Origin of the sequence: Streptomyces sp. NBC_01445, from assembly GCF_035918235.1 — a bacterium.
Lineage (GTDB): Bacteria > Actinomycetota > Actinomycetes > Streptomycetales > Streptomycetaceae > Streptomyces.
Genome location: NZ_CP109485.1, coordinates 7,477,200 through 7,590,536 on the forward strand (window position 1 = coordinate 7,477,200; position 113,337 = coordinate 7,590,536).

Annotated in this window: 106 protein-coding genes (1 of these 106 cut by a window edge); 57 read left to right on the forward strand and 49 right to left on the reverse strand. The window is 71.0% G+C overall.

What is annotated here, in order from left to right; translation table 11 throughout:
* Window positions 1-5: 5 nt before the first annotated feature.
* The gene (locus OG574_RS34000) at window positions 6-953 is read right to left on the reverse strand and encodes a hypothetical protein (RefSeq protein ID WP_326776321.1); all 948 of its coding nucleotides are present in this window, start codon (window positions 951-953) and stop codon (window positions 6-8) included.
* 198 nt (window positions 954-1,151) lie between these two features.
* Here OG574_RS34000 and uvrC point away from each other — a divergent pair, with 198 nt between their 5' ends.
* The 12 genes from uvrC to OG574_RS52795 all read left to right on the forward strand — a co-directional run bounded on the left by uvrC (window position 1,152) and on the right by OG574_RS52795 (window position 16,051).
* Window positions 1,152-3,191 carry an excinuclease ABC subunit UvrC gene (uvrC, locus tag OG574_RS34005; protein ID WP_100592383.1) on the forward strand — a complete coding sequence of 680 codons (2,040 nt, stop codon included), beginning with the start codon at window positions 1,152-1,154 and terminating at the stop codon, window positions 3,189-3,191.
* Window positions 3,188-4,171 (forward strand): RNase adapter RapZ, encoded by a 984-nt coding sequence (gene rapZ / locus OG574_RS34010; protein WP_100592384.1) that lies wholly within the window; start codon window positions 3,188-3,190, stop codon window positions 4,169-4,171. Before uvrC ends, rapZ begins: the two co-directional genes overlap by 4 nt.
* Window positions 4,168-5,205, forward strand: coding sequence for a gluconeogenesis factor YvcK family protein (locus OG574_RS34015; protein ID WP_326776322.1), 1,038 nt, complete (start codon window positions 4,168-4,170; stop codon window positions 5,203-5,205). Before rapZ ends, OG574_RS34015 begins: the two co-directional genes overlap by 4 nt.
* Window positions 5,196-6,185 carry a DNA-binding protein WhiA gene (whiA, locus tag OG574_RS34020; protein WP_100592386.1) on the forward strand — a complete coding sequence of 330 codons (990 nt, stop codon included), beginning with the start codon at window positions 5,196-5,198 and terminating at the stop codon, window positions 6,183-6,185. Before OG574_RS34015 ends, whiA begins: the two co-directional genes overlap by 10 nt.
* Window positions 6,186-6,410: 225 nt before the next feature.
* Complete coding sequence (locus OG574_RS34025) at window positions 6,411-9,371, forward strand: M14 family metallopeptidase (protein WP_326776323.1); 2,961 nt, start codon at window positions 6,411-6,413, stop codon at window positions 9,369-9,371.
* A 236-nt stretch (window positions 9,372-9,607) separates the two neighbouring features.
* The gene (gap, locus tag OG574_RS34030; RefSeq protein ID WP_116502732.1) at window positions 9,608-10,618 is read left to right on the forward strand and encodes a type I glyceraldehyde-3-phosphate dehydrogenase; all 1,011 of its coding nucleotides are present in this window, start codon (window positions 9,608-9,610) and stop codon (window positions 10,616-10,618) included.
* 107 nt (window positions 10,619-10,725) lie between these two features.
* Window positions 10,726-11,937 (forward strand): phosphoglycerate kinase, encoded by a 1,212-nt coding sequence (locus OG574_RS34035; protein WP_100592389.1) that lies wholly within the window; start codon window positions 10,726-10,728, stop codon window positions 11,935-11,937.
* A gap of 6 nt (window positions 11,938-11,943) precedes the next feature.
* On the forward strand, window positions 11,944-12,720 hold the full coding sequence (gene tpiA / locus OG574_RS34040) for a triose-phosphate isomerase (RefSeq protein ID WP_326776324.1): 777 nt from the start codon (window positions 11,944-11,946) through the stop codon (window positions 12,718-12,720).
* A 186-nt stretch (window positions 12,721-12,906) separates the two neighbouring features.
* Window positions 12,907-13,137 carry a preprotein translocase subunit SecG gene (gene secG / locus OG574_RS34045; RefSeq protein WP_100592391.1) on the forward strand — a complete coding sequence of 77 codons (231 nt, stop codon included), beginning with the start codon at window positions 12,907-12,909 and terminating at the stop codon, window positions 13,135-13,137.
* A 252-nt stretch (window positions 13,138-13,389) separates the two neighbouring features.
* Window positions 13,390-13,677 carry an RNA polymerase-binding protein RbpA gene (locus tag OG574_RS34050; RefSeq protein WP_007448238.1) on the forward strand — a complete coding sequence of 96 codons (288 nt, stop codon included), beginning with the start codon at window positions 13,390-13,392 and terminating at the stop codon, window positions 13,675-13,677.
* 154 nt (window positions 13,678-13,831) lie between these two features.
* Complete coding sequence (gene pgi / locus OG574_RS34055) at window positions 13,832-15,484, forward strand: glucose-6-phosphate isomerase (protein ID WP_326776325.1); 1,653 nt, start codon at window positions 13,832-13,834, stop codon at window positions 15,482-15,484.
* An 87-nt stretch (window positions 15,485-15,571) separates the two neighbouring features.
* Entirely contained in the window at window positions 15,572-16,051 is a 480-nt protein-coding gene (locus OG574_RS52795) for a DUF2087 domain-containing protein (protein WP_384252209.1), read from the forward strand.
* A 64-nt stretch (window positions 16,052-16,115) separates the two neighbouring features.
* On the opposite strand, the gene pgl is transcribed toward OG574_RS52795, so the two are convergent.
* From pgl to tkt, 5 genes are read right to left on the reverse strand one after another with little or no spacing between them, the layout of a single operon-like run.
* Window positions 16,116-16,895, reverse strand: a complete 780-nt coding sequence (pgl, locus tag OG574_RS34065; RefSeq protein WP_326776326.1) for a 6-phosphogluconolactonase — start codon at window positions 16,893-16,895, stop codon at window positions 16,116-16,118.
* Window positions 16,895-17,965: a glucose-6-phosphate dehydrogenase assembly protein OpcA gene (opcA, locus tag OG574_RS34070; RefSeq protein WP_326776327.1), complete on the reverse strand. Its 1,071-nt coding sequence runs from the start codon at window positions 17,963-17,965 to the stop codon at window positions 16,895-16,897. The genes pgl and opcA overlap by 1 nt, the downstream gene beginning before the upstream one ends.
* The gene (gene zwf, locus OG574_RS34075) at window positions 17,962-19,494 is read right to left on the reverse strand and encodes a glucose-6-phosphate dehydrogenase (RefSeq protein ID WP_326776328.1); all 1,533 of its coding nucleotides are present in this window, start codon (window positions 19,492-19,494) and stop codon (window positions 17,962-17,964) included. Before zwf ends, opcA begins: the two co-directional genes overlap by 4 nt.
* 4 nt (window positions 19,495-19,498) lie before the next feature.
* A complete protein-coding gene (gene tal / locus OG574_RS34080; protein ID WP_100592396.1) occupies window positions 19,499-20,617 on the reverse strand; it encodes a transaldolase in 1,119 nt (372 codons plus the stop codon).
* A 34-nt stretch (window positions 20,618-20,651) separates the two neighbouring features.
* On the reverse strand, window positions 20,652-22,739 hold the full coding sequence (gene tkt, locus OG574_RS34085) for a transketolase (protein WP_326776329.1): 2,088 nt from the start codon (window positions 22,737-22,739) through the stop codon (window positions 20,652-20,654).
* 312 nt (window positions 22,740-23,051) lie between these two features.
* Here tkt and OG574_RS34090 point away from each other — a divergent pair, with 312 nt between their 5' ends.
* From OG574_RS34090 to OG574_RS34100, 3 genes are all read left to right on the forward strand, one after another.
* Complete coding sequence (locus OG574_RS34090; protein ID WP_326776330.1) at window positions 23,052-24,005, forward strand: heme o synthase; 954 nt, start codon at window positions 23,052-23,054, stop codon at window positions 24,003-24,005.
* 94 nt (window positions 24,006-24,099) lie between these two features.
* Window positions 24,100-24,447: a hypothetical protein gene (locus tag OG574_RS34095; protein ID WP_326776331.1), complete on the forward strand. Its 348-nt coding sequence runs from the start codon at window positions 24,100-24,102 to the stop codon at window positions 24,445-24,447.
* Between the two features lie 94 nt (window positions 24,448-24,541).
* Window positions 24,542-25,672 carry an amidohydrolase family protein gene (locus tag OG574_RS34100; protein ID WP_326776332.1) on the forward strand — a complete coding sequence of 377 codons (1,131 nt, stop codon included), beginning with the start codon at window positions 24,542-24,544 and terminating at the stop codon, window positions 25,670-25,672.
* A gap of 22 nt (window positions 25,673-25,694) precedes the next feature.
* Here OG574_RS34100 and OG574_RS34105 read toward each other — a convergent pair whose 3' ends face one another.
* From OG574_RS34105 to OG574_RS34120, 4 genes are all read right to left on the reverse strand, one after another.
* Window positions 25,695-26,699 carry a COX15/CtaA family protein gene (locus OG574_RS34105; protein ID WP_326776333.1) on the reverse strand — a complete coding sequence of 335 codons (1,005 nt, stop codon included), beginning with the start codon at window positions 26,697-26,699 and terminating at the stop codon, window positions 25,695-25,697.
* A 78-nt stretch (window positions 26,700-26,777) separates the two neighbouring features.
* A complete protein-coding gene (locus tag OG574_RS34110) occupies window positions 26,778-27,548 on the reverse strand; it encodes an ABC transporter permease (RefSeq protein WP_326776334.1) in 771 nt (256 codons plus the stop codon).
* A 181-nt stretch (window positions 27,549-27,729) separates the two neighbouring features.
* Entirely contained in the window at window positions 27,730-28,653 is a 924-nt protein-coding gene (locus OG574_RS34115) for an ABC transporter ATP-binding protein (RefSeq protein WP_326776335.1), read from the reverse strand.
* 55 nt (window positions 28,654-28,708) lie between these two features.
* Window positions 28,709-29,503, reverse strand: coding sequence for an aminoglycoside N(3)-acetyltransferase (locus OG574_RS34120; RefSeq protein WP_326776336.1), 795 nt, complete (start codon window positions 29,501-29,503; stop codon window positions 28,709-28,711).
* A 161-nt stretch (window positions 29,504-29,664) separates the two neighbouring features.
* Here OG574_RS34120 and OG574_RS34125 point away from each other — a divergent pair, with 161 nt between their 5' ends.
* The 9 genes from OG574_RS34125 (at window position 29,665) to OG574_RS34165 (ending at window position 37,803) form a co-directional block, all read left to right on the forward strand.
* A complete protein-coding gene (locus OG574_RS34125; RefSeq protein ID WP_326776337.1) occupies window positions 29,665-30,426 on the forward strand; it encodes a helix-turn-helix transcriptional regulator in 762 nt (253 codons plus the stop codon).
* Window positions 30,423-31,847 (forward strand): Fe-S cluster assembly protein SufB, encoded by a 1,425-nt coding sequence (sufB, locus tag OG574_RS34130; protein ID WP_326776338.1) that lies wholly within the window; start codon window positions 30,423-30,425, stop codon window positions 31,845-31,847. Before OG574_RS34125 ends, sufB begins: the two co-directional genes overlap by 4 nt.
* Before the next feature lie 61 nt (window positions 31,848-31,908).
* The gene (sufD, locus tag OG574_RS34135) at window positions 31,909-33,087 is read left to right on the forward strand and encodes a Fe-S cluster assembly protein SufD (RefSeq protein WP_100592407.1); all 1,179 of its coding nucleotides are present in this window, start codon (window positions 31,909-31,911) and stop codon (window positions 33,085-33,087) included.
* Window positions 33,087-33,419 carry a non-heme iron oxygenase ferredoxin subunit gene (locus OG574_RS34140; RefSeq protein WP_326776339.1) on the forward strand — a complete coding sequence of 111 codons (333 nt, stop codon included), beginning with the start codon at window positions 33,087-33,089 and terminating at the stop codon, window positions 33,417-33,419. The genes sufD and OG574_RS34140 overlap by 1 nt, the downstream gene beginning before the upstream one ends.
* 7 nt (window positions 33,420-33,426) lie before the next feature.
* Window positions 33,427-34,191 (forward strand): Fe-S cluster assembly ATPase SufC, encoded by a 765-nt coding sequence (gene sufC / locus OG574_RS34145; RefSeq protein WP_100592409.1) that lies wholly within the window; start codon window positions 33,427-33,429, stop codon window positions 34,189-34,191.
* The gene (locus tag OG574_RS34150; RefSeq protein WP_100592410.1) at window positions 34,188-35,444 is read left to right on the forward strand and encodes a cysteine desulfurase; all 1,257 of its coding nucleotides are present in this window, start codon (window positions 34,188-34,190) and stop codon (window positions 35,442-35,444) included. Before sufC ends, OG574_RS34150 begins: the two co-directional genes overlap by 4 nt.
* A gap of 16 nt (window positions 35,445-35,460) precedes the next feature.
* On the forward strand, window positions 35,461-35,922 hold the full coding sequence (gene sufU, locus OG574_RS34155; RefSeq protein WP_100592411.1) for a Fe-S cluster assembly sulfur transfer protein SufU: 462 nt from the start codon (window positions 35,461-35,463) through the stop codon (window positions 35,920-35,922).
* Complete coding sequence (locus OG574_RS34160) at window positions 35,919-36,251, forward strand: metal-sulfur cluster assembly factor (RefSeq protein ID WP_100592412.1); 333 nt, start codon at window positions 35,919-35,921, stop codon at window positions 36,249-36,251. Before sufU ends, OG574_RS34160 begins: the two co-directional genes overlap by 4 nt.
* Window positions 36,252-36,408: 157 nt before the next feature.
* Window positions 36,409-37,803 carry a hypothetical protein gene (locus OG574_RS34165; protein WP_326776340.1) on the forward strand — a complete coding sequence of 465 codons (1,395 nt, stop codon included), beginning with the start codon at window positions 36,409-36,411 and terminating at the stop codon, window positions 37,801-37,803.
* 67 nt (window positions 37,804-37,870) lie between these two features.
* Here the strand turns inward: OG574_RS34165 and OG574_RS34170 are convergent, their stop codons facing one another.
* Entirely contained in the window at window positions 37,871-39,022 is a 1,152-nt protein-coding gene (locus OG574_RS34170; protein WP_326776341.1) for a DUF7847 domain-containing protein, read from the reverse strand.
* A gap of 55 nt (window positions 39,023-39,077) precedes the next feature.
* Here OG574_RS34170 and OG574_RS34175 point away from each other — a divergent pair, with 55 nt between their 5' ends.
* The 6 genes from OG574_RS34175 (at window position 39,078) to OG574_RS34200 (ending at window position 44,038) form a co-directional block, all read left to right on the forward strand.
* Window positions 39,078-39,398, forward strand: coding sequence for a DMT family transporter (locus tag OG574_RS34175; RefSeq protein ID WP_266669279.1), 321 nt, complete (start codon window positions 39,078-39,080; stop codon window positions 39,396-39,398).
* Window positions 39,398-40,003, forward strand: coding sequence for a TetR/AcrR family transcriptional regulator (locus tag OG574_RS34180; RefSeq protein ID WP_326776342.1), 606 nt, complete (start codon window positions 39,398-39,400; stop codon window positions 40,001-40,003). The genes OG574_RS34175 and OG574_RS34180 overlap by 1 nt, the downstream gene beginning before the upstream one ends.
* Window positions 40,004-40,057: 54 nt before the next feature.
* Window positions 40,058-41,059 (forward strand): 2,3,4,5-tetrahydropyridine-2,6-dicarboxylate N-succinyltransferase, encoded by a 1,002-nt coding sequence (gene dapD / locus OG574_RS34185; RefSeq protein WP_326776343.1) that lies wholly within the window; start codon window positions 40,058-40,060, stop codon window positions 41,057-41,059.
* Window positions 41,060-41,652: 593 nt separating this feature from the next.
* Window positions 41,653-41,973, forward strand: a complete 321-nt coding sequence (locus tag OG574_RS34190; RefSeq protein WP_326776344.1) for a hypothetical protein — start codon at window positions 41,653-41,655, stop codon at window positions 41,971-41,973.
* A 233-nt stretch (window positions 41,974-42,206) separates the two neighbouring features.
* Complete coding sequence (locus OG574_RS34195) at window positions 42,207-42,818, forward strand: SigE family RNA polymerase sigma factor (RefSeq protein ID WP_326778721.1); 612 nt, start codon at window positions 42,207-42,209, stop codon at window positions 42,816-42,818.
* A complete protein-coding gene (locus OG574_RS34200) occupies window positions 42,815-44,038 on the forward strand; it encodes a WD40 repeat domain-containing protein (protein ID WP_326776345.1) in 1,224 nt (407 codons plus the stop codon). The genes OG574_RS34195 and OG574_RS34200 overlap by 4 nt, the downstream gene beginning before the upstream one ends.
* Here OG574_RS34200 and dapA read toward each other — a convergent pair.
* Window positions 44,028-44,999, reverse strand: coding sequence for a 4-hydroxy-tetrahydrodipicolinate synthase (gene dapA / locus OG574_RS34205; protein ID WP_326776346.1), 972 nt, complete (start codon window positions 44,997-44,999; stop codon window positions 44,028-44,030). The genes OG574_RS34200 and dapA overlap by 11 nt on opposite strands.
* Window positions 45,000-45,207: 208 nt before the next feature.
* Between dapA and OG574_RS34210 the strand changes: the two genes are divergently transcribed.
* Window positions 45,208-45,444, forward strand: a complete 237-nt coding sequence (locus OG574_RS34210; RefSeq protein WP_326776347.1) for a hypothetical protein — start codon at window positions 45,208-45,210, stop codon at window positions 45,442-45,444.
* Window positions 45,445-45,509: 65 nt separating this feature from the next.
* Here the strand turns inward: OG574_RS34210 and OG574_RS34215 are convergent, their stop codons facing one another.
* The 4 genes from OG574_RS34215 to OG574_RS34230 form a co-directional block, all read right to left on the reverse strand.
* Window positions 45,510-46,304, reverse strand: coding sequence for an ABC transporter permease (locus tag OG574_RS34215; RefSeq protein WP_100592421.1), 795 nt, complete (start codon window positions 46,302-46,304; stop codon window positions 45,510-45,512).
* Window positions 46,301-47,356 (reverse strand): ATP-binding cassette domain-containing protein, encoded by a 1,056-nt coding sequence (locus OG574_RS34220; RefSeq protein WP_326776348.1) that lies wholly within the window; start codon window positions 47,354-47,356, stop codon window positions 46,301-46,303. Before OG574_RS34220 ends, OG574_RS34215 begins: the two co-directional genes overlap by 4 nt.
* 81 nt (window positions 47,357-47,437) lie before the next feature.
* Window positions 47,438-48,295: a DUF4097 family beta strand repeat-containing protein gene (locus OG574_RS34225; RefSeq protein ID WP_326776349.1), complete on the reverse strand. Its 858-nt coding sequence runs from the start codon at window positions 48,293-48,295 to the stop codon at window positions 47,438-47,440.
* 65 nt (window positions 48,296-48,360) lie between these two features.
* Window positions 48,361-48,912 carry a hypothetical protein gene (locus OG574_RS34230; RefSeq protein WP_326776350.1) on the reverse strand — a complete coding sequence of 184 codons (552 nt, stop codon included), beginning with the start codon at window positions 48,910-48,912 and terminating at the stop codon, window positions 48,361-48,363.
* A 168-nt stretch (window positions 48,913-49,080) separates the two neighbouring features.
* Here OG574_RS34230 and OG574_RS34235 point away from each other — a divergent pair, with 168 nt between their 5' ends.
* The 3 genes from OG574_RS34235 to OG574_RS34245 all read left to right on the forward strand — a co-directional run bounded on the left by OG574_RS34235 (window position 49,081) and on the right by OG574_RS34245 (window position 50,699).
* Complete coding sequence (locus OG574_RS34235; protein WP_326776351.1) at window positions 49,081-49,233, forward strand: hypothetical protein; 153 nt, start codon at window positions 49,081-49,083, stop codon at window positions 49,231-49,233.
* 80 nt (window positions 49,234-49,313) lie between these two features.
* Window positions 49,314-49,934 carry an ArsR/SmtB family transcription factor gene (locus OG574_RS34240; RefSeq protein ID WP_100592426.1) on the forward strand — a complete coding sequence of 207 codons (621 nt, stop codon included), beginning with the start codon at window positions 49,314-49,316 and terminating at the stop codon, window positions 49,932-49,934.
* A 21-nt stretch (window positions 49,935-49,955) separates the two neighbouring features.
* Window positions 49,956-50,699, forward strand: coding sequence for an SRPBCC family protein (locus tag OG574_RS34245; RefSeq protein WP_326776352.1), 744 nt, complete (start codon window positions 49,956-49,958; stop codon window positions 50,697-50,699).
* A gap of 95 nt (window positions 50,700-50,794) precedes the next feature.
* Here the strand turns inward: OG574_RS34245 and OG574_RS34250 are convergent, their stop codons facing one another.
* On the reverse strand, window positions 50,795-52,618 hold the full coding sequence (locus OG574_RS34250; protein WP_326776353.1) for an endonuclease/exonuclease/phosphatase family protein: 1,824 nt from the start codon (window positions 52,616-52,618) through the stop codon (window positions 50,795-50,797).
* Window positions 52,619-52,834: 216 nt separating this feature from the next.
* On the opposite strand from OG574_RS34250, the gene OG574_RS34255 reads away from it, so the two are divergent.
* Together OG574_RS34255 and OG574_RS34260 are read left to right on the forward strand one after the other, a co-directional pair.
* Window positions 52,835-54,277, forward strand: a complete 1,443-nt coding sequence (locus OG574_RS34255) for a hypothetical protein (protein ID WP_326776354.1) — start codon at window positions 52,835-52,837, stop codon at window positions 54,275-54,277.
* A gap of 232 nt (window positions 54,278-54,509) precedes the next feature.
* Window positions 54,510-55,967, forward strand: coding sequence for an alkaline phosphatase PhoX (locus OG574_RS34260; protein ID WP_326776355.1), 1,458 nt, complete (start codon window positions 54,510-54,512; stop codon window positions 55,965-55,967).
* Window positions 55,968-56,085: 118 nt separating this feature from the next.
* Here OG574_RS34260 and OG574_RS34265 read toward each other — a convergent pair whose 3' ends face one another.
* Window positions 56,086-56,982 carry a serine/threonine-protein kinase gene (locus OG574_RS34265; RefSeq protein ID WP_326776356.1) on the reverse strand — a complete coding sequence of 299 codons (897 nt, stop codon included), beginning with the start codon at window positions 56,980-56,982 and terminating at the stop codon, window positions 56,086-56,088.
* Window positions 56,983-57,150: 168 nt separating this feature from the next.
* Between OG574_RS34265 and OG574_RS34270 the strand changes: the two genes are divergently transcribed.
* From OG574_RS34270 to OG574_RS34280, 3 genes are all read left to right on the forward strand, one after another.
* Window positions 57,151-57,801 carry a GntR family transcriptional regulator gene (locus OG574_RS34270; protein WP_326776357.1) on the forward strand — a complete coding sequence of 217 codons (651 nt, stop codon included), beginning with the start codon at window positions 57,151-57,153 and terminating at the stop codon, window positions 57,799-57,801.
* 79 nt (window positions 57,802-57,880) lie between these two features.
* Window positions 57,881-58,900: a 1-aminocyclopropane-1-carboxylate deaminase gene (locus tag OG574_RS34275; RefSeq protein ID WP_326776358.1), complete on the forward strand. Its 1,020-nt coding sequence runs from the start codon at window positions 57,881-57,883 to the stop codon at window positions 58,898-58,900.
* Between the two features lie 141 nt (window positions 58,901-59,041).
* Window positions 59,042-59,269 carry a CarD family transcriptional regulator gene (locus OG574_RS34280; protein WP_100592434.1) on the forward strand — a complete coding sequence of 76 codons (228 nt, stop codon included), beginning with the start codon at window positions 59,042-59,044 and terminating at the stop codon, window positions 59,267-59,269.
* A 222-nt stretch (window positions 59,270-59,491) separates the two neighbouring features.
* On the opposite strand, the gene OG574_RS34285 is transcribed toward OG574_RS34280, so the two are convergent.
* From OG574_RS34285 to OG574_RS34310, 6 genes are all read right to left on the reverse strand, one after another.
* Window positions 59,492-60,715: a TerD family protein gene (locus OG574_RS34285; RefSeq protein ID WP_326778722.1), complete on the reverse strand. Its 1,224-nt coding sequence runs from the start codon at window positions 60,713-60,715 to the stop codon at window positions 59,492-59,494.
* 73 nt (window positions 60,716-60,788) lie between these two features.
* Window positions 60,789-61,778, reverse strand: coding sequence for a zinc-dependent alcohol dehydrogenase family protein (locus tag OG574_RS34290; RefSeq protein ID WP_326776359.1), 990 nt, complete (start codon window positions 61,776-61,778; stop codon window positions 60,789-60,791).
* The gene (locus OG574_RS34295; protein ID WP_100592437.1) at window positions 61,775-62,605 is read right to left on the reverse strand and encodes a carbohydrate ABC transporter permease; all 831 of its coding nucleotides are present in this window, start codon (window positions 62,603-62,605) and stop codon (window positions 61,775-61,777) included. Before OG574_RS34295 ends, OG574_RS34290 begins: the two co-directional genes overlap by 4 nt.
* Window positions 62,602-63,537, reverse strand: coding sequence for a carbohydrate ABC transporter permease (locus OG574_RS34300; RefSeq protein WP_326776360.1), 936 nt, complete (start codon window positions 63,535-63,537; stop codon window positions 62,602-62,604). Before OG574_RS34300 ends, OG574_RS34295 begins: the two co-directional genes overlap by 4 nt.
* Window positions 63,534-64,904, reverse strand: a complete 1,371-nt coding sequence (locus tag OG574_RS34305) for an ABC transporter substrate-binding protein (RefSeq protein WP_326776361.1) — start codon at window positions 64,902-64,904, stop codon at window positions 63,534-63,536. The genes OG574_RS34300 and OG574_RS34305 overlap by 4 nt, the downstream gene beginning before the upstream one ends.
* 86 nt (window positions 64,905-64,990) lie before the next feature.
* A complete protein-coding gene (locus OG574_RS34310) occupies window positions 64,991-65,752 on the reverse strand; it encodes a DeoR/GlpR family DNA-binding transcription regulator (RefSeq protein ID WP_199841682.1) in 762 nt (253 codons plus the stop codon).
* A 471-nt stretch (window positions 65,753-66,223) separates the two neighbouring features.
* On the opposite strand from OG574_RS34310, the gene OG574_RS34315 reads away from it, so the two are divergent.
* Together OG574_RS34315 and lysA are read left to right on the forward strand one after the other, a co-directional pair.
* Window positions 66,224-66,526 carry an SAV_915 family protein gene (locus OG574_RS34315; RefSeq protein WP_326776362.1) on the forward strand — a complete coding sequence of 101 codons (303 nt, stop codon included), beginning with the start codon at window positions 66,224-66,226 and terminating at the stop codon, window positions 66,524-66,526.
* Between the two features lie 13 nt (window positions 66,527-66,539).
* On the forward strand, window positions 66,540-67,865 hold the full coding sequence (gene lysA, locus OG574_RS34320; protein ID WP_326776363.1) for a diaminopimelate decarboxylase: 1,326 nt from the start codon (window positions 66,540-66,542) through the stop codon (window positions 67,863-67,865).
* 9 nt (window positions 67,866-67,874) lie between these two features.
* On the opposite strand, the gene OG574_RS34325 is transcribed toward lysA, so the two are convergent.
* Complete coding sequence (locus tag OG574_RS34325) at window positions 67,875-68,684, reverse strand: NAD-dependent epimerase/dehydratase family protein (protein ID WP_326776364.1); 810 nt, start codon at window positions 68,682-68,684, stop codon at window positions 67,875-67,877.
* A gap of 230 nt (window positions 68,685-68,914) precedes the next feature.
* On the opposite strand from OG574_RS34325, the gene OG574_RS34330 reads away from it, so the two are divergent.
* The 3 genes from OG574_RS34330 (at window position 68,915) to OG574_RS34340 (ending at window position 72,486) form a co-directional block, all read left to right on the forward strand.
* The gene (locus OG574_RS34330) at window positions 68,915-69,865 is read left to right on the forward strand and encodes a 5-dehydro-4-deoxyglucarate dehydratase (protein WP_326776365.1); all 951 of its coding nucleotides are present in this window, start codon (window positions 68,915-68,917) and stop codon (window positions 69,863-69,865) included.
* A complete protein-coding gene (locus tag OG574_RS34335) occupies window positions 69,862-71,025 on the forward strand; it encodes a hypothetical protein (protein ID WP_326776366.1) in 1,164 nt (387 codons plus the stop codon). The genes OG574_RS34330 and OG574_RS34335 overlap by 4 nt, the downstream gene beginning before the upstream one ends.
* Before the next feature lie 165 nt (window positions 71,026-71,190).
* Window positions 71,191-72,486 carry a S28 family serine protease gene (locus tag OG574_RS34340; protein ID WP_326776367.1) on the forward strand — a complete coding sequence of 432 codons (1,296 nt, stop codon included), beginning with the start codon at window positions 71,191-71,193 and terminating at the stop codon, window positions 72,484-72,486.
* Here the strand turns inward: OG574_RS34340 and OG574_RS34345 are convergent.
* The gene (locus tag OG574_RS34345; RefSeq protein ID WP_326776368.1) at window positions 72,461-73,639 is read right to left on the reverse strand and encodes an MFS transporter; all 1,179 of its coding nucleotides are present in this window, start codon (window positions 73,637-73,639) and stop codon (window positions 72,461-72,463) included. The two genes, OG574_RS34340 and OG574_RS34345, sit on opposite strands and share 26 nt — an antisense overlap.
* A 154-nt stretch (window positions 73,640-73,793) precedes the next feature.
* Here OG574_RS34345 and OG574_RS34350 point away from each other — a divergent pair, with 154 nt between their 5' ends.
* The 3 genes from OG574_RS34350 (at window position 73,794) to OG574_RS34360 (ending at window position 76,417) form a co-directional block, all read left to right on the forward strand.
* Window positions 73,794-74,402, forward strand: coding sequence for a TIGR03086 family metal-binding protein (locus OG574_RS34350; protein WP_326776369.1), 609 nt, complete (start codon window positions 73,794-73,796; stop codon window positions 74,400-74,402).
* Between the two features lie 40 nt (window positions 74,403-74,442).
* Entirely contained in the window at window positions 74,443-75,213 is a 771-nt protein-coding gene (locus OG574_RS34355; protein ID WP_326776370.1) for an MBL fold metallo-hydrolase, read from the forward strand.
* Window positions 75,214-75,622: 409 nt separating this feature from the next.
* The gene (locus OG574_RS34360) at window positions 75,623-76,417 is read left to right on the forward strand and encodes an HAD family acid phosphatase (RefSeq protein ID WP_100592450.1); all 795 of its coding nucleotides are present in this window, start codon (window positions 75,623-75,625) and stop codon (window positions 76,415-76,417) included.
* 108 nt (window positions 76,418-76,525) lie between these two features.
* On the opposite strand, the gene OG574_RS34365 is transcribed toward OG574_RS34360, so the two are convergent.
* Window positions 76,526-77,143, reverse strand: coding sequence for an XRE family transcriptional regulator (locus OG574_RS34365; protein WP_326776371.1), 618 nt, complete (start codon window positions 77,141-77,143; stop codon window positions 76,526-76,528).
* 465 nt (window positions 77,144-77,608) lie between these two features.
* On the opposite strand from OG574_RS34365, the gene OG574_RS34370 reads away from it, so the two are divergent.
* Together OG574_RS34370 and OG574_RS34375 are read left to right on the forward strand one after the other, a co-directional pair.
* A complete protein-coding gene (locus OG574_RS34370) occupies window positions 77,609-79,063 on the forward strand; it encodes an NCS2 family permease (RefSeq protein ID WP_100592452.1) in 1,455 nt (484 codons plus the stop codon).
* 30 nt (window positions 79,064-79,093) lie between these two features.
* Window positions 79,094-79,795 carry a hypothetical protein gene (locus OG574_RS34375; protein ID WP_326776372.1) on the forward strand — a complete coding sequence of 234 codons (702 nt, stop codon included), beginning with the start codon at window positions 79,094-79,096 and terminating at the stop codon, window positions 79,793-79,795.
* 53 nt (window positions 79,796-79,848) lie between these two features.
* Here OG574_RS34375 and OG574_RS34380 read toward each other — a convergent pair whose 3' ends face one another.
* The 6 genes from OG574_RS34380 to OG574_RS34405 all read right to left on the reverse strand — a co-directional run bounded on the left by OG574_RS34380 (window position 79,849) and on the right by OG574_RS34405 (window position 85,735).
* Window positions 79,849-81,312 (reverse strand): peptidoglycan D,D-transpeptidase FtsI family protein, encoded by a 1,464-nt coding sequence (locus tag OG574_RS34380; protein ID WP_326776373.1) that lies wholly within the window; start codon window positions 81,310-81,312, stop codon window positions 79,849-79,851.
* Window positions 81,313-81,429: 117 nt separating this feature from the next.
* On the reverse strand, window positions 81,430-82,098 hold the full coding sequence (locus tag OG574_RS34385) for a response regulator transcription factor (RefSeq protein ID WP_326776374.1): 669 nt from the start codon (window positions 82,096-82,098) through the stop codon (window positions 81,430-81,432).
* A gap of 19 nt (window positions 82,099-82,117) precedes the next feature.
* Window positions 82,118-83,371, reverse strand: coding sequence for a sensor histidine kinase (locus tag OG574_RS34390; protein ID WP_326776375.1), 1,254 nt, complete (start codon window positions 83,369-83,371; stop codon window positions 82,118-82,120).
* Entirely contained in the window at window positions 83,368-84,375 is a 1,008-nt protein-coding gene (locus OG574_RS34395; protein ID WP_326776376.1) for a hypothetical protein, read from the reverse strand. The genes OG574_RS34390 and OG574_RS34395 overlap by 4 nt, the downstream gene beginning before the upstream one ends.
* Before the next feature lie 116 nt (window positions 84,376-84,491).
* The gene (locus OG574_RS34400) at window positions 84,492-84,962 is read right to left on the reverse strand and encodes a GNAT family N-acetyltransferase (protein ID WP_326776377.1); all 471 of its coding nucleotides are present in this window, start codon (window positions 84,960-84,962) and stop codon (window positions 84,492-84,494) included.
* Entirely contained in the window at window positions 84,962-85,735 is a 774-nt protein-coding gene (locus tag OG574_RS34405; protein ID WP_116502788.1) for an IclR family transcriptional regulator, read from the reverse strand. The genes OG574_RS34400 and OG574_RS34405 overlap by 1 nt, the downstream gene beginning before the upstream one ends.
* Window positions 85,736-85,869: 134 nt before the next feature.
* Here OG574_RS34405 and OG574_RS34410 point away from each other — a divergent pair, with 134 nt between their 5' ends.
* From OG574_RS34410 to OG574_RS34425, 4 genes are all read left to right on the forward strand, one after another.
* Complete coding sequence (locus OG574_RS34410) at window positions 85,870-87,402, forward strand: aldehyde dehydrogenase (NADP(+)) (RefSeq protein ID WP_326776378.1); 1,533 nt, start codon at window positions 85,870-85,872, stop codon at window positions 87,400-87,402.
* 52 nt (window positions 87,403-87,454) lie between these two features.
* Entirely contained in the window at window positions 87,455-88,063 is a 609-nt protein-coding gene (locus OG574_RS34415; RefSeq protein WP_326776379.1) for a DUF1349 domain-containing protein, read from the forward strand.
* Window positions 88,064-88,178: 115 nt separating this feature from the next.
* Complete coding sequence (locus tag OG574_RS34420) at window positions 88,179-88,895, forward strand: DsbA family oxidoreductase (protein WP_326776380.1); 717 nt, start codon at window positions 88,179-88,181, stop codon at window positions 88,893-88,895.
* Between the two features lie 115 nt (window positions 88,896-89,010).
* Complete coding sequence (locus OG574_RS34425) at window positions 89,011-90,063, forward strand: aminotransferase class V-fold PLP-dependent enzyme (protein ID WP_326776381.1); 1,053 nt, start codon at window positions 89,011-89,013, stop codon at window positions 90,061-90,063.
* A gap of 78 nt (window positions 90,064-90,141) precedes the next feature.
* Here OG574_RS34425 and OG574_RS34430 read toward each other — a convergent pair whose 3' ends face one another.
* The gene (locus OG574_RS34430) at window positions 90,142-90,642 is read right to left on the reverse strand and encodes a MarR family winged helix-turn-helix transcriptional regulator (protein ID WP_100592464.1); all 501 of its coding nucleotides are present in this window, start codon (window positions 90,640-90,642) and stop codon (window positions 90,142-90,144) included.
* A 182-nt stretch (window positions 90,643-90,824) separates the two neighbouring features.
* Here OG574_RS34430 and OG574_RS34435 point away from each other — a divergent pair, with 182 nt between their 5' ends.
* Complete coding sequence (locus OG574_RS34435) at window positions 90,825-91,892, forward strand: alkene reductase (protein WP_326776382.1); 1,068 nt, start codon at window positions 90,825-90,827, stop codon at window positions 91,890-91,892.
* A gap of 163 nt (window positions 91,893-92,055) precedes the next feature.
* Here OG574_RS34435 and thpD read toward each other — a convergent pair whose 3' ends face one another.
* The 5 genes from thpD to OG574_RS34460 all read right to left on the reverse strand — a co-directional run bounded on the left by thpD (window position 92,056) and on the right by OG574_RS34460 (window position 96,782).
* Window positions 92,056-92,949, reverse strand: a complete 894-nt coding sequence (thpD, locus tag OG574_RS34440) for an ectoine hydroxylase (RefSeq protein WP_326776383.1) — start codon at window positions 92,947-92,949, stop codon at window positions 92,056-92,058.
* A gap of 5 nt (window positions 92,950-92,954) precedes the next feature.
* Window positions 92,955-93,353, reverse strand: a complete 399-nt coding sequence (locus OG574_RS34445; protein ID WP_100592467.1) for an ectoine synthase — start codon at window positions 93,351-93,353, stop codon at window positions 92,955-92,957.
* A gap of 60 nt (window positions 93,354-93,413) precedes the next feature.
* The gene (gene ectB, locus OG574_RS34450) at window positions 93,414-94,685 is read right to left on the reverse strand and encodes a diaminobutyrate--2-oxoglutarate transaminase (RefSeq protein ID WP_326776384.1); all 1,272 of its coding nucleotides are present in this window, start codon (window positions 94,683-94,685) and stop codon (window positions 93,414-93,416) included.
* A 98-nt stretch (window positions 94,686-94,783) separates the two neighbouring features.
* Entirely contained in the window at window positions 94,784-95,278 is a 495-nt protein-coding gene (ectA, locus tag OG574_RS34455) for a diaminobutyrate acetyltransferase (RefSeq protein WP_326778723.1), read from the reverse strand.
* Window positions 95,279-95,663: 385 nt separating this feature from the next.
* Window positions 95,664-96,782, reverse strand: coding sequence for a pyridoxal-phosphate-dependent aminotransferase family protein (locus OG574_RS34460; protein WP_326778724.1), 1,119 nt, complete (start codon window positions 96,780-96,782; stop codon window positions 95,664-95,666).
* Window positions 96,783-96,892: 110 nt separating this feature from the next.
* On the opposite strand from OG574_RS34460, the gene OG574_RS34465 reads away from it, so the two are divergent.
* Both OG574_RS34465 and OG574_RS34470 read left to right on the forward strand, forming a co-directional pair.
* Entirely contained in the window at window positions 96,893-97,987 is a 1,095-nt protein-coding gene (locus OG574_RS34465; RefSeq protein WP_326776385.1) for an amidohydrolase family protein, read from the forward strand.
* Window positions 97,988-98,320: 333 nt separating this feature from the next.
* A complete protein-coding gene (locus OG574_RS34470) occupies window positions 98,321-99,253 on the forward strand; it encodes an SCO1860 family LAETG-anchored protein (protein WP_326776386.1) in 933 nt (310 codons plus the stop codon).
* A gap of 95 nt (window positions 99,254-99,348) precedes the next feature.
* Here OG574_RS34470 and cobC read toward each other — a convergent pair whose 3' ends face one another.
* Genes cobC through cobM form a run of 5 tightly spaced genes read right to left on the reverse strand, consistent with a single transcriptional unit; the run spans window position 99,349 to window position 105,176 of the window.
* Window positions 99,349-100,407 carry an Rv2231c family pyridoxal phosphate-dependent protein CobC gene (cobC, locus tag OG574_RS34475; protein WP_326776387.1) on the reverse strand — a complete coding sequence of 353 codons (1,059 nt, stop codon included), beginning with the start codon at window positions 100,405-100,407 and terminating at the stop codon, window positions 99,349-99,351.
* Window positions 100,397-101,323, reverse strand: a complete 927-nt coding sequence (locus tag OG574_RS34480) for a sirohydrochlorin chelatase (RefSeq protein WP_326776388.1) — start codon at window positions 101,321-101,323, stop codon at window positions 100,397-100,399. The genes cobC and OG574_RS34480 overlap by 11 nt, the downstream gene beginning before the upstream one ends.
* A complete protein-coding gene (gene cobJ / locus OG574_RS34485; protein WP_326776389.1) occupies window positions 101,320-103,068 on the reverse strand; it encodes a precorrin-3B C(17)-methyltransferase in 1,749 nt (582 codons plus the stop codon). The genes OG574_RS34480 and cobJ overlap by 4 nt, the downstream gene beginning before the upstream one ends.
* The gene (cbiE, locus tag OG574_RS34490) at window positions 103,069-104,352 is read right to left on the reverse strand and encodes a precorrin-6y C5,15-methyltransferase (decarboxylating) subunit CbiE (protein WP_326776390.1); all 1,284 of its coding nucleotides are present in this window, start codon (window positions 104,350-104,352) and stop codon (window positions 103,069-103,071) included.
* On the reverse strand, window positions 104,349-105,176 hold the full coding sequence (cobM, locus tag OG574_RS34495) for a precorrin-4 C(11)-methyltransferase (RefSeq protein ID WP_326776391.1): 828 nt from the start codon (window positions 105,174-105,176) through the stop codon (window positions 104,349-104,351). Before cobM ends, cbiE begins: the two co-directional genes overlap by 4 nt.
* Window positions 105,177-105,338: 162 nt before the next feature.
* Between cobM and OG574_RS34500 the strand changes: the two genes are divergently transcribed.
* Window positions 105,339-106,070, forward strand: coding sequence for a ZIP family metal transporter (locus OG574_RS34500; protein WP_326776392.1), 732 nt, complete (start codon window positions 105,339-105,341; stop codon window positions 106,068-106,070).
* Window positions 106,071-106,093: 23 nt separating this feature from the next.
* Here OG574_RS34500 and cobI read toward each other — a convergent pair whose 3' ends face one another.
* The 5 genes in view from cobI to cobN are tightly spaced (each overlapping or abutting the next) and all read right to left on the reverse strand, a layout consistent with a single transcriptional unit that may run on beyond the window.
* Window positions 106,094-106,858 (reverse strand): precorrin-2 C(20)-methyltransferase, encoded by a 765-nt coding sequence (cobI, locus tag OG574_RS34505; RefSeq protein ID WP_326776393.1) that lies wholly within the window; start codon window positions 106,856-106,858, stop codon window positions 106,094-106,096.
* Window positions 106,855-108,348 carry a cobyrinate a,c-diamide synthase gene (locus OG574_RS34510; RefSeq protein ID WP_326776394.1) on the reverse strand — a complete coding sequence of 498 codons (1,494 nt, stop codon included), beginning with the start codon at window positions 108,346-108,348 and terminating at the stop codon, window positions 106,855-106,857. The genes cobI and OG574_RS34510 overlap by 4 nt, the downstream gene beginning before the upstream one ends.
* Window positions 108,345-108,944 carry a cob(I)yrinic acid a,c-diamide adenosyltransferase gene (gene cobO / locus OG574_RS34515; RefSeq protein WP_326776395.1) on the reverse strand — a complete coding sequence of 200 codons (600 nt, stop codon included), beginning with the start codon at window positions 108,942-108,944 and terminating at the stop codon, window positions 108,345-108,347. Before cobO ends, OG574_RS34510 begins: the two co-directional genes overlap by 4 nt.
* Window positions 108,944-110,998 (reverse strand): putative cobaltochelatase, encoded by a 2,055-nt coding sequence (locus OG574_RS34520; protein WP_326776396.1) that lies wholly within the window; start codon window positions 110,996-110,998, stop codon window positions 108,944-108,946. Before OG574_RS34520 ends, cobO begins: the two co-directional genes overlap by 1 nt.
* A protein-coding gene (cobN, locus tag OG574_RS34525) for a cobaltochelatase subunit CobN (RefSeq protein WP_326776397.1) crosses the window boundary here: on the reverse strand, window positions 110,995-113,337 show its 3' portion. 1,338 nt of this gene lie beyond the right edge of the window; only the last 2,343 of its 3,681 coding nucleotides appear in the window; the start codon falls outside the window, past its right edge — the gene reads right to left on this strand; it ends in the stop codon at window positions 110,995-110,997. The genes OG574_RS34520 and cobN overlap by 4 nt, the downstream gene beginning before the upstream one ends.

Consider the following 113,337-nt stretch of genomic DNA (forward strand, 5'->3'; position numbering starts at 1 on the left):
ACCTCTCACTCCCAGTCCCACCCGATCCCCAGGATCCCTGCCCGGACCTGCGGCTCCACCACATGGACGGCGCGGTGGCTCGCGCTGAGCGTCAGGTCCTGACGGCCCCCGCGCGGGGCCGCCGCCGAGTGCTGGGTGAAGCGGTGGCAGCGCACGGGCAGGACGCCCTCGGTGAATCTGACCTGGAGCGCGTACTGCCCGCCCGCGAAGCCGAAGCCGCGCAGATACTCCGACGAGGGGCCCGCCGTGCCGTCCTCGAAGCCGTAGCGGAAGAGGAACGTGTCACCGGCCCGCAGCCGCGCGTCGAAGAGCAGCTCCGCCACGACGACGCCCGTCCCGCGGTGCCGGCGCACCCGCCCCGTACGGCAGTTCTCCAGGGCGCGCACCGAGACGTGATCGGTGCTGCATCCCGGGTCTCCGTGGTGGACGGCCACGTAGCGGTCCACGCCGTCCTGGTGGGCGCGCACGATGTGCTGGGAGTCGAGGCCGAGGAGCTCGCGGCGCGTCCCGATCCGCACCCGCTCGTGGTGGCCGACCGTGTGCAGGCCGCCGTCCGGGGGCGAGCCGAGCTCGGCGAGGAAGTGTTCGAGGACGCCCGAGGCCTCGACGAGCGAGCGGTAGGAGCGGGTCGAGGGGCGCTGGCGGGCCGTGTGTTCCTCGTCCTTGGCGAGCAGCCGGATCAGGGACTCGTCGGGCAGGTCCAGGATCTCCTCCAGGGCGCGCACGGCCCGCAGCGACTCGGTGCGCTGCGGGCGCCTCGCCCCCTGCTGCCAGTAGCTCAGACTGGTGACGCCGACCGTGACGCCGCGCCGGGTCAGATGGTGCTGCACACGGTGCAGCGGCAGCCCGCGCGCGGTGATCGCGGCCCGCAGGGCGACGTGGAAGGGCCCCGCCCGCAGGGCCGTCTCCAGCGCGGGCGCGCCGGCGTCCGCGTGCTGTGTGCCGTACGACATCCAGGGCCCTCCCCCGTGCATCCTCACAACGGCCGTCCGGCCGGGGCGCGCGCGGCCCCAATTCACCCGGCATTGAAGCGTGTTGATCTCGACCGGACAAGACTCGCTGCGCAAACCGTCTCGCCGGGCGGGCGCCGGACCGCTCCGGGAAACGCGCGGGCAACCTCACTGTCGGTGGCCGCAAGTAGGGTGTCTGACATGGCCGACCCTTCCAGCTACCGCCCCCAGCCGGGACAGATCCCGGACTCCCCAGGGGTGTACAGGTTCCGTGACGAGCACCGCCGGGTGATCTACGTCGGGAAGGCGAAAAGCCTGCGCCAGCGCCTGGCCAACTACTTCCAGGACCTGGCGAACCTGCATCCCCGCACCCGCACCATGGTCACCACGGCCGCGTCCGTGGAGTGGACCGTGGTGTCCACGGAGGTCGAGGCGCTCCAGCTGGAGTACTCCTGGATCAAGGAGTACGACCCCCGGTTCAACGTCAAGTACCGCGACGACAAGAGCTATCCCTACCTCGCGGTGACGATGAACGAGGAGTTCCCGCGTGTGCAGGTCATGCGCGGCCAGAAGAAGAAGGGCGTGCGCTACTTCGGTCCCTACGGGCATGCCTGGGCCATCCGCGACACCGTCGACCTGCTGCTTCGTGTCTTCCCGGTCCGCACCTGCTCCGCCGGCGTCTTCAAGAACGCCGCCCGCACCGGCCGCCCCTGCCTCCTCGGCTACATCGGCAAGTGCTCGGCCCCCTGCGTGGGCCGCGTCTCGCCCGAGGAGCACCGCGAACTGGCGGAGGACTTCTGCGACTTCATGACCGGCCGCACCGGCACGTACATCCGCCGTCTCGAGAAGGACATGACGGACGCCGCCGAGGAGATGGAGTACGAGCGCGCCGCACGCCTGCGTGACGACATAGAGGCGCTGCGCAAGGCGATGGAGAAGAGTGCCGTCGTCCTCGCCGATGCCACGGACGCCGACCTGGTCGCCCTCGCCGAGGACGAGCTGGAGGCCGCCGTGCAGATCTTCCATGTGCGGGGCGGGCGCGTGCGCGGCCAGCGCGGCTGGGTCACGGACAAGGTCGAGGCGGTCACCAGCGGTGACCTCGTCGAGCACGCGCTCCAGCAGTTGTACGGCGAGGAGCGCGGGGACGCTGTTCCCAAGGAGGTCCTCGTGCCCGCGCTGCCCGAGCCCCTGGAACCCGTACAGGAGTGGCTCACCACGCGCCGCGGGTCGAACGTGTCGCTGAGGATCCCGCAGCGCGGTGACAAGAAGGCCCTGATGGAGACGGTCCACAGGAACGCGCAGCAGGCGCTCGCGCTCCACAAGACCAAGCGCGCCTCCGACCTCACCACGCGCTCGCGCGCCCTGGAGGAGATCGCCGGGGCTCTCGAGCTGGACAGCGCCCCGCTGCGCATCGAGTGCTACGACATCTCCCACCTCCAGGGCGACGACGTCGTGGCGTCGATGGTCGTCTTCGAGGACGGACTGGCCAGGAAGAGCGAGTACCGGCGCTTCCAGATCAAGGGCTTCGAGGGGCAGGACGACGTCCGCTCCATGCACGAGGTGATCACACGCCGCTTCAAGCGCTATCTGGCGGCGCAGGAGAAGTCGGGGGAGTGGTCCGACGCCGAGCTGACGGACGAGGACGGCCCGATCGAGTCCCGTCTCACCGAGGACGACGGTCGCCCCAAGCGGTTCGCGTACCCGCCCCAGCTGGTCGTCGTCGACGGCGGGCAGCCGCAGGTCGCGGCGGCCAAGCGGGCGCTGGACGAACTGGGCATCGACGACATCGCGGTGTGCGGCCTGGCCAAGCGCCTCGAAGAGGTCTGGGTGCCCGACGAGGACGACCCGGTCATCCTTCCGCGCACCAGCGAGGGCCTCTATCTTCTCCAGCGCGTGCGTGACGAGGCGCACCGATTCGCGATCACGTACCAGCGCACCAAGCGGGCCAAGCGCTTCCGGGCCGGGCCGCTCGACGAGGTGCCCGGTCTCGGGGACGCGCGCAAGCAGGCCCTGATCAAGCACTTCGGTTCGGTGAAGCGCCTGCGATCGGCCACAATCGATCAGATCTGCGAGGTTCCCGGCATAGGCCGCAAGACGGCAGAGACGATCGTGGCGGCCTTCGCAAGCGCGGAGCCCGCCGCACCGGCCGTGAACACGGCCACAGGAGAGATCATTGAAGACGAGGACCCCACGGCCACGGCCGTGGCCACCTCGGAAGGACGACGGGGGCAGGAGCCATGAACGAGAACGAGCAGGGCGAACAGGCACCACAGCCGGCCCCCGATGACCCGGCGGGCCAGGCGGCGGAGACAGACGGAGCACAGGTGAGTACGGGTACGACGAGCGAGACCCCCGAAGCGGCGATCCCCGAGCTGGTGATCATCTCCGGGATGTCCGGCGCCGGGCGTTCCACGGCCGCCAAGTGTCTGGAGGACCTCGGCTGGTTCGTCGTCGACAACCTGCCGCCCGCGCTGATCCCCACGATGGTCGAGCTCGGCGCCCGCTCCCAGGGCAATGTCGCCCGGATCGCCGTCGTCGTCGACGTGCGCGGCCGCCGCTTCTTCGACGACCTCCACCAGTCCCTCGCCGACCTGGAGTCCCGCCAGGTCACCCGGCGCATCGTGTTCCTGGAGTCCTCCGACGAGGCCCTGGTGCGCCGCTTCGAGTCGGTGCGCCGCCCGCACCCCCTCCAGGGCGACGGCCGCATCGTCGACGGGATCGCGGCCGAGCGCACGCTCCTGCGCGAGCTGCGCGGCGACGCCGACCTGGTCATCGACACCTCCAGCCTGAACGTGCACGAGCTGCGCGCCAAGATGGACGCCCAGTTCGCCGGCGACGAGGAGCCCGAGCTGCGGGCCACGGTCATGTCGTTCGGCTTCAAGTACGGCCTGCCCGTCGACGCCGATCTGGTCGTCGACATGCGCTTCCTGCCGAACCCGCACTGGGTCCCCGAGCTGCGCCCCTTCACCGGCCTGAACGAAGAGGTGGCGAACTACGTCTTCGGCCAGCCCGGCGCCAAGGAGTTCCTGGACCGGTACACCGAGCTGCTCCAGCTCATCGCCGCCGGATACCGCCGCGAGGGCAAGCGGTACGTGACGATCGCGGTCGGCTGCACCGGAGGCAAGCACCGCTCCGTCGCGATGTCGGAGAAGCTCGCCGCGCGTATCGCGGCGGAAGGCGTGGAGACCGTGGTCGTCCACCGGGACATGGGCCGCGAATGACCGGTCGCACACTCCGGCTCGGCAGCAGGCTCCGCCGGGTCACCCCTCCCACGGGCCGCCGGCGCGGCGCCCAGCCCAAGGTCGTCGCCCTCGGCGGTGGCATGGGCCTGTCCGCGTCACTGGCGGCCCTGCGGCGCATCACCGGCGACCTCACCGCCGTGGTGACCGTCGCCGACGACGGCGGCTCCAGTGGCCGGCTCCGCGACGAGCTGGGCGTCCTGCCGCCCGGCGACCTGCGCAAGGCCCTCGCGGCCCTGTGCGGCGACGACGACTGGGGCCAGACCTGGGCCCGCGTCATCCAGCACCGTTTCCAGTCCCAGGGCGACCTGCACGAGCACGCCGTCGGCAATCTGCTCATCGTCGCTCTGTGGGAGCAGCTCGGCGACCATGTGCAGGCCCTCGACCTGGTCGGCAAGCTGCTGGGTGCGCAGGGGCGCGTACTGCCCATGTCCGCGGTGCCGCTGGAGCTCCAGGCCCTGGTCAAGGGGCACGACCCGGCCCGCCCCGAGGACATCGACACGGTGCGCGGCCAGGCCACGGTGGCGCTCACCCCCGGCGAGGTGCAGTCCGTGCACCTCGTGCCGCACGACCCGCCGGCCGTCCCCGAGGCGGTCGCCGCGGTGCTCGACGCGGACTGGGTGGTGCTCGGCCCCGGCTCCTGGTTCTCCTCCGTCATCCCGCATCTGCTGGTCCCCGATCTGCTCGACGCGCTGATGGCGACGAAGGCCCGCAGGGTCCTCTCGCTGAACCTCGCGCCGCAGCCCGGAGAAACCGAGGGGTTCTCACCGCAGCGTCATTTGGAGGTTTTGGGACGACACGCCCCTAAACTCGCCCTGGACGTGGTGCTGGCCGACGAGGCCGCCGTGCCCGACCGCGAGTCCCTGACCGACGCCGCCAAGGAGGGCTTCGGCGCTGCGGTCGAGCTGGCGCCTGTGGCCAGGCCCGACGGGACTCCGAGGCACGATCCGGAGCTGTTGGCCGCCGCGTACGACCGTATTTTTCGGATGCATGGAAGGATCGGCCCATGGCGATGACGGCAGCGGTGAAGGACGAGATCTCCCGGCTTCCCGTCACCCGGACCTGCTGCAGAAAGGCAGAGGTCTCGGCCATCCTGCGCTTCGCGGGCGGGCTCCACCTGGTGAGCGGCCGCATCGTGATCGAGGCGGAGCTGGACACCGCGATGGCGGCAAGACGGCTGAAGCGGGACATCCTCGAGATCTTCGGGCACAGCTCGGAACTGATCGTGATGGCGCCCGGCGGGCTGCGCCGGGGCTCGCGCTTCGTCGTACGGGTCGTGGCCGGCGGTGACCAGCTGGCGCGCCAGACCGGTCTCGTCGACGGCCGCGGCCGCCCGATCCGGGGTCTCCCGCCGCAGGTGGTCTCGGGGGCCACCTGCGACGCCGAGGCCGCCTGGCGCGGGGCCTTCCTGGCGCACGGCTCGCTCACCGAGCCCGGCCGCTCCTCCTCCCTCGAGGTGACGTGCCCCGGCCCGGAGGCCGCGCTGGCCCTGGTCGGGGCCGCACGCCGCCTCCAGATCGCGGGCAAGGCCCGTGAGGTACGGGGTGTGGACCGTGTCGTCGTACGGGACGGGGACGCCATCGGCGCCCTGCTCACCCGCATGGGGGCGCACGAGTCGGTGCTCGCCTGGGAGGAGCGGCGGATGCGGCGCGAGGTCCGCGCCACCGCCAACCGCCTGGCCAACTTCGACGACGCGAACCTGCGCCGCTCGGCGCGCGCCGCCGTCGCCGCCGGGGCCCGCGTGCAGCGCGCCCTGGAGATCCTCGCCGACGAGGTGCCTGAGCACCTCGCGGCCGCCGGCCGGCTGCGCATGGAGCACAAGCAGGCATCCCTGGAGGAGCTGGGCGCGCTCGCCGACCCGCCGCTGACGAAGGACGCCGTCGCGGGCCGCATCCGCCGCCTGCTCGCGATGGCCGACAAGCGAGCCCAGGACATGGGCATCCCGGGCACGGAGTCGAACATCAGCGAGGAGATGGCCGACAACCTCGCCGGCTGACCCCGGAGCGGAATGCCTCACGCCGGTGCCGGCGCCCTGCCGGGGGCCCGGGCACCGGCGTTTTCGCTGCCCATGGGGACCGTGCAAGGCGTGACGTGTCCCCTTTGACGCGCCCTTGACTTGACCATGAACTGTCATGAGTCTGGCGTCTGTTCGCTTCTGCGGTAAACAGCCGCTTCTGCGGTTCACCACAGCTTCTGCGGTACACAACTGCAAGGGGGGCTCATGAGACGAAGAGCGAGATCGATCCTCGCGGCCACGGCACTCGTACTGGGCGGACTGGGAGGCGCGGGACTGACGCCCGTCGCCCAGGCGGAGAGCGGCGGTGCACCCCGGTCGGACTCCGATCCGGTCAAGGTGTTCCGCGCGGAGGTCACGAAGGAGCAGGTACCCCTGCTCCTCGCGGCCGGACAGGACGGACACGAACTCGGCGAACAGGCCCCCGAGAAGGGGAAGGCCGAGGTCGAGGTCTACCTCACCGACAAGCAGGCCAAACAGCTGGAGAGGAAGGGCGTCGAGCTCACCGAGCACACGCTCTCCGCCAAGGCGCGAGCGCGCGTGGCGGCCGCGGGCGACGGCGTGTTCCGCCCCTACAGCGGCAAGGGCAATCTCCAGGAGGAGATCGTCAGGACGGGCCAGGAGCACCCCGGCCTCACCAAGGTCGTCTCCATCGGCAAGACGCTCCAAGGCCAGGACATCCTCGCGCTCAAGCTCTCCAAGGGCGCCCGTACGACGAGGGACGGCGCCAAGCCGTCCGTGCTCTACATGTCCAACCAGCACGCCCGCGAGTGGATCACCCCCGAGATGACCCGCCGCCTGATGCACTACTACTTGGACAACTACTCCAAGGACAAGCGCATCAAGAAGATCGTCGACTCCACCGAGATGTGGTTCGTCCTGTCCGCCAACCCCGACGGATACGACTGGACGTTCAACCCCGACGGCGACCGCCAGTGGCGCAAGAACATGCGGGACGTGAACGGCGACGGCGCGATCACCACGGGCGACGGCGTCGACCTCAACCGCAACTTCGCCTACAAGTGGGGCTACGACGACGAGGGTTCGTCCCCGAGCCCCGCAAGCGAGACCTACCGCGGCGCGAGCCCCGGCTCCGAGCCCGAGACGAAGGCCCTCGACGCCTTCGAGAAGCGCATCGACTTCCGGTACGCCGTCAACTACCACTCCGCGGCCCAGCTGCTGCTCTACGGAGTGGGCTGGCAGGTGGCCACCCCGACACCGGACGACGTGCTCTACAAGGCGCTCGCCGGGACCCCCGAGAACTCCGCGATCCCCGGCTACCACCCGCAGGTCTCCTCCGAGCTGTACACCACCAACGGCGAAGCCGACGGGCACGCGGGCAACGTCAACGGCATCGGGATGTTCACGCCGGAGATGAGCGAGTGTCAGACCGCGTCGGCCGTCGACCCGGACGACCAGTGGCGCCCCGAGGACTGCGAGTCGGTCTTCACCTTCCCGGACGACGAGAAACTGATCCAGCAGGAGTTCGCCAAGAACATCCCCTTCGCACTCTCCGTGGCCGAGACCGCGGCGCACCCCGATCAGCCGTCCTCCTCCGTCGGCCTCGACGCCCCCGACTTCACCCCGGCCGCCTTCAGCACCTCGTACGCGCGCGGTGCCGACCAGGAAGTCTCCGTGACCGCCCGCAGGTCGGTGCGCGACAAGGAGCTCAACTACCGTGTCGACCGCGGCCGTACGCACGACGAGGACCTGCGCGCCTGGAAGGGCGGCGAGACCTACGGCGGAGAGGACAACCTCCACTTCGACGCGTACCGCGCGAGGATCGAGGACGCGGACCCGGGCGACAAGGTCGAGGTCTGGTTCACCGGACGCACGAAGTCCGGGAAGCGCACCTCCAGCGACCACTTCACGTACACCGTGGCCGAGCGCCCCAGGGCCGACACCCTCGTCGTCGCCGAGAACGACGCCACAGGCCAGCAGAGCAAGGCGTACGTGGACGCGCTGAAGGCGAACGGCCGCACCCCGCTCGTGTGGAACGTAGCCACGCAGGGCGCCCCGGACGCACTCGCGGTGCTCGACCACTTCAGGACCGTCGTCCACTACACGGGCGCCGACCGCCCGGGCCTCACCACGCAGCTCGCCCTGCGCGACTACCTCAACGAGGGCGGCAAGCTGATCGAGGCCGGTGAGCAGGCGGGCGGCTCCGTCAACATCGGCGACACCACCACCAACGACTTCAGCCAGTACTACCTGGGCGCGTACTCGCGTACGTCGACACCCGGCGCCTCGAAGTTCGCCGGATCCGGCGTGCTGACCGGCGCCGCCGCGGGCCTCGGCGACGCTCCCGGCAACCCGCTGAACATCGCCGCGACTTATCAGGCCACCTCCGACGTGCTGTCCAAGGCCGACTACCCGCAGTTCACGAGCGCGGGCGCCGGTGCGTACGCGGGCACCCCCAACCCGTACAGCCCCTACGAGGGCAGCTCCATGGCCGCCGCCGTGCACACGGACGACGGGTGGAAGCGCCTGACCCGCACCATCGACCTCACCGGGGTCTCCGCCGCCGACAAGCCGGCCCTGAAGTTCCAGCTCCTGTGGGACACCGAGCCCGGCTACGACCACGCGGTGCTGGAGGCGCACACGGCGGGTGCCGAGGACTGGACGACGCTGCCCGAGGCCGGCGGCGCCACGACGAACGCCGTCCCCGCCGAGTGCGAGGCCGGATTCCTGATCAAGGAGCATCCGGCTCTCAAGCGCTATCTGACGCCCGGCAGCGCGGGCTGCACGGCCACCGGCACCTCCGGCTCCTGGAACAGCCTCACGGGCGCCTCGGACGGTTGGAAGCCGGTGACCTTCGACCTGAGCGCCTACGCCGGAAAGACGGTCGAGGTCTCGCTCAGCTACATCACCGACCCCGGCAGCGGCGGCCACGGCGTCCTCGCCGACAACGCGTCCGTCGTGACCGGCGGCGCCGCGAAGGAGACCGAGGGCTTCGAGTCGTCGTTCGGCGCCTGGAAGGTCGCGGGCCCGCCCCCGGGCAGCCCCGTCGTCACCAAGGACTGGGCCCGGGCGGGTGAACTGTTCAAGACATATGGAGCCGTCAGCACCAAGGACACCGTGCTCCTCGGATTCGGTCTCGAACACGTCGCCACGGCGGCCGAGCGCAGCGTCCTCGTGGGGAAGGCGCTGGCCTCCCTGAGGAGCTGAGAAAGGCCGGGTCGAAAAGCGGACAAAATACCCCGCTCACTTTTCGCGAAAAGCGCCAGATGAGCGGGAATCCCGGCGGTCCGAACCCCTACTGGGCGGTACGGGTCGCCGGGCCGCACAAGGGCCCACTCAATGTCACCCGGAGGGCTTCGGAGAGGTAGGGTCGGAGGCGGTCGGGGACATCCCATACAACTCGCCGGCGTCTAAAACCGGCGTACCAACGAGGAGATCGGTTCGTGACGATCCGCGTAGGCATCAACGGCTTTGGCCGCATCGGGCGTAACTACTTCCGCGCGCTGCTTGAGCAGGGTGCAGACATCGAGATCGTGGCTGTCAACGACCTCGGTGACACCGCGACCACCGCACACCTTCTGAAGTACGACACCATCCTCGGCCGCCTGAAGGCCGAGGTCACGCACACCGTCGACACGATCACCGTCGACGGCCACAGCATCAAGGTCCTTTCCGAGCGCAACCCCGCGGACATCCCGTGGGGCGAGCTGGGCGTCGACATCGTCATCGAGTCGACCGGCATCTTCACGAAGAAGGCCGACGCCGAGAAGCACATCGCCGGCGGCGCCAAGAAGGTCCTCATCTCGGCTCCGGCCAAGGACGAGGACATCACCATCGTGATGGGCGTCAACCAGGACCAGTACAACCCGGCGACGGACCACGTCATCTCGAACGCGTCCTGCACCACCAACTGTGTGGCGCCGATGGCCAAGGTTCTCGACGAGAACTTCGGCATCGTCAAGGGCCTGATGACCACGGTCCACGCGTACACGAACGACCAGCGCATCCTGGACTTCCCGCACTCGGACCTGCGCCGCGCCCGTGCCGCCGCCGAGAACATCATTCCGACCACCACCGGTGCCGCCAAGGCGACCGCCCTGGTCCTCCCGCAGCTCAAGGGCAAGCTCGACGGCATCGCGATGCGCGTCCCGGTCCCGACGGGCTCGGCCACCGACCTGGTCGTCACCCTGGCGCGCGAGACCACCAAGGACGAGGTCAACGCCGCGTTCAAGAAGGCCTCCGAGGACGGCGACCTCAAGGGCTACCTGTCCTACACCGAGGACCCGATCGTCTCCTCCGACATCGTCGGCGACCCGGCGTCCTGCACCTTCGACTCCTCCCTGACCATGGTTCAGGAAGGCAACTCGGTGAAGATCCTCGGCTGGTACGACAACGAGTGGGGCTACTCCAACCGTCTCGTCGACCTCACGGTCTTCGTCGGCGGCCAGCTCTAAATCCAGAGCAGGCATCTCGATGTGAGCACAGGGTCCGGACCGCGCAACGACGCGCCGTCCGGGCCCTGTTGTGCGTCAGCCCACCCAAGAAGTCCAGGAGTCCAGCCATGAAGACGATCGACGAACTTCTCGCCGAAGGGGTCGAGGGCAAGCGGGTCTTCGTCCGCGCCGACCTCAACGTGCCTCTCGCCGACGGCCAGATCACCGACGACGGCCGCATCCGCGCCGTCCTGCCCACCGTCAAGGCCCTGGCCGACGCGGGCGCCAAGGTGATCGTCGCCTCCCACCTGGGCCGCCCCAAGGGAGCCCCGGACCCGGCGTTCTCGCTGCTGCCGGCCGCCGAGCGCCTCGCCGAGCTCCTCGGCAAGCCGGTCGCCTTCGCCCAGGACACCGTCGGCCCCGCCGCCCACGACGCGGTGGACGGTCTGGAGCCCGGCCAGGTCGCCGTCATCGAGAACCTCCGCTTCAACGCCGGCGAGACCTCGAAGGACGACACCGAGCGCGGCGAGTTCGCCGACCGGCTCGCAGCCCTCGCCGACGTCTACGTGGGCGACGGCTTCGGCGCCGTGCACCGCAAGCACGCCTCCGTGTACGACCTGCCGGCCCGCCTGCCGCACTACGCCGGCTACCTCATCGCCACCGAGGTCGGCGTCCTGAAGAAGCTCACCGACGAGGTCAAGCGGCCGTACGTCGTCGCGCTCGGCGGGGCCAAGGTCTCCGACAAGCTCGCCGTCATCGACCAGCTGCTCGGCAAGGCCGACCGCCTGCTCATCGGCGGCGGCATGGCCTACACGTTCCTCAAGGCCCAGGGCCACGAGGTCGGCATCTCCCTCCTCCAGGAGGACCAGATCCCGGCCGTCAAGGAGTACATCAAGCGCGCCGAGGACAACGGCGTCGAGCTGGTGCTCCCCGTGGACGTCCTGGTCTCGCCGGACTTCCCCGACCTCAAGACCAAGGCCCCGGCCAACCCCACCACCGTCGCCGCGGACGCCATCCCGGCCGACCAGGAGGGTCTCGACATCGGTCCGGAGACCCGCAAGCTGTACGCATCGAAGCTCGCCGACGCCGGGACGGTGTTCTGGAACGGCCCGATGGGCGTCTTCGAGCACCCCGACTACGCCGAGGGCACCAAGGCCGTCGCCCAGGCGCTCCTCGACTCCCCGGCCTTCACGGTCGTCGGCGGTGGCGACTCGGCCGCGGCCGTCCGGCTCCTCGGCTTCGACGAGAATGCATTCGGCCACATCTCGACCGGCGGCGGCGCCTCCCTCGAATACCTTGAGGGCAAGACGCTCCCCGGCCTTGCCGCACTGGAGGACTGAACCTCAATGACCACCCGCACGCCGCTGATGGCGGGCAACTGGAAGATGAACCTCAACCACCTCGAGGCCATCGCCCACGTCCAGAAGCTCGCCTTCGCGCTGTCCGACAAGGACTACGACGCCGTCGAGGTCGCGGTCCTGCCGCCCTTCACCGACCTGCGCTCCGTACAGACCCTGGTCGACGGCGACAAGCTCAAGATCAAGTACGGCGCCCAGGACATCTCGGCCCACGACTCCGGCGCCTACACCGGCGAGATCTCGGGCCCGATGCTCGCCAAGCTCAAATGCACGTTCGTGGCGGTCGGCCACTCCGAGCGCCGCCAGTACCACAACGAGACCGATGAAGTCTGCAACGCCAAGGCGAAGGCCGCCTTCAAGCACGGCCTGACCCCGATCCTCTGCGTCGGCGAGGAGCTCCACGTCCGCGAGGCGGGCGACCACGTCGCCCACACGCTGTCGCAGGTCGAGGGCGGCCTCAAGGACATCCCGGCCGAGCAGGCCGAGACCATCGTGATCGCGTACGAGCCGGTCTGGGCGATCGGCACCGGCAAGGTCTGCGGCGCCGAGGAAGCCCAGGAGGTCTGCGGGGCGATCCGCGGCAAGCTCGCCGAGCTGTACTCCCAGGAGCTGGCCGACAAGGTCCGCATCCAGTACGGCGGCTCGGTGAAGTCCGGGAACGTCGCGGAGATCATGTCGAAGCCCGACGTCGACGGCGCCCTCGTCGGCGGCGCGGCGCTCGACGCCGAGGAGTTCGTCAAGATCATCCGCTTCCGCGACCAGTGAGCCGCGCCTCTGAGGCGAACCAACAGGTCGAGAGTATGCGGTAGCGGCGTTACGTCGTACCCTTGCGGGGGCCGGGTGGCTTTCCACCGGGCCCCCGCAGCACGTATAAGTCGCAGTACGGATACATCGCAGTACGTATCAGTTCAGTCCGAGAGAATTGCCAGGAAGTAGGGACCAGCCGTGGTTATGGGGTTCTCGATCGCCCTGATCGTCTTCAGCCTGCTGCTGATGCTCCTTGTGCTCATGCACAAGGGAAAGGGTGGCGGTCTCTCCGACATGTTCGGTGGCGGCATGCAGTCGTCCGTCGGCGGCTCGTCGGTCGCCGAGCGCAACCTGGACCGCATCACCATCGTGCTCGGTCTGCTGTGGTTCGCGTGCATTGTCGTGCTCGGCCTGCTCATGAAGGTCAACAACTGACGCCGTCACACCTGCACATCGCGCACATAAGGCCCCATGTTCGGTACGCGCCCTCGGGCGCGGCCTATCATGGGGCTTGCGTCTAGGGGCGGGGATGTAACTCCAATCACTGGACGCGCGTTGGGCCTTACGTAGACTGAGGCGCCCGCGGCGGAGCGAGACGCCGACAAGCTCCGCGGCACCATCACGCAGGGAGTTACGACCGTGGCAAGTGGCAACGCGATCCGAGGAAGTCGGGTCGGGGCGGGGCCGATGGGCGAGGCCGAGCGCGGCGAGTCCGCGCCGCGTCTGCGCATCTCCTTCTGGTGCTCCAACGGGCACGAGACGCAGCCGAGCTTCGCCTCCGACGCGCAGGTGCCGGAGACTTGGGACTGTCCGCGCTGCGGCTTCCCTGCCGGGCAGGACCGGGACAACCCGCCGGACCCGCCGCGCACCGAGCCCTACAAGACGCACCTCGCGTACGTCCGCGAGCGGCGCAGTGACGCGGACGGCGAGGCGATCCTCGCGGAGGCGCTCGCCAAACTGCGGGGCGAGATCTAGGACTTCAGCACCGGCCGGACACCCAAGTGTCCGGCCGGACTCGTTCGGCCGTAGCGGTCCGGACAGATGCCGTATACCGGGCCCTGATCAATTAAGTTGGTCAAGCAGCGGGGCAAGGTACGTACGCGGGTACGAGAGAAGGCTGAAGTCCGAGATGAACGCAGAAAGCCGTACCAGGCTCAATCAGATGCCCGAGTGGACGGCGCTCGCCAAGCACCGGGAAGAACTCGGGGACGTGCAGCTGCGTGAGCTGTTCGCCGCCGATCCGGCGCGCGGCTCCGACTACACGCTCCAGGTCGGCGATCTGCACGTCGACTACTCCAAGCACCTGGTCACGGACGAGACGCTGCGCCTGCTGCGCGAGCTCGCCGCCGCGACCGATGTGTTCGGGCTGCGGGACGCCATGTTCCGCGGCGAGAAGATCAACACGACGGAGGACCGGGCAGTGCTGCACACGGCGCTGCGGGCCCCGCGTGACGCGGTGATCGAGGTCGACGGCGTCGATGTCGTCCCGCAGGTGCACGCCGTGCTGGACAAGATGGCCGCCTTCGCGGACAGGGTCCGTTCGGGCCAGTGGACGGGCCACACCGGCAAGCGCATCAAGAACGTCGTGAACATCGGCATCGGCGGTTCCGACCTGGGCCCGGCGATGGCGTACGAGGTGCTCCGCTCCTTCACGGACCGGGACCTGACGGTCCGATTCGTGTCGAACGTGGACGGTGCGGACCTGCACGAGGCCGTGCGGGATCTCGACCCGGCCGAGACGCTGTTCGTCATCGCGTCGAAGACGTTCACGACGATCGAGACGATCACCAACGCGACCTCCGCGCGCAACTGGCTCCTCACCGGTCTGAGGGCCGGCCAGGAGGCCGTGGCCAAACACTTCGTGGCCCTGTCGACGAACGCCGAGAAGGTGGCCGACTTCGGCATCGACACGGCCAACATGTTCGAGTTCTGGGACTGGGTCGGCGGCCGCTACTCGTACGACTCCGCCATCGGTCTCTCGCTGATGATCGCGATCGGTCCGGACGCCTTCCGCGAGATGCTCGACGGGTTCCACCTCGTCGACGAGCACTTCCGCACCGCCCCCGCCGAGTCCAACGTTCCCCTTCTGATGGGCCTGTTGGGCATCTGGTACGGCAACTTCCACGACGCGCAGTCGCACGCGGTGCTCCCGTACTCGCACTACCTCTCCAGGTTCACGGCGTACCTCCAGCAGCTCGACATGGAGTCGAACGGCAAGTCGGTGACGCGGGACGGCACGGAGGTCGACTGGCAGACGGGCCCCGTCGTCTGGGGCACCCCCGGCACCAACGGGCAGCACGCCTACTACCAACTGATCCACCAGGGAACGAAGCTGATCCCGGCGGACTTCATCGGGTTCGCCGAGCCCGTGGCGGACCTGCTGCCGGGACTCGTCGCGCAGCACGACCTGCTCATGGCCAATTTCTTCGCGCAGACGCAGGCTCTCGCCTTCGGCAAGACCCCGGCCGAGGTCCGTGCCGAGGGGGTGCCCGAGGAGCTCGTGCCGCACAAGACGTTCCGGGGCAACCACCCGACGACGACGCTCCTGGCGAAGCGGCTCACCCCGTTCGTCCTCGGCCAGCTCATCGCGCTCTACGAGCACAAGGTGTTCGTCCAGGGCGCCGTGTGGAACATCGACTCCTTCGACCAGTGGGGCGTCGAGCTCGGCAAGGTCCTCGCCAAGCGCATCGAGCCCGCCCTCACGGAGGGCGCCGACGTGCCGGGACTCGACCCGTCCACCAAGGCGCTGGTGGCCAAGTACCGCGAACTGCGCGGCCGTTAGATCGCTGGGCGGCGCATCTAATTCGGATGCGCCGCCGTCTGTGGCGGGTGACACTGCTCCGGTCGCGTCACCTGCCGGGAGGACCCCATGGACCAGCTCATGTCCGCGCTCGCCGACCCCGAACGACTGAAGCTCTACGCGCGGATCGTGCTGGACGAGCTGGCTCCCCGCGACGAGGACTCCCCGGCCGTCCGCAAGCACCTGGGGCGCCTCGTCTCCACCGGGCTCGTCGAGCGACAGCCGGACGGAACGCTGCGCGCGGACCCCTCCGTGTTCCGCCGCGAGCGCCCGGCGGAGATCCATCCCGCCGTGCCGCGCCGCCTCACGGGGTTCTTCGCGCGCGGACGCCTCACCTCGATCCCGGTCCGCGCCACCGTGCGCCACGAACTCCTCGTCCACCTCACGGGCACGCTCTTCGAGACCGAGCGCACCTACACCGAGGGCGAGGTCAACGAGGCGTTCCGCACCGTCCACGAGGACACCTCGGCGCTGCGCAGATACTGCGTGAACGACGGGCTGCTCGTACGGGAGCGCGACGGCAGCAGCTATCGCAGGGCGCACGCGTAGAGGCCCCGCACCTGCCAACTTCGGTGCGGGGCCCCTGCGTTCGTGTCTTCGCGCGTGGCGAGCCTCAGGCGACGTGCGGCGGATACAGCTCGGGCGGCAGCTGTGAGGCCGCCGCCGAGTCGAGCAGCCACAGCGTGCGCGAGCGGCCGTACGCGCCCGCGGCCGGCGCCTGGATCTCGCCCGCGCCGGACAGCGCGATGGCCGCGGCCTCCGCCTTGTCCTCACCCGCCGCGAGCAGCCACACCTCGCGCGCGGCCCGGATCGCCGGGAGCGTGAGCGAGATGCGGTTGGGCGGCGGCTTGGGCGCACCGTGCACACCGACGACGGTGCGCTCGGTCTCCCGGACCGCCGGCAGCTCGGGGAAGAGCGACGCGACATGCGTGTCCGGGCCGACTCCCAGCATCAGGACGTCGAACGTCGGCACCGGACCGTGGTCCTCCGGCCCCGCTGCGGCGGCCAGTTCGGCGGCGTAGACCTGCGCGGCGGCGTCCACCTCGTACGGGCCGTCGGAAGCCGGCATCGGGTGGACCCGGTCCGGGTTCAGCGGCACCGAGTCGAGGAGCGCCTCGCGGGCCTGCGTGTAGTTCCGCTCGGGGTCGCCGTCCGGCAGGAACCGCTCGTCGCCCCACCACAGGTCGAGGCGCGTCCAGTCGACCGCGTCCCGGGCGGGAGCGGTCGCGAGGGCGGCCAGGAGTCCGTTGCCGTTGCGCCCGCCCGTCAGGACGACGGACGCGTAGCCGCGGGCGGCCTGGGCGTCCACGATCTTCGTGATGAGCCGGGCCGCGGCGGCCTGCGCCATCAGCTCCTTGTCGCGGTGCACCACCAACTGGGGCGCCGTGGTCATCACTTGGCGGCCGCCTTCGAAGCGGACTTCTTGGCGGCGGACTTGGCAGGCGCCTTCTTGGCCGCCGTCTTCTTCGCGGGAGCGGAAGCGGCCGCAGGAGCGTCCGCGTCGGCCGCGGGCCCCTGTCCGTCCGGCGCCGCCGCCGGTTCACCCAGCCGGTGCACGCCGTACTTCAGCGCGGCGGCGTACGTGTCGTCCGGGTCGAGGCGGCGCAGCTCCTCCGCGATCAGCTCGGACGTCTCGCGGCGTTTGAGCGCCACCGCGCGGTCCGGCTGACCCTGGATCGACAGTGTGGCCAGCGAACCGTCCGGACGGTCGAGCACGATGGCGCCGCAGTCCGTCTCCATGCGTACGGCCGTCAGGCCGGGGCCCGACGACACCGACCGCTCGACCGGCACGTCGAGCCGGTCCGCGAGCCACATGGCGAGCAGCTCGCAGCTCGGGTTGAACTCCTCGCCCTCCACCTCCACCGAGTTGACCTTGCAGGCCACCTGGTCGAGAGCGGCGGCGAGCATGGAGCGCCACGGCGTGATCCGGGTCCACGACAGGTCCGTGTCACCGGGCGTGTAGGCGCCGGCGCGGGCCTCCAGCTCGTCGTTGGGCTGCTCCGCCGCGTACGTGTCCGTCACGCGGCGCTGGGCGAGCGCCCCCAGCGGGTCCTTGGCCGGGTCGAGCGGCGCGTTCACCGGCCACCAGGCCACGACCGGGGCGTCCGGCAGGAGCAGCGGCAGGACGACCGACTGGGCGTGGTTGATGACCTCGCCGTACAGCCGCAGGACGACCGTCTCGCCGGTCCCCGCCTCCGCGCCGACGCGCACCTCGGCGTCGAGCCTCGACGTCGTACGGTCGCGCGGCGAACGGGAGACGCGCTTGATGACCACGAGGGTCCGCGAGGGGTGCTCGCGGGACGCCTCGTTCGCGGCCCTCAGCGCGTCGTAGGCGTTCTCCTCGTCGGTCACGATGACGAGGGTGAGCACCATGCCGACCGCGGGGGTGCCGATGGAGCGACGGCCCTCCATGAGCGCTTTGTTGATCTTGCTGGACGTGGTGTCCGTGAGGTCGATCTTCATGGCCGGCGCCAGCTCCGTCCGTCTCGTGCGAGCATCTCGTCCGCCTCGGCGGGCCCCCACGTGCCGGCCGGGTACTGGGCCGGCTTGCCGTGCTTGTCCCAGTACTTCTCGATCGGGTCGAGGATGTTCCAGGACAGCTCGACCTCCTCCGTGCGAGGGAAGAGGTTCGAGTCGCCGAGCAGGACGTCCAGGATCAGTCGCTCGTACGCCTCCGGGCTCGACTCCGTGAACGACTCGCCGTACGCGAAGTCCATCGACACGTCCCGGATCTCCATGGAGGTGCCGGGCACCTTGGAGCCGAAGCGGACCGTGATGCCCTCGTCCGGCTGGACGCGGATGACGATCGCGTTCTGGCCGAGTTCCTCCGTCGCCGTGTGGTCGAAGGGGGAGTGGGGCGCGCGCTGGAAGACGACGGCGATCTCGGTGACGCGGCGGCCGAGGCGCTTGCCGGTGCGCAGGTAGAAGGGGACGCCCGCCCAGCGGCGGTTGTCGACCGACAGCTTGATGGCCGCGTAGGTGTCGGTCTTCGACTTGGGGTCGATGCCGTCTTCCTGGAGGTAGCCGACGGCCTTCTCGCCGCCCTGCCACCCGGCCGCGTACTGGCCGCGGACCGTGTGGTCGCCGAGCTCCTTGGGCAGCCGGACCGCGCCGAGCACCTTGGCCTTCTCGGCGACGAGCGCGTCCGCGTCGAAGGAGGCGGGCTCCTCCATGGCGGTGAGGGCCATGAGCTGAAGGAGGTGGTTCTGGATGACGTCGCGGGCGGCGCCGATGCCGTCGTAGTAGCCGGCGCGGCCGCCGATGCCGATGTCCTCGGCCATCGTGATCTGCACGTGGTCGACGTACGACCGGTTCCAGATCGGCTCGAAGAGGGTGTTGGCGAAGCGCAGGGCCAGGATGTTCTGGACGGTCTCCTTGCCGAGGTAGTGGTCGATCCGGAACACCTGGTCCGGGGCGAACACCTCGTGCACGATCGCGTTCAGTTCCTTGGCCGACTCGAGGTCGTGGCCGAACGGCTTCTCGATGACCGCGCGGCGCCACGAACCCTCGGGCGCGTCCGCGAGGCCGTGCTTCTTCAGCTGCTGCACGACCTGCGGGAAGAACTTGGGGGGCACGGAGAGGTAGAAGGCGAAGTTGCCGCCCGTCCCCTGCGCCTTGTCGAGCTCGTGCATCGTCGTCTTCAGGCGCTCGAAGGCGTCGTCGTCGTCGAAGTTGCCCTGGACGAAGCGCATGCCCTGGACGAGCTGCTGCCAGACCTCCTCGCGGAACGGCGTACGCGCGTGTTCCTTGACCGCGTCGTGCACCTCCTGCGCGAAGTCCTCGTCCTCCCATTCGCGTCGGGCGAAGCCGATCAGCGAGAAGCCCGGCGGAAGCAGGCCCCGGTTGGCGAGGTCATAAACGGCGGGCATCAGCTTTTTACGGGACAAATCGCCCGTGACACCGAAGATGACCAGGCCCGACGGCCCCGCGATACGCGGGAGCCGTCGGTCTGCGGTGTCACGGAGCGGGTTCGCTCCATGAACTGGGGTCAAGATCTCAGCCCTCCGAAGGGGCGAGGCGCTGGAGCTCCGCCTCGGTCGACTTGAGCAGGTCGTTCCAGGACGCCTCGAACTTGTCGACGCCCTCGTCCTCGAGCACCTGCACGACGTCGTCGTACGAGATGCCGAGCTTCTCGACAGCCGCGATCTCCGTGCGGGACTGGTCGTACGTCCCGGCGATCGTGTTGCCGGTGACCTCACCGTGGTCGGCGGTCGCGTCGAGCGTGGCCTCCGGCATGGTGTTGACGGTGCCGGGCGCGACCAGGTCCACGACGTACAGGGTGTCCTTGTACGCCGGGTCCTTCACGCCGGTCGACGCCCACAGGGGGCGCTGCTTGTTGGCCTGCGCCTTGTCGAGCGCGGCCCAGCGGTCCGAAGAGAAGACCTCCTCGAACGCCTCGTACGCGAGGCGGGCGTTGGCCAGCGCGGCCTTGCCCTTGAGCGCCTTGGCCTCGTCGGTGCCGAGGGCGTCCAGGCGCTTGTCGATCTCCGAGTCCACGCGGGACACGAAGAAGGACGCCACCGAGTGGATCTTGGAGAGGTCCAGGCCCGCGGCCTTCGCCTTCTCCAGACCCGCGAGGTACGCGTCCATGACCTCGCGGTAGCGCTCCAGCGAGAAGATCAGCGTCACGTTCACGCTGATGCCCTTGCCGATGACCTCGGTGATCGCGGGCAGGCCCGCCTTCGTCGCCGGGATCTTGATGAGCGTGTTGGGGCGGTCCACCAGCCAGGCCAGCTGCTTGGCCTCGGCGACGGTGGCCGTCGTGTTGTGGGCGAGGCGCGGGTCGACCTCGATCGACACGCGGCCGTCCTGGCCCGCCGTCGCCTCGAAGACCGGACGCAGGATGTCGGCGGCGTCACGGACGTCCGCCGTCGTGATCATGCGGATGGCCTCTTCGACGGTGACCTTGCGGGCGGCGAGGTCGGCGAGCTGCTGCTCGTAGCCGTCACCGTGCGAGATCGCCTTCTGGAAGATCGACGGGTTGGTCGTGACGCCCACGACGTGCTGCTGGTCGATCAGCTCGGCAAGGTTGCCGGACGTGATCCGCTTGCGCGACAGGTCGTCCAGCCAGATCGCGACGCCCTCTTCCGAGAGGCGCTTCAGTGCGTCTGTCATGGAAAATGCATCTCCTACGTGTCGTATATGAGCGTCAGTGCTGGGCTGCGGCGAGGGATTCCCGGGCGGCGGCGGCCACGGCGTCGCCAGTGAAGCCGAACTCCCGGAAGAGGACCTTGCCGTCGGCGGAAGCACCGAAGTGCTCCAGCGAAACAATCCGTCCGGCGTCACCGACGAAGCGGTGCCACGTCAGACCGATACCGGCCTCGACCGCGACACGGGCCTTGACCGACGGCGGCAGGACCGAGTCCTTGTACTCCTGGTCCTGCTCGTCGAACCACTCGACCGACGGCATGGACACGACGCGCGTCGGGATCCCCGCGGCCTGGAGCTGCTCGCGCGCCTCGACGGCGAGCTGCACCTCGGAACCGGTACCGATGAGGATCACCTGCGCGTCGCCGCCTTCGGCGTCGAGCAGGACGTAGCCACCCTTGGCCGCATCCTCGTTCGCCTCGTACGTCGGTACGCCCTGACGGGTCAGCACGAGGCCGTGCGGAGCACCCTTGCCGAACACCTTCGTGTACCGCTTGAGGATCTCGCGCCAGGCGATCACGGTCTCGTTGGCGTCCGCGGGGCGGACGACGTTCAGACCGGGGATCGCGCGCAGCGCCGCCAGGTGCTCGACCGGCTGGTGCGTCGGACCGTCCTCGCCCAGACCGATCGAGTCGTGCGTCCACACGTACGTGACCGGCAGGTGCATCAGGGCCGACAGGCGGACCGAGTTGCGCATGTAGTCGGAGAACACCAGGAAGGTGCCGCCGTAGATGCGGGTGTTGCCGTGCAGCGCGATGCCGTTCATCTCGGCGGCCATCGAGTGCTCGCGGATGCCGAAGTGGATCGTGCGGCCGTACGGGTCGGCCTCCGGCAGCGGGTTGTCCGCCGGCAGGAACGACGACGTCTTGTCGATCGTCGTGTTGTTCGAGCCCGCGAGGTCGGCCGAGCCGCCCCACAGCTCCGGGATGACCGGGCCGAGCGCCTGGAGAACCTTGCCGGACGCCGCGCGGGTGGCGACACCCTTGCCGGTCTCGAAGGTCGGCAGGTGCGACTCCCAGCCCTCGGGCAGGTCTGTCGCCTCGATGCGGTCGTACTCGGCGGCGCGCTCCGGGTTGGCCGTGCGCCAGGCGGCGAACGACTTCTCCCACTCGGCCTTCGCCTCGCGACCGCGGTCCAGCGCCTCACGCGTGTGCGCGATGACCTCGTCGGCGACCTCGAACGACTTCTCCGGGTCGAAGCCGAGCACGCGCTTGGTGGCCGCGACCTCGTCGTCGCCGAGCGCCGAGCCGTGCGCGGCCTCGGTGTTCTGCGCGTTCGGCGCGGGCCAGGCGATGATCGAGCGCATCGCGATGAAGGAGGGACGCTCGGTCTCGGCCTTCGCGGCCTCGATCGCGGCGAACAGGGCCTCGGGGTCGAGGTCGCCGTTCTCCTTCGGCTCCACGCGCTGCACGTGCCAGCCGTAGGCCTCGTACCGCTTCATGGTGTCCTCGGAGACCGCGGTCTCCGTGTCACCCTCGATCGAGATGTGGTTGTCGTCCCACAGCAGGACGAGGTTGCCGAGCTTCTGGTGCCCGGCCATCGAGGACGCCTCGGAGGAGATGCCCTCCTGGAGGCAGCCGTCGCCGGCGATCGCGAAGATGTGGTGGTCGAACGGGGAGGTGCCGGGGGCCGCCTCCGGGTCGAACAGACCACGCTCGAAACGGGCGGCCATCGCCATGCCCACGGCGTTGGCGACACCCTGGCCGAGCGGCCCGGTCGTCGTCTCCACGCCCGTGGTGTGCCCGTACTCCGGGTGCCCCGGGGTCTTGCTGCCCCAGGTACGGAACGCCTTCAGGTCATCGAGCTGGAGGCCGAAACCGGCCAGGTACAGCTGGATGTAGAGGGTCAGGGACGAGTGGCCCGCGGACAGCACGAACCGGTCGCGCCCGACCCAGTCGGCGTCCGCCGGGTCGTGCCGCATCACCTTCTGAAAGAGGGTGTACGCGGCCGGTGCCAGGCTCATCGCCGTACCCGGATGGCCGTTACCGACCTTCTGTACGGCGTCCGCGGCCAGGACACGAGCGGTGTCAACGGCCCGCTGGTCCAACTCGGTCCACTGGAGGTCTGTGGTGGTCGGCTTGGTGCTCACCCTGGGTCAGGGCTCCTCTCCACATGTCGAATGCCGGTGATGATGGGCTCACCGACTGTTGTCGAGCCTACCCCTGCGAGTACGCGCATTTTTTCGACTCAATCCAGACTGCCGGGCCGTGCCGGAATCCGCCTCCTGACGGGCATCCGCGCCGCTCGACAAGTGAATGTTCGACTGCTCATCTGGGGTGCTCCGAAACACGAACCGACCCCCACGAAGAGCCAGGTATAGGCAACGTCTACAGTGGCGTGGTACGCGCGAGCCTTTACCGGGACTTCACATCCGGGGGCTTGCTGGGAGTCTCTGTCAGGGGTGTGCGTGACGGCCGTCGAATCCCGTCCAGCGGGGCAACTCGGGACGAGCATCAGCCCGAGCCAACGGCCGCTCGGGGCCCGGTTCAAGGCATTCGTGGCGCTGACCAAGCCACGGATCATCGAACTGCTGCTGATCACCACGGTTCCGGTCATGTTCCTCGCGCAGCAGGGTGTGCCCGACCTGAAGCTGGTGTTCCTCACCTGCCTCGGCGGCTACCTCTCCGCGGGCGGTGCCAACGCGCTGAACATGTACATCGACCGTGACATCGACGCGCTCATGGAGCGCACGTCGCAGCGGCCACTGGTCACCGGAATGGTCAGCCCCCGGGAGTGCCTCGCCTTCGGCATCTCCCTCGCGGTCATCTCCACGCTGCTGTTCGGGCTGGCCGTCAACTGGCTCTCCGCCTGGCTCTCGCTCGGCGCTCTCCTCTTCTATGTGGTCGTCTACACGATGATCCTGAAGCGCCGCACCTCGCAGAACATCGTCTGGGGCGGCATCGCCGGCTGCCTGCCGGTCCTCATCGGCTGGTCCGCGGTCACGAACTCGATGTCGTGGGCCCCGGTCATCCTCTTCCTCGTCATGTTCTTCTGGACGCCGCCGCACTACTGGCCGCTGTCCATGAAGGTCAAGGACGACTACGCGCGCGTGGGCGTGCCGATGCTGCCCGTCGTCGCCTCGAACAAGGTGGTCGCGAAGCAGATCGTCATCTACAGCTGGGTGATGGTCGCCGTCTCCCTGCTCCTGACGCCGCTCGGCTACACCGGCTGGTTCTACACGGCGGTCGCCCTTCTGGCCGGCGGGTTCTGGCTGTGGGAGGCGCACGGGCTGCAGAACCGCGCCAACGCCGAGGTGTCGGGCGCGAAGCTCAAGGAGATGCGCCTCTTCCACTGGTCGATCACCTACGTCTCGATCCTCTTCGTGGCGGTCGCGGTGGACCCCTTCCTGCGCTGACCCACCCAGGAATTTCCCGACGGGAGGGGGGAGTGGCCAAGGCCACGCCCCCCTCCCGTCGCCAGTTGATCTACCTGTCAGTAGCATCCTGTCCATGGCAGACACTCAAGCGGTTGACGACCCGAAGCAGACGGCGAAGGACGAGCGCAGGGCCGCCCGGCTCGCCCGGGAGATCGGGACGTTCGCCAAGCAGCACGGCGGCGCCGAGGGACAGCTCGCGTACCTCGGGGAGCGCGGCACGCGCATCGCGCTCGTCGGCGAGGACGGCGGCTGGGGCAACCTCGTGGCGTCTTCCGACGCCATCGCGCGCAAGGCCGTCGAGAAGGCCGGGATCACGATCCGCGAGGACTTCGACGGTGAGATGGCCGCCAAGGTGAAGACCGGACCGTACGAATGGACCCGCATGGCGGGCATCCAGGTCGGCGGCCCGAGCAACAAGTAGCCGCCCGTCCAATGCGTCAGGTGTACGAGACCAACACCTGACGCAGGTTTCACCCGTTAGGACCGTAGAAGCACGTCCATCTACGGGAGCCCGGATGATCGATACGCCATCCCTCGTGGACCAGTACTGCCACGGGGTACTGCGGACGGAACTCGGCCTCGGCACCTTCGAGGCCCATCTCGGCCGGGGCGACCGCCCGCCCGCCCCCGGCACGACCTTCTTCGACACCCAGACCGGCTTCGCCGTACGCCGCTGGTGTCCGCCGCTCCTCGGCCTCGAACCGCACTGCCCGCCCGCCCGCTACCTCGCGCGGCGCCGCGAACTGGGCGTCCTGGAGTCGGGCCGCAGACTGCTGCGGGGCAGCGGCATCACGACGTACCTGGTCGACACGGGACTGCCCGGCGACCTGACCGGGCCGCGCGAGATGGCCTCCGTCGGCGACGCGGACGCGCACGAGATCGTCCGCCTCGAACTCCTCGCCGAGCAGGTCGCCGACACCTCGGGCACCGTCGAGTCCCTGCTCGCCAACCTCGCCGAGTCCGTGCACGCCGCCGCCGCGCACGCCGTCGCGTTCACCTCGGTGGCGGGCGTACGGCACGGCCTCGCGTTCGCGCCCCAGCCGCCGGGACCCGGTGAAGTGCGCGGAGCCGCGGGACGCTGGCTCGCCGCGCGCCGCGTCGGCGGATCCCTCACCGACCCCGTGCTCCTGCGCCATCTCCTGTGGATCGCGGTGGCCTCGGGCCGGCCGCTGCAACTCCACGCGGGACTCGGCGAACCCGGCCTGCGTCTCGACCGCACCGACCCGGTCCTGCTCACCGACTTCGCCCGCGCCACGGCCGGACTCGGCACCGACCTGATCCTGTTGCACGGCTACCCGTACCACCGGCACGCGGCGCACCTCGCCGGCATCTTCCCGCATGTGTACGCGGACCTCGGCCCGGCGCTCGCCAGAACCGGGGCGCGCGCGGCGGCCGTACTCGCGGAGATCCTGGAACTCGCCCCGTTCGGCAAGCTGCTGTTCTCCAGCGGCGCGCACGGCCTGCCTGAGCTGCATGTGGTGGGGGCGCGGCTGTTCCGCGAGGCGCTCGGACGGGTGCTCGGCGGCTGGGTCTCGGAGGGCGCGTGGTCCCTGGCGGACGCGCAGCGGGTCGCCGGGATGATCGGCTCGGTGACGGCCCAGCGGGTCTACGGCCTCAGCGGCACGGGCGCCGCGCAGGGCGGCTGACCCGGGCCGCGGGCTGTTCGGTTCAGACGCTGGAGAGGGCCGGGTCCGCCTGGGCCGGGACCTCAGCCGTGCCCAGCGGGCGCTCCCGCAGTGACAGCAGGACCCGCAGGACCGCGATCCACACCAGGGCCGAGCCCAGCATGTGCAGGCCGACGAGGACCTCGGGCAGGTCGGTGAAGTACTGGACGTAGCCGATGACGCCCTGCGCGAGCAGCACGAGGAACAGGTCGCGGGTGCGGTGCAGGGGGCCCTTGGGGGCGTCGACCGCCTTGAGGACGAACCACAGGGCGAACGTCAGCGTCACCACGATCCACGCCAGGACGGCGTGCGCCTTGCTGATGGTCTCCCAGTCGAGCGGCATGCGCTCCACGTCGCTGGAGTCGCCGGCGTGCGGGCCCGAGCCCGTCACCACCGTGCCGACCATGATCAGCGCCACGGTGGCCGCCGTCAGGATCCAGACGAGCTGCCGCACGGCCTTGCCGACGAGGGGGCGCGGTGCGGCGTCACCCTCACGAGTGCGCTGCCACATCACCGTGGCGACCGCGATCAGCGCGGTGGACAGCAGGAAGTGGGCCGCGACCGTGTACGGGTTGAGGCCGACGAGGACGACGATGCCGCCGAGGACGGCGTTGCCCATGACGAGCCAGAACTGGGCCCAGCCGAGCCGGGTCAGGCCGCGCCGCCACGGCTTCTGCGAGCGGGCGGCGATGATCGCCCAGCCGACCGCGGCGCACAGGACGTACGTCAGCATGCGGTTGCCGAACTCGATGGCTCCGTGGAAGCCCATCGCGCTCGTCGCGGTGAGGGACTCGTCGGTGCACTTGGGCCACGTCGGGCAGCCGAGGCCCGAGCCCGTCAGGCGCACCGCGCCGCCGGTGACCACGATGACCACCGTCATGACGACGGCGGAGAGCGCGGCGCGCCGGACGGTCCGCTGAGCGGGAGTCCAGCGTTCGGCGATGAAGGCGAGCGGGTTGCGCACGGCTCGGGCGGCGTCGGCGGGGGTCACGTTTGGCACGGGCCCCATCGTAGGGCGCCGCTTGTGCATGTCTTCACGAGGGGGCCGATCCGGGACGATTGTGACGCCCCGCACGTGCCGTACGGCCTACTCCCAGCGGAAGAAGCGCGCCGCGGCGCCCAGGCCGAGGACCGCCCAGACCGCGAGGATCCCGAGGTCGCCCCACGGCATCGCCGCGCCGTGCTCAAGGACGTCCCGCAACCCGTCGGAGAGCGCCGAGATCGGCAGCAGCCCGAGGACGGACTGTGCCGCGTCCGGGAACTTGTCGAGCGGCACGATGACGCCGCCGCCGACGAGCAGGAGCAGGAAGACCAGGTTCGCGGCGGCCAGCGTCGCCTCCGCCTTGAGCGTGCCCGCCATGAGCAGGCCGAGCCCGGAGAACGCCGCCGTCCCGAGGACGAGCAGGAGCAGCACGGCGAGCGGGTTGCCCTGCGGGGACCAGCCGAGCGCGAGGGCGATCACCGTCACGAGGATCACCTGGAGGACCTCGGTGACCAGCACGGACAGCGTCTTCGCGGTCATCAGGGCCCAGCGCGGCAGTGGCGAGGACGCGAGCAGCTTGAGTACGCCGTAGCGGCGCTCGAAGCCCGTCGCGATGGCCTGGCCCGTGAACGCGGTCGACATGACGGCGAGCGCGAGGATGCCCGGGGCCAGGAAGTCCACGGCCTTCCCGTCGCCCGTGTCGACGATGTCGACCGCGCTGAACAGGACGAGCAGCAGGGTGGGGATGATGACGGTGAGCAGCAGCTGCTCGCCGTTGCGCAGGAGCATCTTCGTCTCGAGGACGGCCTGCGCGCCGATCATGCGGGACAGCGGCGCGGCCCCCGGCTTCGGCGTGTACGTACCGGCGACACTCATCCGCGCAGCTCCCTGCCGGTCATTTCCAGGCTGTGTCTTCCCGGGGGACAACCCCCGGGCCCCCGGCCGGGGGTCGGCTGGGCCTTGTTCATCCGCGCAGCTCCCTGTCGGTCATTTCCAGGCTGTGTCTTCCCGGGGGACAACCCCCGGACCCCCGGCCCGGGAGTCGGCTGGGCCATGTTCATCCGCGCAGCTCCCTGCCGGTCATTTCCAGAAAGACGTCTTCGAGGGTGTGGCGTTCGACCGAGATCTTCTCCGGCATCACGCCGTGCTGCGCGCACCACGATGTCACCGTCGCGAGCAGCTGCGGGTCGACCTCGCCGCTGACCCGGTACGAGCCGGGGGTGAGCTCGGCGGCCGCGGAGTCCATCGGGAGGGCCTTGAGGAGCGAGGCGACATCGAGCCCGGGGCGTCCGGAGAAGCGCAGGGTGTTCTCGGCGCCGCCGCGGCACAGCTGCTCGGGGGAGCCCTGCGCGATGACGCGGCCCGCGTCGATGATCGCGACGTCGTCGGAGAGTTCCTCCGCCTCGTCCATGTGGTGCGTGGTGAGGATGACGGAGACGCCGTCGGCCCGCAGATCCCGTACGAGGTCCCAGGTCGCGCGGCGTGCCTGCGGGTCGAGGCCGGCGGTCGGCTCGTCCAGGAAGACGAGGTCGGGGCGGCCGACGACCGCCATGGCGAGCGCGAGGCGCTGCTGCTGGCCGCCGGAGAGCCTGCGGTACGTGGTGCGGCCGCAGCTGCCGAGGCCGAGGCGCTCGATCAGCGCGTCCACGTCCAGGGGGTGCGCGTGGAGCTTCGCCGTATGGCGGAGCATCTCGTCCGCGCGGGCGCCGGAGTAGACGCCTCCGGACTGCAGCATCACGCCGATCCGGGGTCGCAGTTCGCCGGCCTGGGCTACGGGGTCGAGGCCGAGGACCCGGACCGTTCCCGCGTCCGGACGGCGGTAGCCCTCGCAGGTTTCGATCGTGGTGGTCTTTCCGGCGCCGTTGGGGCCGAGGACGGCGGTGATGCCGGCCGAGGCCTCCAGATCGAGGCCGTCGACCGCGGTCTTGGTTCCGTACCGCTTGACCAGACTCTGGATCCGGACGACGGGCTCGCTTCGCATGAGCGCCAAGTCTAAGGACGCGCCGCGAGTCCCCGGAGGGCGGGGCCCTCGGCGCTCAGGCCCGGTGTCTCGCCAGCCATCCCTGGGCGTACGCGACGGCGTCGGCCACCGGGAAGAGCAGGGCGTCCGCCCCGCCCACCCGGCCGCGTACGACGGCGCCGTCGCGCTCGAAGTCCGCGCCGAGTTCGTCGAACCCGTCGGCGCTGACGTCGACCTCGGTCACCGTCTCCCAGCGCCGGCCGACGGGGGTGAGGACCGCACGTCCCATTTCGGTCCTCGGGGAGGCCATCCGGTACTCGGCGAGATGGAAGGCCGTACAGGTGGAGAAGTCCGTGCCGAGGAGGAGCACGCGCGCGTTCTGTTCCTCCAGGCGGGCCAGCGGACTGTGCTCGCCGAGGGAGCAGTCGGTGGCGTGGCCGTCCGTGATCGTGGCGGCCCGCGGCCCGAGCGCCGCGAAAGACGTCTGGGGGTGCGCGCTGCGCAGCGCGCCGGGCCAGCGGCGGACGGTCTCGGCGATCGTGCCCATGCCGTCGCCGGGCGTGATCGCCGGGTCGTACGCGGGCATCGACGCGCGGATCCCGGCCCACCACTCCTGAGGCACTGGGGGCCTGCGCCACTGGGCCGGGTCGGAGTTGCCGCCGGTGTGCGTGGGGACGGTGAGTGTCCCGTTCGGTCCAAGCGCGTCGAGCAGACCTTGGACCACGGAAACGGCCCCTCCGCAGACCCAGCCGAGCGCGCTCAGGGAGGAGTGGAGGAGGAGGGTCTCGCCGGGGAGGACGCCGAGGGCACGGAGGTCGGTGGTGAGGGTGGTCCGGGTGACAAGTGGGCCGGTGGGAGGGGGTACAGGCATGGGGTGCAGTGTTCTCCGCAGAGGTGGGGCGGCACCACCGAATTGATCGATCAAAGATCGTTTTCGCAGGTCATCTTAGGTATGCCTAAGTGATGCAGTGCACCGGAGATCGTTCCGGACCCCGCTTGTCAGGCCCTGAGGAATTACGCAACAATGGCGTTGTGAAATACGTCGGCGAGGCTCAGGAGGCCCCCCAGGGGGCCCCGCAGGAGGAGATCGCGACCGGTGAGCGCTCGACGCGCAACCGGGTCGCCCGCTCCATCCTGGACCACGGCCCGTCCACCGTCGCAGATCTGGCCGGCCGCCTCGGCCTCACCCAGGCCGCGGTGCGCCGCCATCTCGACGCGCTGGCTGCCGACGAGGTCGTCGAAGCACGTGAACAGAAGATCTACGGAGCCCGTACGCGCGGCCGTCCCGCCAAGGTGTTCGCCCTGACGGACTGCGGCCGGGACGCCTTCGACCAGTCGTACGACAAGCTCGCCGCCGACGCCCTGCGCTGGATCGCGCAGCGCGAGGGAGGCGAGGAGGCCGTCGTCGCCTTCGCCCGCGCCAGGATCGCCGAGCAGGCCGGTGCCTACCGGGCGGCCGTCGAGTCCGCCGCCCCCGAGGAGCGCACGGAAGCCCTCGCCAAGGCCCTGAGCGCCGACGGGTACGCTGCTACGGCGCGAAGCGCACCGGTCGGCGAGCAGCTGTGTCAGCACCACTGCCCGGTCGCACACGTCGCCGAGCAGTTCCCGCAGCTGTGCGAGGCGGAGACCGAGATCTTCTCCCAGCTGCTCGGTACACATGTGCAGCGGCTGGCCACGATCGCCCATGGCGACGGGGTGTGCACGACGTTCATTCCGAAGATCGCACCCAAGACCACCGCCACACAAAACGACACAAACGCATCCGCAAGCACCGCCGGGAGGAACCCCGCATGACGCTCCCTATCGAGGAGACTGCCCACCCCGAGCTCGAGGGTCTGGGCAAGTACGAATACGGCTGGGCCGACTCCGACGCCGCCGGTGCCTCTGCCAAGCGGGGCATCAACGAGGACGTCGTCCGTGACATCTCGGCCAAGAAGTCCGAGCCGGAGTGGATGACCAAGCTCCGCCTCAAGGGCCTGCGCCTCTTCGACAAGAAGCCCATGCCCAACTGGGGCTCGGACCTGTCGGGCATCGACTTCGACAACATCAAGTACTTCGTGAGGTCCACCGAGAAGCAGGCCCAGTCCTGGGAGGACCTGCCCGAGGACATCAAGAACACGTACGACAAGCTCGGCATCCCCGAGGCGGAGAAGCAGCGCCTCGTCGCCGGTGTCGCGGCCCAGTACGAGTCCGAGGTCGTCTACCACCAGATCCGCGAGGACCTGGAGGAGCAGGGCGTCATCTTCCTGGACACCGACACGGCCCTGAAGGAGCACCCGGAGCTCTTCAAGGAGTACTTCGGCACGGTCATCCCGGTCGGCGACAACAAGTTCGCGTCGCTGAACTCGGCCGTGTGGTCCGGCGGATCCTTCATCTACGTCCCCAAGGGCGTGCAGGTCGAGATCCCGCTCCAGGCCTACTTCCGTATCAACACGGAGAACATGGGCCAGTTCGAGCGGACGCTGATCATCGTCGACGAGGACGCCTACGTCCACTACGTCGAGGGATGCACGGCGCCGATCTACCAGTCGGACTCCCTGCACTCCGCGGTGGTCGAGATCATCGTGAAGAAGGGCGCCCGCTGCCGTTACACGACCATCCAGAACTGGTCGAACAACGTCTACAACCTGGTCACCAAGCGCGCCGTGGCGTACGAGGGCGCGACCATGGAGTGGATCGACGGCAACATCGGCTCCAAGGTCACCATGAAGTACCCGGCCGTCTACCTGATGGGCGAGCACGCCAAGGGCGAGACCCTGTCCATCGCCTTCGCGGGCGAGGGGCAGCACCAGGACGCCGGCTCCAAGATGGTCCACATGGCGCCCAACACCTCCTCCAACATCGTGTCGAAGTCGGTGGCCCGTGGCGGCGGCCGTACCTCGTACCGCGGGCTGGTCGAGATCGGTGAGGGTGCCCACGGCTCCAAGTCGAACGTGCTGTGCGACGCGCTGCTCGTCGACACGATCTCCCGCTCCGACACGTACCCGTACGTCGACGTCCGCGAGGACGACGTGTCCATGGGCCACGAGGCGACGGTCTCCAAGGTCTCCGACGACCAGCTCTTCTACCTGATGAGCCGCGGTATGACGGAGTTCGAGGCGATGGCGATGATCGTGCGCGGCTTCGTCGAGCCGATCGCGAAGGAGCTGCCGATGGAGTACGCCCTCGAGCTCAACCGGCTGATCGAGCTGCAGATGGAAGGTGCGGTCGGCTGACCCGCCGCCCGAAAAGCAGCCGCCAGATTTCTTGACGTAGGAAGAGAGCACAACGACAGCCATGGCTGAGGCTCAGAACATCCCGGTGGGTTCCACCACCTCCGGCTCGATCGCGGTGGCCGCGGAGTCGACCGTCGCCACGCGCATGAGCGCGCCCCCGTCCTACGACGTCGCGGACTTCCCGGTCCCGCACGGCCGTGAGGAGGAGTGGCGGTTCACGCCGCTCGAGCGGCTGCGCGGCCTGCACGACGGGACGGCGGTCGCCCAGGGCGGCCTCCGCGTCGAGGTAACCGCCCCCGCGGGCGTCACCCAGGAGACCGTCGGGCGCGACGACGCCCGCGTCGGCAAGGCCGGCAAGCCGGTGGACCGCGTCGCCGCCCAGGCGTTCTCGTCCTTCGAGAAGGCCTCGGTCGTGTCCGTCCCCAAGGAGACGGTGCTCACGGAGCCCATTCGCATCGCTGTGCACGGCGAGGGCGGTACGGCCTTCGCGCACCAGGTCATCGAGCTCGGCGCGTTCGCCGAGGCCGTGGTGGTCATCGACCACACCGGTGACGCGGTGCTCGCCGCCAACGTCGACTACATCCTGGGCGACGGCGCCAAGCTGACCGTCGTCTCCGTGCAGGACTGGGACGAGAAGGCCGTCCACGTCGCGCAGCACAACGCGCTGATCGGCCGTGACGCCTCCTTCAAGTCCGTCGTCGTCACCTTCGGCGGTGACCTCGTCCGCCTGCACCCGCGCGTCAACTACGCGGGCAGCGGCGGCGAGGCCGAGCTGCTCGGCCTGTACGTCACCGACGCCGGCCAGCACCAGGAGCACCGCCTCCTGGTCGACCACGCGGCCCCGCACTGCAAGTCGAACGTCGCCTACAAGGGCGCGCTCCAGGGCCAGGACGCGCACGCCGTCTGGATCGGCGACGTCCTCATCGAGGCCACCGCCGAGGGCACCGACACGTACGAGCTGAATCGCAACCTCGTGCTGACCGACGGCGCCCGGGTGGACTCGGTCCCGAACCTGGAGATCGAGACCGGCGAGATCGTCGGCGCGGGCCACGCCTCGGCGACCGGCCGCTTCGACGACGAGCAGCTCTTCTACCTGCGCTCGCGCGGTATCCCGGCCGACGAGGCCCGTCGCCTGGTGGTCCGCGGCTTCTTCGCCGAGCTCGTCCAGCAGATCGGTCTGCCGGACGTCCAGGAGCGCCTGCTCGCCAAGATCGAGGCCGAGCTGGAGGCTTCCGTCTGATGGCCTTCGACCGTGCCCGGTTCACCCGGGCCTGCGGATTGAGCGAGCTGGAGGAGGACACCCCGAAACGGGTGGAACTCGACGGCACGCCGATCTCGGTCGTCTACACCGAGGGCGAGGTGTTCGCGATCAACGACATCTGCTCGCACGCGAACGTGTCGCTCTCCGAGGGCGAGGTGGAGGACTGCCAGATCGAGTGCTGGCTGCACGGCTCCGCGTTCGACCTCCGTACCGGTAAGCCGTCCGGCCTTCCCGCGACGCGCCCCGTCCCCGTTTACCCCGTAAAGATCGAAGGGGACGACGTACTCGTCTCCCTCTCCCAGGAGTCCTGAGGCACCCATGGCAACGCTTGAAATCAAGGACCTGCACGTCACCGTCGAGGCCGACAACTCCACCAAGGAGATCCTCAAGGGCGTCGACCTGACCGTGAAGCAGGGCGAGACGCACGCCATCATGGGCCCGAACGGCTCCGGCAAGTCGACCCTCGCCTACTCCATCGCGGGTCACCCCAAGTACACGATCACCCAGGGCACCGTCACCCTCGACGGCGAGGACGTCCTCGAGATGTCCGTCGACGAGCGCGCCCGCGCCGGCATGTTCCTCGCCATGCAGTACCCGGTCGAGGTCCCCGGCGTCTCGGTCTCCAACTTCCTGCGCACCTCGGCCACCGCGATCCGCGGCGAGGCCCCCAAGCTGCGCACGTGGGTCAAGGAGGTCAAGACCGCGATGGAGCAGCTCCAGATGGACCCTGCCTTCGCCGAGCGCAACGTGAACGAGGGCTTCTCCGGCGGTGAGAAGAAGCGCCACGAGATCCTCCAGATGGAGCTCCTCAAGCCGAAGATCGCGATCCTCGACGAGACCGACTCCGGCCTCGACGTCGACGCGCTGCGCCAGGTCTCCGAGGGCGTCAACCGCGTCCGCGAGACCGGCGAGGTCGGCACCCTGCTGATCACGCACTACACGCGCATCCTGCGCTACATCAAGCCGGACTTCGTCCACGTCTTCTCGCAGGGCAGGATCGTCGAGTCCGGCGGCCCCGAGCTCGCCGACAAGCTCGAGGCCGAGGGCTACGAGGCATACACGAAGGGCGGCGCATCCGCGTGACACAGCTGCCGGGCCTCCTCGACACCGAGGCGATCCGCAAGGACTTCCCGATCCTCGACCGGGTACTTCACGACGGCAAGAAGCTCGTGTACCTGGACAACGCGGCGACCTCGCAGACGCCGCGGCAGGTCATCGACACGCTCAGTGAGTACTACGAGCAGCACAACGCCAACGTGCACCGGGGCGTGCACGTGCTCGCCGAGGAGGCCACGGCGCTGTACGAAGGTGCTCGTGACAAGGTCGCGGCCTTCATCAACGCACCGAGCCGCGACGAGGTCATCTTCACCAAGAACGCCTCCGAGTCGCTCAACCTCGTGGCGAACATGCTGGGCTGGGCCGACGAGCCCTACCGCGTGGACCACGAGACCGAGATCGTCATCACGGAGATGGAGCACCACTCCAACATCGTGCCGTGGCAGCTGCTCTCGCAGCGCACGGGCGCGAAGCTGCGGTGGTTCGGGCTGACCGACGACGGCCGCCTCGACCTCTCCAACATCGACGAGATCATCACCGAGAAGACGAAGATCGTCTCGTTCGTCCTCGTCTCCAACATCCTGGGCACGCTCAACCCGGTCGAGGCCATCGTGCGCCGCGCCCAGGAGGTCGGCGCGCTCGTCCTCATCGACGCGTCCCAGGCCGCCCCGCACATGGTGCTCGACGTGCAGGCGCTGCAGGCCGACTTCGTGGCCTTCACCGGCCACAAGATGTGCGGCCCGACGGGCATCGGCGTCCTGTGGGGACGCCAGGAGCTTCTCGAGGACCTGCCGCCCTTCCTGGGCGGCGGCGAGATGATCGAGACCGTCTCCATGCACTCGTCGACGTACGCTCCGGCGCCGCACAAGTTCGAGGCGGGTACGCCCCCGATCGCCCAGGCCGTCGGCCTCGGCGCGGCCGTGGACTACCTGACCTCGATCGGCATGGACAAGATCGCCCAGCATGAGCACGCGATCACCGAGTACGCGGTGAAGCGTCTCCTTGAGGTCCCGGACCTGCGGATCATCGGCCCCACCACGGCCGAGGACCGCGGCGCCGCGATCTCGTTCACGCTCGGTGACATCCACCCGCACGACGTGGGCCAGGTCCTGGACGAGGAAGGCATCGCGGTCCGCGTGGGTCACCACTGCGCCCGCCCCGTCTGCCTGCGCTACGGAATTCCTGCGACCACGCGAGCGTCGTTCTACCTGTACTCCACGCCCGGCGAGATCGACGCGCTGATCGACGGCCTGGAGCACGTACGGAACTTCTTCGGCTGAGGGGCTGGCTGGGAACGTGAAGCTGGATTCGATGTACCAGGACGTCATCCTGGACCACTACAAGCACCCGCACGGGCGCGGTCTGCGCGATGGCGACGCCGAGGTGCACCACGTCAATCCGACGTGCGGCGACGAGATCACGCTGCGCGTGAAGTACGACGGCTCGACGATCAGTGACGTCTCGTACGAGGGCCAGGGCTGCTCGATCAGCCAGGCTTCGGCCTCTGTGCTGAACGAGCTGCTCGTCGGCAAGGACCTGGCCGAGGCGCAGAAGATCCAGGAGACCTTTCTGGAGCTGATGCAGTCGCGGGGCAGGATCGAGCCCGACGACGCGATGGAGGAGGTGCTGGAGGACGCGGTCGCGTTCGCCGGTGTCTCCAAGTACCCGGCCCGTGTGAAGTGCGCCCTCCTGAGCTGGATGGCGTGGAAGGACGCGACGGCCCAGGCGCTGGACGGCGCGGAAAGGAAGACGGCATGAGCGAGACTGTGACCACGAAGCCGGCGTCCGAGGAAGAGGTCCGCGAGGCCCTCTACGACGTCGTCGACCCCGAGCTGGGCATCGACGTCGTCAACCTCGGCCTGATCTACGGCATCCACATCGACGACGCCAACATCGCCACGATCGACATGACGCTCACGTCCGCGGCCTGCCCGCTGACCGACGTCATCGAGGACCAGGCGAAGTCGGCCACTGACGGCATCGTGAACGAGCTCCGGATCAACTGGGTCTGGATGCCGCCGTGGGGCCCGGACAAGATCACCGACGAGGGTCGCGAGCAGCTGCGCGCGCTCGGCTTCAACGTCTGATCGCTCCCTCCGGTTCGTCACACCCGTACGGCCCCCTGTGCTCCCGGCACGGGGGGCCGTGCTGTCTGGTGTTCGCTCCCGGGTCGCGGTGCGTACGCCTGTAGTTGGCCCACGTGGCCGAAGGTTCTCGTCGACACCCGCCCGATGAGAGGCCCTCATGCAGCACTTCCTTCCCACATCCCGCCGCAGAGCCGTCGCCGTCACGGGCGGAGTGCTCACGCTGGCCCTCGCGGGGCTCAACAGCCCGGCGGGCGCGGCGAGTTACGGGACGCCGACGATCGCACTCTCCGCCTCGTACGTCTCCGGGGCGGTCGGCGCCACGGGTGACCCCGTCGTGACCGTCACCGTCGGCCAGAGCGGCGCCGACGCGTCGGCGCTGACCGTGGCCGCCTCCGCGAGCAGCAAGTCGTCCGTCGCCGGCACCGGGAACGTCACCGTCACCGGGTCGGGCGCCACCCGGCAGGTGTCCGTCGCCGCGCAGGGCCGTGGCTACACCGACCTCACCCTCAAGGTGACCGGCGTGGACGGCAGGACCGTCACCAAGACGCTGCACTACGCCGCTTCGGCCGCCGTGCAACAGGGCCCCGACACCCGCTACTTCACGGGTTCCAGCGACGCGTCCGCCGCTGTCGACGCGGGCGGCGGCTACGTCCTCGTCGCCGACGACGAGTCCAACGTCCTGCGCCTCTACAGCGGTTCGGTCTCCGGCGCGCCCGTGAAGACCTGGGACTTCAGCTCGCAGCTCGGGGTGACCAAGGAGGTCGACATCGAGGGCGCCACGCGCGTCGGCGACACGATCTACTGGACCGGGTCCCTCGGCAACAACAAGGACGGCGAGTACAAGACCCCCCGGAACACGGTCTTCACGACCACGGTGAGCGGCAGCGGGGCCGCGACGCAGCTGTCGTACGGCAAGGCGTACAAGAAGCTGCGGGACGACCTGGTCGCGTGGGACGAGGTGAACGGGGACCGCTACGGGTTCGCCGCCGGCACCGAGGACGGGCAGGTGCCCAAGCAGGTCGACGGGTTCAACGTCGAGGGCCTCGAATTCGCGCCCGGGTCGACCAGCACCGCGTACATCGGGTTCCGCGCGCCGCTCGTGCCGCCGAAGGACGGGGGCAAGGCGCTCGTCGTGCCCGTCACCAACTTCGACAAGGTCGTGTCGAGCGGGACGAAGCCCGTGTTCGGGACGCCCGTCGAGCTGGACCTCGGCGGGCTCTCGGTGCGCGACATCCGCAAGAACGCCGCGAACCAGTACCTGATCGTGGCCGGCAGCTGGGCCGCCGACGACAACTCCGACCCGTACGCCCTGTACCAGTGGGACGGCGTCGCGGGACACGCGCCGGTCAAGCGGATGGACCTGCCGACGAGCGACCCCGGCGGCTGGGAGGCCGTGGTGAGCGTGCCCGACCTGACGCAGTCCGGCGCCCGCGCGCAGCTCCTGACCGACAACGGCTCCGCCGACCTCTATGGCGACGGCACCGAGGCCAAGGACCTCACGCACCCGGAGTGGAAGAAGTCCAGGGCCGCCTGGTTCGGCGTCACCGACTAGTCCGCGGGCGTTGAGCGGGCCTGCCCGTGCAGGCCCGCTTTTCTGGTGTCAGGTCCTCGACCGGAAGCTAGGCGTCGGACCGGGACGCGAGCTCCAGGGTGTGGGCGAGGCCCTCCCTGCGGATGCGCTGGTCGGTGTAGAGCAGCGCGGTGACCAGCGGCAGGAACACCGAACTCACCAGCTGCACCAGCAGGTTGGCGATCATGGACAGGGCCATGATGAAGCCCAGCTGCGGCAGCATCGCCTCGAACACGTCGGACGCGCTCTGACCCGGCTCGTACGCCTGCGGAGTCGTGTCGGGCATCGCGATCTGGAGCGGCACCCGCACCGCGAGCGACACCACCATCATGATCGCGCCGGCCAGCAGGGAGATGCCGAACGTGCGCCACCAGGCGCCCCGCACGAGCCGCGCCGAGCGGCGCAGAGCCTGGATCGGCCCGGCCTCCTCGAGCGTGGCGGCCGCCGGGCCGAACATGAAGAGGACGTAGACCCAGACCACGAGCGGCACCGTCACCGCCATGAGCAGGAACAGCACGCCGACCGGCGCGAACGACTGCGTGAGCAGCATGACGAAGATCGACACGAAGAACGCCACGGCCAGGCCCGCGGGGATCAGCGCGATCAGGCCCATCAGCAGGCCCACGCCGAGCACGGAAGGCGTGCGGGACCAGGCGCGCCGCCACACCGCCCCGAAGCGTGCGGGACGGCCGAGCACCGCCTCGCGCAGCACCACGGTGCACGCGGACTGGATGAACGCCGTGCCGACCGTGAGCGCCAGCATGCCGACGGCCCACACCACGCCGAACGCGGTCAAAGCCGGCCGCGCGTGGCTCCACTCGAACTCGGTGTGCCGGTCCAGGAGCGCCCGTACGTCGTCCGAGACGGCCGCGTAGGCGAGCGCCAGCGCGCCCGCCATGAGCGCGGCGAGCGCCACGTACACGATGAGGACGGTGCCGAACAGCGGCTTCGCGTGGCGGCGCATCGTCGTGAAGGCGCCGCCGAGTATCCGGTCGACGCCGAGCGGGGCGAGCGGGATGACGCCGGGCTGCGGCGGGGGTGGCGGCCACGCACCCCAGCCGTAACCGCCAGGTCCGTATCCAGGTCCGTATCCAGGCCCGTGTCCGGGCCCCTGGCCAGGGCCCTGTCCCCACATGTCCGTCATCTCGCCGCACTCCCAGGAGTAGTTCGTCCCTGTGGCCCCCCACAGTGATCGCGACACGATAGCCCGAGCGTGCTATGTACGCCTGTACACAACGTTGCGTACACTCGTACACATGGGATATGTACTGCTCTCCGGCGCCATCGCGGCGGAAGTGGCCGCCACCACCGCCATGAAGTACAGCGAGGGATTCAGCAGGCTCTGGCCCTCCCTGATCACCGTCTCCGGCTATCTGATCGCGTTCGCGCTGCTCGCACAGACGCTGAAGACCGTGCAGGTCGGGACCGCGTACGCGATCTGGGCCGGCGTCGGCACGGCCGTCATCGCCGGGATAGGGATGCTCTTCCTCGGCGAGGCGATGACCGCGGCCCGGCTCGCGGGGATCGCCCTGGTCATCGGCGGCGTGGTGCTGCTCAACATGGGCGGCGCCCACTGATGGCGCGGCGCTACGACCCCGAGCGGCGGCAGCGCATCATCGACGCCGCGATCCGGGTGGTGGGCGAGAAAGGCATCGGAGGACTCAGCCACCGCAGCGTCGCTGCCGAGGCCGATGTGCCGCTCGGCTCGACGACGTACCACTTCAAGACCCTCGACGAACTGCTGGTCGCCGCGCTTCGCCAGACCAATGAAGGGTTCGCGAAGGTCGTGGCGGGCAGCGACGTCTTCGAGGCGCCGCGTTCCGGGCTCGCCGCCGGGCTCGCCGCGGTCCTCGGCGAGTGGTTCGCCGGTGAGCGCACCGCCGTCGAGCTCGAGTACGAGCTGTATCTCGCCGCCCTGCGCAGGCCCGCGCTGCGGCCCGTCGCCGCCGAGTGGTGCGCAGGTGTCGCCGACGAGCTCGCGCGCCGCACCGACCCGGTCACGGCCCGCGCGCTCGTCGCCCTGATGGACGGAATCTGCCTCCAGGTGCTGCTCACGGACGCCGTCTACGAGGAGGAGTACGCGCGCGACATGTTCGCGCGGGTCATCGACGGGGCGCCCGGCCAGGACGCGGACGGTGCCGCGGCCGACCGGCCGGGGGAGCGCGGCGCGCCCGGTACCTGAGACACCGGCCGTACCGGTTCGCCCCCGCGGCGCACCTCCGGTTAGGTTTCACCCATGTCTGACTCTCCCGCCAGCACCACCGCTCAGCGCACCACCGGCGCCGTCGCCGCAGGCCTCGCCACGCTCACCGCCGACGGCACGGTCCTCGACACCTGGTTCCCCGCCCCGTCCCTCCAGGACGAGCCGGGCCCGGCCGGCACCGAGCGGCTCTCCGCCGAGCGCGCCGCCGAACTGCTCGGCGAGGGCGCCGCGAAGGCCATCGGCACCGACGCCCGCCGCGGTGTGGAGACCGTCGCCGTGCGCACGGTCATCGCCTCGCTCGACGACAAGCCGCTCGACGCGCACGACGCGTACCTGCGCCTCCACCTGCTCTCCCACCGGCTGGTCAAGCCGCACGGGCAGAACCTGGACGGCGTCTTCGGCCTCCTCGCCAACGTCGCCTGGACCTCGCTCGGCCCGGTCGCCGTCGACGACGTCGAGAAGGTCCGCCTCAACGCCCGCGCCGAGGGCCTGCACCTCTCCGTGACGTCCATCGACAAGTTCCCCCGCATGACGGACTACGTGGCGCCGAAGGGCGTCCGCATCGCCGACGCCGACCGCGTCCGGCTCGGCGCGCACCTCGCCGAGGGCACGACCGTCATGCACGAGGGCTTCGTCAACTTCAATGCCGGCACGCTCGGCACGTCGATGGTCGAGGGCCGCATCTCCGCCGGCGTCGTCGTCGGCAACGGCTCCGACATCGGCGGCGGCGCCTCCACCATGGGCACGCTCTCCGGCGGCGGCAACGTCCGCATCACGATCGGCGAGCGCTGCCTCGTCGGCGCGGAGGCGGGCGTCGGTATCGCCCTCGGCGACGAGTGCGTCGTCGAGGCCGGCCTGTACGTCACCGCCGGCACGCGCGTCACGATGCCCGACGGCGAGATCGTCAAGGCCCGCGACCTGTCCGGAGCCTCGAACATCCTCTTCCGCCGCAACTCGGTCTCCGGGGCCGTCGAGGCCCGCCCGAACAACGCGGTGTGGGGCGGCCTGAACGAGGTTCTGCACAGCCACAACTGATCACAGGCGGCCGTGACGTGCGGCCGCCTGATCGATCTCCTCTGACCTGCCGCTGAGCTGTCGGCAGTTGTCGACGTCGGTCATCGTTGAGCGCCCTCCACGGCCCCATGAGAGCCCGGGAGGGCGCTCGCGCGTTGAGGGAGAAAGCTGCTTTGTAAGTTCTGCCCGGCGGGGCCTGCGGCGGCGCGGCGCGGCGGCCTGGACGTCCCCGCCGGTCACCTCGGGATGCCACTGTCCTCCACTTCTCTGCCGATACTCCATGCGGGTGGTGTGGGCCTTCGGGGCGTCGCCGTCGAAGAGGGACGGCGTCAGGGGGACGTCATGGCTCGGGCCTGGCCGCCGACCGCTGACCTGCGGAACTGCGCAGACTTCTGCTCAAGATGCTGGAGAGGGTATGTGCTACTAGCGTGATACGTGTGAGAGTCGCAACCCGGGCACGCCCTGGGCGGCAAGTTCCGGAAGGACCGGAACCAATGAGCGGCGAGACGTGCTCCCGCGTCGAGCTGTGACCTCTGCGAACCGCACCGTATGTCTTGCATGCGCTGTGGCCACCCGCCTTCGATCTTCGGTGGCGGAAGGAAAGGTAGAGACTCATGCGAGCACCTCATATCAAGCGTTCCCTCGCTGTAGCCGCAGCCGGCGTGATGCTGGCTGGTGGCGCCGCAGTTGGCGCCGCAGGGACGGCTGCGGCCGCCCCTGCCCACGCGACCTCCGCGGCCAGCCACTCCAACAACCGGTGCGGCTGGTGGGATGACTGCTACGGCTACGACAACGGGTACGGCTACGGCAACGGGTACGGCTACGGCAACGGGTACGGATACGGCTACGACAACGGGTACGACAACGGGTACGGCTACGGCAACGGGTACGGCGGCGTAGCCATTGTCGTGGTGGGCGGCTACGTCGGCTACTGAGCCGATTCACGCTGCTCATTGCCTGACCTGCTACAACATCAGAACAGCCACAACTGACGCACCCCGCAACCGAAGTGGCCCGCACCGGCATCCGGTGCGGGCCACTCGCGTCATCCCGCGCACAATGTCCCGCGCATTTCTTGCGCACGCAGGCATAGCGAGGGCGCACCGCGCGCGTCACAAGGAACAGCAGGGGGGCAGCAGGGCCGCCCGACGGGGAAGAGAAGGTGAAGATGGATGCGGGCAGGGAAGCACCAGCGGGGTATGCCGGGCAGACAGCGGGCGAGGCGGGCGCGGATCGCTGGGACAGCTTCCGCGAGTTCGTGGCGAGCAGGTCATCCGCGCTCCTGAGGACCGCGGTGCTCCTCAGCGGGGGCGACCGGCACGCCGCCGAGGACCTGCTCCAGAACGCGCTGATCAAGGCGGCCGGACGCTGGCACCGGATCGACGAACCGGAGGCCTACGTACGGAAGATCCTCTACCGCCAGCAGATCAGCAGATGGCGCCTGAAGTGGCGCGGACGGGAACTGACTGTCGCCGAGCCGCCGGAGAGTCGTACAGGGGTCGACTCTTCCCACGCCGCCGACCTGCGCATCGTGATGCGCACCGCGCTCGCCAGGCTCACCGCCCGGCAGCGCACCGTACTCGTCCTGCGCTACTTCGAGGACCTGCCCGAGGCGGACGTCGCCCGCCTGCTCGGCTGTTCGGTGGGGACCGTGCGCTCGACCACGCACCGCTCGCTCGCCAAGCTGCGCAGCCTCGCGCCCGAACTCGCCGCGCTCGGTCCGGCCGACGCCGAAGACCTGCCGTCCCGTGACTTCTCGCCCATGGAGGTGCGTCCGTGAACGTCGATGAACTGCTCCGTGACGCACTGCGCGAACAGGCCGCCGACAGCGCGTCCGTGCCGTCCGACTTCGCCGACCGGGTGCTCGCCGTGCGGCACCGCCGCCGGGTCCGCACCATCGCGGGCGCCGCGGTCGCCACGGCGGCGGTCGTCGCCACCGCGGTTGCCGTGCCCGTCCTGAACTCGGGCGGCCAGGACGTACGCCCCGCGAGCCAGATGAACCAGAGCGACATCATCGCCCACCCGGACCAGTCACCGCCGCGGGACCTCATCGCGGCGGGGGACACGGCGCTGGCCGCGTTCTCCACATACAAGACGGTCAAGCAGCCCAACCGGGACGCCGTCATGGAGCGCACCTACGGGCTGCTCAACCAGAAGACTGGCAAGTACGACAGGACCACGCGGTGGTCGTGGGTCGAGGTGGCGCCGGGGATGCGGACGGCCGCCGTCCTGGAGAAGCGGCTGCCCGTCGACCGCATCGGCCTGCTCGACCTGATGACCGGCAAGGTGGAGCGGTGGATCGAGCTCGACAAGGGCGTGGCCGGGGTGGAGTTCTCGCCGGACGGCAGGAAGCTCCTCGCCACGACGTACGCCAAGAACCCCGACCACCTCTACTGGTCGCACAAGATGAACGTGAACGGCAAGGACGAGCCGGGGCCGGTCGCCAGCCGGACCGGGTTCACCGTCGTCGACGTCGCCTCCGGCAAGGCGGACTGGCACGAACGGCCTTTCTGGGAGGACAAGATGGGCTGGTCGCCGAACGCGCGCGCCGACCTCCGGTTCAGCCACGACGGCAAGCTCGTCTACGAGCAGATCCCGATGGCGCCGGACCGGATCTACTACGACCTGAACGGCCGCAAGGTGGCCACACCCGCCGTGGAGAAGCACGTGTCGTGGGCGGAGGCGGGGCTCTCGCCGGACGGCAAGCTCATCGGCGGTGAGTTCGCCGGCGAGGGCAACGAGATCGCCTCGGCGATCGTCGACCCCCTCAGCGGCAGGATGGTCACCAAGGTGCCGGGGCAGCAACTGCTCGCCTGGGCCGACAACAAGCGGCTCATCGCCTGGGGCTGCGATCCCAAGAAGTGCAGCGGCAAGGGCGAGTTCCACAACCAGCTGCTCCTGCTCACCATCGGCAGCGACAAGGTCGTCCAGCTCAGCGACTTCCGTAAGGCGTCCGACGACTACCCGGGCCGCTGGACACCGCAGTTCACTACGCGCTGACGGAGGATGCGTCTGTCCGGCCGGGGGCCCGGGGGTTGTCCCCCGGGACGGCACCGCACCACGCGTTGGCGAAGCTCTCGTACGCGGTCAGCAGCCCGTCGGTCACCTCGTGGCCGGCGGGCCGCAGTGGTGCGCGGACAGGGCCGGCGGGCAGGCCGAGCGCGCCGAGCAGCGCCTTCGCGGTGACCGTGCCCGGCAGGCCGGACGCCATCATCAACTCCACGAGCGGCGCCGCCAGTTGCTGCCGCCGGGCCGCCTCCCGGGTGTCGCCCGCGTCGAAGGTGTCCAGGACGGCCCGCAGCGCGCGCGGCGCCACGTTCGCGACCGTCGACACGAAGCCCGCCCCGCCCACCGCGTACAGCGGAAGCGCGAACTCCTCGCAGCCCGCGTAGTACGCGAGACCGGTCGCGCCGAGCACCTTCTGCGTGCCGAGCATGTCGTACGCGCAGTCCTTGACGGCCACGATCCGGGGGTGGGACGCCAGCCGGATCAGGGTGTCCGGCTCGATGCGCGTGCCGGTGCGGCCCGGGATGTCGTACAGCATCACCGGCAGCCCCGACGCGTCCGCGATCTCGCGGAAGTGCGCCTCCAGGGCGTCCTGCGGAGGGCGGCTGTAGTACGGACTGACGACCAACAGGCCGTCCGCGCCCGCCTTTTCGGCACCGGCCGCCAGCTCCACGGAGTGCCGCGTGTCCGCCGTGCCGATGCCCGCGACGACCGGGACCCGCTCCCCGACCGCGTGCTTCACGGCCCGCACGAGCGCCGCCTTCTCCTCGTCCGACGTCGTCGGGGACTCGCCGGTGGTGCCGGACAGGACCAGGCCCTCACAGCCCTCGGCCACCAGATGGGCCGCCAGGCGCTGCGCGCCGTCCAGGTCCAGGGCGCCGTCGTCGGCGAACGGCGTGACCATGGCGCACAGGGCGCGGCCGAAGGGCGGGTGCGGGGAGTTCGCGAGGCTCATAGGTGCAGTCTCGGCGCCCTAACCGTGCAGCTCCACTTAATTCTTCTACGAGGTAGTGGCAAGTCTTGCTTAGCAGTCGAGGGTGCATGGCCGAGTTCCGACGGGATATTGGCCGAGGGCCGACCTTCAGGAAATGCACCCGGATTCCGAATTATCAGAGAGAAGTTGCACGTATGCGTAGACATATAAAACGTATAAGGATCCCGTGGTGCGTGACGTCGTCCTGGCCCTCGCCGTTCCCCTGCTGATCTGTGCGAGTGGCGTCTACGCCGCGTGTGACGGCTGGTGGCGCCGCAGGCACCCCGCGCCGGCCCCGCACTCACATGCCGGACGCCGCCTCGCCGCCGAACGGGCGGTGGCCGACGCGGAGGCGATCGTGGCCGACCGGTACGCGATCCTCGCCGAGGCGGAGCACAGCGCCGCGCGGCTCGGGGGGCAGCAGTAGGGCGGGGCGCCCACTCCCTGTCGGTGAGTGGGCGCCCCGCCCTTGTGCGTTCCTGTGCTCAGTGCTCAGCGCTTACCGATGCTGTTGAAGAGCGAGCGCGACCAGACGTAGCCGAGTACGGCCAGCGCCACGCACCAGGCCACGGCCAGCCACCCGTTGTTGCCGATCTCGGTGCCGAGCAGCAGTCCGCGCACCGTCTCGATGGCCGGGGTGAACGGCTGGTACTCGGCGATCGGCTGGAACCAGCCCGGCATCGCGTCGACCGGCACGAAGGCGCTGGACAGGAGCGGCAGGACCATCAGAGGCATGGCGTTGTTGCTGGCCGCCTCGGCGTTCGGGCTGGAGAGGCCCATCCCGACCGCGATCCACGTGAGCGCCAGGGAGACGAGCGCCAGCAGTCCGACCGCGAGGATCCACTCCAGGACGGTGGCGTCAGTGGCGCGGAACCCGATCGCCACGGCGACGGCCCCGACGAGCACCACGCTCATCACGCATTGCAGCACGCTCCCGACGACGTGCCCGATGAGCACCGACCCGCGGTGGATCGACATCGTACGGAAGCGGGCGATGATGCCCTCGGTCATGTCCATGGAGACGGATACCGCGCTGCCGATCGTGGTGCCGCCGATGGTCAGCATCAGGATGCCCGGGACGAGATAGGCGATGTACGCGGAGCGGTCCGCACCGCCGCCGCTGATGCCCGCGCTCATCACGTCCCCGAAGATGTAGACGAAGAGCAGCAGCAGCACGACCGGCGTGAGCAGCAGATTCAGCGTCATGGAGGGGTAGCGCCGCGCGTGCAGGAGGTTGCGGCGCAGCATCGTGGACGAGTCGCGCACGGCGAGGGACAGGGAGCTCATCGGGCGTCCTCCTTGGGCTGGTTCGGCTGGTTCGGCTGGTTCGGCTGGTTCGGCTGGTTCGGCTGGTTCGGCTGGGCGGGCACGCCGGCGCCGCCGGTCAGGGCGAAGAACACGTCGTCGAGGTCGGGGGTGTGCACGGTCAGCTCGTCCGCCTCGATGGCGGCGGCGTCCAGCCAGTCGAGGATGGAGCGCAGCTCGCGCTGGCTGCCGTCGCTGGGGAGCTGCAGCGCGAGGGCCTCGTCGTCCCGATGGGCCTCGCGCAGTGAGAGGGCGGCGGCCTGGTAGGCGTCCGGGTCGGTGAAGCGGAGCCGTACGTGTCCGCCGGGGATGAGCCGCTTGAGTTCCTCGGCGGTGCCCTCGGCGGCGATCTTGCCGTCGTTGAGTACGGCGATGCGGTCGGCGAGCTCGTCGGCCTCATCCAGGTACTGGGTGGTGAGGAAGACGGTGACGCCGTCGGAGACCAGCTCTCGGATGATGCCCCACATGTTGTGACGGGCGCGCGGGTCGAGGCCGGTGGTGGGCTCGTCGAGGAAGATGATCCGCGGGCTGCCGACCAGCGTCATGGCGATGTCCAGGCGGCGCTTCATGCCGCCGGAGTAGGTGGAGGCGGGCTTCTTCGCGGCGTCGGTCAGGTCGAACCGCGCCAGCAACTCGGCGGCGACCCGCCGCCCCTCACGCTTGGACAGGTGGTGCAGGTCCGCCATGAGGAACATGTTCTCCTCGCCGGTGATCAGCCCGTCGACGGCGGAGAACTGCCCGGTCACGCCGATCGCGGCACGCACGCCTTCCGGCGAAGTGGCGACGTCGTGGCCCGCGACCTGGGCCTGGCCACCGTCGGCGGAGATGAGCGTGGACAGGATCTGCACGGCAGTGGTCTTGCCCGCGCCGTTCGGCCCGAGCAGTGCGAACACGGTGCCGGTCGGGATGTGCAGGTCGATGCCGTCGAGGACGGTCTTGTCGCCGTACGACTTGCGCAGATCGGCGGTGGAGACGGCGGCGGGCGGTTGCTGGCCGTTGCCCAGCCTGGGCGTGGGCATGACAGACGAAGGCATGGAGCCCTCCCAATCGAAGGCGTGGTGGCGGTGGGGTGATGAGCGGTGAAGTGGCCGGTGGCGTCAGGAAGTTGGGGCGGGTCAGGCCCGGGCTCGGCGGATGTCGATGTTGCCGAACTTGGTCCGGGCGCGGACCTCGACGGTGTCCTCGGACTTGTCGGGGCCGTCGGAGGTGCCGAGCCCGTTGTGCACCTGGCCGGCGGCCGAGCTCACGTCGAGCCAGGCGGCCGTGCCCCCGCGGATGCCGATCTCGATGGCGCCGTAGGAGGTCTCCAGCTGGATGGTGCCGCGGGCGACTTCGTCGACGCGCAGGGCGCCGTGGGCGGTGGTGGCCGCGACCGAGCCCTCTGCGCGCCCGACGAAGATGTCACCGTGGGCGCCGTTCACGCGCAGATCGCCCAGGGCGTCGCCGACGGTCGTGGTGCCGGATGAGTTCTTCAGGACGGCCTGACCGTCGACGGTGCCGAGGCGCACGCTGCCGGAGCTGGTGGTGATCTCGGCGGACCCCTGGACATGGTCCACGGTGACGCTGCCGTGGGACGCGGCCAGGTGCAGCGGGCCGCTGGTCTCGAGGCGGACATCGCCCGACGAGGTCTTCACGCGGACCTCGCCGAGCCGGCCCTCACCGTTCACCTGGGTCCAGGCGCCGGCCACCTCCACCTGCGAGCCCGTGGGCAGCTCGACCGTCACGTCGACGACTCCGGAGGGGCCGATGAGGCGGCGGCCCTTGGGTGTCCTGATGGTCAACAGGCCGCTCGCGTACCGCACTTCGGTCTGCTCGGCGGCCCGCACGTGCTGGTCCTTCTTCGGGTCGCGCGGCTGCACGTCGACGAGGGTGTCGAGCCGGTCGGTGGCGATGAACCGGATGGACCCGGCTTCCACGTGGGCGGTGGCCGAGATCGGCTCGGGAGTGTCGAAAGGAGCGTCGAAAGAAGGCATGGCTGTCCCGTCCTCTTGGGTCTCAGGGTGAAGTTCCGGGTGAATTCGGGCGGGCGGAGGCGCGGTCAGCGCACCCAGCCCGTGAAGCTCTGTCCGACGGTGCGGGTGGTGCGGGTGGCTTTGGTGCCTCCCGGCGCACGTGGCGGGGTGCCGCCGTCGACCGCGGCCGACACGGCTCGTACCAGCCACGCGTTGACCGACAGGCCCTCGCGGTTCGCGGCCTCCTCGGCGCGCGTCTTGAGGTGGGCGGGCAGGCGCAGATTGACCCGGGCGGTGCCGCCGTCGTCGCCGTCGGCGGGTGCCGGGGCCGGCGCCTTGAGGGGCTCGGCGGGCCCGCTCCGGTCCTCGTACGACGCCTCGTACGCCTCGTCGGTCGCCGGCCGCGTCACCACGAAGTCGGGGTCGAGCCCGCGCAGTCGTACGTCGACCGAGCCGGGGGCGAGTTCACGGGTGATCTCGTCCATCGCGGCGGAGAGCACATTGAGCATCGTCAGGCGGGTCGCCGACTCCAGGGGAGCGGTGAGCCGTTCGGCCAGCTCGCGGGCTTCTTCACCGCCGGCTTCGGCGGCCACCGCGAGTTCGCGGCGGAGGTTGTCGACATACGGCGTGAGGTCCATGACGCCATAGTGGCACCATCATGGCGCCATACGCAAGTGAGGCAGGGGAGTGATTGCAGAGTGAAGGCGGAGGAGTGGCTTTGACCTGCGGAAACGTGCTGGCGTCGAGTTGTGTCAAAGCGGTGCCACACCGGGTCGTGTCCACTCTGGCACCCCAAATGGCGCCATGTGGCGCCACCGCGATCCGCCCTGGGCGGGGCCACGGTCGTCACCTACGCGGAGTGGACCGGCGCGGAGGCCCATGACGCGACACTCGCCGTCCCTGGCGCGACCGGCCGCTACAGGCTCGCGCTGAGCCTCGTGCCGGGGCCGGCCGCGTAACGACGTCCGTCGGGCGGCCGCGACTCACCGAACAATCAAGTCGCCTGGACAAAAAAAGTTTTCGGTGCGACCGTGGAGTCATGTTGGACGTCACCGTGATCGAGGACCCGGCGGCAGCCGCAGTCTCCCTCGACCCGATCAGGGCCCGGCTGCTCGCGGAGCTGGCCGCCGGACCCGCATCCGCCGCAATGCTCGCCCCCAAGGTCGGCCTGCCGCGTCAGAAGGTGAACTACCACCTCAAGGCGCTGGAGAAGCACGGCCTGGTCGAGCTGGCGGGGGAGCGGCGCAAGGGCAATGTCACCGAGCGCCTGATGCGGGCCACGGCCGCCTCGTACGTGATCTCACCGGTCGCGCTCGGCGCCGTGCAGCCCGACCCGGACCGGGCCCGCGACCAGCTCTCCGCGCGCTGGCTGCTCGCCGTCGCGGCACGCCTCGTACAGGACGTGGGAGCGCTGCTGACCGGGGCCGCCAAGGCGAAGAAGCGCCTTGCCACCTACGCCCTCGACGGCGAGGTCAGGTTCGCGTCCGCCGCGGACCGGGCCGCGTTCATCGAGGAGCTGACCCAAGGGGTCGGCGCGCTCGTCCGCAAATACCACGACGGATCAGCCGAGGGCGGCCGTGACCACCGCGTGGTGATCGCCGTGCATCCCTCGGTGAAGGATCCGCAGCCCCGACCGCCCCTCGAAGACCGACCGCACTGACCGCACCAAGGAGTTACCGCCATGACGAACGACCCCAGGGAATTCGAGATCGCCCGCGAGTTCGAGGTCGACGCCACCCCCGAGCAGGTCTGGGAGGCGCTCACCTCGGGCACCGGCGGGTGGCTGTGGCCGATGGAGTACGAGCCGAAGGAGGGCGGCCGCGGGCCGCACGGCGCCACGATCACGGCCTGGGATCCGGAGCACCGCCTCACCGCCCGCTCGGACAACCCGGACGCGCTGCCCCCGTTCCAGACCCTCAATCAACTGGACCACGTCATCGAGGCCCGCGACGGCGGCAGCCGCGCCTGGGTCCGCTACGTCCACAGCGGGATCTTCACCGACAACTGGGACGACTACTACGACGGCGCCGACAAGCACACCGACTTCTACCTGCACACGCTGCGCCAGTACCTGACGCACTTCGCGGGCCGCCCCGTCGCCTTCACCATGTTCGACGGGCCCGCCGCGTCCGCGAACACCGAGGCCCTCGCCGCCGTCGGCCGCGCCCTCGGCCTGCCCGACGACGCCGCCGAGGGCACCGAGCTGCGGGTCCAGGGCCCCGGCGGCGAGACCCTGGAAGCCGTGCTCGACTACCGCAACCCGTACTTCATCGGCCTGCGCACCGACGACGCCCTGTACCGCATCTTCGGCCGCGGCCGCTGGGGCGCGCCCGTCGGCATCGTCGTCCACGACTTCGCGCCGGACGCCGACGCCGCGCAGGACGAGACCGCCTGGCGCGGCTGGCTGGACGGGGTCTTCGCCTGACCGACCCCGCCCGCCGGCCGGCCCGCAGGTGCTCTGTGCCGCACCCGCAGCTGCTGCGTACAGAACCCGCAGGTGCCCGTACAGACCCGCAGGTGCTACGGACGGAACCGCAGCACCTGCGGGTCGTGGTCGCTGATCTGGTCGTTGAACTCGCTGTTGATGTGCACGCTGTCGTACGCGAAGTCGTCGTGCCGGATCGACGGGCTGATCAGGATCTGGTCAAGAACCTGGCTGTTGCCCTGGTAGTCGTACGTGTAACGCTCGCTCCTCGGCAGGGACTTGATCGCGGACCACAGGGCGCCGCCGTTCTCCAGGCGCTGCGTCGTGCCGGAGAACTCGAAGTCGTTGATGTCGCCGAGCGTGACGACGTCGGCGTTCTTCTGCGCCTTGAGGATCTCCGTCACGAATCCGTTCACCGCGTCGGCCTGCGCGTGGCGCTGGGTCTCCGAACTGCGCGCCGGCGGCTGGTACTGGGCCGTCAGGCCCTGGTCGCCGCCCTTCGACGCGAAGTGGTTGGCGATCACGAAGACGGTCTTGCCGCGGAAGACGAACTCGCCCGCGAGCGGCTTGCGGCTGTTCTTCCACGCCGCGTCGGCCGGGGCGATCCGGCCCGGGGACGCGGTCAGCGCGGCCCGCCCGTGCGTCCGCGTCACGCCCACCGGCGTCGTGGAGTCGCCGCCCGCGCGGTCGGTGAACGAGACGCGCTCGGGGTTGAAGAGGAACACCTGGCGGATGTTGCCTCCGGGTTCGCCGCCGTCCTGGTCGTTGACCGGGTCGACGGAGCGCCAGTCGTACTTCGGGCCGCCCGCGGCGACGATCGCGTCGATCAGCTTGTTCACCGTGACGTCCGCGGCGACCGTGCCGTCGTCCTTCGCGCCGTTGTTGTCCTGGATCTCCTCCAGGGACACGACGTCGGGGGACCGGAGGTGGTCGACGATCGCGGCCGCGTGCGCGGCGAACGTGCCGTCGCCCGGGTCCAGGTTCTCGACGTTGTACGTGGCCACGGCCAGCTCGCCGCGCTTCTGCTGCCGCGTCGTCTCCCGCTCCAGGCCCCCCTTGTCCAGGGTGCCGAGCTCCCGCGCGACCAGCGTGTAACCGCCGAACTGGTTGTAGTCCAGGGGCCCTTCGGTCCGTCCCGCCAGGGTGTCCCCGACGTTCGCGGCGGGGAAGTCGGCGACCGTGCCGAGCGACTGGATCTGCAGACGGCCCGTGTTCTGGGACCCGTACGAGCCGTAGACGGTGCCGCCGCGGCGCGTGGGGTACTCGTGCGGCTTGACCGTCACCCACAGCTCGGCGTACGCGTCCGACGCGGTGACGACGCGGGAGGAGCCGACGCGTACGTTCATGCCCTCCAGGGACTCGTAGAGGTCGAGGGCGTACTTCGACGGGCGCAGCGGCAGCGCGTTGACCGAGCCGTTCGCCGCCGGGTCGCCGGCCGGAGCGTACGCGGCGGGGACCGACTTCGCGTCGATGACCGTGGCGGCCGGGAGCGCGTTGCCCGACGAGACAACCGTGACCGTCGGCTTGGTGATCTCCGTGACGGACTGGTTGCCCGACGAGGCGCCGCCGGGGACGTACTCCGAGACCGTGCCCGAGACCGTCACCGCGTCGCCGGCGGCGGCCTTCGGCGCCGAGCTGGTGAAGACGAAGACGCCCTCGCTCGTGGCGGGGTCGTCGTCGGGCGCCGTGTCCTGGATCCAGAAGCCCTTGGACGAGCCGTAGGTTCTGACGCCCGTGACCACCCCGGTCACGTCCGTGACCTGCTTCCCGGCCAGCGGGGACGTCCGGGTCGCGCCCTGGATGTCATGGATGCGTATCGCGTCCGCGTGCGCGGGCGAGGTGAGGACGACGGCGGAGACGGTGGAGCAGACGGCGGCGACGGTCAGCGCGGCGAGGCGCGACGAGTTCTTGCTCGGCAAGGGGTCCCTCCGGGGACGTGCGTGAGGCGCCGGGACGAGGGTGGAGCGAGCGGGCCGCTCCGTGCTCTTCTACGCGCGTAAATGTCTTGTGAAGCAAGGGGAGTTGTCAAGGTTTCAGCGGTGTACGGTTCCTGACGGGTACATGAACCGGGCGGCATGCTGCCAAATCCGTCTAGGCTGAGCGGTCGCACAACACGTCCGGAGGAGAACAAGGCGATGTCAGACAGCTCCCCCCTGCCGCCGGCGAGGCTGCGCTCCGAAGCGGAACTCGCGCGCGACGCCCTCGCCACCCCGCTGCTCTCCCGCGCGGTGCGGCTCGCCCGCTGGGCGGGACCCGCGACCCGGGTCGGCGCGGGCGGCGAACTCGTCGAGGAACAGCTGCCCGCCGCGGCGCTCGAGCTCGGGCTCGGCGCCGATGCCGAGGGGGCCGCCGACGCCAGCGAGGCCTGGCGGGTCGCGGTCGACACCGGGCTCGTGGAGATCGTGGACGAGGAGGAGGGCACCGTCGCCGCGGGCGAGGACCTCGCCGTCGTCGCCTCCGGCAGCCCGCAGGACATCCTCGCCCTCTGGCTCGGCGCCCTGGACACCGCGCTCGCCGACGCGAGCATCCCGGACCTGGACGACCTCGTCGACGTCCTGGAGGAGACCGGCGAGGTCGACTTCTCGCAGCTCGACTGGGACCCCGAGGCGGAGGCCGAGTTCCTCGAAGGCGTGCTCGGCAATCTCTATCTCCTGACCGTCTCCGAGGGCGGCGCCGGCGACGAGCCCGTCCCGCTGCCCGCCCTCGCCGCGTCGATGATCGTGCCCGACGACATGGGCGAACCCACGGACGACGTCCTGGAGCAGGTGTCGGACGCGATGCTGAAGCTGGACGACCAGTTCCGGCTGCTCGTCCCGGTGGGGCTCGTCGAGTACCAGCCGGTCGACGAGGCCCTGATGGCGGAGATCGGGGAGGGCGAGGGGGTCAACGAGCCCGAGGCCTTCGACGACTCGGACGTCACGCGGTACGGCATGGTGCGCCTCACCCCGCTCGGGCTCCACGGCGTCCGCGCGCGCATGATCGACGCGGGCCTCGACGCGCCCGTCGTCGGCGACCTCGCGGACAAGGGCGCCGACACGCTGCTCGACGGCACGTCGTCGTTCCCGCAGGCCGCCGCGCAGGCCGAGATCGAGCAGTGGCTCGCACGGCGCCAACCGCTCGTGGCGGCACGGGAGTTGCTGGCCGCGGCGCGCGGCGCGGACGCCGGGGCGCCGCTGCGGCGGCTGCGCTGCCAGCAGGCGCTGTCCCTCGTGGGCGGCGAGGCGGAGCCGGCGCTCAGGGAGGTGCTCGACGACGCGGAGCTGGGCGGTCTCGCGAGGGTCTGGCTCGCCGAGCACGGGGCGAGCGACGTGCCCGCGCCGCCGGAGTCCCTGATCTTCTGGCTCACCGTCGACACGATCGCCGCGCAGCTCGCCCTGGAGGGCAACTCCGACGAGCTCCAGGGCCTGGTCGAGGGGCTCGCGGCCCAGCACCGCGGGTTCTTCGCGGCGGCCTGGAAGGTGGACCACCCGGCGACGGCGGACGTCCTGGAGGCGATGGGGCGCCTGCATCCCGACAAGAAGGTGGCCAAGGAGGCCCGCAAGGCGGCGTTCAAGGCGCGGTCCGCGCAGGGCGGATGACGGACGGCGACGCCGGCGACAGGGAGGGGGCGGGGCGCGAGGGCGCCCCGCCCCCTTCGCGTGCCGCCCGTCCCGCTCATCCCTCGGCCCCGCCCGCCGACGACCGTGAACGTGTTCGCTCTGCCTGCGTCGTGCGGAGTTCAACCCCCGTTCAGGCATGACGGGGAACGTGTGGCCGAAACAGCATCAGCGCCCGCTCCACCGCCACAGCCACCCGGTCACAGGAGACACCATGTCGCTCACCCGCAGGGACTTCACGAGACGCTCCGCCGCCACCGGCGCGGGCATCGCCCTGGCCGGCACCGTCGGCGCGCTCGCCACCGCTCCCGGTGCGCTGGCCGCCGACGGCGAGTACGAGCACGCCGAGGGCCACGAGGGCCACGACGGGCACCACCAGGGTGTCGGCTACGGCCCGCTCGTCGACGACCCGAAGGGCCTGCTCGCGCTGCCCGCCGGATTCTCGTACCGCGTCATCACGTACACGGGCAAGACGACTCTGGAGTCGGGCGAGTCGACGCCGTCGAACCACGACGGCACCGCCACCTTCGACGGTCCCCGCGGCGCCACGCTGCTCGTCAACAACCACGAGATCGGCGGCGCCCGCACCAAGGCGAAGTACCCGGTCCCGCTCGCCGAGGGTCTCGTCTACGACCCGGCCGCGGCCGGTGGCTGCACCGTCGTCGAGGTCCGCCGCGACGGACACGTCGCCGAGTGGGTCGGCATCGCCGGCACCGCCACCAACTGCGCCGGCGGGCGCACCCCTTGGGACACCTGGCTGACCTGCGAGGAGACCGAGGACAAGGCCGGCGCCAACGGCATGACCAAGGACCACGGCTACGTCTTCGAGGTCGACCCCGCGGACCGCCGCGCGAACCGCGAGCCCAAGCCGATCAAGGCCTTCGGCCGGTACGCCCACGAGGCTGTCGTGATCGACCCCAAGCGCGGCCACGCCTACCTCACCGAGGACGCGTCCGGCCCCAACGGCCTGCTCTACCGCTGGACCCCGCCGAAGGGCTTCCACCACGGCCGCGGCAAGCTGCGCACGCTCGCCGACGACGCGGGCGTCCTCCAGGCCACCAAGTGCTTCGACTCCGGCGGCCGCTTCGTCGACGACCTGTCGCGCGCCACGCAGATCGGCACGGTCTACGGCGTCGACTGGATCGACGTGCCCGACCGCGACGCCAAGACGGTCTCCGTGCGCAAGCAGTTCGCCGCCGGTGAGGTCACCCGCGCCCGCAAGCTCGAAGGCATGTGGTGGGCCGACGGCGGCACGTACATCGTCTCCTCGTTCGCCCGTGAGGAGAGCCCCGTCCAGCACGACGGACAGGTCTGGTTCTACGACCCCAAGCGCCGCACCCTGACGCTCAAGGTCCTGCTCGGCGTGAACGCGGACCCGTCCAAGGACGGCGCCTTCGACGGCCCGGACAACATCACGGTCTCCCCGTACGGCGGCCTCGTCATCGCCGAGGACGGCAACGGCATCCAGCACCTGTTCGGCGCGACCGACAGCGGACGCACGTACCCGATCGCGCGCAACGAGCTGAACATCGGCACCGAACAGGAGCCGGAGTACAGCGAGTTCACGGGCGTCACGTTCTCGCCCGACGGCCGGACCCTCTACGCGAACATCCAGACCCCGGGCATCATGCTCGCCATCACGGGGCCGTGGAAGCGCCAGCGCTCGAACTGATCACGCTCCACCCGAAGCGACTGACGGCTGACGGCTGACGACTGACCTCCGGCCGACGGCTGACCTCCGGCCGGCGCGCACGCCCCTGCCGTGCGCGTCGGCCGCGGTCGTCCCCGGATCAGTCCTGCTCCTCCGCCGACAGCCTCTCCGTGAGCGACTCCTCGTGCACGTGGATGAGGGCCGCGACCTCCTCCTGCTCCCACCAGGGATACGGGGTCGCCCGGGCCACACACCACGCCAGGACCTCGGGGACCGTCGGACGGGCGTAGGGGGACTTGGCCAGGCAGCCGCCGAGGAACGCCTCCCACTCCTGGTCCGGGACTCCGACCAGGTCCGGCTGCTCGTGCAGCGTGCGGTGGATGACGTGCGGGGCGTTGCCCGCGCCGTGCGGATTGCGGCCCGTCGCGCAGAGGCCGAGCAGCGCGCCGAGCGCGAACACGTCCGCGGAGGCGCCGGCCGGGACGGCGTGGGTGATCTGCTCGGGCGCCATGAAGCCGGGGGAGCCGACCGGTTCGGCGGCCGGTTCGCCGATGCCGGGCGTCCCGCCGCCCGGAACCGCCGCCTTCGCGACCCCGAAGTCGATGACCTTGGGCCCGGCGGCCGTCACGACGACGTTCGCCGGTTTGAGATCGCCGTGCACGAGCCCCGTCGCATGGATCGCCGTGAGCGCCCCGGCGAGCGAGGCGCCGATCGCGGCGAGGGCACCCGGGTCCGGCAGGCCGAGCGCCGCCACGGCCTCGGACAGCGAGGGGCCCACGCAGAACTCCGCCGCGGTCCAGGGCACCGCCGCCTCGGGGTCGGCGTCGAGCACGGCCGCAGTGAAGGGCCCCCGCACGGCCCGCGCCGCCTCGGTCTCCCACCGGTACCGTGCCCTGAACAGCGGCTCGGCGGCGAGAGGCTCCCGCACTGTCCTGACCACCACGACCTGGCCCCCCGGTGAGCGCGCCAGGTGCGCGGTCCCCGTGCCGCGGTCGCCGAGCTGACTGACGAGGCGGTAATCCGCGAGACGCACCATGGAACGCCATCCTCCTGTACGGCTTCGAACAGCGGTACCGCGGCTCGCCGTCGGCGGGCAGGGACGCCCGGAAGACCCGGGCCGCCGAGTACCGCCGACGATCACTGCGACGCCAGGCAGGCACCGGGGGGTTCCCGCGAACGGCAGTGGTATCTAACATTTCAGTTCATGGCGGCCATCCGACGGGTGCAGCGCACCCTCCTCAGAGACCAGGCGTGCACCGCGATCCGTGACGCCATCGTCGGCGGGGACATCGCGCCGGGCGCGGTCGTACGTGACGCGGATCTCGCCGAACTCCTCGGCCTGTCCCGCGCGCCCGTCCGCGCGGCGTTCTCACGGCTCGTGGACGAGGGGCTCCTGGAGACCAAGCCGCAGAGCCACACCCGGGTCACCCCCCTGGTGGCGGCCGACGTACGGGACGCGGCCGCCGTCGTACGCGCCATGCACGAGCTCGCCGTCCGCACCGCCGTGCCCCGCCTCGCCCGCGCGGACACCGACGCGATGCGCGAGGCCAACGCGCGGTTCGCCGCCGCCGTGGCGGCCGGTGACGTGGACGCGGCCCTGCGCGCGGACGACGAGCTGCACGGCGTCCCGGTCCGCGTCTCGGGCAACCGTGCCGCGGCCGCCACGATCGCCCGCTACACGCCCCTCATCCGCCGCCTGGAGCGGCGCCGCTTCGGCCAGGGAGCCGCGTGCGGCTCCGCCGGGCCCCACGCCCGCCTCATCGACGCCTGCGCCGCGGGGGACGCGGCGGGCGCGGTGCGGATCACGACGGAGATCTGGCGCGTACTGGAGGAGCTGGCCGACGAGGAGGCGTAGCCGGCCGGCCCATGAGGCGGGTCCCCGCACCCGCGACCCCGAACCGACCGAACCGACCGAACCGACCCCGGGAGGTCCCGTGACCATCGACGCGTACGAGCGCTACCCCCTGCTCTTCGGCCCCTCGCCCGTGCACCCGCTGGACCGGCTCACCGCGCATCTCGGCGGGGCCTCCCTCTGGGCCAAGCGGGAGGACTGCAACTCCGGAATCGCGTACGGCGGGAACAAGACCCGCAAGCTGGAGTACCTGGTCGCGGATGCCCTCGCGCAGGGCTGCGACACGCTCGTGTCGATCGGCGGGGTGCAGTCCAACCACACCCGCCAGGTCGCTGCCGTAGCGGCCCGCGCGGGCCTCAAGTGCGTTCTCGTGCAGGAGAGTTGGGTCGAGTGGCCCGACTCCGTCTACGACAAGGTCGGCAACATCCTCATCTCCCGGCTCGCGGGTGCGGAGGTGCGTCTGGTCCGGGCCGGGTTCGGCATCGGCGTCAAGGAGAGCTGGGAGCAGGCCGTCCGCGAGGTGGAGGAGGCGGGCGGCCGCCCGTACGCGATCCCGGCCGGCTGCTCCGAACACCGGCTGGGCGGCCTCGGATTCGCGCAATGGGCTTACGAACTTGCCGAACAGGAAGCGGAGTTGGGCGTCTTCTTCGACACCGTCGTGGTCTGCTCGGTCACCGGGTCGACCCAGGCGGGGATGATCGCCGGGTGCGCGGCGCTCGTCGAGTCCGGTGGCCGCCCTCGCCGCATCCTCGGCGTCGACGCCTCCGCCGAACCGGACCGCACCCGCGAGCAGATCCTGCGGATCGCCCGGGGCACGGCCGGGCTCGTCGGCGTACGGAGGGAGCTGACGGAGGACGATGTCGAGCTCGACGAGCGCTTCCACGCGGGGACGTACGGCGTCCCCGACGAGGCCACCCTCGACGCGATGCGGCTGGCCGCCCGCACGGAGGGCATGGTGACCGATCCCGTGTACGAGGGAAAGTCGATGGCCGGGATGATCGACCTGGTCGCCCGGGGCGAGATCGGCCCCGACGCGACCGTCCTGTACGCCCACCTCGGCGGCCAGCCCGCCCTGAACGCCTACAGCGCGCTGTTCCGGTGATCTGCGTCGCTGCAAAAGCCCACGCCGGAGGGCTCAGGCGCAGGTGAGCGCAGGTCGAGAGGGGTGTTTCACGGACATCGTCACCGAAGTGTGAGGACGAAGACGTGGTGTCCGTGGGTGCGCGGGGCGCATACTCGTTGAATGACAAGGCCCCCCAGTACGCGCCGCCAACTTCCGGGCAGCCCCTTCAACGTTCCGGCAAAGCCCGCTCCGCCGGTAGAGCAGTTCGCCGTGGGCGACCGCGTTTCCCATGATCAGTACGGCCTCGGCAGGATCATCGGGGTCGAGGGCGACGAAGCCGTGCTCATCGACTTCGCCGGGCAGCAGGGCCGGTTCCTGACCCCGTTCTCCAAGCTGTCCAAGCTCTGACGTATCCGACGCTTCGGAACCGGCGCCCTGGATTCGGGGGTCGTGTCCACGGCTTCGGAGGCTGACGCCAAGAGGCGGTCGGCAGCACGCGCTTCCGTGCCGCCGACCGCCTCTGCCGTGTCCGCCCGTCACCCCTCGTGACGTCCCGCATCCCGGCGGCAACCCCTCGCTCGCATGAGCGAGGGGTTGCCGTCCTCGGGGGGCCTGTGCCGCCGCCCGTTCTCAGAGTGCCTGTGCCGCCGGCTTGACCATGCCGCGTACCGTCCGCGACTTCACGAAGTCGCCCATGGCCGTCATGTCCCACTCGCCGGAGAACTGGCGGATCAGCTTCGCCATCATCACGCCCGTCTGCGCCTCCGCGTTCGTCAGGTCGAAGCGGACCAGCTCCTCGCCCGTCGCCGCGTCGATGAGGCGGCAGTACGCCTTGGCGACCTCGGTGAACTTCTGGCCCGAGAACGAGTTCACCGTGAACACCAGGCCCGTCACCTCCTGCGGGAGCCGGCCCAGGTCGACGACGATGACCTCGTCGTCCCCGCCGCCCTCGCCCGTGAGGTTGTCGCCGGAGTGCTTGATCGCGCCGTTCACGATCGAGAGCTTGCCGAAGTAGCAGCTGTCCACGTGGTTGCGCTGGGGGCCGAAGGCGATGACCGACGCGTCCAGGTCGATGTCCTTGCCGCGGAACGCGGGCTCCCAGCCGAGGCCCATCTTGACCTGCGAGAGCAGCGGCTGCCCGCCCTTGACCAGAGACACCGTCTGGTTCTTCTGGAGGCTGACGCGGCCCTTGTCCAGATTGATCTTCCCGGCGCCCGGAGCGGGAGCGGCGGGCGGGGCTGCCGGGGCGGCGGTGGGCGCGGGCGGGGCCACGCGCGGGTCGACCGGGGGAGTGGTCGGCGCGGGCATGGCCTGCACGGGCTGTGCGGGCTGCACCGGCGCGGGGGCCGGAGCCGGTGCCGCGGGCTCTTCGACGCTCACACCGAAGTCCGTGGCGATGCCCGCCAGGCCGTTCGCATAGCCCTGGCCCACCGCGCGCGCCTTCCAGGCGCCGTTGCGGAGGTAGATCTCGACGATCACGAGAGCCGTCTCGGTGCCGAGCTGCGGCGGCGTGAACGTGGCCAGCACGGAGCCGTCGTCGGCCTTGATCGTGGCCGTGGGCTCGATGCCCTGGAAGGTCTGGCCGGCCGCGTCCGGGCTCGCGGTGACGACGATCTTCTCGATGCCCGGCGGCACGGCGGCCGTGTCCACCACGATCGCGTCCGGCGCCGTGCCGCCGCCCGAGCGGTAGGTCACGCCCGGGCCCGAGGGCTGGTTGTAGAAGATGAAGTCGTCGTCGGAACGTACCTTGCCGTCGGCGGTGAGGAGCAGGCCCGAGACGTCGAGCCGCACCGGGGCGGCGACGTCCACCGCCACGCGGGCGGTGGACAGCGGGATGTTCGAGCCGGGGGTCATAGCGGTCATGCCGGGGTAACGAGCGATACGGCTTTGCCGTTCCCTTACCTGCCGATGACTTCCCACCGATGGCTCACGGCACCACCACGATCTTGCGCCCCACGCCGGACGCGAACTGGTCGAGCGCCTGCGGATACGCGTCGAGCGGCAGCCGGTCGCTGATGAACACGTCCGGGTCGAGGACACCGCCCGCGAACAGTTCGGCGGCCCGCTCGTAGCTGTGCAGGACGGCCATCGAGCCGGTGATGGTGATCTCCTGGTTGTAGATCCGGTACGGGTCGATGGACACGCGCGTCGCGTAGTCCGCGACGCCGAACTGGAGGAACGTCCCCGCCTTCGCGACGCGCTCGAGACCGTCCTGGATCGCGCCCGCGTTGCCCGTCGCGTCGATGACGACGTCCCAGCCCTGCGGCCGGTCGAGCTCGTCCGCGCCGGCCCCGGACCCCGAGACGCCCAGCTTGCGGGCGGTGGCGAGCCGGTCCGCGTTGAGGTCCACGACGTCGACGCTCGCGGCGCCGGTCCGCTTGGCGAGTTCCAGCATCATCAGGCCCATCGTCCCGGAGCCGTAGATCAGCACATGGGAGCCGAGGCGCGAGTTCAGTACGTCGTAGCCGCGCACGGCGCACGACAGGGGCTCGATGAGGGCCGCGTCCTCGGTGCGGACGTGGTCGGGCAGGCGTACGCAGTTGGCCACGGGCGCGACGGCGTACTGGGCGGCGCCGCCCGCGGTGGTGACGCCGATCGCGGCCCACCGCTCGCAGAGGTTGTTGTGGCCCGAGCGGCAGTACCGGCACTCGTAGCAGTACAGCGACGGGTCGACGGCGACGCGGTCGCCGACCGACACCTCGCGCACGTCACGCCCGAGACCGACGACCACTCCCGCGAACTCATGACCAGGCACCACCGGCAGCGTCGGCGCGAACTCGCCCTGGAGGATGTGCAGATCGGTGCCGCACAGCCCGCACGCCGCGACCTCCACGACGACGTCACGCGAACCCGGCGTGGGGTCGGGGACCTCCGTGACCACTGCCTTGCCGACGGACTCGATCACGGCGGCCTTCATTTCACAGCTCCCAACGACAGGCCCTGGACCAGTTTGTCCTGGGCGGCGAATCCCGCGGCGAGTACCGGCAGGGAGACAACGAGGGACGCGGCGCACACCTTCGCCAGGAACAGGCCCTGGCTCGTGATGAAGCCGGTCAGGAAGACGGGCGCGGTCTGGGCGACGACACCGCTGAGTACGCGCGCGAAGAGGAGTTCGTTCCAGCTGAAGATGAAGCAGATCAGCGCGGTCGCGGCGATGCCCGGCATGGCGATGGGGGCCACCACGCGCGCGAGGAGGGTCGGCAGGCGCGCCCCGTCGATCCGCGCGGCCTCGATGACTGCGATCGGCACCTCGGCGAGGAACGACTGCATCATCCACACGGCGATCGGCAGGTTCATCGACGTGTAGAGGATGACCAGGAGCCAGATGTTGTCGAGCATCCCGGCGTTCTTGGCGAACAGGTAGATCGGCAGGAGGCCCGCCACGACGGGGAGCATCTTCGTCGACAGGAAGAAGAAGAGGACGTCGGTCCACTTCTTCACGGGCCGGATCGACAGCGCGTACGCGGCCGGCAGAGCCAGTACCAGGACGAACAGCGTCGAGGCGAGCGACGCCACCGTCGAGTTGATGAGCGCGGGCCACGGGCTCGCGCCGCCCGCCGTGCCGAAGAAGTCGCGGTACCCGTCGAGGGTGAGGGAGGCCGCGAACGAGGGCGGGTTGGTGGCGGCGTTCTCCTCCGAGTGGAAGGACGTCAGCACCATCCAGGCGATGGGCAGGAAGAACAGGATGCCGGCGAGCCAGGCGACGAGCCCCAGCCCTTTCAGACGCGGGATACGGAGATTCATGCGCGGGACGCCTCCTCACGGAACAGCGACGACACCACGCGCAGCGCGAACGTCGCGATGATGATCGAGCCGATGACGACCAGGACGCCGGCGGCCGACGCGAGGCCGTTCTCGTGGGCCTGGTAGAAGCTCTGGTAGACGGTGTACGGCAGGTTGGCGGTGCCGAGGCCGCCCGAGGTGATCGTGAAGACGGCGTCGAAGTTCTGCACGATGTACACCGAGCCCAGCAGGGCGCCCAGTTCGAGATAGCGGCGCAGGTGGGGCAGCGTCAGATACCGGAAGACCTGCCAGTTGCCCGCGCCGTCCATCCGGGCCGCCTCGATCAGTTCGGGGGAGCGCGACTGCAGGCCCGCGAGCAGGATCAGCATCATGAACGGCGTCCACTGCCACACCAGGGCCGTCTCGACGGCGAGCAGCGGGGTGTTGGAGATCCAGTCGGGCTGGGGGCCGCCGACGTAGTGCAGCAGGCCGTTGAGGAGTCCGTACTCGGGGTTGTACAGGACGTGCTTCCACAGCAGCGCGGCGGCGACGGGGACCAGCAGGAACGGCGCGATGAGGAGCGTGCGCACGAGGCCGCGGCCGCGGAACTTCCGGTCGAGGAGCAGCGCGAGGCCGAGTCCGACGACCAGGCTCACGATGACGACGGTCGCCGTCAGCAGGATCGTCGTCAGGACGGACTTGCGCAGGTCCGGGTCGGTGAGCACCTCGCTGTAGTTGGCGAACCACGTGAAGCGGCGGGCGTCCGGATACAGGGCGTTCCAGTCGAAGAACGAGATCACCAGCGTCGCCACGAAGGGCAGCTGGGTCACCACGATCATGAACACGAGGGCGGGCAGGAGCGGGGCCCTGGTGGCCCAGGCGCGCAGCCGGCCGGGGGCCTTGGCGATGCCCACGCGCGCGTGGGCGACGGGAACGGTCGTGGTCGCGGTCATCGTCCCTCGTACTCCTTCGCGATCTCGTCGGCGAGCTTCTGGGACTTCCTCAGGGCCGTGTCGACCGACTGGCGTCCGGCGATGGCCGCGCTGATCTCCTGCGAGACCTTGGTGCCGAGATCGGTGAACTCGGGGATGCCGACGAACTGGATGCCGGGCGCGGGCCGCGGCTGGACGCCCGGGTCGCGGGGGCGCGCCCCTTCGATGGCCGCGCGCGTCACGTCCTGGAAGGCGGCGGCCTCCTTGCGGTACTCCGGGTTGGTGTACGTCGAGGCGCGCTTGCCGGCCGGCACGTTCGACCAGCCGATCTCCTTGCCGACCAGGTTCTCGTAGCCCTTGCCCGATGCCCAGGAGACGAACTTCCACGCCTTGTCGGGATTGCGCGAGGCGTTCTGCACGCCCCAGGCCCAGGTGTAGAGCCAGCCCGAGCTCTCCGTCTTCTCGACCGGCGCGGGTACGTAGCCGATCTTGCCCTTGACCGGGGACTTCGCCGATTCGAGCGAACCGGCGGCGGCCGTGGCGTCGTACCACATGGCCGTCTTGCCCTGGGTGAGGTTGTTGAGGCACTCCGCGTAGCCGGACTGGGCCGCTCCGGACTCGCCGTGCTTGCGGACGAGGTCCACGTAGAAGCGGGTCGCCTTCTCGAATCCGGGCGAGGTGAGCTGCGCCTTCCAGTTCTTGTCGAACCAGGTGCCCCCGAAGGTGTTCACCACCGTCGTCAGCGGCGCCATGAGCTCACCCCAGCCGGGCAGGCCGCGCAGGCAGATGCCCTTCATCCCGGGCTCGGCGCCGTCCGCCTTCGCGGCGAGGTCGGCGACCTGCCGCCAGGTGGGATGCGCGGGCATGCGCAGGCCCTTCTTCGCGAAGACGTCCTTGCGGTACATGAGGAAGGAGGACTCGCCGTAGAACGGCTGGCCGTAGAGCTTTCCGTCGTCCCCGGTGAGCGACTCGCGCATCGGCTTGAGGATGTCCCGCTCGTCGTACGCGGTGTCCTTGCGCGCGTACGAACCCAGCTCGTGCAGCCAGCCGTTGCGGGCGTAGATGGGGATCTCGTAGTTGCTCAGCGTCGCGACGTCGTACTGGCCCGCCTGGTTGGCGAAGTCCTGGCTGATCTTGTCGCGGACGTCGTTCTCCGGCAGGACGGTGAAGTTGACCTTGATGCCGGTCTCCTTGGTGAAGTGCGCGGCGGTCAGCTTCTGCAACTCGGTCATCTGCGGGTTGTTCACCATCAGGACGTTGATGGAGTCACCGCCCGAGCCGGTCCCGCCGGCACCGGCCCAGCAGCCGGAGAGCAGCGGGGCGAGCAGCGTCCCTGCGGCGGCCGCGGCGCACAGCGCGCGCGGCCTCCGTCGGCTCTGGGTTCGCATGAATGCTCCTGAACGTATGAGGCAAATATGGAGGAAAGGGGTACGCCGGGGTGTGCGGAACCCGTCGGCGTATGCAGGCAGGGGTGTCAGACGCGGATGACCTGGGGCCCCTGCAACGCATAGCGGTGAGCCTCGGACGCGGGCAGCTGCGTGCTGGTCACGATCGCCTCCAGCGAGGAGACCGGCGCGAACCGGCAGAAGCTGACCGCCCCGAACTTGGTGTGCACACCCGCGAACACCGTGCGCCGGGAGGCCCGCACGGCCTGCGCCTTGACCTCGCTGACCGCGGGGTCGGGCGTGGTCAGGCCGTGCTCGCGCGAGATGCCGTTGGCGCCGATGAACGCCAGGTCGATCACGAACCCGGCGAGCATCTTCGTCGTCCAGTGGTCGACCGTGGCCAGGGTGCCGGACCGCACCCTGCCGCCGAGCAGCAGCACCGTCGTGTTCTCGGCCTCGGCGAGTGCGCCCGCCGTGGCCAGCGACGCGGTGACCACGGTGAGCGGCCGGTCCCGCGGCAGGGCCTCGGCGATGAGCTGGGGGGTGAACCCCTCGTCGACGAAGACGGTCTCCGCGTCCCCGAGCAGCTCGGCCGCCGCGGCGGCGATCCGGCGCTTCTCCGGGACGTGCATGGTGGTGCGGAAGGCGAGCGTCGTCTCGAAACCCGCGCTCTCCACGGGATAGGCGCCGCCGTGCGTGCGCCGCACCAGGCCGTGGTCCTCCAGGGCCCGCAGGTCGCGCCGTACGGTCTCCTTCGCGACGCCGAGTCGGGCCGCGAGCACGGTGACGTCGACGGAGCCGCTGCGGCGTGCGGCGCGCACGATCTCCCGCTGGCGTTCCTCCGCGCTCATGCTGTGCACCTCTCTGTGCGGTCCTTGCCGTGCTGTCCGGACCGTCCTGACCGGACCGTGCGGTCCCTGCTGTGCGTTCCGGGCCGGGTGTGCCCGGTGTCCGGTCCGCCGCCCGTTCGGGCCCGTGCGGTGACTCTGGGAAATTTGTACAGCGGGCCCGCGGCTGTGACCAGGTTCGTTACCGGTCCGATGCTGCCCGTCTGTGCCCGTTCGCACCGGTGCCTGCCCGCCTCGGACCTGGGGCGGTGCGCGGAAGCGGGCAGGACGATGCCCGTTCGGGGGGCCACGGCAGCCCGTTCGCTGCCCGCCCGCCCCGCTCGCTTTGCGTCAAGGAGCGCCGAGAAGGCGTCAACAGTGCGTCATCGGCGGGGCCGGAGAGGGGGCAGGCGGGCATAACGTCCTTGCCGGAGCAACTCTTCCGTCAGCACGCTTTGTCAGCCAGCACTCTTTCCTCGCCACCCAGGAGCAGCCGTGAACGACCGCATCGAAGCCGACGACGCCGAACCCTGCGAACCCACCCCGGCCGGGCCCCTGTTCGTCCCCGTCCGGCCGGGACCCGGGACCTGCGCGACCCGTCTCTTCCGCACCGCGCGCGGCGGCCGCACCGCCGTCGGCTTCACCAGCGAGCGGCTCCTCGTCGACCTGCTCGGGCCCGGGCAGCCGTGGATCCGGCTCGCCGAACCCGCCCTGCGGGCCCTCACGGGACCGGTGGGCGTCACCGAGCTCACCGTCGACCCGAGCCCGGCGCCCGCGCCCGCCGGCCACCTCGGCTGAGGGGCCCGTCCACATGGCCGTCACGACCGTAGCCGCCGCGATCCCGGCGCAGTCGCCCGACGATCTCTCCGTCTGGCCCGCCACCACCGTCCGGGGCCCGCACGGCGACCCGACCGTCTCCGGGGTCGAACTCGTCGACGTGGCCGAGCAGTTCGGCACGCCCGTCCACGTACTCGACGAGACGGACGTACGCGCACGCTGCCGCGCCTACCGCAGCGCCTTCCCCGGCGCCGACGTCCTCTACGCGGCCAGGGCCTTCCTGTGCCGCGCGATGGTCCACTGGGTCCACGAGGAGGGCCTCGGGCTCGACGTGTGCTCGGCGGGCGAGCTGGAACTCGCCGTCATCGCGGGCCTGCCGCCCGAGCGGATCGTCTTCCACGGCAACGCGAAGAGCCCCGACGACCTGCGCGCGGCCCTGCGGCACGGCGTGGGGCGCATCGTCGTCGACTCGACCTCCGAGATCGCCCGCCTCGCCGCGTACGTCCCCCGGGGCACCCGGCAGCGCGTCATGGCCCGCGTCGTGCCGGGCGTCGCCGCGAGCCGCACCGGGACGGACGACCAGAAGTCCGGCCTGTCCATCGCGGACGGCTCCGCGATGCACGCCGTGACCCGCCTCGTCGAGCAGCCGGGGCTCGAACTGACCGGACTGCACTGCCACATCGGCTCGCAGATCGACACCGTGAAGCCGTACGTCGTCGCCGTGCGGCACCTCGTCGGCCTGATGGCCCGCATTCGCGACCGGCACGGGATCACGCTGCCCGAGCTCGACATCGGCGGCGGCCACGCGGTCGCCCACCGGCCCGGCGAGCACCCGCTCGACGTACCGGAGCTGGCCCGGCGTGTGCGCCGCGAACTCGCCGACGCCTGCGCCCAGTCGGACCTTCCCGTGCCGCGCCTCGCCGTCGAGCCGGGCCGCGCCGTCGTCGCCCGCGCGGGCGTGGCCCTGTACCGGGTGCTCGCCGTACAGCGCACCGGCGCCCGCGTCTTCGTCGCCGTCGACGGAGGCGTGAGCGACAATCCACGGCCCGCGCTCCACGGCGTCCGCTACGCGCCCCGCCTCGTCGGCAGGCGCTCCACGGCGGCCATGCGCCCCGTCACGGTCGTCGGCCGGCACTGCGAGGCGGGCGACGTCCTCGCCTCGGACGTGCCGCTGCCGGACGACGTACGGGCCGGGGACCTCCTCGCCGTGCCCGTGGCGGGCGCCTACCACCTGTCGACGGCGTCCGGCCACCACCTGGTGGGGCGGCCGCCCGTCGTCGCGGTGGCGGACGGGCGGGCCAGGCTCCTGGTGCGCCGCGAGTCGGCCGAGGACCTCAGGGGCCGTGACGCAGGGCTCTGAACCGCCGCCTCAGTACGGCCAGATGGGCGGGTTCGTCACGAAGTGACCGCCCATCCGCGTGTGGTCGGGGTTGGCCGGGTCCAGCTCGCCGAACTCGGCGATCAGCTTCTCGGCGTACTGCTCCGAGTCGTCCTGCGGCTCGTAACCGAGTGCCCGCGCGGAGGACAGGTCCCACCACACGCGCGTGTTGTCGGACGAGCCGTAGACGACCGTGTGCCCGACGCCCTCGGCCCTGATCGCCGCGTCGAAGAGCCTCGCGCCGTCGCCCGGGCTCAGCCACACCGACATCATGCGTACGTTCGTCGGCTCCATGAAGCACGAGCCGATGCGCACGGACACGGTCTCCTGGCCGAACTTGTCCCAGTAGAACTGCGCGAGGTCCTCGCCGAACGACTTGGACAGGCCGTAGTAGGTGTCGGGGCGGCGGGGCGTGTCGACGGGAACGCGGGGGTCGCCGTCCGCGGGGCGCGGCGTGTAGCCGATCGCGTGGTTCGACGAGGCGAACACGATGCGGCGCACGCCCTCCTCGCGCGCGGCCTCGTAGAGGTTGTAGAGCCCTTCGATGTTCGCCTTGAGGATCTTGTCGAAGCTGGACTCCAGGGAGATGCCCGCGAGATGGATGATCGCGTCGACCCCGCGCACGGCCTCGCGCAGGGCGTCCCGGTCGGCGAGGTCGGCCGTGATCGCGTCCGGCTCGCCCTCGATCGGGCGGGCGTCGAGGAGGCGCAGCTCGTAACCGTAGGCCGGAAGCAGTCCGCGCATCAGGGTGCCGAGGCCGCCGGCGGCTCCGGTGAGCAGGACGGTGCGGGGAGCGGGCATGCGGGAGTCTCCTCGAATAGTCAGACAGATGGCCGCATTCATGCACGGCATTCACATCTGTGGACACGCTAAAGATTGCCGCAGGGCGTAGTCAAGTCTCCCGCGGAGGCTGGAAATCCGCTGCCAGGATGCGAGTTAGCGTGCTTGACCCGCGCCCTGGGGGCGGATTAGCGTGAGCGAGTTCAGAAATATAGACGCAAATCAGAACCGTGCACGCCAAGGGAGAGCCCGTGACGTCAGCCCCTCTCGCCGCTCGACTCAGCATCCCCAGCGGGCCGCTGTTCTTCCCGGTCACCGCCTTCGGATCCGACGGCACCCTCGACCTCGACACCTTCCGCACCCATGTGCGCCAGGGCGTCGAGGCCGGGGCCGCCGCGGTCTTCGCGTGCTGCGGAACGGGCGAGTTCCACTCCCTGACCCCTGAGGAGTTCCAGGCGTGCGTGGCCGCGGCCGTGGAGGAGACCGCGGGACGGGTGCCGGTCGTCGCGGGCGCCGGGTACGGCACGGCCCTCGCCGTGCGCTACGCGCGCCTCGCCGAGGAAGCCGGCGCCGACGGGCTCCTCGCGATGCCGCCCTACCTCGTGGTCGCCGGCCAGGAGGGCCTGCTGCGCCACTACTCGGAGCTGGCCGACGCGACCTCCCTGGAAATCATCGTCTACCAGCGCGACAACGCCGTGTTCACGCCGGCGACCGTCGTCGCCCTCGCCCGCCACCCCAAGATCCTCGGACTCAAGGACGGCCTCGGCGACCTCGACCTGCTCCAGCGCACCATCAGCGCCGTACGCGCCGAGGGACCCACCGACTTCCTCTACTTCAACGGCCTGCCCACCGCGGAACTCACCGGCCTCGCCTACCGCGGCATCGGCGTCGGCCTCTACTCGTCCGCCGTGTTCTGCTTCGCGCCCGACATCGCCCTCGCCTTCCACACGGCCCTGCGCACCGGCGACGACGCCACCGCCAACCGCCTCCTCGACGGCTTCTACCGGCCGCTCGTCGAACTCCGCAACGAGGGCCGCGGCTACGCGGTCTCCCTCGTCAAGGCCGGCGTCCGGCTCACCGGCCTCGACGTCGGCGAGGTCCGCCCGCCCCTGCACGAGCCCACCGACGACCACGTCAAGCGGCTCGCCGGCATCGTCGAGCGCGGCCGCGCGCTCCTGTCGGAGACGGGGGACCAGGCATGAGGGCATCCGCCTTCGTCTATCCCTGGGACGTCAACGGCGACCCCGAGGCCGCCCGTCGCATCGCGGGCCTCGGCGTCCAGCAGGCGACCCTCGCCTCCGCCTACCACTCCACCCGCGCCCTGACTCCCCGTCACCCGCGCCACCGCGTCGTCACGGCAGAACACGCCGCGGTCCTCTACCCGCCGGGCGACCGCTGGCAGGGCCGGGACCTGCGGCCGTACGAGGCGGGGGACTGGGCTCCCGGCGACGCCTTCGGGGAGGCCGCCGAGGCGCTCGCGGGCGCCGGGCTCGACGTCCACACCTGGGTCGTCCTCGCGCACAACTCCCGTCTGGGCGCGGAACGTCCGGACACCTCCGTCGTCAACGCCTACGGCGACCGCTACCCGTGGGCCCCCTGCATCGCACAGCCCGCCACGCGCGCGTACCTCGTCGACCTGGCGGCGGAGGCGGCCGTGCGGCCCGGCGCGCAGGGCACCGAACTCGAATCCCTCGGCTGGTACGGGTTCGCGCATCTGCACGCCCACGACAAGACCGCGGGCGTCGGCCTCGGCGACGCGGGTCAGTACCTGATGTCGCTCTGCTTCTGCCCGTCGTGCCGCGACGGATACGGCCGACAAGGGCTGGACGCCGCGGAGCTGGCGGGGGACGTCCGGCGCGCGCTGGAGCCTCTGTGGCGCGGGAACGGCACCCCGGACGGCGGCTGGGAGGCGGTGGAGAAGCTGCTCGGGGCGCGCACGGCGGCGGGCACGCGCGCGTGGCGTGACAGCGTCGCCCGTAGCCTTCAGGAGGAAGCCGTCGCCGCGGTCCGCGCGCAGGCCCCGGACGGATTCCGGATCCTGCTGCACGCCGACCCGGCGTCGTACCACTGCGGGGCGAACGCGGGCGTGGATCCGGCGCACATCCTCGCCGTCGCGGACGGCGTGGTCGTGCCGTGCACCGGCGGCGCGGAGCTGATAGCCCCCTTTGCCGCTCAGGGCAGGGGAGTTGTGGCCGCCAACCTCACCGTGGTCGCCGGGATGGGCGGGAGCCCCGCCACGCTCGCCGCCGACGCCCGGCACGCGGCCGGGCTGGGTGCGAACGAACTGCGGCTCTATCATGCGGGGCTGGCGTCGGACAGCGATCTGAAGCTGATCGCGGAGGGCCTGTCGGACCTCGCCTGAAAGCGGTTACCATCCGCGCACCACAATCGACGCTTCCTACGGAGGGGACACGAGGTGCGCGTGCGTAACCAGGGGCGGAACCAGGGTCGTAGACGGGGTCACAGCCAGGGTCGTGGCCGGGGGGCGGCCGCGCTGTTGTGCGCGGGGATGATGGCGGGTGCGGCGGTGCTCGGCGGGACCGTCCCTGCGGGGGCGGCGCAGGGGAACGTCGTCGGTGCCGCCGCCCAACAGGAGGACATCCAGGCACAGTTGGCGGCCATCCCCGGCATGACGGTCGTCTCGGTGACCGACAAGGAGGGCTACCCCTTCTATACGCTCACGTACGCGCAGCCGGTCGACCACCGCAACCCCAAGGCCGGCACGTTCACCCAGCGCCTCACGCTCTGGCACAAGGCGGCCGCCAAGCCCACCGTCTTCTACACCGGCGGCTACACCCTCTCCTCCAGTACGCGCGAGATCACCAAGCTGCTCGACGCCAACCAGGTCTCCATCGAACACCGCTACTTCGCCGAGTCCCGCCCCAAGGGCGCGGCGGGTGACGACTGGTCCAAGCTCACGGTCTGGCAGGAGTCCAGCGACGAGCACCGCATCACGCAGGCCCTGCGCACCATCGAGAAGGGCAAGTGGCTCGCCACGGGCGGCAGCAAGGGCGGCATGACCGCGACCTTCCACGAGCGCTTCTACCCGCAGGACCTCGACGCCGTCGTCGCGTTCGTCGCTCCGAACGACGCGAACAACAACGACGACAGCGGCTACGAGGACTTCTTCAAGACCGTCGGCACGCCCGAGTGCCGCGCCGCCCTGAACGCCGTGCAGCGCGAGATGCTGGTGCGCCGCGACGCCCTCGTCCCGAAGTTCGAGGCCGATGCGGCGGCGGCCGGTGACACGTTCGAGGAGACCCTCGGAACCACCGACAGGGCCTACGAGTTCGCCGTGCTCGACCAGGTCTGGAACTTCTGGCAGAGCGGCACGATCGACGACTGCCCGACCGTGCCCGACGCCAAGAAGGCCACCGACGACGAGCTCTACACCTGGTCCAAGGGCCACGGCTTCAGCGTCTACCAGGACGAGACCCTCGGCACGAACGGCACCGGGCCCTACTACCGGCAGGCCGCCACCCAACTCGGCTGGGCCGACCTCAAGTTCAAACACCTCAAGGACGTCCGCCACTACCCGGACATCTACCAGCCCAACTCGGTCCTGCCCGCCGCGATGCGCGGCACCTACGACGGCTCGGCGATCTCCGGCGTCGACAAGTGGGTGAAGACGCGCGGCGAGCGGATGATGTTCGTGTACGGGCAGAACGACCCGTGGAGCGCCGAGAAGTTCACCCCGAGCAAGCACGACTCGTACCGCTACGTCGTGCCCGGCTCCAACCACGGCGCGGCCATCGCCAAGCTGCCCGCGGACGAGCAGGCCAAGGCCGTCGCCACGATCAAGCGCTGGGCCGGCGTGCAGTAGCGCACGCGAGCACGAGTCCGGCCGCGCCGAGCAGCGGCAGCAGGACGCGGTGGTCCACGACCGCGATGAGGCCCGCGCCCATCGCGAGGGCCACCGCGTTCGGCGCGAACATCAGTGTGTTCGCGGTCGCCACGGCGCGGCCGACGAGCGCGTCCGGGGTCTCGCGCTGGACCGCGGTGAGCACCGCGATCAGGACGCACGGCAGGCCCATGCCGATCGCCGCGCTGCACCCGAGTGCCACGGCGTCGTACGGGAGCGGGCGCAGGCCCGCGCCCGCCGCGAACAGGGCGATCCCCGCCGCCGCGAACCGGCGCTCGCCGAGCCGCCGCAGCAGCCCTCCCGCGGCGAGCCCGGCCACGACCGAACCGGCGCCCTGCACGGCGTACAGGACCCCCGCGTACGAGGGGGAGCGGCCGAGGCCGCGGTCCACGACCGCGTAGAGCGCGGCGCCGTTCAGGCCCGCCAGCAGCATGGTGGCCGCGGCGGCCAGGACGAGGGGGCGCAGCCGCTCCTGGCGCCACAGCGCGCGTACGCCCTCCGCGGTGCGGGCCCACACGCCCGTGGTCCGGCGTGCGGGCGCGGGCTCCCGGATCCGGAGCCGCGCGTAGAGCCCGGCCGCGGCGGCGAAGGTCGCGGCGTCGAGCAGGGCCACGCTCCCGCCTCCGTACAGTGCGAAGAGGCCCGCGCCTGCGAGCGGGGCGACCAGCTTCATGCCCTCGTTGGCCGTCATCCGCAGCCCGTTGAAGTCACCGAGCGCGTCCTTGCCGACGACGGCCGGTACGAGGGCGGCCTCGGCCGCGTCGGTGACGACGCCGCATGTCCCGTACGCGACGAGGACCGCGAACAGGATCCAGAGCCGGCCCGCCGAGTCGACGGCCAGCAGCGACAGGAGCAGCAGGCCGAGGCCCAGGTTCGAGGCGACGAGGAGGGGCCGTCGCCGGGTGCGGTCGGCGACCGTGCCGAGCAGGGGCCCGGCGAGCGTGGGCGCCCACAGCGCGAAGGCGCACAGCGCGGCGAGGCTGTCCGAGCCGGTCAGGTCCTTCACCCAGATCCCGGCGGCCAGCCACATGGCGGAGGTGCCGAACCCGGACACGACGATGCCGGCCAGGAGGAGCCGGGAACCGCCCCGTGTGGCGGTAGAAGTGAACGTCATGCCAGGTCATCGTGGTGCTAAGGCCCCCTGCGGGGGATCGGGAGGATGCCCTAGGCGGACGCGCCGATGACTTTCGGGCGGAGCCGGGGTCTACAGGTGAGTACGCAATGCGAGTCCTGGATTTGTGAGTCCTGAGAACAAGCAAGGAGCCGACATGCCCGACGCGACCGACCAGACGGCGCAGCAGATGGTGGACTTCGGCCCGCAGACGCGGCTCGTGGCGCGCCTCGCGGACGGGGTGGGCGAGGACCAGCTGAACCTGGCGACCCCGTGCCCGGAGTACGCGGTGCGCAACCTGCTCGGGCACATCCTCGGGCTGACTGTCGCCTTCGGCGACGCCGCCCGCAAGAACCTGAGCCCGACGACGGACACGAGCCCGACGACGTTCCTGCCCGACATCACGGACGGCTGGCGCGACGCGCTGGCCAAGGCGCTCGACGAACTCGCGGTGGCCTGGCGCGACCCGGAGGCATGGCAGGGGATGACCCGCGCGGGCGGCGTCGACCTGCCCGCCGAGGTGGCGGGCCTCGTAGCCCTGGACGAACTCGTCGTGCACGGCTGGGACCTGGCGAGGACCACGGGCCAGGAGTACGACCCCGAGGAGGCTGCCCTGGGAGCGGCCCACGCGTTCCTCGCGCAGTCCACGGGCCCGGACCGCCCGCCCATCTTCGGCCCCGTGGTCCCCGTCCCGGACGAGGCACCACTCCTGGACCGGGTGGTGGGGCTGAGCGGCCGCGACCCGCAGTGGAGGCCCGCCCCCTGAAACCCGTCCACCCACTCGGCGCGCACCGTAGGGTGCCCGGATGGCGCTCACCCTCACCGTCCTCGGCACCGCATCGCCCCACCCGCGGCCCGGACACCCCTGCTCCGGATACCTCCTGACGGCAGGAGACGTACGGGTCTGGGTGGACGCGGGCCCCGGCACGTTCGCCGAACTTCAGCGGCACACCACCCCGGAGGCGCTGACCGCCGTCTGGATCTCGCACCTGCACTCCGACCACTGGGCCGACCTCATCGCGGCGGCGGCCGGCATCGGCGACGGCGGCCTCACCGTGCCCGCGCCCCTGCCGGTCCACGCCCCTGCGGGTTGCGCGCGGAGGCTGGCCGGGTTCTTCGGAAGCGACGACCCGTCGCAGGTCGCGGAGGTCTTCGACTTCCGCGACCTGGGCGACAGACACCGGGCAGACCTGGGCGGCGGCCTGATCCTGGAGAGCAGACGTGTCGCGCACGGAGGGTTGGAGGCGTACGGACTGCGCGTCGAGTACGAGGGTGTGGTCTTCGCGTACTCCGGGGACACCGGCCCCTGCCCCGAGCTGACTGAACTCGCCTCCGGAGCCGACCTGTTCCTGTGCGAGGCCGACATCGACCGACGGCGGGACGGTGAGCCGGTCCATCTGACCCCGGAGGACGCGGGGGCCGTCGCGAGGGCGGCGGGCGTCGGGGAGCTGGTGATCACCCATGTGGGCCCCACGCTCACCGCCGAGGCGGCGACGGCCCGCGCGGGGGCGGTCTTCGGCGGCCGGACGTCGCAGGCCTGCGAGGGAGACGTTCTCCGCCTCCGTCGGAAGCGCTGACCAGTCACCCGGAACTTCATCCCGGATGCCACACCGCGTACGTGACGAGAAGCAGGGACAGCCCGGCGCCGGGGACGCGTCGAGACGGACCATGGCCGCCCAGGTGTCCGCGTTCTTCTGGCGAATCCGTTCGGATCTCCGGGTCGTGATCCCTCGTCACCGAACTCAACCGGGCGCCCCGCCCGCACATCGGCAGGACCGTTCGTGCCCGCATGGCACCGACGAGCAGCGGAACCGCAGGGCTCGATTCCTATGGATCGCGTATCGATCGGATAAAGCACCTGTCGCCGCTCGCGTGATGCGCGTAGACAAGCGGTGACCTGGCGCGAACGATCACGCGACGCGGTGTGCGCGCCGGGTCTCCTTCCGACCCGACGGCCGCTGCAGGCCAGATCCGGAGACACCATTCATGCGGAAGTCCATCAGAGTCGCGGGGATCGCCGCGGCGTGCGCCCTCGCGGGCGGTGCCGTCTACGGTACGGGCGCGGCGAGTGCCGGCGGCGCGTCGGCGAGCACCACCGCCGAGCCCCACAACATCGGTCTCCTCACCACGGAGATCACCTCGTACTACGGTGCCACGCAGGACAGCGCCGGTGTGTGGCAGGCCTCGGCCGACAGCCAGTACGCCAAGGACCTGGCGCGCATCGAGGCGGGCGCGAAGAGGCAGATCGCCAAGGCCGCCAAGCAGCACCACGGAAAAGGTGACAAGCCCGCCGTCGTCTTCGACATCGACGACACCCTTCTCCTCAGCCTCGACTACGAGAAGAAGACCAACTATGTCTACAACGACGCCAGTTGGAAGGAGTACGTGGCCAAGGCGGACCGACCGGCCGTCTTCGGTACGCCCGGTCTCATCGACTACGCGCAGTCCAAGGGTGTCGAGGTCTTCTACAACTCCGGTCTGGGCGAGACGCAGCGCGCCGCCGCCGTCGAGAACCTGAAGAAGGTCGGCATCGACGTCAACCTCGACGCCGACCACGTCTTCCTCAAGGACAAGACCAACCCGCCCGCCTACCTCAGCGGTTGCGCCACCGCGAGCGCCTGGAACTGCACCACCGTGCAGTACAAGTCGGGCACCCGCAAGCACATCGAGTCCCTCGGCTACGACATCGTCGGCAACTTCGGCGACCAGTACTCCGACCTCGAGGGCGGCTACGCCGACAAGACGTACAAGTTCCCGAACCCGACGTACTACGTCAGCTAGTCGCACGGCCGCGAGCGTCGGCGTGCACCGGGTCGGCTACCGGTGCGCGCCGCTGCCGCAGGAAGGCGTAGCGGATCTGCGTGGCCGTACGAAGGCAACTCCCGGCAGCTACGCGGAGGGGACCCTCTGCCAGAAGTGGTCCACGATGTCGTCGAGATAGCGCTGGCCCGCCTCGCCCGAGGCGATCGAACCGCCCGCCCGGCTCAGCGTCGCCGCCATCAGGGTCTGGTACTCCTGGTGCATTTCGCGCAACGCGCCGTCGAGGTCACGGCGTTCCATCGAGAGCAGCTTGGCGATCGCGCGAACGTGTGCCTGCCAGCGGGTGCTGACGGCGTCCCGCAGCAGCTGCGCCAAGTCGTCCTCGCGGCCCGTGATGGAGATCAGGTCCCGTGGGGCCAGGGCGAGTACGGAGGCGAGCGCCGCGGACTGGCGGTTGTTGCCACCCCACTGGCCGGTCGCCTCCATCTGCTGGTACGCGCCGACGTCGAGGCCGATGCCGCGGGCCACGTCCTCGACGGCCAGACCGCGGGCGAGACGATGCTCCCGCAAGGTGCGCGGGGCGCCGATGAGCTGGTGGGGCGCGCACCACAACGCGCCCGCCAGCGCGGTGAGTTCGGTCGAACTGGGCAGTGCGGTGCCGCGCTCCCACGCGGTGATGTGGTCCGGGGTGATGTGACTCATTCCGTACGACGCGCGCATGCCGTACGCAACGTGACCGGGAGCCATCCCGAGGTTCTCCCGGATGGTGCGCGCGGCTCTGGCGTTGAAGGGGGGTGTCGGATCCGCTGTCGGGTGACGATGCACCAGCACAGAGTAATGAGTGTTCGCGTGGCCGGTTTTCGACCGTTCCGCAGCAATCACGACTTAGACGGACAGCGGAATCGAGATTTCGTAGGAACCGACAGGAGATGGGGTCGGACGCGGAGGCGGTTCGGGGATCCTATGGAGCTCTTGGGACTGAATGCGATGTTCCGTTATCGGCAAATAGCCTGAACAAGTGCCCTCTGGGCGGGAATTCGGTTCCCGTGAGCACACGTATGATCCGGTCTCGCCCGTGGGCGCTTTCATCCATGGCGCACACGGTGCGGTGATAGGTGAATCCCACGAGAGAGTTGTCCCTGGCGTGCGGTACGGCACGCCGGGATCCCTGGATCTCTGGATCCTCAGATCGCTGTAGAGCCTGGAGAAGTCATGCAGACCAACGCGACCGGCCCGGTGAACTCCACCACCGCGCCCCCCGCGGGATCGGGCAGTGCCATCGACCGCTACTTCCGTATATCGGAACGCGGTTCTACGTACGGCAGGGAGATACGCGGCGGATTCGCCACGTTCTTCACCATGGCGTACATCCTCGTCCTCAATCCGATCATCCTCGGCAGCACCAAGGACAAGTTCGGCGATCAGCTCGATCCGGTCCAACTCGTCACCGCCACGGCCCTCGTGGCCGCGGTGATGACCGTGATCATGGGCGTCGGCGGCAATCTGCCGCTCGCCCTCGCGGCGGGCCTCGGGCTCAACGCTGTCGTCGCCTTCCAGCTCGCGCCCCAGATGGCCTGGGACGACGCGATGGGGCTCATCGTGCTCGAGGGCCTGCTGATCTGCGTCCTGGTCCTGACGGGCCTGCGCGAGGCGGTCATGCACGCCATTCCGCAGCCGCTCAAGCAGGCCATCAGCGTAGGTATCGGCCTGTTCATCGCCTTCATCGGTTTCGTCGACTCCGGCTTCGTCACCCGGATTCCGGACGTCGCGAACACCACCGTGCCGGTGCAGCTCGGCACCGGCACCCTGACCGGCTGGCCCATGCTCGTGTTCTGCGCCGGGGTGCTCCTGACGATCGTGCTGCTCGCCCGCAAGGTGAAGGGCGCCATCCTCATCAGCATCGTGGCGATGACGCTGGTCGCCATCGCGGTCAACGAGCTCGCCGACGTCAAGTCCTGGGGTCTCACCGTGCCCCAGGTGCCGGACAAGCTCGTCGCCTCGCCGGACTTCGGCCTCCTCGGTCACTTCGATCTGTTCGGTGCCTTCGGCCAGGTCGGCGCGCTCACGGTGGTGCTGTTCGTCTTCACCCTGATCCTGTCGGACTTCTTCGACACCATGGGCACCGTCGTCGGCATCACGGCCGAGGCCGGACTGCTCGACGAGCGCGGCCAGGTGCCGAACGTCGGCCGGGTGCTGTTCATCGACAGCGTGGCCGCCGTCGCGGGTGGCGCCGCCTCCGCCTCCTCGGCGACCACGTACGTCGAGTCGGCCGCGGGTGTCGGAGAGGGCGCGCGCACCGGCTTCGCGAACCTGGTCACCGGCGGCCTGTTCGCGCTCGCCCTGTTCCTCACCCCGGTCCTGACGATCGTGCCGATGCAGGCCGCGGCGCCCGCCCTCATCGCGGTCGGCTTCCTGATGATGACGCAGGTCAAGCACATCGACTGGGAGCGGTTCGAGATCGCCATCCCGGCGTTCCTGACCATCGCCGTCATGCCGTTCACGTACTCCATCACCAACGGCATCGGCGCGGGCTTCGTCTCGTACGTCGTCATCAAGGCGTCCCTCGGCAAGGCACGCGAGGTGCACTGGCTGCTGTGGGGCGCGGCCGCGCTCTTCCTCGTGTACTTCGCGATCGACCCCGTGGAGCAGCTGCTCGGCGTGAAGTGACGCCGTAGGGCCGTGATCTAGGCTCGGGTCGTGACCGGCTATCTCGACCGCCTCGCGGAGCTGCTGCGCGAGGCGCACGGCCTTCCGCCGGACCGTGTCGCCGCCACGGTCGCCGATCTCGCGGCGTATCTGGCGCAGGCCGGGGGAGCGGACCCGCAGGACGCGTTCGGTCCGGCCGAAGCGCTCGCCCGGCGCCTCGCCCCGTCCGGGACGTCCGCAGCCGACGAGCACTTGGAGACCTGGCGCTGGCTCGCCGACACGTATGCCGACGAGCACCTCCTGAACCGCTTCGGCGACGAGGGCTGGGAGGTCGAGCGGGTCGACCCGCTCGGCCGCTTCGTCAGCCACCGCGACCCGGAGCGGCCGCGGCGCTGGGAGTACCGGCGCGAGCTGATCACCGGGGGCGGCGAAGGCCTCGACGAACGGCTCGCGCCCGACGGCTGGGAGCCGTGCGGCAGCTGGGTCGTGTACGCATGGTTCAAGCGTGAGAAGGCGGTCGGCGCCGGCCGGGAGCCCGCGCCGTCCGAACCGCCGCCGGTCCCGCGGCGCCCCACGTTCCCGGGGCGGCGGCGCGGCTACGTACTCATGGGCGGCGCCCTGGCCCTCGTCGCCGCGGTCGTGGTGGCGGCGAGCACCGGCACAGGCTTCGGCGCCGGTCTCGCGGTGGGTCTGCTGGTGGGAGCGCTGGTGCCGCCGGTGACGGCCTGGGCGGTACGCGGCCGGCGCCGCTAGGGCCTTCATGGCGAGGTGCCGGAACACCGGTTCCGGCACCTCGCCGAGCCCGTCTACCCCGTGAGCGCCGCCGACATCATCGCCTTCGCGATCGGCGCCGCCAGACCGTTGCCGCTCACCTCCGAGCGGGCCGCGTCCGACTGCTCCACCACGACCGCCACCGCGACCTCCTTGCCGGTGGAGTCGTCCTTCGCGTACGACGTGAACCAGGCGTACGGCGTCTTGCTGTTGTTCTCGCCGTGCTGGGCCGTACCCGTCTTGCCGCCCACCGTCGCGCCCGGGATCTGCGCGTTCGTACCGGTGCCCTGCGAGACGACCGTCTCCATCGCCGACTGGAGCTGCGAGGCCGTGGACGTGCTCACGACGCGCGTGTTGTCACCGTCGGCGAAGCTCTTGATCGCGTTGCCGTCGGCGTCCGTGACCTGCGAGACCATGTGCGGGGAGGCCTGCTCGCCGCCGTTGGCGATCGTGGCCGAGACCATCGCCATCTGCAGCGGTGTCGCCGTCACGTCGAACTGGCCGATGCCCGACAGACCCGTCTGCGCCTTGTCCATGTCCTTCGGGTACACGCTCTTGGAGGCCCGGACCGGCATGTCCTGCTTGTCGTCGTTGAAGCCGAACTTCTCGGCCATCGCCCTGACCTTGTCCTGGCCCAGGTCGACGGCGAGCTTTCCGAAGACGTTGTTACACGAGTACTTCAGCGCCGTGCGGATCGAGGCGTCCTCGCAGGGCGCGGACGCGCTCTCGTTCTTCAGGTCCGTGGCCGTGCCCGGCAGCCGGTACGGGTTCGGGCTGTCGGTCTTCGCGTCCACCGACGAGTAGAGCCCGTCCTCCAGCGCCGCTGCCGCGACGACCAGCTTGAACGTGGACCCGGGGGGCAGCGCCTGCTTGATCGCGCGGTTCAGCGTCGGCTGGTCCTTGTCCTTCGACAGCGCCGTCCACGCCCTGCCGTCCGTGGACGAGTCCGAGCCGCTGATCTTCGACGGGTCGAACGACGGCGTCGAGACGAGGCCGAGCACCTTCCCGGTCTTCGGGTCGATCGCGACGGCCGCGCCCTTCTTGTCGCCGAGCGCGCGGTACGCGGCCTTCTGCACCGCCGGGTCGATGGTCGTGACCACGTCACCGGGCTCGGTGTGCTTGCCGGTGACCGCGTCGACGGGGTTCTTGAGCCGGGTGTCCGTCCCGTCGAGGATGTCCTGGTAGATGCCCTCGAGCTGCGTCTGCCCGTACACCTGCGAGCTGAAGCCCGTCACGCCCGCGTAGAGCTCGCCGTCCTTGTACGTGCGCTTGTACGCGAGGTCGCTGCCCGTGCCCGTTCTCTTCGAATCGGTGACCGCCTCTCCGCCCACGATGATGTCGCCCAGGGGATACGCGTACTGCTGCATCACGTTCCGCCGGTTGTTCTTGTTGTCCGCGAGGGCCTGGCCGTCGTAGAACTGCACCCACGTCGCCCTCACCAGCAGAGCGAGCACGAGGAGCAGACAGAAGACCGAGGCGCGTCTGATCGTCTTGTTCATCCCGCACAGAAGACGAGCGGACGAGAGCGGATCGTTCCGTTCCGGCCCGGTTTCTCAGTGAATCCTCATCAAGAGATCCGCGTCACGCCGGCCCGGACGCGGCCGCTGTCGCGAGGTTCACGCCTTCATGAAGCCGCCCTCGTACGCCGCGATCACGGCCTGTGTACGGTCCCGGGCCCCGGTCTTCGCCAGGACCGCCGCCACATGCGTCTTCACCGTGGCGGGGCCGACCCCCATCCGCCGCGCGATCTCCGCGTTGGTCAGGCCCGACGCCATGTGCCGCAGCACCTCGCTCTCGCGGCCCGTGAGCCGCGCCACCCACGCGGCCGCCGCGGGCCCGGTGTGCCCGTACTCCGCGGCGAGGGCACGCACGGCCGCGGGGAAGAGCAGGGAGTCGGTGTGCGCGACGAGGCGCACCGTCTGCACGAGCGCGTCCGCCTCGGCGCGCTTGAGGAGGAACCCGGCGGCGCCCGCGCGCAGTGCCTCGTACACGTAGGCGTCGTTCTCGAAGGTCGTGACCACGACGATGCGCGGCGGCGCGGCCATCGATCCGAGGATCTGTTCCGTGGCGCGTATGCCGTCGGTCTCCGGCATGCGTACGTCCATGAGGACCACGTCGGGCGCCAGCTCGCGCACCACGGACACCGCCTCGGCGCCGGTCGCCGCCTCGCCCACGACCTCGATGCCGTCCTCGGCGGACAGGATGGCGCGCAGGGCGCTGCGCACCATGCGCTCGTCGTCGGCGAGGACGACACGGATCGCGGTGATCCCGGTGGTCGCGGTCATGGGGTGGTTCCTCTCCTTCTCATGCGTTCGCCTTCAGGGGCAGTCGTACCGACACCCGCCACGCACCGTCCGCAGGGCCGGCCTCGGCCGCGCCGCCCAGCAGCCGGGCCCGGTCCGCGATGCCGCGCAGCCCGTGGCCGCCGCCGGGGCGGGCGCGCGGCGGGTGCGGCGGCAGCGGGTTCTCGGCGGTGATCAGCAGGTCGTCGCCGTCGCGCGCGAGACGCAGAGTGAGGGACGTGCCCGCGTGCCGCAGCGCGTTGCTCAGCGCCTCCTGCACGATCCGGTACGCCTCGCGGGACACCAGCGGCGGCAGTGCGGCCGGGTCCAGGGCCACGACATCCGCCTGTACGCGCAGGCCGCCGGCCCGCGTGCGGCTCAGCAGCCCGTCCAGGTCGGCGGCGAGGGTCGGCGCGGGCGCCGTGGACGCGGGGTCGCCCGCCTCCCGCAACACGCCCAGTACGGCGTCGAGTTCGCCCACCGTGCGCCGCGTGGTGTCCTCGATCGCGGCGAGGGCCTCGCGGACGAACTCCACGTCGTGGTCGAGGACGCGGCGGGCCGCGCTCGCCTGGAGGGTGACCGCGCTCAGGGCGTGGCCCACCGAGTCGTGCAGCTCGCGCGCCAGCCGGTTGCGTAGGGCGAGGTCGGCGGCGCGCCGCTCGGCCAAGGCGAGCCGGTCTGCCGGAGTCGGCCCGAGGAGCACGGGCGCCCACCGCGCCAGCAGGCCGCCGGCTACCGCGGCGCAGCCCGCGAGCGCCACGAGCATCGCCGCGCCCGCGACGGGGGCGAGCGTCAACGCCCATGCGTGGTGGAGGACTTCGGGCAGCGCGAGGGCCGAGTCACGCAGCCCGGCGAACAGGGGAAGCACCATCAGCGTCACCGCGAACGGGGGCAGCGCGAGCGTCATCCCACTGAGTACCCCGCCGAATCCGAGGTGCAGCGTGAACCAGGCGACGGTCCGCCCCCGCGCGGCGCGGCTCCGGGGCGGCCCGTCGGCGAGTGCGTCGCCCGGCACCCCGCACAGCGCGCGCACCGCCGCCACCGAGATCGGCCGGGTCAGCGGGAACAGCGCCGTGACCGCGGCGAGCGGCAACCCCACTGCGAACGCGCCCAGTTGGAGGGTCAGTGAGGTGAAGACGTCGCTCACGCCGGTGAGCGGCCCGATGACGACCGAGCCCACCAGAACGTACGGCATGGCGAGTGCGCCGCCGAGGATCAGATGGATCCACCGCCGGCGCGCCCGCCGCCCGAACAGGGCGCTCCAGCAACCCCTCATGACGCCGTACGTCGCTCCGCGCGGCCCGCGAGGAAGCGGACGCCGACGGCGACGACGAGGATCCCGACGATCATCTGGACAGCGTAGGTGAGGTTCATGACCGGCGTGGGCCGCCGGGTGATGTCGTCGACGCCGGCGAGGGAAGCGAGCGCGAGCCAGCCGCCCCAGCAGGCCACGGCCCCCGAGCCGAGCCACGCGAGGGCCAGCGGCAGCTTCACCGGCAGGCCACCGCCGCGCTGGAGGGTGAGGGACAGCGCGCCCAGCACGGCGGCGGCCAGGAAGGCCACGTCCGTGGCCTCGAGGACGTAGAAGTCACTTGAACGGTCAGCGATCCGGGCGGAGTTGAGGCCGGTGGTCGCGCCGCACGCCCACAGCAGGTGCAGGGTCAGGGGGAACAGGGCGAGCACCGCGGCGGCGACCGCCAGGGTCCGCCGGGCGGCGGCCGGGGGAGGCGGCAGCTCCCGGACCGGGCCGCGCCACGTGTGGCCCCAGCGGTCGCGCGCGTACAGGGCGAACAGGGTGCCGAGGGCGAGCCCTTGGAGGATGAAGCCGGTGTAGACGACCCCGAACACCCACTCGTCGAGGAAGGGTCCGCCCTTGGACCCGCCGTGGTTCACGGAGCCGCCGAAGGCCCTGACCAGCAGCTGGAGCGGGTACCCGGTCATGATCGGGGTGAGCAGCCCGGTCGCCACCCACATCGGGAACACGAGGAGCCAGGCCGGGACGCGCCGCCCCCACGGCCGGGTCAGCAGCAGCGCGAGGACGATCACGAAGCTGTCGAGCAGCACGCTGAGGCTGTTGGCCACGATCATCGACGCGCGGTGGTCGAGGAGGGAGCTGCCGTCGGGGATCCCGAGGTGACTGCCCGCGATCCAGGCGGCCTTGAGGCCGAGATAGGGCAGACAGGACACGACGGCGACCGCCCGAAGTACGCGTCGGAGCCGGTCGACGGGGGGTGTGGAGGCGGGAGCGGGACGGGGCGCGGAAGCGATCGTGTGCGTCATACGTCCACGCTCCCGCCCCGGCCCGCGCCGCACGTCGTGCCCACAGCCGATCCGCCTCCGCCGCACGGGGGAGACCACGGCCGCCGCAGGCGCACGGGGCACCCGCCGTGTACCGCTTACGCGTCGAGCACCAGCACGTACTCGGGAATTTCCTTGCCGCGCGCGTGGGCGAAGCCCGAATCCTGGCCGGTGACACGGAAACCGCACTTCTCCAGGACGCGCAGCGAGCCGATGTTGTCGGTCGCGGCGCGAGCGTGCAGCGGGCGCTCCGGGACCTCGGCGAGCAGCGCGCGGAGCGCCGCCGTGGCGAGTCCGCGCCCCCAGTGCGTGCGGTCGATCCAGTACGTGACCTGGAGATCGCCCGGCTCCCCGTACACGGCTGCGCTCCCCACGAGTTCGCCGTCGGCGACGACGGCGCGCACCACGTCGGACGACGAACGGATCCGCTTCCAGTGCGCCTCGAAGTGGTCCCAGTCGGACCCCCTGGGCGAGACGAACGCGGCGACGCGGGCCGCCTCCGGGTCGTTCATGTGCCGGAAGAAGACGCGGACGTCACTCTCCTCGACGGCACGCAGCGCGACCTCCATCAGAGCCTCCGTGTCGCAAGCGTCAGCCGGTCCCGGGCGTCGAACAGCGCGTCCTTCACCATCTGCTCGTGCGCGGGGGTCAGGCGCGCCACCGGCACCGAGCAGCTGATCGCGTCGCGCGCCGGTGTGCGGTACGGGATCGCGACGCCGAAGCAGCGAAGCCCCAGCGTGTTCTCCTCGCGGTCCACCGCGATGCCCTGCTCGCGCACCGCGTGCAGCTCCTCGATGAGCTTCTCGCGGTCGGTGATGGTGTGCTCGGTGAGGGCCGGGAGCGTCTCGGGGAGCATCTTGCGGACCTGCTCGTCGGTGTGGGTCGCGAGCAGCGCCTTGCCGAGGGATGTGGAGTGCGCGGGCAGCCGGCGGCCGACGCGGGTGAAGGGCCGCAGGTAGTGCTGCGACTGGCGCGTGGCGAGATAGACGACGTTCGTGCCGTCGAGGCGCGCCAGGTGGATCGTCTCCGTGGTGTCGTCGGAGAGCCGGTCGAGGGTGGGGCGGGCCGCGGCCACCACCTCGTCGCCGTCGATGTACGACGTGCCGACGAGCAGGGCGCGTACGCCGATGCCGTACCGCGTGCCTGTCGCGTCCGTCTCCACCCAGCCGAGCTCGACCAGCGTGCGAAGGAGCATGTACAGGCTCGACTTGGGGTAACCGACCGCTTCCTGGACGGCCGCCAGGGAGTGCATTCCGGGCCGGCCCGCGAAGTATTCGAGCAATTCCACGGTCCGTACCGCGGACTTGACCTGAGCCCCGCCGCCCGTCTCACCTGCCGACATTCCCTTGACCCCTTCGTTCGACCAGAATTAGTGTCCTGAGTCCGTAGCGTATTCATCATCAGGGACAGCGTTCAGCATATCGAACAGCTGCTGTTCGTCGTCAGGTGAGCGGCACAAATCTGGAGGAACCCGCGGTGGCAGCAGCACCAGTCTGGAGTGTCGACCCCCGAACCGGGAAGCAGCGGGAGCAGGTTGCGGTGGAAGCCACAGCCCAGGAGGTGGACCAGGCGGTCCGCGCCGCGCACGCCGCCACGGGCGCCCTCGCGGACCGCACCGTGCGCGCCGCCTTCCTGCGCAGCGCCGCCGAGCTCCTCGACGCCTCCAAGGATCACCTGGTGGAGGCCGCGGACGCGGAGACCGCGCTCGGTCCCGTCCGCCTCACCGGTGAACTCGCCCGCACCAGCTACCAGTTGCGTGCCTTCGCGGACATCGTCGACGAGGGCGCCTTCCTGGGCATCGTCATCGACCACCCCGACGACTCGGCGACCCCGCCGATCCCGGATCTTCGCCGCTACAAGGTGCCGCTGGGCGTCGTCGCCGTCTACTCGGCGTCGAACTTCCCGTTCGCCTTCTCCGTGCCCGGCGGCGACACCGCGAGCGCGCTCGCCGCGGGCTGCCCCGTCGTCGTCAAGGCCCACCCCGACCACCCGGCCACCTCCGAACTGGTCGCCTCCGTGCTGCGCAGGGCCGCCGCCCAGCACGGCATCCCGGAGGGCGTACTCGGCCTGGTCCACGGCTTCGAGGCGGGCGTCGAGCTCGTGAAGCACCCGCTGGTCTCGGCCGCCGGATTCACCGGTTCCGTACGGGGCGGGCGCGCCCTGTTCGACGCGGCGGCCGCCCGCCCCGTGCCGATCCCCTTCCACGGCGAACTCGGCTCCCTCAACCCCGTGGTCATCACGGCGGAGGCCGCGGCCGAGCGTGCCGAGCAGATCGGCGCCGGGCTCGCGGGCTCCATGACGCTCGGCGTCGGCCAGTTCTGCGTGAAGCCCGGCCTCGTCTTCGCGCCCAACGGTGCCGACGGCGATCGCCTCGTCAAGTCCCTCACCGACGCCGTCAGCGACACCGACGCGGGCGTGCTCCTCGACCACCGCATGCGCGACAACTTCGTCGCGGGCGTCGCCGAGCGCGCGGAGCTGCCCGACGTGGACGCCCCCGTGACCCCGGGCGCGGGCAGCGAGCACACCGTCAGTCCCGGCTTCCTCACGGTCCCGGCCCAGCGCCTGGCCACCGATGGCGGCGACCACGACCTCCTCCTGGAGGAGTGCTTCGGTCCGGTGACCGTCGTCGCCCGCTACGAGGACGACGCCGAGGTCACCTCCGTGCTCTCGCGGCTGCCCGGCAACCTCTCGGCCACCGTCCACCTGTCCGAGGGCGAGGCCGCCGGCCAGGGGCGCGGCGCCGAGATCCTCGCCGAGCTCACCCCGCTCGCGGGCCGCGTCCTGGTCAACGGCTGGCCCACCGGCGTCGCCGTCGCCCCCGCCCAGCACCACGGCGGCCCGTACCCGGCCACGACGTCCACGTCGACGTCCGTGGGCGGCACCGCCGTCGAGCGCTGGCTGCGCCCGGTCGCGTACCAGAACACCCCCGAGGCACTCCTGCCGCCTGAGCTGCGCGACGACAACCCGCTGGGCCTGCCGCGCCGCTACGAAGGCCGCCAGGAGCTCTGAGCCCGCCCGCCCCTCACCGGGAAGCCCGACCGTCACCTGGAAAACTGACCCGATGGACATCGAACTCCCCGAACTCCCGTTCCCGCTGCGCACCTACGGCCCCGACGGGCACTGGTCGTACGAGGACGGGGTGCTCACCGGCTGGGCCGGACCCCGCCAGGACCGCTTCGTGCCGCCCACCGGCACGGCCCTGGACCCGGCGTCCGACGCGCCCCGCCTGCTCGGGGCGCCGAAGGGCGACTTCCAGCTGCTCGCCCGGGTCACGGTCGGCTTCACCGCCGCCTTCGACGCGGGTGTGCTCTATCTGCACGTCGGCGAGCGCGAGTGGGCCAAGCTCTGCCTGGAGCGCTCGCCCGACGAGCCGACCGTCTGCACCGTCGTCACGCGCGGCCACTCCGACGACGCGAACGCGTTCGTCGTGGGCGGCAGCACGGTGTGGCTGCGCATCAGCCGCACCGGTTCGGCGTTCGCCTTCCACGCCTCGCCGGACGGCGAGAAGTGGACCTTCGTCCGGATCTTCTCGCTGGGCGACGAGGAGTCCGCGGGCGCGGCCCTGGTCGGCTTCATGGCGCAGGCCCCGGTCGGTGACGGCTGCGTCGTCACGTACGAGGCCATCGAGTTCCGCCCGACCTGGCCGCAGGGCCTGAAGGACGGTTCCTGACACCACGGGAACCAGGGGCACCTGACCGCCCGGCCCGGGGAATGAGCCGCCGGAGCCGGGCGTTGAAGGGGGTCGCAGGGCACACCCTGCGCCGTACGAATCTGGAGTGACCCCCATGCGCGTCGAGATCTGGTCCGACATAGCCTGCCCCTGGTGCTACGTCGGCAAGGCCCGCTTCGAGAAGGCCCTGGCCGCCTTCCCGCACCGTGACGGCGTCGAGGTGGTCCACCGCTCCTTCGAGCTGGACCCGACGCGCGCCAAGGGCGACAGCGGACTCGTCATCCCGATGCTCGCGCAGAAGTACGGCATGACCGAGGACCAGGCGCAGGCCGCCGAGCGCAACCTCGGCGAGAACGCCGCCTCCGAGGGCCTCGCCTACCTCACCGAGGGCCGCGACCACGGCAACACCTTCGACATGCACCGCCTCCTCCACTTCGCGAAGGAGCAGGGCCGCCAGGACGAGCTGATCGGCCTCCTGTACCGCGCGAACTTCGCCGACGAGCGGTCCGTCTTCGCCGACGCCGACGAGTACCTGATCAGCCTCGCCGCCGAGGCCGGACTCGACGCCGACGAGGCCCGCGCCGTCCTCGCCGACCCCGCCCGGTACGCCGACGACGTGCGTGCCGACGAGCGCGAGGCCGCCGAGCTCGGCGCGAACGGCGTGCCCTTCTTCGTCCTCGACCGCAAGTACGGCGTCTCCGGCGCCCAGCCCGCCGAGGTCTTCGCCCAGGCCCTGGAGCAGGCGTGGGGCAGCCGCTCGCCGCTCCAGGTCATCGACAGCGGCGACGCCGAGGCCTGTGGCCCGGACGGATGCGCGGTCCCGCAGAACTGACACGGGCCGCGGGAGCGGCACGCAGCCCCCGGAGCAGCACTTATAAGAGACGCTTAGGGGTACTGCTCAACAACACGCAATGGACCGATAGTTGGCCAGGCGGCACAGTGGACTCATGGAGACTCTCGATCACGCGCTCGTGCGCGCCGAGTTCGCACCCGTCACCAGCTATCTGAACACCGCGAGCACCGGGCTGCTCCCGTCCCGCACGGTGGCGGCCATGAAGGACGCGGTCGCCTCCGTCGCGGCCGGCCGCCCCGCCGACATGTTCGCGGACGTCGAGGCCGCCCGCGCCGCCTTCGCCCGGCTTGCCGGGGTTCCGGCCGACCGGGTGGCGGCCGGCGCCTCGGTGGCCGTCTACACGGGAGTCATCGCCGCCTCGCTCCCGGCGGGCGCCGAGGTCCTCACCGCGCAGGACGACTTCAGCTCCACCGTGAACCCCTTCTACGTACGCGGCGACCTCAAGGTCCGCACCGCGCCCCTGGAAGGGATCGCCGACGCCGTTCGGCCCGGCACCGCGCTGGTCGCCGTCAGCGCGGCCCAGTCCGCCGACGGACGCGTCGCCGACCTGCCCGCGATCCGCGAGGCGGCCCGCGCCCACGGCGCCCGCACCTACATCGACTGTTCCCAGGGCGCGGGCTGGCTGCCCGTCGACGCGGACGCGCAGGACTACACGTCCACCGTCGGCTTCAAGTGGCTGCTGTGCCCGCGCGGCGTGAGCTTCCTGGTCGTCCCGGAGGACATGGGATCCCTCCGCGCGGTCTTCGCGGGCTGGGTCGCGGGCGAGCACCCGTGGGACAGCTGCTACGGACCCGTCGAGGAGCTCGCCCACTCCGCGCGGCGGTTCGACGAGAGCCCCAGCCTCTTCTCGTACGCGGGCGCGCGGCACTCCCTGGCGCTCATCGAGGAACTCGGCGTCGACGCGATCCGCGCCCATGACCTCGCCCTGGCGGAGCGCTTCCGCGCGGGTCTCGCCACACTTGGCCACGAGCCCGTGCCCGCGCCGGGCTCGCCGGTGGTCTCCGTCCCGGGCCTCGGCGCACGGCAGCCGGAGCTGAGCCGGGCCGGCATCGAGGTCTCCAACCGCGCGGGCAACCTGCGGGCGGCCTTCCACCTGTACAACACGGATTCCGACGTCGACCGGCTCCTTGAGGCGCTGTCGGGCTGAACCCGCCGGGCCGACCCTGCGCGTCGGGCCTGCTCCGGCCTCCGCCAACCGGGAGCAGGCCCGCCCGCAATCCCCGGATCACCCGTCGGCAGGCTCCGCCCCCGGGCAGCTCGCCGGATCCGTGCACAAATTCGCCTCGACCTTGGCGAGCAGCCGCAGGAGTTCGGTCCGCTCCTCCTTGTCGAGGCCGCGCAGCGTGTGGTCCTCCAGGTCGCCCCACTTGTGCTGCACGTCGCCGAGCAGGCCGCAGCTGGCGTCCGTCGTCTCCACGAGCACGGCCCGCCGGTCGCGCGGGTCGGGGGAGCGGCGTACATGACCGGCCTGTTCGAGCCGCTGGAGCATCTTCGTCACCGTGGACGGGTCCAGGTCGACCGCCTTGATGAGCTCCGACTGGCGCACGGGCCCCCTGTCCCACAGGTGCATCATCAGGAACTCCTGGCCCGGATAGAGGCCGAGCCCGCGCAGCAGCTTGCCCGCGGTGATCCGGTGCAGCCGCGCCACGCGGGAGAGCGCATGGCTGACGGGACCGCAACGCGCGGCCTCGGGCAGGTGCTCACTACAGGCTGGCTCGTCCGTCATGGCGACTCCTGATCGGTTCCGGCCTCGCCGTGGAGTCCGGTCTCTCCACGGAGGTTCGGTCTTCACTCAGAGATTACCTTGGTCGGCCAATGAATGGGTTACAGTGGCACACGGCTCGATTACTTGGCCGACCACATATCGGTCGGCGTTACGTTGCCTGCCTGCCCTTGGATGGAGTAGCCATGACCACCGCCTTCGACCCGATCGACCTCTCCGGCGTCCAGCTCGCCAACCGCATCGCCATGGCCCCGATGACCCGCAGCCGGGCCGGCGAGGGCGGCACCGCCACCGACCTGACCGTCGAGTACTACGCGCAGCGCGCCTCGGCCGGCCTGATCATCACCGAGGGCATCCAGCCGTCCGCCGTCGGGCAGGGCTACGCATGGACCCCGGGCCTGCACAGCGACGAGCAGATCGCGTCCTGGCGCAAGGTCACCGACGCCGTGCACGCCAAGGGCGGCACGATCTACGCGCAGATCATGCACGCGGGCCGGATCAGCCACCCGGTGCTGCTGCCCGAGGGGGAGACGCCGGTCGCCCCGTCCCCGGTCGCCCCGGCGGGACAGGGCTTCACCACCGAGGGCATGAAGGACTTCACCACCCCGCGCGCGCTGACCGGCGACGAGGTCCGCGCCACGATCGCCGACTTCGCCACCGCCGCCCGCAACGCGATCGAGGCCGGCTTCGACGGCGTGGAGCTGCACGGCGCCAACGGCTATCTCATCCAGCAGTTCCTCGCTCCCAACACCAACCTGCGCGACGACGAGTGGGGCGGCAGTGTGGAGAACCGCATCCGCTTCGCCGTCGAGGTCGTCAAGGCCGTCGTCGCCGAGATCGGCGCCGAGCGGACCGGCCTGCGGATCTCGCCCGGCAACTCGTACAACTCCATCGAGGAGAGCGACCCGGCGCCGACGTACACCGCGCTGGTCAAGGAGATCGAGCCGCTCGGCATCTCCTACCTGCACGTCCTCGAGAGCTCCGACATCCGCGAGCTGACCCTGGCGCTGCGCAAGCAGTTCTCGGGCACGTTCGTCATCAACGTCCTCAGCGACGGGCCCACCGGGCACGGCGAGCTCTCGGTGATCGAGGACGGCATCGCCGACATCATCACGTTCGGCGCGCTCTTCCTCGCCAACCCCGACCTGCCGGCCCGCCTGAAGACGCAGGGTCCGTACAACACCCCGGACCCGGCCACGTTCTTCGGCGGCGACGCGAAGGGCTACACGGACTACCCGGTGCTCACCGCCTGACCCCTCCCGCCTGACCGCTTCCGCATACGCGAGTTGGGGCGGCCCCCGACCGGGAGCCGCACCAACTGTGCGTGTACGAAGGTCAGTTCACCGGGGTGAAGTCCCGTGCCCCGATGCTGTGTCTTTCGGGGGGCGACCCCCGAACCCCCAGCCGGGAACAGCGCTACCTCACCGGCGTGAAGTCCCGTGCCCCGATGAACTCGGGCCGTCGCACCGGGGCCGCGAACGGCTCCACCGCCGTGTTCTCCACGCTGTTGAACACGATGAAGACGTTCGAGCGCGGATACGGGGTGATGTTGTCCCCGGAGCCGTGCATGGCGTTGCAGTCGAACCACGTCGCCGAGCCCGCGCTGCCCGTGAACAGGCGGATGCCGTGCCGGTCCGCGAACTTGGTCAGCGCCTCGTCCGACGGCGTGCCCGCGTCCTGCATCTGGAGGGACTTCTTGTAGTTGTCCCTCGGCGTCTCGCCCGCGCAGCCCAGGAACGTCCTGTGCGACCCCGGCATGATCATCAAGCCGCCGTTGGTGTCGTAGTTCTCGGTCAGCGCGATCGAGACGGACACGGTCCGCATGTTCGGCAGGCCGTCCTCCGCGTGCCAGGTCTCGAAGTCCGAGTGCCAGTAGAAGCCACTCGCCCCGAAGCCCGGCTTCACGTTGATCCGCGACTGGTGGACGTACACGTCCGAGCCGAGGATCTGCCGTGCCCGGCCCACGACCCGCTCGTCGTGCACCAGGTTCGCGAACACCTCGCTGATCCTGTGGACCTCGAAGACGGACCGCACGTCCTGCGACGTGGGCTCGACGATGGAACGCTCGTCGGCCTTGACCGCCGGATCCGTGATCAGCCGGTTCAACTCGGCCTGGTACGTGCCGATCTCGTCCGGACCGATCAGCTCCTCGATCGCGAGGAAGCCGTCCCGCTCGAAGCCCGCGAGGTCCGACTGGCGGATCGGACCGCGCGCGTCCGGCGGCGACCAGACGACGGGGTCGACGCGGGGCGTCGCCACCTCGGAGGCGCCGCGGGTCGGGTAGAGGTCGGTACGTGTCTCCGTGCTCATCAGGATCAGGCCTCCTCGGTCAGCAGCGGGTAGACGCCGTTCTCGTCGTGGTCCTCCCGTCCGGTCACGGGAGGGTTGAACACGCACACGCAGCGGAAGTCGGTCTTGGGGCGCAGGGTGTGGCGCTCATGGCCGTTCAGGAGGTACATCGTGCCCGGCTCGATCCAGTGCTTCTCGCCGGTCTCCTTGTTGGTGAGCTCGGCCTCGCCCTCGACGCACAGCACGGCCTCGATGTGGTTGGCGTACCACATGTCGGTCTCCGTGCCCGCGTAGAGGATCGTCTCGTGCAGTGAGAAGCCGACCTTCTCCTTGGCAAGGACGATGCGCTTGCTCTCCCAGGTGCCGGTCGCCGACTTCACATGCCGGTCGGTGTTCTCGATCTCCTTGAACGAACGGACGATCACGGTGAGTTGCTGCCTTTCTCTTCTACGTGGTGAGGGGGCGCCTGCCCGCTCGAGCGGAAATCAGGCGGTCTCGCGCACGGCCCGGGTGAGCGTGCGCAGTCCCTCTTCCAGCTCCTCGGGCGTGATCGTCAGCGCCGGAAGCAGCTTGACGACCTCGCTCTCGGGGCCGGAGGTCTCGATGAGCAGACCGAGCTCGAAGGCGCGCTTGGCGACCTTGTTCGCCCGGTCCTTGTCGCGGAATTCCAGGCCCCACACCAGGCCGCGTCCGCGGTACTCGACGGTGTCGTCGCGGAACTCGTCGCGGAGCGCGCCGAGGGCCTCGTCGATCTGCTGGCCGCGGGCGAGCGTCTGCTTCTCCATGGCGGGGCCGTCGGTCCAGTACGTCTCCAGGGCGGCGGCGGCCGTCACGAACGCGGGGTTGTTGCCGCGGAACGTGCCGTTGTGCTCGCCCGGCTCCCAGACGTCGAGCTCCGGCTTGAACAGGCACAGGGACATGGGGAGCCCGTACCCGCTGATGGACTTCGACACGGTCACGATGTCCGGTGTGATGCCCGCCTCCTCGAAGGAGAAGAACGCACCGGTGCGGCCGCAGCCCATCTGGATGTCGTCGACGATCAGGAGCATGTCCCAGCGCTTGCAGACATCGGCCAGCTTGCGCAGCCACTCCGCGCGGGCGACGTTGATGCCGCCCTCGCCCTGCACCGTCTCGACGATCACGGCGGCGGGCGTGTTCAGGCCCGAGCCCGAGTCCTCCAGGAGGCGCTCGAACCAGATGAAGTCCGGTGTCTGCCCGTCCAGGTAGTTGTCGAACGGCATCGGGGTGCCGTGCACCAGCGGGATGCCGGCGCCCGCCCGCTTGAAGGCGTTGCCGGTCACCGCGAGGGAGCCGAGCGACATGCCGTGGAAGGCGTTCGTGAACGACACGATCGACTCACGGCCCTTGACCTTGCGGGCCAGCTTCAGGGCCGACTCGACGGCGTTGGTGCCCGTCGGGCCCGGGAACATGACCTTGTACGGCAGGTCGCGCGGGCGCAGGATGATGTTCTGGAACGACTCCAGGAAGGCGCGCTTCGCCGTCGTCGACATGTCGAGCCCGTGCGTGACGCCGTCGCGCTCCAGGTAGTCGATCAGGGCGCGTTTGAGGACCGGGTTGTTGTGCCCGTAGTTGAGCGATCCCGCGCCCGCGAAGAAGTCGAGGTACTCGTGGCCGTCCTCGTCGAACATGCGGCTGCCCTGCGCCCGGTCGAAGATGGTGGGCCAAGCGCGGCAGTAGCTGCGCACCTCCGACTCAAGGGTCTCGAAGACGCTCAGGTCCGGCTGGGTGATGGTCACAGCGAATCTCCTGGGAGATGGGAGTGGGGGTGGCGTGGAAGAGGTCGTGCGGTCTGCGGTCTTGCGCTGCAGAGAAGTGATGGGGGGCCGGTCGTGGGTCAGACGATCGGCCCGATGCGGTGGAGCACCTCGGGCTCGTGCCCGTCGTCCGGGAAGAGGCCCGCGTCGAACAGCACCGTCTGCGCGACCTCCGCGCCGTTGCGGCGTGCGAACGAGGCGAACAGGCGCTGCGAGGCGGCGTTGTCGGGCGAGATCGTCGTCTCGAGCAAGGTCGTCGCGCCGTCGGCGACGACCTTCGCCCAGAGCCCGTCGAGCAGTGCCCCGGCCAGACCGCGCCCCCGGTGCGCATGGTCGACGGCCACCTGCCACACCACGAGGGTGCGTGGGTTCTCGGGCCGGATGTATCCGGTGATGAACCCGGCGACGGAGCCGGCGGAGTCCCGCGCCACGACGGACGTGGCGGCGAAGTCCCGGCACCACAGCAGGTAGCTGTACGAGGAGTTGAGGTCGAGCACCTTCGAGTCGCGGGCGATGCGCCAGATTGCGGCTCCGTCGGCCACCTCGGGCCGGTCGATCCGCAGGCTCTCGGGCATTTCCAGGAATTGCGCGGTCATGTGAATTCAATTTACCGAGCAATTTCTGGGATTGCATCGCGAGCAGGGGTTACGTAAACGCTCCCTCTGTGTTATCGCGCGGGTGGGGGCGCGCACGCGAAATCTCGGTCATATGTGCCGATTTGACCGGGATGAAGTGCGCAAATCACCTTCGGTGTGGAGTGCGTCACAAGAGCGAAACCCGCGCGAGACGCGTCCGAATTACGCCGATTCCCGTTGTTGAAATCTTAGTGTTTACGTCCCCGGAAAGCGGGCAGAAGAATATGGGAAGCTGTGCTGAGAAATGCGCGAGAATTGACTCGGAAAAGAAAAGAAGGCGCCACCCCATTGAAGGGGCGGCGCCTCACTTTGTGAAGTCGCGGGACTACAGGGGCTGCACCCAGGCCGCCGCGACGGCCCTGCGCGCGCCCTCCAGGTCCACCGGCGCGCCGGACCCCTCCATCTCGGCGAGCGCACCGCCGAGCGCCGCGAGCGAGGACTGCACGACGCCCCGGGTGGCCTGCGGGCCGTAGTGGTTGACGCGGATCATCTCCTTGGCGAGCGCCCCGCCGCCGGCCACCAGCGGCAGCACCGGGTCCACCGCCAGCGCCCGCGCGACCAGCTCCGAGGCGTCGATCCCCGCCGGGGCGCGCAGCGTCGTCGCCACCGGCGCCGCGTCCCGCGCCTCGTACACGTACGGCTCGATGCCGCCGCCCAGCGCGAGCGCACCCGCCCGAGTGGCCGCGGCAGCACCGGCGTGACGGGCCGTCAAAGCGTCGAGGCCCTCCGCGTCGATGCGCTCGACGCACGCCTCCAGAGCGAGCATCTCCAGCTGCGCCGGAGCGTGCAGCAGCGCCTTGCGCCCGCCGTCGATCCAGCGGTGCTTCCAGTCGAGCAGCGACAGGTACGAGTGGCGCGGCGCCTGCGGGTTGGACTCCATCCGCTCCCACGCCCGCGCGCTGACGGACACCGCGGAGACGCCCGCCGGGCCGCCCATGGCCTTCTGCGCGCCGATCACGCACAGGTCCACGCCCCACGCGTCGGGCAGGACCGGCTCGGCGGCGATCGACGCCACCGCGTCCAGGTAGAACAGCGCGCCGTGCTCCCCCACCACTTCGCCGATCTCGGCGACCGGGTTCGTGTTGCCGGTCGCGGCCTCCGCGTGCACGAGCGAGACGAAGTCGGTCTCGGGGTGCTCGGCGAGCGCGTCGCGCACCTGCTCGGCCGTCACGGCGGTGTGGAAGGGGACCGCCAGGTCGTACACCGTCGCGCCGCTGTCCCGCAGCCAGTCGCCGAAGGTCTGGCCGTAGGGTCCCGTGATGATGTTCAGGGCCACGGTGCCGGGGCGCGCGGTGCCACGGATCGCGCCTTCGAGGGGCAGCAGCGCCTCGCCCTGCATGATCACGACGTCCTGCGAGGTGTCGAGCAGCCCGGCCACGCGCCGCTCGATGGAGGCGAAGTGCTCGGCGCTCAGGGGGGCCAGGTCAAGAAAAGGGTGGGTCACGATCGTGCTCTCTTCGCTCTCTTCGCTCACGTCGCCCGTGATCTTCGTTCACGAGTTCGTACGGCGGGCTGCCGTTCCGAGCGTACCCACCGGCCTCATAGGCTTCCGACATGAGTGAGCGCGCGGTGCTGCACGTGAAGGGGCGGGTCCTCGTCGGACCCGACGACGTCAGGGACGAGCTGTGGGTCGTGGGCGGGCGGGTGACGTACGACCGGCCTGCCGGGCCCGGCCTCGACATCACCACCGTCGACGGGTGGGCCATGCCCGGACTCGTCGACGCGCACTGCCATGTCGGCCTGGACACGCACGGCCCGGTGGCCGCCGACGTCGCCGAGAAACAGGCCCTCACCGACCGCGAGGCCGGCACGCTCCTGATCCGCGACGCGGGCTCCCCCTCCGACACCCGCTGGATCGACGACCGCGAGGACCTGCCCAGGATCATCCGGGCCGGGCGGCACATCGCCCGCACCCGCCGCTACATCCGCAACTACGCGCACGAGATCGAGCCGCCCGAGCTGGTGGCCTACGTGGCGCGGGAGGCGAAGCGCGGCGACGGCTGGGTGAAGCTGGTCGGCGACTGGATCGACCGGGACGCGGGCGACCTGACCGCGTGCTGGCCCCGCGAGGAGGTCGAGGCCGCCATCGCTCAGGCGCACCGGCTCGGCGCCCGCGTCACCGCCCACTGCTTCGCCGAGGACTCGCTGCGCGACCTCGTCGAGGCAGGCATCGACTGCATCGAGCACGCGACGGGCCTCACCGAGGACACCATCCCGCTGTTCGCCGAGCGCGGCGTCGCGATCGTCCCGACCCTCGTCAACATCGCCACGTTCCCGCAGATCGCGGCGGCCGGCGAGACCAAGTTCCCCCGCTGGTCTGCCCATCTGAACCGCCTGTACGAGCGCCGCTACGACACGGTGCGCGCGGCGTACGACGCCGGGGTGCCGGTCTACGTCGGCACCGACGCCGGCGGTTCGCTCCCGCACGGCCTGGTCGCCGGGGAGGTCGCCGAACTGGTCAAGGCCGGACTCCCGGCCGTGGACGCGCTCTCCGCGACGGCGTGGGGCGCCCGCGCCTGGCTCGGCCGGCCCGGCCTCGAGGAGGGCGCCTCGGCCGACCTCGTGGTCTACGCATCGGACCCCCGCGCCGATGTACGGGTCCTGGCCTCGCCCCGGCGCGTAGTGTTGCGCGGCCGCATCGTGGGCTGAACCGGCCGCGGGAGGACGCGGGTTGACGGAACGTGACGCCGACGCCCGCCCGCTCGTTGCACACCCTCGTGCGCGCCCGCGCGGCCGACCCGCGCGTTCGGCAAGCGCCGGTCGACCGGGTGACAACAGTGGGATAACAGGGAACAACCGAGCCCAAAGATTCGAAGACCAGCTCGGAAACCTCACTTTGGAGTGAACTGACGTCAGGTTGCTGCCCGTTCACTCTCAGTGCGTAAAGATTCCCTGCATCGAGGCCGACGGCGCGCCCCAGCGATGTCCCCCATGGCGGGGCGGGGCCGACGGCTCCATTTCTCTCGTGGGGGTCCCATCAGCATGCCCAGCACCACCTTCCGTACGCCCGGACGCCGCCTCGCCGCGTCGGCCGCCGCCACGGCCCTGGCAGTCGCCCCGGCGCTGCTCGCCACCGCGGGCACCGCGCACGCGACGGGCGGCCACGGCGGCAAGTCGAGCGCCGTCGTCCTGCGCACCGGCCTGAATGTCTCCCTGCTCAACAAGACCGTGAACGTCCCGCTCACGGCCACGCTCAACGAGGTGCAGGCCCCCGCCAGTGCCGAGAAGACCGCCCTCACCGTGAAGCTGGACGGCGTCGACCGCGGGCGGCCGTTCAGCGTCCTGCGGGCGGACGTGGCGACCGCGAAGGCCACCGTCGACGACCACAAGGCGGAGGGTTACAGCAACCTCGCCCACGCCAAGGTCCACATCCCGGGCCTGCCGCTGCTCTCGCTCATCGAGGTCGGCCAGGTCACGTCGAAGGCGGTCTGCGAGACGGGCAAGCGCCCCGTCGCCGAGTCGAACGTCCTGGGCGCGGTCACGGTCCTCGGCAAGAAGGTGACCCTGTCGGCGGGCGGCACCACGGAGGTGAAGGTCCCGGGCGTGGGCGAGGTCCGGCTCGACCTCTCGAAGACGCACACCACATCCCGTACGGCTGCCGCCTCGGCGCTCGAACTGAAGGTGTCCGTCAACCCGCTCAAGCTGAACGTGGCGGAGGTGGAGGGCACGGTGACCCTCGCCGGCGCGACCTGCGAGACGCCCGCGGCGGCGCCCTCGCAGAAGCCCCCGGCCAAGCCGGCCGACGACGTGAAGCCCCAGGGCGGCGCCGCCGAGCCGATCGCCAAGCCCGCCGCCAAGGCGGACCTCGCGGAGACCGGGGGGAACTCGATGACGCCGTACATCGCGGGCGGTGCCATCGTGCTGCTGGTCGCCGGTGGCGGAGCCGTCGCCGTCGCGCGGCGCGGGCGCTCCTGACCCGAGGGCCCGAGGGGGGACCGGAGGGGAGCGGAGGGGAGCGGAGGGGAGCGGAGGGGCGGGAGTCGGGGACTCCCGCCCCTCGGCACGCCCCGTCAGGTGCTCGTCAGCGCCTGGTCGAGCGCCTGGAGGAACCGGCCCGTCGTCGCCCTGTCCCGCACCGCGAGACGCAGCCACTCCGTGCCGAGGCCCGGGAACGTGTCGCCTCTGCGCACCGCGAAACCCCGCTGCCGCAGCCGCGCGCGCAGCGCCGCCGCACCGGGGACCCGTACGAGTACGAACGGACCCTCCGCAGGGCCCGCCACCGACACGCCCTCCGCCGCGAACTCCGAGAGCCCCGCCACCAGATGGGCCCGGTCGGCCGCGATCCGGTGCGCCGCGTGCGCCGCCTCCGCGAGGGCACGCGGCGACACACACGCCTCGGCCGCGGCCAGCGCCGGCGTGGACACCGGCCACAGCGGCTGCGCCCGCTCCAGCTCCGCGATCGTGTCCGGTTCCGCCAGCACGTAGCCGATCCGCAGCCCCGCCAGCCCCCATGTCTTCGTCAGGCTGCGCAGCACCACGAGCCCCGGCACGTCGCTCCGGCCCGCGAGGGCCTCCCGCTCGCCGGGGACCGCGTCCATGAATGCCTCGTCCACCACCAACACCCGCCCGGGGCGGGCCAGTTCAGCGATGAGCGCGGCCGGGTGCAGGACCGACGTCGGGTTCGTCGGATTGCCGATCACCACCAGGTCCGCGTCCTCGGGCACGGCCGCCGGGTCGAGCCGGAAGCCGTCCTCCTCGCGCAGCAGCACCCGGTCCACGGCATGCCCGGCGTCCCGCAGCGCCGCCTCCGGCTCCGTGAACTGCGGGTGCACCACCACCGGGTGACGGACCTTCAGGGCCCTGGCGAGCAGCACGAACGCCTCAGCCGCCCCCGCCGTGAGCAGCACCCGCTCCACGGGAAGCCCGTGCCGGCGGGCCACCGCCTCGCGGGCCGCCCGCCCGTCCGGATACGCGGCGAGCCCGCCGAGCGAGTCCGCGATGTGCTCGCGCAGCCACACCGGGGGAGTGTCCGCGCGGACGTTCACCGCGAGATCCGTGAGGTCCGCGACCGTGCCGCGGACCTCCGCGTCACCGTGGTGGCGCAGATCGTGACCGTCGTCAGTGCGCATGCGAGTGGGAGTGCCCGTGACCGTGCGCGTGGCCGTGGTGGTCGCCGTCGTCGTCCGGGTGGAAGTGCGGCTGCTGCGGAAGCCCCACCTTGTCCTCGAAGCCCGGCAGCGCGATCCGGTACACGCAGGTGTCGCAGTTCATCCGCAGATCGCCGCGGACGGCCTCCTCGTACCGCTCCATGACCAGGTCGATCAGCTCCGGCTCCGGACCGATCACGTCGGCGGAAAGCACCTCGACGTCCGGGTGGGCCGACGCCCAGCCCTCCGTCTGCTGCTGCACCCGGTCCGGCAGGATCCCCGTGAACAGGAAGTACGGCAGGACGACGACGCGCCGCGCGCCGAGCTTCACACACCGGTCGAGGCCCGACGGCACGTCCGGCGCGGCCAGCGACACGAACGCCGTCTCCACGCCCGCGTAACCGCGCCCCTCCCACAGGAGCCGCGCCGCCTTGTGCACCTCGGCGTTGGCGTCCGGGTCCGTCGAGCCGCGGCCCACCAGCAGGACCGTCACATCGGCCCGGTCCTCCGGCGTGCGCGCCCCGCCGCCCAGCGCCTCGTCGAGACGCCGCTCAAGCACCTGGAGCAGCGACGGGTGCGGACCCAGCGGACGCCCGTACGTGTAGGAGATCCCCGGGTGCCGCTCCTTCTCACGGGCGAGCGCCGCCGGGATGTCGCCCTTGGCGTGCCCCGCCGACACCAGCATCAGCGGCACCGCCGCGAACCGGCGCACCCCGCGCTCCACGAGCTCGCCCACCGCCTCCGTCAGCGGCGGCGGCGACAGCTCGATGAAGCCGCCGGCCACGGGCAGGTCGGGACGGCGGCGGCCGAGCTCCCTGACGAAGTCGCGGAAGGCTTCGGCACCGGCCTCGTCGCGGGTGCCGTGCCCGGCGATGAGCAGAGCGGGAGGGGTGGTCACGAGGACTCCTTATGGGTGGTGCTGGTGGTGTTGTCGGGAGCGGCGGCGGCCGGCTGCTGCCAGCGGTAGCCGCGGGGGGTGACCATGCGGCCCGCGATCCGCCGCGTGGCCGTGTTGCCGACGGTGACGACGGTCATCATGTCGACCCAGGCCGGGTCGAGTTCGCCGAGTGTGGTCAGCCGGCTCGACTCGTCGGCGCGGGACGCGTTGCGCACCACGCCCACGGGCGTGCCCGGTTCGCGGTGCCCGGCGAGGATGCCGAGGGCCTTCGGCAGCTGCCAGTCGCGACCCCGGCTGCGCGGGTTGTAGAACGTGACCACGATGTCCGCCTCGGCCGCCGCACGCACCCGGCGCTCGATGACCTCCCACGGTGTGTGCAGGTCGGACAGGCTGATCGAGACATGGTCGTGGCCGAGCGGCGCGCCCAGGATCGCGGCCGCCGCGAGCGCGGCCGTCACACCCGGTACGCCCACCACGTCGATGTCGTCGGACGCCTCGGCGAGCGCGGGCGACGCCATCGCGTACACGCCCGCGTCCCCGCTGCCGATCAGTGCGACGGCCTGCCCCTTGCGGGCCTCGGCCACCGCCGTGCGGGCCCGCTCCTCCTCGGCGCCGAGCCCGGACTCCAGGATCCGGGTGCCGGGCCGCAGGAGGTCCCTGATCTGGTCGACGTACTGGTCGAGGCCGACGAGTACGGACGCGGCGCGCAGCTCGTCGCGGGCGCGCGGCGTCACCAGGTCACGGGCGCCGGGGCCGAGCCCGACGACGGCGAGCCGGCCGCGCGGCGCGGTGCGCACGACGGCGCACGTCGCCATCGCGGGCTTCCCGTCGGCGCGCACCGACTTCCGCTTCGGTACGAGGAGTTCACCGCCGGCGACCAGCGCGGCGGCCTCCGCCACGGAGGGCGTGCCGACGGCGTCGAGCGGCGCGTCGGACGGGTTCGGCACGGCGACTGCGGCGAGTGTCTCGGCGCCGTACGTCACGACGGGCACACCCAACTGCGCGGCGGCCTCGACGATGCCCGGCTCACCGGCCTTGGCGTCGACGGTCGCGAGCCGCGCCACGGACAGCGGCGAGAGCCCCGCGTCCCGCAGCGTCTCGCGCACGAGCCCGAGCACCTCGTCGACCGGCGCGCCCTTGCTGGCGCCGACGCCCACGACGAGCGACGGGGGCCGCAGGACGACCTCGCGGTCGGCGGGCTCCACGGCGCGGTCGGTGACGCGGATCGTGTGCGCGGCCACCTGGTCCGGCGCGACATTTCCCGGCAGCGCGGGCAGCGGGTGGGCCGACTCGGCGTGCAGGGCGACCGGTTCACCGTCGAGGACCGCCCGGGTGACCCCGGCGACGTCACCCTCGACGGGCAGGCCGAGCGTGTCGAGCCCCGGCACGTCCACGGCGTCCGTCGCCGTGGTCACCACCGGCTCGGCCTCCAGGACGGCGGCCACCTCACGCGCGAGCGCGTTCGCCCCGCCCTCGTGCCCGCCGAGCAGCGACACCGCGAACCGCCCCGCCTCGTCGACGCACACCACGCCCGGGTCCATGTGCTTGTCCCGCAGCAGGGGCGCGACGAGCCGGACCACGGCCCCCGTCGCCAGGAAGCACACCACCTGCTCGCACTCCGTGAACGCGCGCCGTACGGCGTCCCCCACGGAACCCTCGTACACGCGCGTACGCGACGGCCACGCCGACGCGAGCCGGTCGCGGGACACCGCCCCGGCCGCCGTGGCGGAAATCAGGCCGATCACTCAACTACTCCTTCGTTCAAGGAAGTCCACGGAAGTGGCGCTCTGTGCATCTGCATCAGGCCGTACGCCCCACACAAGGAACACCGGATTGGCCGCGGCGAGCCGCGAGACGTCGCCCGGCAGCGGCGCGAGCCGGGACGACTGGAGCAGAACCCCGTCGGTGACGAACCCGGCAGTGCCCAGTGCGTCCCGCACCGCGCCCACCCGGTCCACCGCCGCCACGGCGACCACCACGGACCGTCGCGTGCGTCGGGCGCACGCCGTCACGATCGCGGTCAGCTCACGCCCGCCCCCGCCGATGAACACGGCGTCGGGGTCGCTGAGATCGGACAGGACGGTGGGCGCCGCGCCGTGCACGACGCGTACGTCGACACCGTGGGCGGCGGCGTTGTCCCGGATCCGGGCCACGCCGTCCACGGTCTTCTCGACGGCCACGGCCGCGGCACCGAACCGCGCACACTCCACGGCGACCGAGCCGGAACCGGCCCCGATGTCCCACACCAGGTCGCCCGGGCGCGGCCCGAGCCGCGCGAGCGCGAGCGCCCGCACCTCGAACTTGGTGATCATCGAGTCGCGGTGCTCGAACTCGCCCTCGTCCAGGGCCCATCGGGACGGGGGACGGCCGGGACCCGCGAGGGTGCGCACCGGTGCGAGCACCCGCTTCTCGTCCAGGCAGAGCACCACGCTCACCGCGTCGCCCCAGTCACGGGCGGCGGCCTCCGACGGCGTGACGCGTTCAAGGCTCTCGTGGTCGGGGTCGCCGAGGCGGGACGCGACGACGAGCACGCGGTCGGCGCCGCGGTGCGCGAGTTCGGCGCCCAGCTCGGCAGGGCCCGCGCCAGGACCCGTCAGCACGGCGGTCTTCGGGTACGCGCGGCACACGTTGACCGCGGTCCGCAGGTCACGGCCGTGTGCGCTGACCACCGCCGCGTCGTCCCACGGAAGGCCGACGCGCGCGAACGCCGTCGCCACCGACGACACCCCCGGCCGCACGTCGAGCGCCGCGGACCCGAACCGCTCGGCGAGCGCCCGCACGATCCCGAAGAACCCGGGATCGCCGGACGCCAGCACCGCGACGCCCTGACCCTTCTCGTTCTCGACGTATCGCTCGACCGCGTCCAGCGCCGGGGCCAGCGGCCCGAGCACGACCCGCTCCGCCCCGGGAGCCAGCAGCGCCCCGGCCGCGTCGAGATGACGCCGCCCTCCGACGACAAGAGCGGCGGACGACAGGGCCGGATCCGGGGACAGCGGCGCCCCCGTCCCCGTACCGAAGACCGTGATCACGACTGGGCCTGTGCGGATTTCCCGGCCCGCAGCGCCGCCCGCGCCTCGGGGTCGGCCTTGCGGAAACCGTGGAAGTGGCCCGGGTGGTAGAGGTGCGAACGCGTGCCCTCCGCGTCCAGGGCCGGGCCGACCAGGAACAGCGTGTGCTTCCACAGCTTGTGCTGCTTCACGGTCTCCTCCAGCGTGCTGATCGTGCACTTCACGATCAGCTCCTCCGGCCAGGTCGCCTGGTACGCGACGACGACCGGCGTCGACGTCGGGTAGCCGCCCTCCAGAAGCTCACGCACCAACTGCCCGCTGCGCGCCGCCGACAGGAACAGCGCCATCGTCGTGCCGTGCCGCGCGAACTCCCGCACCTCCTCGCCCGGAGGCATCGGCGTCTTGCCGCCGCCGAGCCGCGTCAGGATCACGGACTGCGCGACCTCGGGGATCGTCAGCTCGCGCTGCACGAGCGCGGCCACCGCCGAGAACGACGAGACACCCGGGATCACCTCCGTCGCGATACCGAGCCGCGCGCACCGGTCGACCTGCTCCTGCGTGCCGCCCCACAGCGCCGGGTCCCCGGAATGGATGCGCGCGACCCGCAGCCCGTCGCGGTGCGCCCGCTCGTACACGGCGACGACGTCCTCCAGCGACATCGTCGCCGAGTCCAGGATCTCCGCGCCCTCGCGCGCGTGGTCGAGGACCTCCTCCTGCACCAGGCTGGCCGCCCAGATGACGACATCGGCGTCCGCGATGGCGCGCGCGGCGCGGAACGTGAGCAGATCGGCGGCGCCGGGCCCGGCACCGACGAAGGTCACCTTGCCGGTGGTTGCTTCGGGCATGACTGGGGTCCTCTCGGGGATGGACGTCGTACGCGTGAGGATCACGCGGTCGTACACGGTTCGGTCGTACGGAGGTACGGGAGCGGTATCGGACGGGTCGGAAGGTGCGGTTCAGCCGGTCCCGGGCGTGCGCGGACAGTACCGATCCGCTAGCAAAGGACCATGGCCGTCCTCGTCGCACTTGGCTCGTTCGTGATGACACTCGTCGGCGGCTGGACCGCCCACCACGTCACCGACCGGCGCCACTTGGTGCTCGGATTCGCCGGCGGCCTGATGCTCGGCGTGGTCGGTTTCGACCTGCTTCCGGAGGCCCTGCACGGCGCGGGCAACGAGATCTACCAAGTGCCGGCCGCGCTGCTCCTGTTCGTCGCGGGCTTCCTCGCCGCGCACATCGTCGAGCGGCTGCTCGCGATGCGCCAGGCCGCGCACGGTGCGCAGGAGGGCGAGGAACAGGTGCCCCAGGTCGGCCTCGGCGCCGCCTCCGCGATGGTCGGGCACAGCGTCGCGGACGGCGTCGCGATCGGCGCCTCGTTCCAGGTGAGCAGCACCATGGGGTACACCGTCGCGCTCGCCGTGATCACGCACGACTTCGCCGACGGCTTCAACACGTACACGATCACCGCCGCCTACGGGAACGCCCGCCGCAAGGCACTCGCGATGGTCGGCGCGGACGCGCTCGCGCCGGTGGTGGGCGCCGCGTCGACGCTGCTGTTCACCATCCCGGCGCAGGCCCTCGCCTGCTACCTCGGATTCTTCGGCGGCATTCTGCTGTACATCGCGGCCGCGGAGATCCTGCCGGAGGCCGGCCACCACCACCCGGCGCGCTCCACGCTCCTGTGCACGATCGCGGGCGCCGCCCTGATGTGGCTGGTGATCGGCGCGTCGGGGGACTAGGGCCTGTTCCGCCCCCCGGCGGGTCACAGTTTCCCGCCCCGTCCGCCGTCGCGCCGAGCGGGCGCGATCAGCGTCGACAGGTACGGCAGCGCGGCGTCGGTTCCCAGTTCGGCGGCGGGCCTGATGGACTCCTCGGGCAGCCCGAGCGCGGACCCCCACACGGCGTCCTGCGTCCGCCCGGTCTCGCGCAGCGCCGCGGCGACCTCGCCCGCGAGCCGCCCGAACTTGTACGCGACGACGGTGCCGGGCCCCGCGAGCGCCTCCTTGAGCACGGCCGAACCGGCGGTCACCGGCACGAGCGTCAGCGGCTCGGTGCCCTCGGTGAGCACGGCGCCGGACCGCGCGGCGAGGTCCTGCATGGCGGTGATGCCCGGCACGGTCTCGACGACGGTCCCCGGCACCAGCTCCTCGACGGTCAGGGCGAGATAAGTGAACGTGGAGTACACGTTCGGGTCGCCGATCGTCGCGAACGCGACGGAGCCGTGCTCCCGCAGGAGCGCCGCGACGCGCTCACCGGCCACGTCCCAGGCGGCCTCGCGCCGGGCCCGGTCCGAGCGCTCGTTGAGCGCGAAGACGACGCGGACGACTTTGTCGGCGGGCACGTAGTGCAGGACGGTCGCCTCGGCGCGGCCGGGCTCACCGCCATCGGTCCCGTCGGCCGCGGCCATCACCGGTACGACGACGACGGCGGCCTCGCGCAGGGCGTTCACGCCCTTCACGGTCACGAGCTCGGGGTCACCGGGACCCACGCCGACGCCGGTCAGCCGGTGCGTGGTGTTGCTGGTCATGACGGGGTGACTCCTTCGGTTGCCCGCGCGACTTCGGTTGCCTGCGCGACGATGCGCCGCGCCGCCTGGGGCACGGCGGCCCAGTGCACATGCAGATACGAGGCATGCACCCCGCCCTGCACAAACCCTTCGACGCGCCGCCCGGGACGCGTGATGCCCCACGCGGGGGAGGCGCCGGCCCCGGGTTCGACGACGGTGCGATGGAACTCGTGACCGCGCACCCGCGTCCCGTTCGCGGCCAGCACGCTGTCGGACACAGCGACGGCGTCCCGGTACCCGAGCGTCAGCCGCTCCGACATCCGCGCGTCGATGTCCAGAACCCCGCACATGGGCCGCCCGTCCAGGGACCGCGCCAAGTACAGCAGCCCCGCACACTCGGCGACGACGGGAGCCCCGGACCGCGCGAGGTCCCCGACGGCCTTGCGCAGCGGTTCATTGGCGGACAGCTCGGAGGCGTACACCTCCGGAAAGCCCCCACCGATGACCAACGCCTGTGTCCCGTCCGGGAGTTGCTCGTCCCGAAGTGGATCGAAGGACACGACGTCGGCCCCGGCCGCTGCCAGCAGCTCGGAGTGCTCGGCATAGGAGAAGGTGAAGGCGGCACCACCGGCCACGGCAACGCGAGGGTTGCCCCCCTTGCGGTCCGGCAATTCCGGTGCGTCCGGCCTATCCAGCCTGTCCCGCGTTCGAGGACCGGGGTCCGGGGCGGAGCCCCGGTTTCGGGAAGGGGCGGGCTCGGGGAAAGAATCCCCCACCGCCGCTGCCGCATCCCAAGCCGCAGCCCCCAACGAAGGAGCACTACGCGCCACGGCGTACAGCGCGTCCAGGTCACACCCGACCCGCACCAACTCGGCCATCGCGGCCACAGCCGCAACCGCCTCCGCCCCCCGCTCGGCCGCCGGCACAAGCCCCAGGTGGCGCGAGGGAGTCACCACTTCCCCACCCCGGCGCAAGGCGCCGAACACCGGCACCCCCGACTCGTCCAGCGCCTCGCGCAGGATCGCCTCGTGCCGGTCGGAGCCGACCTTGTTGAGGATCACCCCGGCGAGCCGCACCTCAGGATCGAACGACGCAAAACCATGCACGAGCGCGGCCACGGACCGCGCCTGGGACGACGCGTCGACAACGAGCACGACCGGCGCCCGAAGCAGCTTCGCGACATGCGCGGTCGACGCCAGCTCTCCCTGACCGGAGGCCCCGTCGAAAAGCCCCATCACGCCCTCGACGACGGCGAGATCGCACCCCCGCGCCCCGTGCGCGAAGAGCGGCGCCACCAGCTCGGACCCGCACATGTACGCGTCGAGGTTGCGCCCGGCGCGCCCCGTGGCGAGCGCGTGGTAGCCGGGGTCGATGTAGTCGGGCCCGACCTTGTGCGGCGACACGGCGAGCCCGCGTCCGGCGAACGCCGCCATCAGACCCGTCGCGACGGTCGTCTTGCCGCTGCCCGACGAGGGCGCGGCAATGACGAGCCGTGGCAGGGACGAACTCACCACTCGATGCCCCTCTGGCCCTTCTGGCCCGCGTCCATCGGGTGCTTGACCTTGGACATGTCGGTGACCAGGTCGGCGAAGTCCACCAGCTTCTCGGGGGCGTTGCGCCCGGTGATCACGACGTGCTGGGTCCCGGGCCGGTCCCGCAGCACGGAGACGACCTCGTCCGTGTCGATCCAGCCCCAGTGCATCGGGTAGGCGAACTCGTCGAGCACGTACAGCTGGTACGTCTCGGCGGCGAGGTCACGCTTGACCTGCTCCCAGCCCTCGCGGGCCTTCTCCTCGTTGTCCATCTGCGCGTCGCGCTGGACCCAGGACCAGCCCTCGCCCATCTTGTGCCAGTCGACGCTCCCGCCCTCGCCGCTCGCGCCGAGGACGCGCAGCGCGTTCTCCTCGCCGACCTTCCACTTCGCCGACTTGACGAACTGGAACACCCCGATCGGCCAGCCCTGGTTCCAGGCGCGCAGGGCGAGCCCGAAAGCCGCCGTCGACTTGCCCTTGCCGATGCCGGTGTGGACGACGACGAGCGGCCGGTTGCGCCGCTGCCGCGTCGTGAGCCCGTCGTCCGGCACGACGCTCGGCTGTCCCTGAGGCATTACGCGGCCCTCCTGCTGTTCGACTGCAGACCCTGCATTTGTCGGACCTCCTTCACGAGCCCGGCGATGGAATCGGCCCGCAGCTCGTCGAGCGTCACCGCCGTCCCGCCCAGCTCGCCCGCCAGCTGACCGGCGAGCCCGAGCCGCACAGGGCCCGACTCGCAGTCCACGACGACCGACGCCGTTCCCTCGGCGGCGAGCAGCCGCGCCGCACGCCCCGCGAGCGCCACCGGCTCAGGACCGCCCGTCGCGCGCCCGTCGGTCACCACGACGACGAGCGGCCGGCGCGCCGGGTCCCGCAGTCGCTCCACGCGCAGCACGTCGTGCGCCTTCAGGAGCCCGGCGGACAGCGGCGTACGCCCACCGGTGGGCAGCGACTCGAGCCGTACGGCGGCCGCGTCCACGGAGGACGTCGGCGGCAGTGCCACCTCGGCCGAGGATCCGCGGAACGTCACGAGCCCCACCTTGTCCCGCCGCTGGTACGCGTCGAGGAGCAGCGACAGGACAGCGCCCTTCACGGCGCTCATCCGCTGTCGCGCCGCCATCGACCCGGAGGCGTCGACCACGAAGAGCACGAGGTTGCCCTCGCGGCCCTCCCTGGTCGCCTGCCGCAGATCGTCACGCCGCACCACGAGCCCGGGACCGGAACGCCCGCGCGCCCGCTGGTGCGGGGCAGCGGCCTGCACGGTCGCCGCGAGGTGCAGCTTGGTGAGCGCGCCACGCGGGCGCCGCGCACCCGTCGTACGCCCGTGCTCCGTACGGGCCCGCGAGCGCCGCCCCGCGGCACCCTCACCGAGTCCGGGCACGCTCAGCATCTTCGTACGGAAGGGCTCACCGGCCCGGGCGGCCGCCTGCTCGCCGCCGCCCGCGGGAGCCTTCTGCTCGCCGCTCTCGGCGGGCTCGCCCTGCGCCGGGATGTCGGCGGCCTGGTCCCCACCCGTGTCGGGGCCGTTGCCCTCGGGCGCGTCCTGGGGCGGCTGCCCGCCACCGCCGCCGGGGCCGTCCCCGCCGCCGTCACCGTCAGGATCGGGCTCGTCGTCCTGCCCGCCGAACTCCTCAAGAGTGTCGTCGAGCTTGTCCTCGTCGAGCCCCGGCGCGTCGAACGGGTTGCGGCGCCTGCGGTGCGGCAGCGCGAGGAGCGCGGCCTGCCGCACGTCCTCGGCCAGCACGTCCGTGCGGCCCGCCCACGCGGCGAGCGCCGTCGCCGTACGCGCCATCACGATGTCCGCGCGCATCCCGTCGACCTCGAACGCGGCGCACGTCGCGGCGATCTGCCGCAGCGCGGCGTCGCCGAGCCGCACCGAAGGCAGCAGGTCACGGGCCGCGACGATCCGCGCCCGTACGGCGGACTCCTCCTGCTCCCACTTCCCGGCGAAGCCCTCGGGGTCGTCGTCGTAGGCGAGGCGCCGCTTGACGACCTCGACGCGCTGGTCGGGCTCGCGGGAGGCGGCGACCTCCACGGTGAGACCGAACCGGTCGAGCAACTGCGGCCGCAGCTCGCCCTCTTCGGGGTTCATGGTGCCGACGAGCAGGAAGCGCGCGGCATGCCGCACGGACACGCCCTCACGCTCCACGTACGAGGCGCCCATCGCGGCCGCATCCAGCAGCAGGTCCACCAGGTGGTCGTGCAGCAGGTTCACTTCGTCGACGTACAGGATCCCGCGGTGCGCGTCGGCGAGGAGCCCCGGCTCGAAGGCCTTCACGCCCTCGGCGAGCGCCCGCTCGATGTCGAGCGCGCCGACGAGCCGGTCCTCGGACGCGCCGACGGGCAGCTCGACCATGCGGGCGGCACGTGAGGTGCCGGGTCCGGGCTCGTGCGGGCCGTCCGGGCACGCCGGGTCCGGGGCGCCGGGCGCACACGAGAAGCGGCACCCGGCGACGACCTCGACCTCGGGAATGAGGGCCGAGAGGGCGCGTACGGCCGTGGACTTGGCCGTGCCCTTCTCGCCGCGCACGAGCACCCCGCCGACGGCGGGGCTGACCGCGTTCAGCAGCAGCGCGAGCCGCAGGTCGTCCTGCCCGACGAGCGCGGTGAACGGATAGGGGGTACTCACTGGTCGTCGCCCTCCAAGTCGCCCTCAAGTTCCAGATACGTGGCCCGCAGCCGCTCCAGCGTCTGCGCGTCCGGCTCGGCCCACAGGCCGCGCTCGGCCGCTTCGAGCAGCCGCTCGGTGATGCCCCGCAGGGCCCACGGGTTGGACTTCTTCATGAAGTCCTGGTTCTCCGCGTCGAAGACGTACTCGGCCGACAGCTTCTCGTACATCCAGTCGTCGACCACGCCGGCCGTCGCGTCGTACCCGAAGAGGTAGTCGACGGTGGCGGCCATCTCGAAGGCGCCCTTGTAGCCGTGGCGGCGCATCGCCGCCATCCAGCGCGGGTTGACCACACGGGCGCGGAACACCCGGTGGGTCTCCTCGCCGAGCGTGCGGGTCTTCACCTGGTCGGGCACGGCGGAGTCGCCGACGTACGCCTCGGGGGAGGCCCCCGTCAGATGCCGCACCATGGCGACCATGCCGCCGTGGTACTGGAAGTAGTCGTCGGCGTCGACGAGGTCGTGCTCGCGGGTGTCGACGTTCTTCGCCGCCACGTTGATGCGGCGGAACGCCGTCTCCATGTCGCCTCGCGCCGCCCGCCCGTCGAGCCCGCGCCCGTACGCGTAGCCGCCCCACACCGCGTACACCTCGGCGAGGTCCGCGTCGGACTGCCAGTTGCGGGCGTCGATCAGCGGCAGCAGCCCGGCGCCGTACGCGCCCGGCTTCGACCCGAAGATGCGGGCCGTGGCCCGCCGCCGGTCGCCGTGCTCGACGGTGTCCTGTTCGACATGGGCGCGTACGTGGTTCTGCTCGGCGCTCTCGTCGAGCGCGGCGACGGCCTGCACGGCGTCGTCGATCAGGCCCACGACGTGCGGGAACGCGTCGCGGAAGAAGCCGGAGATACGGACCGTCACATCGATGCGCGGACGCCCGAGTTCGGCGGCCGGCACGATCTCGAAGCCGGTGACACGGCGCGAGGCGTCGTCCCACACGGGGCGGCAGCCGAGCAGCGCGAGGATCTCCGCGATGTCGTCGCCCTGCGTACGCATCGCCGAAGTGCCCCACACCGTCAGGCCCACGGACTTGGGGTACTCGCCGGTGTCGGCCAGATAGCGCGCGACGAGCGAGTCGGCGAGCGCCTGCCCGACCTCCCAGCTCAGCCGCGAGGGGATCGCCTTCGGGTCGACGGAGTAGAAGTTGCGGCCCGTCGGCAGCACGTTGACCAGACCGCGCGTCGGCGACCCGGACGGTCCCGCGGGCACGTATCCGCCGTCGAGCGCGCGCAGGATGTGCCCGATCTCGTCCGTCGTACGGGCGAGCCGCGGCACGACCTCACGGCACGCGAACTCCAGCACCGCCACGGCGTCCGGGAGTTCGGTCCCGACGACGTCGCGGACGAGCGCGGGGACGGCAGCGGCGTCCCAGCCGCGCTCCTCCATGCCCTCGGCCGCGCGCCGGCACAGCTGCTCCAGGAGGTCGATCGCGTCGGCGGCGCTGCGGGCGGGACCGCTGACGAGGTCCGTCAGTTCGGCCGGCACCTTCACGGGGGCGCCGGGCTCGCCGAGCAGCTCCTTCTCGACCAGGCCGAAGTGCTCGGCCAGGCAGGCGCGCAGGCCGGGCAGCGCGTTCGCGGTGCCGCCCCACACCTGCGAGGCGCGCAGCACGGCGAGTACGAGGTTCACGCGCGGCTCGCCGACCGGGCCGCCGCCCAGGATGTGCAGACCGTCGCGGATCTGCACGTCCTTGATCTCGCACAGATAGCCGTCGATGTGCATCACGAACTCGTCGAAGTCGCCGTCGTCCGGCTGCTCGTCGACATGCAGGTCGTGGTGGAGCTCGGCGGCCTTCACCAGCGTCCAGATCTGGGCGCGCACGGCAGGGGCCTTCGTCGGGTCCAGGTCGGAGACGAGCGCGTACTCGTCGAGGAGCTGCTCCAGCTTCGCGAGATCGCCGTACGTGTCGGCGCGCGCCATCGGCGGCACCAGGTGGTCGACGACCGTGGCGTGCCCGCGGCGCTTGGCCTGCGTGCCCTCGCCCGGGTCGTTCACGATGAACGGGTAGATCAGCGGCAGCTCGCCGAGGACCGCGTCGGGCGCACAACTCCCGCTCAGGCCGAGGCCCTTGCCCGGCAGCCACTCCATGGTGCCGTGCTTGCCCATGTGGATGACGGCGTCCGCGCCGAAAGAGTTCTCCAGCCAGCGGTACGCGGCCATGTAGTGGTGCGACGGCGGCATGTCCGGGTCGTGGTAGATCGCGATCGGGTTCTCGCCGAAGCCGCGCGGCGGCTGGATCATCACGACGACGTTGCCGAACTGGAGCGACGCGAGCACGATGTCGTCGCCGTCGACGTAGAGGGAGCC

Bases quoted from the DNA above. Each gene is read 5' to 3' on its own strand.
- pgi (WP_326776325.1), top strand. From the start codon at position 13,832: ATGAACGCAGAAAGCCGTACCAGGCTCAATCAGATGCCCGAGTGGACG.
- OG574_RS34180 (WP_326776342.1), top strand. From the start codon at position 39,398: ATGGCGCGGCGCTACGACCCCGAGCGGCGGCAGCGCATCATCGACGCC.
- OG574_RS34300 (WP_326776360.1), bottom strand. From the start codon at position 63,537: ATGACCGCGACCACGACCGTTCCCGTCGCCCACGCGCGCGTGGGCATC.
- OG574_RS34160 (WP_100592412.1), top strand. From the start codon at position 35,919: ATGAGCGAGACTGTGACCACGAAGCCGGCGTCCGAGGAAGAGGTCCGC.
- OG574_RS34110 (WP_326776334.1), bottom strand. From the start codon at position 27,548: ATGAGTGTCGCCGGTACGTACACGCCGAAGCCGGGGGCCGCGCCGCTG.
- OG574_RS34000 (WP_326776321.1), bottom strand. From the start codon at position 953: ATGTCGTACGGCACACAGCACGCGGACGCCGGCGCGCCCGCGCTGGAG.
- cobO (WP_326776395.1), bottom strand. From the start codon at position 108,944: ATGCCTCAGGGACAGCCGAGCGTCGTGCCGGACGACGGGCTCACGACG.
- OG574_RS34165 (WP_326776340.1), top strand. From the start codon at position 36,409: ATGCAGCACTTCCTTCCCACATCCCGCCGCAGAGCCGTCGCCGTCACG.
- OG574_RS34175 (WP_266669279.1), top strand. From the start codon at position 39,078: ATGGGATATGTACTGCTCTCCGGCGCCATCGCGGCGGAAGTGGCCGCC.
- dapA (WP_326776346.1), bottom strand. From the start codon at position 44,999: ATGAGCCTCGCGAACTCCCCGCACCCGCCCTTCGGCCGCGCCCTGTGC.
- OG574_RS34425 (WP_326776381.1), top strand. From the start codon at position 89,011: ATGGAGACTCTCGATCACGCGCTCGTGCGCGCCGAGTTCGCACCCGTC.
- OG574_RS34100 (WP_326776332.1), top strand. From the start codon at position 24,542: ATGATCGATACGCCATCCCTCGTGGACCAGTACTGCCACGGGGTACTG.
- OG574_RS34290 (WP_326776359.1), bottom strand. From the start codon at position 61,778: ATGAAGGCCGCCGTGATCGAGTCCGTCGGCAAGGCAGTGGTCACGGAG.
- cobM (WP_326776391.1), bottom strand. From the start codon at position 105,176: ATGCCCGAAGCAACCACCGGCAAGGTGACCTTCGTCGGTGCCGGGCCC.
- sufD (WP_100592407.1), top strand. From the start codon at position 31,909: ATGGCTGAGGCTCAGAACATCCCGGTGGGTTCCACCACCTCCGGCTCG.
- OG574_RS34050 (WP_007448238.1), top strand. From the start codon at position 13,390: ATGGGCGAGGCCGAGCGCGGCGAGTCCGCGCCGCGTCTGCGCATCTCC.
- cobI (WP_326776393.1), bottom strand. From the start codon at position 106,858: ATGACCAGCAACACCACGCACCGGCTGACCGGCGTCGGCGTGGGTCCC.
- sufC (WP_100592409.1), top strand. From the start codon at position 33,427: ATGGCAACGCTTGAAATCAAGGACCTGCACGTCACCGTCGAGGCCGAC.
- OG574_RS34240 (WP_100592426.1), top strand. From the start codon at position 49,314: ATGTTGGACGTCACCGTGATCGAGGACCCGGCGGCAGCCGCAGTCTCC.
- OG574_RS34140 (WP_326776339.1), top strand. From the start codon at position 33,087: ATGGCCTTCGACCGTGCCCGGTTCACCCGGGCCTGCGGATTGAGCGAG.
- secG (WP_100592391.1), top strand. From the start codon at position 12,907: ATGGGGTTCTCGATCGCCCTGATCGTCTTCAGCCTGCTGCTGATGCTC.
- OG574_RS34220 (WP_326776348.1), bottom strand. From the start codon at position 47,356: ATGCCTTCGTCTGTCATGCCCACGCCCAGGCTGGGCAACGGCCAGCAA.
- OG574_RS34285 (WP_326778722.1), bottom strand. From the start codon at position 60,715: ATGACCCCCGGCTCGAACATCCCGCTGTCCACCGCCCGCGTGGCGGTG.
- OG574_RS34225 (WP_326776349.1), bottom strand. From the start codon at position 48,295: ATGCCTTCTTTCGACGCTCCTTTCGACACTCCCGAGCCGATCTCGGCC.
- dapD (WP_326776343.1), top strand. From the start codon at position 40,058: ATGTCTGACTCTCCCGCCAGCACCACCGCTCAGCGCACCACCGGCGCC.
- OG574_RS34360 (WP_100592450.1), top strand. From the start codon at position 75,623: ATGCGGAAGTCCATCAGAGTCGCGGGGATCGCCGCGGCGTGCGCCCTC.
- OG574_RS52795 (WP_384252209.1), top strand. From the start codon at position 15,572: ATGGACCAGCTCATGTCCGCGCTCGCCGACCCCGAACGACTGAAGCTC.
- OG574_RS34310 (WP_199841682.1), bottom strand. From the start codon at position 65,752: ATGAGCGCGGAGGAACGCCAGCGGGAGATCGTGCGCGCCGCACGCCGC.
- OG574_RS34345 (WP_326776368.1), bottom strand. From the start codon at position 73,639: ATGACGTTCACTTCTACCGCCACACGGGGCGGTTCCCGGCTCCTCCTG.
- OG574_RS34385 (WP_326776374.1), bottom strand. From the start codon at position 82,098: ATGACCGCGACCACCGGGATCACCGCGATCCGTGTCGTCCTCGCCGAC.
- OG574_RS34325 (WP_326776364.1), bottom strand. From the start codon at position 68,684: ATGCCCGCTCCCCGCACCGTCCTGCTCACCGGAGCCGCCGGCGGCCTC.
- OG574_RS34105 (WP_326776333.1), bottom strand. From the start codon at position 26,699: ATGGGGCCCGTGCCAAACGTGACCCCCGCCGACGCCGCCCGAGCCGTG.
- OG574_RS34280 (WP_100592434.1), top strand. From the start codon at position 59,042: ATGACAAGGCCCCCCAGTACGCGCCGCCAACTTCCGGGCAGCCCCTTC.
- OG574_RS34365 (WP_326776371.1), bottom strand. From the start codon at position 77,143: ATGGCTCCCGGTCACGTTGCGTACGGCATGCGCGCGTCGTACGGAATG.
- OG574_RS34270 (WP_326776357.1), top strand. From the start codon at position 57,151: ATGGCGGCCATCCGACGGGTGCAGCGCACCCTCCTCAGAGACCAGGCG.
- OG574_RS34430 (WP_100592464.1), bottom strand. From the start codon at position 90,642: ATGACGGACGAGCCAGCCTGTAGTGAGCACCTGCCCGAGGCCGCGCGT.
- OG574_RS34245 (WP_326776352.1), top strand. From the start codon at position 49,956: ATGACGAACGACCCCAGGGAATTCGAGATCGCCCGCGAGTTCGAGGTC.
- tal (WP_100592396.1), bottom strand. From the start codon at position 20,617: ATGACAGACGCACTGAAGCGCCTCTCGGAAGAGGGCGTCGCGATCTGG.
- uvrC (WP_100592383.1), top strand. From the start codon at position 1,152: ATGGCCGACCCTTCCAGCTACCGCCCCCAGCCGGGACAGATCCCGGAC.
- OG574_RS34260 (WP_326776355.1), top strand. From the start codon at position 54,510: ATGTCGCTCACCCGCAGGGACTTCACGAGACGCTCCGCCGCCACCGGC.
- whiA (WP_100592386.1), top strand. From the start codon at position 5,196: ATGGCGATGACGGCAGCGGTGAAGGACGAGATCTCCCGGCTTCCCGTC.
- OG574_RS34190 (WP_326776344.1), top strand. From the start codon at position 41,653: ATGCGAGCACCTCATATCAAGCGTTCCCTCGCTGTAGCCGCAGCCGGC.
- OG574_RS34350 (WP_326776369.1), top strand. From the start codon at position 73,794: ATGCCCGACGCGACCGACCAGACGGCGCAGCAGATGGTGGACTTCGGC.
- OG574_RS34255 (WP_326776354.1), top strand. From the start codon at position 52,835: ATGTCAGACAGCTCCCCCCTGCCGCCGGCGAGGCTGCGCTCCGAAGCG.
- opcA (WP_326776327.1), bottom strand. From the start codon at position 17,965: ATGAAGATCGACCTCACGGACACCACGTCCAGCAAGATCAACAAAGCG.
- OG574_RS34195 (WP_326778721.1), top strand. From the start codon at position 42,207: ATGGATGCGGGCAGGGAAGCACCAGCGGGGTATGCCGGGCAGACAGCG.
- tpiA (WP_326776324.1), top strand. From the start codon at position 11,944: ATGACCACCCGCACGCCGCTGATGGCGGGCAACTGGAAGATGAACCTC.
- OG574_RS34265 (WP_326776356.1), bottom strand. From the start codon at position 56,982: ATGGTGCGTCTCGCGGATTACCGCCTCGTCAGTCAGCTCGGCGACCGC.
- OG574_RS34015 (WP_326776322.1), top strand. From the start codon at position 4,168: ATGACCGGTCGCACACTCCGGCTCGGCAGCAGGCTCCGCCGGGTCACC.
- OG574_RS34035 (WP_100592389.1), top strand. From the start codon at position 10,726: ATGAAGACGATCGACGAACTTCTCGCCGAAGGGGTCGAGGGCAAGCGG.
- rapZ (WP_100592384.1), top strand. From the start codon at position 3,188: ATGAACGAGAACGAGCAGGGCGAACAGGCACCACAGCCGGCCCCCGAT.
- OG574_RS34405 (WP_116502788.1), bottom strand. From the start codon at position 85,735: ATGTCGGCAGGTGAGACGGGCGGCGGGGCTCAGGTCAAGTCCGCGGTA.
- OG574_RS34115 (WP_326776335.1), bottom strand. From the start codon at position 28,653: ATGCGAAGCGAGCCCGTCGTCCGGATCCAGAGTCTGGTCAAGCGGTAC.
- pgl (WP_326776326.1), bottom strand. From the start codon at position 16,895: ATGACCACGGCGCCCCAGTTGGTGGTGCACCGCGACAAGGAGCTGATG.
- OG574_RS34370 (WP_100592452.1), top strand. From the start codon at position 77,609: ATGCAGACCAACGCGACCGGCCCGGTGAACTCCACCACCGCGCCCCCC.
- OG574_RS34395 (WP_326776376.1), bottom strand. From the start codon at position 84,375: ATGACGCACACGATCGCTTCCGCGCCCCGTCCCGCTCCCGCCTCCACA.
- sufB (WP_326776338.1), top strand. From the start codon at position 30,423: ATGACGCTCCCTATCGAGGAGACTGCCCACCCCGAGCTCGAGGGTCTG.
- ectA (WP_326778723.1), bottom strand. From the start codon at position 95,278: ATGCCCGAGAGCCTGCGGATCGACCGGCCCGAGGTGGCCGACGGAGCC.
- OG574_RS34120 (WP_326776336.1), bottom strand. From the start codon at position 29,503: ATGCCTGTACCCCCTCCCACCGGCCCACTTGTCACCCGGACCACCCTC.
- OG574_RS34335 (WP_326776366.1), top strand. From the start codon at position 69,862: ATGAGGGCATCCGCCTTCGTCTATCCCTGGGACGTCAACGGCGACCCC.
- OG574_RS34435 (WP_326776382.1), top strand. From the start codon at position 90,825: ATGACCACCGCCTTCGACCCGATCGACCTCTCCGGCGTCCAGCTCGCC.
- OG574_RS34465 (WP_326776385.1), top strand. From the start codon at position 96,893: ATGAGTGAGCGCGCGGTGCTGCACGTGAAGGGGCGGGTCCTCGTCGGA.
- OG574_RS34295 (WP_100592437.1), bottom strand. From the start codon at position 62,605: ATGAATCTCCGTATCCCGCGTCTGAAAGGGCTGGGGCTCGTCGCCTGG.
- OG574_RS34500 (WP_326776392.1), top strand. From the start codon at position 105,339: ATGGCCGTCCTCGTCGCACTTGGCTCGTTCGTGATGACACTCGTCGGC.
- OG574_RS34215 (WP_100592421.1), bottom strand. From the start codon at position 46,304: ATGAGCTCCCTGTCCCTCGCCGTGCGCGACTCGTCCACGATGCTGCGC.
- OG574_RS34390 (WP_326776375.1), bottom strand. From the start codon at position 83,371: ATGAGGGGTTGCTGGAGCGCCCTGTTCGGGCGGCGGGCGCGCCGGCGG.
- OG574_RS34095 (WP_326776331.1), top strand. From the start codon at position 24,100: ATGGCAGACACTCAAGCGGTTGACGACCCGAAGCAGACGGCGAAGGAC.
- OG574_RS34420 (WP_326776380.1), top strand. From the start codon at position 88,179: ATGCGCGTCGAGATCTGGTCCGACATAGCCTGCCCCTGGTGCTACGTC.
- OG574_RS34025 (WP_326776323.1), top strand. From the start codon at position 6,411: ATGAGACGAAGAGCGAGATCGATCCTCGCGGCCACGGCACTCGTACTG.
- thpD (WP_326776383.1), bottom strand. From the start codon at position 92,949: ATGAGCACGGAGACACGTACCGACCTCTACCCGACCCGCGGCGCCTCC.
- OG574_RS34400 (WP_326776377.1), bottom strand. From the start codon at position 84,962: ATGGAGGTCGCGCTGCGTGCCGTCGAGGAGAGTGACGTCCGCGTCTTC.
- OG574_RS34305 (WP_326776361.1), bottom strand. From the start codon at position 64,904: ATGCGAACCCAGAGCCGACGGAGGCCGCGCGCGCTGTGCGCCGCGGCC.
- OG574_RS34355 (WP_326776370.1), top strand. From the start codon at position 74,443: ATGGCGCTCACCCTCACCGTCCTCGGCACCGCATCGCCCCACCCGCGG.
- cobC (WP_326776387.1), bottom strand. From the start codon at position 100,407: ATGCGCACTGACGACGGTCACGATCTGCGCCACCACGGTGACGCGGAG.
- OG574_RS34230 (WP_326776350.1), bottom strand. From the start codon at position 48,912: ATGGACCTCACGCCGTATGTCGACAACCTCCGCCGCGAACTCGCGGTG.
- lysA (WP_326776363.1), top strand. From the start codon at position 66,540: ATGGCCGTCACGACCGTAGCCGCCGCGATCCCGGCGCAGTCGCCCGAC.
- OG574_RS34470 (WP_326776386.1), top strand. From the start codon at position 98,321: ATGCCCAGCACCACCTTCCGTACGCCCGGACGCCGCCTCGCCGCGTCG.
- OG574_RS34380 (WP_326776373.1), bottom strand. From the start codon at position 81,312: ATGAACAAGACGATCAGACGCGCCTCGGTCTTCTGTCTGCTCCTCGTG.
- OG574_RS34415 (WP_326776379.1), top strand. From the start codon at position 87,455: ATGGACATCGAACTCCCCGAACTCCCGTTCCCGCTGCGCACCTACGGC.